The organism is Streptomyces sp. NPDC020965 (assembly GCF_044333555.1).
Taxonomy (GTDB): Bacteria; Actinomycetota; Actinomycetes; order Streptomycetales; family Streptomycetaceae; genus Streptomyces.
Genome location: NZ_JBIRRE010000001.1, coordinates 870,845 through 986,187, shown reverse-complemented (window position 1 = coordinate 986,187; position 115,343 = coordinate 870,845). Strand labels below are relative to the sequence as shown.

Annotated in this window: 91 protein-coding genes, 3 tRNA genes and 2 pseudogenes; 52 read left to right on the top strand and 44 right to left on the bottom strand. The window is 71.7% G+C overall.

What is annotated here, in order from left to right:
- Positions 1 to 149: 149 nt before the first annotated feature.
- The 17 genes from ACH4S7_RS04295 to era all read left to right on the top strand — a co-directional run bounded on the left by ACH4S7_RS04295 (position 150) and on the right by era (position 18,674).
- The gene (locus tag ACH4S7_RS04295) at positions 150 to 1,226 is read left to right on the top strand and encodes a nitronate monooxygenase (protein ID WP_398519518.1); all 1,077 of its coding nucleotides are present in this window, start codon (positions 150 to 152) and stop codon (positions 1,224 to 1,226) included.
- The gene (locus tag ACH4S7_RS04290; RefSeq protein WP_398519517.1) at positions 1,223 to 1,966 is read left to right on the top strand and encodes a 16S rRNA (uracil(1498)-N(3))-methyltransferase; all 744 of its coding nucleotides are present in this window, start codon (positions 1,223 to 1,225) and stop codon (positions 1,964 to 1,966) included. Before ACH4S7_RS04295 ends, ACH4S7_RS04290 begins: the two co-directional genes overlap by 4 nt.
- Positions 1,967 to 2,101: 135 nt before the next feature.
- Positions 2,102 to 2,635 (top strand): hypothetical protein, encoded by a 534-nt coding sequence (locus ACH4S7_RS04285; protein WP_398519516.1) that lies wholly within the window; start codon positions 2,102 to 2,104, stop codon positions 2,633 to 2,635.
- 185 nt (positions 2,636 to 2,820) lie between these two features.
- Positions 2,821 to 6,027: a S41 family peptidase gene (locus ACH4S7_RS04280; protein ID WP_398519515.1), complete on the top strand. Its 3,207-nt coding sequence runs from the start codon at positions 2,821 to 2,823 to the stop codon at positions 6,025 to 6,027.
- 275 nt (positions 6,028 to 6,302) lie between these two features.
- Positions 6,303 to 6,662: a histidine triad nucleotide-binding protein gene (locus tag ACH4S7_RS04275; RefSeq protein WP_398519514.1), complete on the top strand. Its 360-nt coding sequence runs from the start codon at positions 6,303 to 6,305 to the stop codon at positions 6,660 to 6,662.
- Between the two features lie 2 nt (positions 6,663 to 6,664).
- The gene (locus ACH4S7_RS04270; protein WP_398519513.1) at positions 6,665 to 7,573 is read left to right on the top strand and encodes a ribonuclease Z; all 909 of its coding nucleotides are present in this window, start codon (positions 6,665 to 6,667) and stop codon (positions 7,571 to 7,573) included.
- Positions 7,574 to 7,587: 14 nt separating this feature from the next.
- Positions 7,588 to 8,595: an adenosine deaminase gene (locus ACH4S7_RS04265; RefSeq protein ID WP_398519512.1), complete on the top strand. Its 1,008-nt coding sequence runs from the start codon at positions 7,588 to 7,590 to the stop codon at positions 8,593 to 8,595.
- 374 nt (positions 8,596 to 8,969) lie between these two features.
- Positions 8,970 to 10,091 (top strand): carbohydrate kinase family protein, encoded by a 1,122-nt coding sequence (locus ACH4S7_RS04260; RefSeq protein WP_398519511.1) that lies wholly within the window; start codon positions 8,970 to 8,972, stop codon positions 10,089 to 10,091.
- Positions 10,092 to 10,285: 194 nt separating this feature from the next.
- Positions 10,286 to 11,317, top strand: coding sequence for a PhoH family protein (locus ACH4S7_RS04255; protein ID WP_398519510.1), 1,032 nt, complete (start codon positions 10,286 to 10,288; stop codon positions 11,315 to 11,317).
- Positions 11,318 to 11,331: 14 nt separating this feature from the next.
- Positions 11,332 to 11,829, top strand: coding sequence for an rRNA maturation RNase YbeY (gene ybeY, locus ACH4S7_RS04250; protein WP_398519509.1), 498 nt, complete (start codon positions 11,332 to 11,334; stop codon positions 11,827 to 11,829).
- Positions 11,826 to 13,121 carry a hemolysin family protein gene (locus ACH4S7_RS04245; protein WP_398519508.1) on the top strand — a complete coding sequence of 432 codons (1,296 nt, stop codon included), beginning with the start codon at positions 11,826 to 11,828 and terminating at the stop codon, positions 13,119 to 13,121. The genes ybeY and ACH4S7_RS04245 overlap by 4 nt, the downstream gene beginning before the upstream one ends.
- Positions 13,118 to 13,471 carry an MmcQ/YjbR family DNA-binding protein gene (locus ACH4S7_RS04240; RefSeq protein WP_398519507.1) on the top strand — a complete coding sequence of 118 codons (354 nt, stop codon included), beginning with the start codon at positions 13,118 to 13,120 and terminating at the stop codon, positions 13,469 to 13,471. The genes ACH4S7_RS04245 and ACH4S7_RS04240 overlap by 4 nt, the downstream gene beginning before the upstream one ends.
- A gap of 215 nt (positions 13,472 to 13,686) precedes the next feature.
- On the top strand, positions 13,687 to 14,070 hold the full coding sequence (locus tag ACH4S7_RS04235) for a cytidine deaminase (protein ID WP_398519506.1): 384 nt from the start codon (positions 13,687 to 13,689) through the stop codon (positions 14,068 to 14,070).
- A 379-nt stretch (positions 14,071 to 14,449) separates the two neighbouring features.
- The gene (locus ACH4S7_RS04230; protein WP_398519505.1) at positions 14,450 to 14,926 is read left to right on the top strand and encodes a hypothetical protein; all 477 of its coding nucleotides are present in this window, start codon (positions 14,450 to 14,452) and stop codon (positions 14,924 to 14,926) included.
- A gap of 269 nt (positions 14,927 to 15,195) precedes the next feature.
- Positions 15,196 to 16,554 carry a beta-xylosidase gene (locus ACH4S7_RS04225; protein ID WP_398519504.1) on the top strand — a complete coding sequence of 453 codons (1,359 nt, stop codon included), beginning with the start codon at positions 15,196 to 15,198 and terminating at the stop codon, positions 16,552 to 16,554.
- A gap of 61 nt (positions 16,555 to 16,615) precedes the next feature.
- The gene (locus ACH4S7_RS04220) at positions 16,616 to 17,581 is read left to right on the top strand and encodes a WxL protein peptidoglycan domain-containing protein (protein WP_398519503.1); all 966 of its coding nucleotides are present in this window, start codon (positions 16,616 to 16,618) and stop codon (positions 17,579 to 17,581) included.
- Between the two features lie 148 nt (positions 17,582 to 17,729).
- Entirely contained in the window at positions 17,730 to 18,674 is a 945-nt protein-coding gene (gene era / locus ACH4S7_RS04215) for a GTPase Era (protein ID WP_398519502.1), read from the top strand.
- A 27-nt stretch (positions 18,675 to 18,701) separates the two neighbouring features.
- Here the strand turns inward: era and ACH4S7_RS04210 are convergent, their stop codons facing one another.
- Positions 18,702 to 18,968: a protealysin inhibitor emfourin gene (locus tag ACH4S7_RS04210; RefSeq protein ID WP_398519501.1), complete on the bottom strand. Its 267-nt coding sequence runs from the start codon at positions 18,966 to 18,968 to the stop codon at positions 18,702 to 18,704.
- A gap of 73 nt (positions 18,969 to 19,041) precedes the next feature.
- Entirely contained in the window at positions 19,042 to 20,121 is a 1,080-nt protein-coding gene (locus tag ACH4S7_RS04205; protein ID WP_398519500.1) for a M4 family metallopeptidase, read from the bottom strand.
- A gap of 323 nt (positions 20,122 to 20,444) precedes the next feature.
- On the opposite strand from ACH4S7_RS04205, the gene leuA reads away from it, so the two are divergent.
- Positions 20,445 to 22,235, top strand: coding sequence for a 2-isopropylmalate synthase (gene leuA / locus ACH4S7_RS04200; RefSeq protein WP_398519499.1), 1,791 nt, complete (start codon positions 20,445 to 20,447; stop codon positions 22,233 to 22,235).
- A 221-nt stretch (positions 22,236 to 22,456) separates the two neighbouring features.
- Positions 22,457 to 23,134 (top strand): TerB family tellurite resistance protein, encoded by a 678-nt coding sequence (locus ACH4S7_RS04195; protein WP_398519498.1) that lies wholly within the window; start codon positions 22,457 to 22,459, stop codon positions 23,132 to 23,134.
- A gap of 292 nt (positions 23,135 to 23,426) precedes the next feature.
- On the opposite strand, the gene ACH4S7_RS04190 is transcribed toward ACH4S7_RS04195, so the two are convergent.
- Positions 23,427 to 24,320: a S1 family peptidase gene (locus ACH4S7_RS04190; RefSeq protein WP_398519497.1), complete on the bottom strand. Its 894-nt coding sequence runs from the start codon at positions 24,318 to 24,320 to the stop codon at positions 23,427 to 23,429.
- Positions 24,321 to 25,280: 960 nt separating this feature from the next.
- On the opposite strand from ACH4S7_RS04190, the gene recO reads away from it, so the two are divergent.
- Together recO and ACH4S7_RS04180 are read left to right on the top strand one after the other, a co-directional pair.
- The gene (gene recO, locus ACH4S7_RS04185) at positions 25,281 to 26,027 is read left to right on the top strand and encodes a DNA repair protein RecO (RefSeq protein WP_398519496.1); all 747 of its coding nucleotides are present in this window, start codon (positions 25,281 to 25,283) and stop codon (positions 26,025 to 26,027) included.
- 39 nt (positions 26,028 to 26,066) lie between these two features.
- On the top strand, positions 26,067 to 26,873 hold the full coding sequence (locus ACH4S7_RS04180; RefSeq protein ID WP_398519495.1) for an isoprenyl transferase: 807 nt from the start codon (positions 26,067 to 26,069) through the stop codon (positions 26,871 to 26,873).
- Positions 26,874 to 26,987: 114 nt separating this feature from the next.
- Here the strand turns inward: ACH4S7_RS04180 and ACH4S7_RS04175 are convergent, their stop codons facing one another.
- The 4 genes from ACH4S7_RS04175 to ACH4S7_RS04160 are packed head-to-tail and all read right to left on the bottom strand — an operon-like array spanning position 26,988 to position 30,250.
- Positions 26,988 to 27,419, bottom strand: coding sequence for a Fur family transcriptional regulator (locus tag ACH4S7_RS04175; RefSeq protein WP_398519494.1), 432 nt, complete (start codon positions 27,417 to 27,419; stop codon positions 26,988 to 26,990).
- 58 nt (positions 27,420 to 27,477) lie between these two features.
- Positions 27,478 to 28,425 carry a metal ABC transporter permease gene (locus ACH4S7_RS04170; RefSeq protein ID WP_398519493.1) on the bottom strand — a complete coding sequence of 316 codons (948 nt, stop codon included), beginning with the start codon at positions 28,423 to 28,425 and terminating at the stop codon, positions 27,478 to 27,480.
- Positions 28,426 to 28,427: 2 nt separating this feature from the next.
- The gene (locus tag ACH4S7_RS04165) at positions 28,428 to 29,258 is read right to left on the bottom strand and encodes a metal ABC transporter ATP-binding protein (RefSeq protein ID WP_398519492.1); all 831 of its coding nucleotides are present in this window, start codon (positions 29,256 to 29,258) and stop codon (positions 28,428 to 28,430) included.
- Positions 29,255 to 30,250 (bottom strand): metal ABC transporter substrate-binding protein, encoded by a 996-nt coding sequence (locus ACH4S7_RS04160; protein ID WP_398519491.1) that lies wholly within the window; start codon positions 30,248 to 30,250, stop codon positions 29,255 to 29,257. The genes ACH4S7_RS04165 and ACH4S7_RS04160 overlap by 4 nt, the downstream gene beginning before the upstream one ends.
- Before the next feature lie 203 nt (positions 30,251 to 30,453).
- On the opposite strand from ACH4S7_RS04160, the gene ACH4S7_RS04155 reads away from it, so the two are divergent.
- Together ACH4S7_RS04155 and ACH4S7_RS04150 are read left to right on the top strand one after the other, a co-directional pair.
- Positions 30,454 to 31,839: a glycine--tRNA ligase gene (locus ACH4S7_RS04155; RefSeq protein WP_398520024.1), complete on the top strand. Its 1,386-nt coding sequence runs from the start codon at positions 30,454 to 30,456 to the stop codon at positions 31,837 to 31,839.
- Between the two features lie 284 nt (positions 31,840 to 32,123).
- Positions 32,124 to 32,339, top strand: a complete 216-nt coding sequence (locus ACH4S7_RS04150; RefSeq protein ID WP_398519490.1) for a DUF6243 family protein — start codon at positions 32,124 to 32,126, stop codon at positions 32,337 to 32,339.
- Between the two features lie 496 nt (positions 32,340 to 32,835).
- Here ACH4S7_RS04150 and ACH4S7_RS04145 read toward each other — a convergent pair whose 3' ends face one another.
- Complete coding sequence (locus ACH4S7_RS04145) at positions 32,836 to 34,275, bottom strand: MFS transporter (RefSeq protein ID WP_398519489.1); 1,440 nt, start codon at positions 34,273 to 34,275, stop codon at positions 32,836 to 32,838.
- A 64-nt stretch (positions 34,276 to 34,339) separates the two neighbouring features.
- Between ACH4S7_RS04145 and dusB the strand changes: the two genes are divergently transcribed.
- From dusB to ACH4S7_RS04125, 4 genes are all read left to right on the top strand, one after another.
- The gene (gene dusB, locus ACH4S7_RS04140; RefSeq protein WP_398519488.1) at positions 34,340 to 35,659 is read left to right on the top strand and encodes a tRNA dihydrouridine synthase DusB; all 1,320 of its coding nucleotides are present in this window, start codon (positions 34,340 to 34,342) and stop codon (positions 35,657 to 35,659) included.
- A gap of 541 nt (positions 35,660 to 36,200) precedes the next feature.
- On the top strand, positions 36,201 to 38,918 hold the full coding sequence (gene ppdK, locus ACH4S7_RS04135) for a pyruvate, phosphate dikinase (protein WP_398519487.1): 2,718 nt from the start codon (positions 36,201 to 36,203) through the stop codon (positions 38,916 to 38,918).
- Between the two features lie 879 nt (positions 38,919 to 39,797).
- On the top strand, positions 39,798 to 40,796 hold the full coding sequence (locus ACH4S7_RS04130) for an ArsR/SmtB family transcription factor (RefSeq protein ID WP_398519486.1): 999 nt from the start codon (positions 39,798 to 39,800) through the stop codon (positions 40,794 to 40,796).
- A 102-nt stretch (positions 40,797 to 40,898) separates the two neighbouring features.
- The gene (locus tag ACH4S7_RS04125) at positions 40,899 to 41,516 is read left to right on the top strand and encodes a GNAT family N-acetyltransferase (RefSeq protein WP_398519485.1); all 618 of its coding nucleotides are present in this window, start codon (positions 40,899 to 40,901) and stop codon (positions 41,514 to 41,516) included.
- Between the two features lie 61 nt (positions 41,517 to 41,577).
- Here the strand turns inward: ACH4S7_RS04125 and ACH4S7_RS04120 are convergent, their stop codons facing one another.
- Positions 41,578 to 43,467: an APC family permease gene (locus tag ACH4S7_RS04120; protein ID WP_398519484.1), complete on the bottom strand. Its 1,890-nt coding sequence runs from the start codon at positions 43,465 to 43,467 to the stop codon at positions 41,578 to 41,580.
- A 206-nt stretch (positions 43,468 to 43,673) separates the two neighbouring features.
- Between ACH4S7_RS04120 and ACH4S7_RS04115 the strand changes: the two genes are divergently transcribed.
- The 3 genes from ACH4S7_RS04115 to ACH4S7_RS04105 all read left to right on the top strand — a co-directional run bounded on the left by ACH4S7_RS04115 (position 43,674) and on the right by ACH4S7_RS04105 (position 46,337).
- Complete coding sequence (locus ACH4S7_RS04115) at positions 43,674 to 44,195, top strand: hypothetical protein (RefSeq protein WP_398519483.1); 522 nt, start codon at positions 43,674 to 43,676, stop codon at positions 44,193 to 44,195.
- A 298-nt stretch (positions 44,196 to 44,493) separates the two neighbouring features.
- The gene (locus ACH4S7_RS04110) at positions 44,494 to 45,450 is read left to right on the top strand and encodes a HemK family protein methyltransferase (RefSeq protein WP_398519482.1); all 957 of its coding nucleotides are present in this window, start codon (positions 44,494 to 44,496) and stop codon (positions 45,448 to 45,450) included.
- A gap of 101 nt (positions 45,451 to 45,551) precedes the next feature.
- On the top strand, positions 45,552 to 46,337 hold the full coding sequence (locus ACH4S7_RS04105) for a sulfite exporter TauE/SafE family protein (protein WP_398520023.1): 786 nt from the start codon (positions 45,552 to 45,554) through the stop codon (positions 46,335 to 46,337).
- A gap of 52 nt (positions 46,338 to 46,389) precedes the next feature.
- Here the strand turns inward: ACH4S7_RS04105 and ACH4S7_RS04100 are convergent, their stop codons facing one another.
- Together ACH4S7_RS04100 and ACH4S7_RS04095 are read right to left on the bottom strand one after the other, a co-directional pair.
- Positions 46,390 to 47,013 (bottom strand): class F sortase, encoded by a 624-nt coding sequence (locus ACH4S7_RS04100; RefSeq protein ID WP_398519481.1) that lies wholly within the window; start codon positions 47,011 to 47,013, stop codon positions 46,390 to 46,392.
- A gap of 362 nt (positions 47,014 to 47,375) precedes the next feature.
- Complete coding sequence (locus tag ACH4S7_RS04095) at positions 47,376 to 47,993, bottom strand: hypothetical protein (protein ID WP_398519480.1); 618 nt, start codon at positions 47,991 to 47,993, stop codon at positions 47,376 to 47,378.
- Positions 47,994 to 48,307: 314 nt separating this feature from the next.
- On the opposite strand from ACH4S7_RS04095, the gene ACH4S7_RS04090 reads away from it, so the two are divergent.
- Entirely contained in the window at positions 48,308 to 48,931 is a 624-nt protein-coding gene (locus ACH4S7_RS04090; protein ID WP_398519479.1) for an NADPH-dependent FMN reductase, read from the top strand.
- Positions 48,932 to 49,167: 236 nt separating this feature from the next.
- Here ACH4S7_RS04090 and ACH4S7_RS04085 read toward each other — a convergent pair whose 3' ends face one another.
- From ACH4S7_RS04085 to ACH4S7_RS04055, 7 genes are all read right to left on the bottom strand, one after another.
- The gene (locus ACH4S7_RS04085; protein WP_398520022.1) at positions 49,168 to 49,749 is read right to left on the bottom strand and encodes a TIGR03086 family metal-binding protein; all 582 of its coding nucleotides are present in this window, start codon (positions 49,747 to 49,749) and stop codon (positions 49,168 to 49,170) included.
- Between the two features lie 229 nt (positions 49,750 to 49,978).
- Complete coding sequence (locus ACH4S7_RS04080; RefSeq protein WP_398520021.1) at positions 49,979 to 50,593, bottom strand: vancomycin high temperature exclusion protein; 615 nt, start codon at positions 50,591 to 50,593, stop codon at positions 49,979 to 49,981.
- A gap of 188 nt (positions 50,594 to 50,781) precedes the next feature.
- Entirely contained in the window at positions 50,782 to 52,674 is a 1,893-nt protein-coding gene (locus ACH4S7_RS04075; protein ID WP_398519478.1) for a hypothetical protein, read from the bottom strand.
- Positions 52,671 to 56,864 carry a DUF5682 family protein gene (locus ACH4S7_RS04070; protein WP_398519477.1) on the bottom strand — a complete coding sequence of 1,398 codons (4,194 nt, stop codon included), beginning with the start codon at positions 56,862 to 56,864 and terminating at the stop codon, positions 52,671 to 52,673. Before ACH4S7_RS04070 ends, ACH4S7_RS04075 begins: the two co-directional genes overlap by 4 nt.
- A complete protein-coding gene (locus tag ACH4S7_RS04065) occupies positions 56,851 to 58,002 on the bottom strand; it encodes an AAA family ATPase (protein ID WP_398519476.1) in 1,152 nt (383 codons plus the stop codon). Before ACH4S7_RS04065 ends, ACH4S7_RS04070 begins: the two co-directional genes overlap by 14 nt.
- Complete coding sequence (locus ACH4S7_RS04060; protein WP_398519475.1) at positions 57,999 to 62,891, bottom strand: hypothetical protein; 4,893 nt, start codon at positions 62,889 to 62,891, stop codon at positions 57,999 to 58,001. Before ACH4S7_RS04060 ends, ACH4S7_RS04065 begins: the two co-directional genes overlap by 4 nt.
- A 95-nt stretch (positions 62,892 to 62,986) precedes the next feature.
- Complete coding sequence (locus ACH4S7_RS04055) at positions 62,987 to 63,862, bottom strand: DUF4132 domain-containing protein (protein ID WP_398519474.1); 876 nt, start codon at positions 63,860 to 63,862, stop codon at positions 62,987 to 62,989.
- Between the two features lie 149 nt (positions 63,863 to 64,011).
- On the opposite strand from ACH4S7_RS04055, the gene ACH4S7_RS04050 reads away from it, so the two are divergent.
- The 6 genes and pseudogenes from ACH4S7_RS04050 (at position 64,012) to ACH4S7_RS04025 (ending at position 70,466) form a co-directional block, all read left to right on the top strand.
- Complete coding sequence (locus ACH4S7_RS04050) at positions 64,012 to 64,212, top strand: hypothetical protein (RefSeq protein ID WP_398519473.1); 201 nt, start codon at positions 64,012 to 64,014, stop codon at positions 64,210 to 64,212.
- 107 nt (positions 64,213 to 64,319) lie between these two features.
- Positions 64,320 to 65,618, top strand: coding sequence for a deoxyguanosinetriphosphate triphosphohydrolase (locus tag ACH4S7_RS04045; RefSeq protein ID WP_398519472.1), 1,299 nt, complete (start codon positions 64,320 to 64,322; stop codon positions 65,616 to 65,618).
- Positions 65,619 to 65,756: 138 nt separating this feature from the next.
- Positions 65,757 to 67,019 (top strand): NAD(P)/FAD-dependent oxidoreductase, encoded by a 1,263-nt coding sequence (locus ACH4S7_RS04040; RefSeq protein WP_398519471.1) that lies wholly within the window; start codon positions 65,757 to 65,759, stop codon positions 67,017 to 67,019.
- 55 nt (positions 67,020 to 67,074) lie between these two features.
- Entirely contained in the window at positions 67,075 to 69,015 is a 1,941-nt protein-coding gene (gene dnaG / locus ACH4S7_RS04035; protein WP_398519470.1) for a DNA primase, read from the top strand.
- 128 nt (positions 69,016 to 69,143) lie between these two features.
- Positions 69,144 to 69,326, top strand: a pseudogene (locus ACH4S7_RS04030) (RNA polymerase sigma factor); the annotation flags it as partial.
- Positions 69,300 to 70,466, top strand: coding sequence for an RNA polymerase sigma factor (locus tag ACH4S7_RS04025; RefSeq protein WP_398520020.1), 1,167 nt, complete (start codon positions 69,300 to 69,302; stop codon positions 70,464 to 70,466). The pseudogene ACH4S7_RS04030 and the gene ACH4S7_RS04025, both read left to right, overlap by 27 nt.
- Before the next feature lie 162 nt (positions 70,467 to 70,628).
- On the opposite strand, the gene ACH4S7_RS04020 is transcribed toward ACH4S7_RS04025, so the two are convergent.
- From ACH4S7_RS04020 to ACH4S7_RS04005, 4 genes are all read right to left on the bottom strand, one after another.
- Complete coding sequence (locus ACH4S7_RS04020) at positions 70,629 to 72,551, bottom strand: ABC transporter ATP-binding protein (protein WP_398520019.1); 1,923 nt, start codon at positions 72,549 to 72,551, stop codon at positions 70,629 to 70,631.
- 23 nt (positions 72,552 to 72,574) lie between these two features.
- The gene (locus tag ACH4S7_RS04015) at positions 72,575 to 74,308 is read right to left on the bottom strand and encodes an ABC transporter ATP-binding protein (RefSeq protein ID WP_398519469.1); all 1,734 of its coding nucleotides are present in this window, start codon (positions 74,306 to 74,308) and stop codon (positions 72,575 to 72,577) included.
- A gap of 239 nt (positions 74,309 to 74,547) precedes the next feature.
- Entirely contained in the window at positions 74,548 to 75,993 is a 1,446-nt protein-coding gene (locus ACH4S7_RS04010; RefSeq protein ID WP_398519468.1) for an FGGY family carbohydrate kinase, read from the bottom strand.
- Positions 75,994 to 76,029: 36 nt separating this feature from the next.
- Positions 76,030 to 76,329: a YtxH domain-containing protein gene (locus ACH4S7_RS04005; RefSeq protein ID WP_398519467.1), complete on the bottom strand. Its 300-nt coding sequence runs from the start codon at positions 76,327 to 76,329 to the stop codon at positions 76,030 to 76,032.
- A 181-nt stretch (positions 76,330 to 76,510) separates the two neighbouring features.
- On the opposite strand from ACH4S7_RS04005, the gene ACH4S7_RS04000 reads away from it, so the two are divergent.
- The 6 genes from ACH4S7_RS04000 (at position 76,511) to ACH4S7_RS03975 (ending at position 80,626) form a co-directional block, all read left to right on the top strand.
- Positions 76,511 to 76,583: transfer RNA gene (locus tag ACH4S7_RS04000), tRNA-Asn, on the top strand.
- A 5-nt stretch (positions 76,584 to 76,588) separates the two neighbouring features.
- Positions 76,589 to 76,661, top strand: a tRNA-Asn gene (locus ACH4S7_RS03995).
- Positions 76,662 to 76,840: 179 nt separating this feature from the next.
- A tRNA-Ile gene (locus ACH4S7_RS03990) sits at positions 76,841 to 76,914 on the top strand.
- Between the two features lie 366 nt (positions 76,915 to 77,280).
- Positions 77,281 to 77,676 (top strand): molybdopterin-binding protein, encoded by a 396-nt coding sequence (locus tag ACH4S7_RS03985; protein ID WP_398519466.1) that lies wholly within the window; start codon positions 77,281 to 77,283, stop codon positions 77,674 to 77,676.
- A 28-nt stretch (positions 77,677 to 77,704) separates the two neighbouring features.
- On the top strand, positions 77,705 to 78,544 hold the full coding sequence (modA, locus tag ACH4S7_RS03980; protein ID WP_398520018.1) for a molybdate ABC transporter substrate-binding protein: 840 nt from the start codon (positions 77,705 to 77,707) through the stop codon (positions 78,542 to 78,544).
- A gap of 15 nt (positions 78,545 to 78,559) precedes the next feature.
- Complete coding sequence (locus ACH4S7_RS03975) at positions 78,560 to 80,626, top strand: ABC transporter permease (RefSeq protein ID WP_398519465.1); 2,067 nt, start codon at positions 78,560 to 78,562, stop codon at positions 80,624 to 80,626.
- A 121-nt stretch (positions 80,627 to 80,747) separates the two neighbouring features.
- Here ACH4S7_RS03975 and ACH4S7_RS03970 read toward each other — a convergent pair whose 3' ends face one another.
- From ACH4S7_RS03970 to ACH4S7_RS03955, 4 genes are all read right to left on the bottom strand, one after another.
- The gene (locus ACH4S7_RS03970) at positions 80,748 to 81,536 is read right to left on the bottom strand and encodes a VOC family protein (RefSeq protein ID WP_398519464.1); all 789 of its coding nucleotides are present in this window, start codon (positions 81,534 to 81,536) and stop codon (positions 80,748 to 80,750) included.
- Between the two features lie 108 nt (positions 81,537 to 81,644).
- Entirely contained in the window at positions 81,645 to 83,081 is a 1,437-nt protein-coding gene (locus ACH4S7_RS03965; protein ID WP_398519463.1) for an acyl-CoA synthetase, read from the bottom strand.
- A gap of 167 nt (positions 83,082 to 83,248) precedes the next feature.
- Positions 83,249 to 83,935 (bottom strand): ABC transporter ATP-binding protein, encoded by a 687-nt coding sequence (locus ACH4S7_RS03960; RefSeq protein WP_398519462.1) that lies wholly within the window; start codon positions 83,933 to 83,935, stop codon positions 83,249 to 83,251.
- A gap of 4 nt (positions 83,936 to 83,939) precedes the next feature.
- Positions 83,940 to 85,394, bottom strand: coding sequence for an ABC transporter permease (locus ACH4S7_RS03955; protein WP_398519461.1), 1,455 nt, complete (start codon positions 85,392 to 85,394; stop codon positions 83,940 to 83,942).
- A gap of 196 nt (positions 85,395 to 85,590) precedes the next feature.
- Here ACH4S7_RS03955 and ACH4S7_RS03950 point away from each other — a divergent pair, with 196 nt between their 5' ends.
- Positions 85,591 to 86,253 (top strand): response regulator transcription factor, encoded by a 663-nt coding sequence (locus tag ACH4S7_RS03950; RefSeq protein ID WP_398520017.1) that lies wholly within the window; start codon positions 85,591 to 85,593, stop codon positions 86,251 to 86,253.
- Positions 86,250 to 87,551, top strand: a complete 1,302-nt coding sequence (locus ACH4S7_RS03945) for a sensor histidine kinase (RefSeq protein ID WP_398519460.1) — start codon at positions 86,250 to 86,252, stop codon at positions 87,549 to 87,551. The genes ACH4S7_RS03950 and ACH4S7_RS03945 overlap by 4 nt, the downstream gene beginning before the upstream one ends.
- A gap of 44 nt (positions 87,552 to 87,595) precedes the next feature.
- Here the strand turns inward: ACH4S7_RS03945 and ACH4S7_RS03940 are convergent, their stop codons facing one another.
- From ACH4S7_RS03940 to ACH4S7_RS03925, 4 genes and pseudogenes are all read right to left on the bottom strand, one after another.
- A complete protein-coding gene (locus tag ACH4S7_RS03940) occupies positions 87,596 to 89,128 on the bottom strand; it encodes a GAF domain-containing protein (RefSeq protein WP_398519459.1) in 1,533 nt (510 codons plus the stop codon).
- Positions 89,129 to 89,208: 80 nt separating this feature from the next.
- Positions 89,209 to 90,252 carry a rod shape-determining protein gene (locus ACH4S7_RS03935; protein WP_398519458.1) on the bottom strand — a complete coding sequence of 348 codons (1,044 nt, stop codon included), beginning with the start codon at positions 90,250 to 90,252 and terminating at the stop codon, positions 89,209 to 89,211.
- A 159-nt stretch (positions 90,253 to 90,411) separates the two neighbouring features.
- On the bottom strand, positions 90,412 to 90,990 hold the full coding sequence (locus ACH4S7_RS03930) for a hypothetical protein (protein WP_398519457.1): 579 nt from the start codon (positions 90,988 to 90,990) through the stop codon (positions 90,412 to 90,414).
- Positions 90,991 to 91,090: 100 nt separating this feature from the next.
- A pseudogene (locus ACH4S7_RS03925) lies at positions 91,091 to 91,576 on the bottom strand (MarR family winged helix-turn-helix transcriptional regulator); the annotation flags it as partial.
- 90 nt (positions 91,577 to 91,666) lie between these two features.
- Between ACH4S7_RS03925 and ACH4S7_RS03920 the strand changes: the two are divergent.
- Positions 91,667 to 92,686, top strand: coding sequence for an NADP-dependent oxidoreductase (locus tag ACH4S7_RS03920; RefSeq protein WP_398519456.1), 1,020 nt, complete (start codon positions 91,667 to 91,669; stop codon positions 92,684 to 92,686).
- A 170-nt stretch (positions 92,687 to 92,856) separates the two neighbouring features.
- Positions 92,857 to 94,014, top strand: a complete 1,158-nt coding sequence (locus tag ACH4S7_RS03915) for an abortive phage infection protein (RefSeq protein ID WP_398519455.1) — start codon at positions 92,857 to 92,859, stop codon at positions 94,012 to 94,014.
- Between the two features lie 188 nt (positions 94,015 to 94,202).
- Here the strand turns inward: ACH4S7_RS03915 and ACH4S7_RS03910 are convergent, their stop codons facing one another.
- Positions 94,203 to 95,105, bottom strand: coding sequence for a DoxX family protein (locus ACH4S7_RS03910; RefSeq protein ID WP_398519454.1), 903 nt, complete (start codon positions 95,103 to 95,105; stop codon positions 94,203 to 94,205).
- A 684-nt stretch (positions 95,106 to 95,789) separates the two neighbouring features.
- Positions 95,790 to 98,351 carry a M14 family zinc carboxypeptidase gene (locus ACH4S7_RS03905; protein ID WP_398519453.1) on the bottom strand — a complete coding sequence of 854 codons (2,562 nt, stop codon included), beginning with the start codon at positions 98,349 to 98,351 and terminating at the stop codon, positions 95,790 to 95,792.
- Positions 98,352 to 98,497: 146 nt separating this feature from the next.
- Here ACH4S7_RS03905 and ACH4S7_RS03900 point away from each other — a divergent pair, with 146 nt between their 5' ends.
- Entirely contained in the window at positions 98,498 to 99,355 is an 858-nt protein-coding gene (locus tag ACH4S7_RS03900) for an EI24 domain-containing protein (RefSeq protein ID WP_398519452.1), read from the top strand.
- A gap of 99 nt (positions 99,356 to 99,454) precedes the next feature.
- Here the strand turns inward: ACH4S7_RS03900 and ACH4S7_RS03895 are convergent, their stop codons facing one another.
- From ACH4S7_RS03895 to ACH4S7_RS03885, 3 genes are all read right to left on the bottom strand, one after another.
- Positions 99,455 to 100,165 carry a carbon-nitrogen hydrolase family protein gene (locus tag ACH4S7_RS03895; protein WP_398519451.1) on the bottom strand — a complete coding sequence of 237 codons (711 nt, stop codon included), beginning with the start codon at positions 100,163 to 100,165 and terminating at the stop codon, positions 99,455 to 99,457.
- A 77-nt stretch (positions 100,166 to 100,242) separates the two neighbouring features.
- Entirely contained in the window at positions 100,243 to 101,481 is a 1,239-nt protein-coding gene (locus tag ACH4S7_RS03890) for a pyroglutamyl peptidase (RefSeq protein ID WP_398519450.1), read from the bottom strand.
- A 507-nt stretch (positions 101,482 to 101,988) separates the two neighbouring features.
- Positions 101,989 to 102,963 carry an SGNH/GDSL hydrolase family protein gene (locus tag ACH4S7_RS03885; RefSeq protein ID WP_398519449.1) on the bottom strand — a complete coding sequence of 325 codons (975 nt, stop codon included), beginning with the start codon at positions 102,961 to 102,963 and terminating at the stop codon, positions 101,989 to 101,991.
- 270 nt (positions 102,964 to 103,233) lie between these two features.
- On the opposite strand from ACH4S7_RS03885, the gene ACH4S7_RS03880 reads away from it, so the two are divergent.
- Complete coding sequence (locus ACH4S7_RS03880; protein ID WP_398519448.1) at positions 103,234 to 103,728, top strand: DUF3145 domain-containing protein; 495 nt, start codon at positions 103,234 to 103,236, stop codon at positions 103,726 to 103,728.
- A gap of 428 nt (positions 103,729 to 104,156) precedes the next feature.
- Here the strand turns inward: ACH4S7_RS03880 and fabF are convergent, their stop codons facing one another.
- The 5 genes from fabF to ACH4S7_RS03855 all read right to left on the bottom strand — a co-directional run bounded on the left by fabF (position 104,157) and on the right by ACH4S7_RS03855 (position 109,248).
- Positions 104,157 to 105,419: a beta-ketoacyl-ACP synthase II gene (fabF, locus tag ACH4S7_RS03875; RefSeq protein ID WP_398519447.1), complete on the bottom strand. Its 1,263-nt coding sequence runs from the start codon at positions 105,417 to 105,419 to the stop codon at positions 104,157 to 104,159.
- A gap of 86 nt (positions 105,420 to 105,505) precedes the next feature.
- A complete protein-coding gene (locus tag ACH4S7_RS03870; RefSeq protein ID WP_398519446.1) occupies positions 105,506 to 105,754 on the bottom strand; it encodes an acyl carrier protein in 249 nt (82 codons plus the stop codon).
- A gap of 179 nt (positions 105,755 to 105,933) precedes the next feature.
- A complete protein-coding gene (locus ACH4S7_RS03865; protein ID WP_398519445.1) occupies positions 105,934 to 106,935 on the bottom strand; it encodes a ketoacyl-ACP synthase III in 1,002 nt (333 codons plus the stop codon).
- 37 nt (positions 106,936 to 106,972) lie between these two features.
- Positions 106,973 to 107,974, bottom strand: coding sequence for an ACP S-malonyltransferase (locus tag ACH4S7_RS03860; protein WP_398520016.1), 1,002 nt, complete (start codon positions 107,972 to 107,974; stop codon positions 106,973 to 106,975).
- A gap of 89 nt (positions 107,975 to 108,063) precedes the next feature.
- Complete coding sequence (locus ACH4S7_RS03855; protein ID WP_398519444.1) at positions 108,064 to 109,248, bottom strand: PucR family transcriptional regulator; 1,185 nt, start codon at positions 109,246 to 109,248, stop codon at positions 108,064 to 108,066.
- Positions 109,249 to 109,341: 93 nt separating this feature from the next.
- Between ACH4S7_RS03855 and ACH4S7_RS03850 the strand changes: the two genes are divergently transcribed.
- Entirely contained in the window at positions 109,342 to 110,028 is a 687-nt protein-coding gene (locus ACH4S7_RS03850) for a pirin family protein (protein ID WP_398519443.1), read from the top strand.
- A 66-nt stretch (positions 110,029 to 110,094) separates the two neighbouring features.
- On the opposite strand, the gene ACH4S7_RS03845 is transcribed toward ACH4S7_RS03850, so the two are convergent.
- A complete protein-coding gene (locus tag ACH4S7_RS03845) occupies positions 110,095 to 110,931 on the bottom strand; it encodes a serine hydrolase domain-containing protein (protein ID WP_398519442.1) in 837 nt (278 codons plus the stop codon).
- Between the two features lie 35 nt (positions 110,932 to 110,966).
- Positions 110,967 to 111,470, bottom strand: coding sequence for a GNAT family N-acetyltransferase (locus ACH4S7_RS03840; RefSeq protein WP_398519441.1), 504 nt, complete (start codon positions 111,468 to 111,470; stop codon positions 110,967 to 110,969).
- A gap of 64 nt (positions 111,471 to 111,534) precedes the next feature.
- Between ACH4S7_RS03840 and ACH4S7_RS03835 the strand changes: the two genes are divergently transcribed.
- Entirely contained in the window at positions 111,535 to 111,981 is a 447-nt protein-coding gene (locus ACH4S7_RS03835) for a MerR family transcriptional regulator (RefSeq protein ID WP_398519440.1), read from the top strand.
- The gene (locus ACH4S7_RS03830; RefSeq protein WP_398519439.1) at positions 111,981 to 113,000 is read left to right on the top strand and encodes an aldo/keto reductase; all 1,020 of its coding nucleotides are present in this window, start codon (positions 111,981 to 111,983) and stop codon (positions 112,998 to 113,000) included. Before ACH4S7_RS03835 ends, ACH4S7_RS03830 begins: the two co-directional genes overlap by 1 nt.
- Before the next feature lie 88 nt (positions 113,001 to 113,088).
- Here the strand turns inward: ACH4S7_RS03830 and ACH4S7_RS03825 are convergent, their stop codons facing one another.
- Complete coding sequence (locus ACH4S7_RS03825) at positions 113,089 to 114,297, bottom strand: acyltransferase (protein WP_398519438.1); 1,209 nt, start codon at positions 114,295 to 114,297, stop codon at positions 113,089 to 113,091.
- Positions 114,294 to 115,289 (bottom strand): alpha/beta hydrolase, encoded by a 996-nt coding sequence (locus ACH4S7_RS03820; protein WP_398519437.1) that lies wholly within the window; start codon positions 115,287 to 115,289, stop codon positions 114,294 to 114,296. Before ACH4S7_RS03820 ends, ACH4S7_RS03825 begins: the two co-directional genes overlap by 4 nt.
- Positions 115,290 to 115,343 lie beyond the last annotated feature (54 nt).

Here is a 115,343-nt window from a genome sequence, read left to right as displayed (position 1 = left end):
CCAGTGGCCCGGCCCGCGACCCGTACCGCGGTTCCGCGAAGGCGCCCCGCAGGGGGTGGCGCGGACCAGCGGGCGCGAGGCGGCAGCGCCCGGCGAAAGGCCGGTACGCCCGATTCGGTGGGGCGGGAGCGGCATGGCACGATGCAAGCATGTCCTCCGCACTGACCGATCTCTGCCGGTATCCGATCGTGCAGGCCCCCATGGCGGGCGGCGCCTCGTGCCCCGGTCTTGCCGCCGCCGTCTCCGACGCGGGCGGGCTCGGCTTCCTCGCCGCCGGGTACAAGACCGCGGACGGCATGTACCAGGAGATCAACCAGATCCGGCGACTGACCCCCCGACCCTTCGGGGTCAATCTCTTCATGCCGCAGCCCAGGACCGTCGACCCGGGCGCCGTGGACGTCTACCGGCATCAGCTCGCCGGTGAGACCAGTTGGTACGAGACCCCGCTCGGTGACGCCGACTGCGGTTCCGACGACGGCTACGAGGCCAAGCTCGCCATCCTCCGCGACGATCCCGTGCCCGTCGTCTCCTTCACCTTCGGCTGCCCGACCGCCGCCGTGCTCTCCGCCTTCGCCGAGGCCGGTACCTTCACCGTCGTCACCGTCACCACGCCCGAGGAGGCCCGGGCCGCCGAGCGAGCCGGTGCCGACGCGCTGTGCGTGCAGGGCGTCGAGGCCGGCGGCCACCAGGGCACCCACCGGGACGATCCCGCCACCGACGGCGCCGGGATCGGCCTGCTCGCCCTCGTCGCGCTGATCCGCGAGACCGTGGAGCTCCCCCTCATCGCCACCGGTGGTCTGATGCGCGGCACCCAGATCGCCGCCGTCCGCGCGGCCGGGGCCGATGCGGCACAGCTTGGCACCGCGTTCCTCGTCTGCCCCGAGTCCGGCGCCCACAGCCTGCACAAACAGGCCATGACCAACCCGCTGTTCGCCCGGACCGAACTCACCCGCGCCTTCTCCGGCCGGCCCGCCCGCGGCCTGGTCAACCGCTTCATGCGCGAGCACGGCCCCTACGCCCCGGCCGCCTATCCCCAGGTGCACCATCTGACCAGCGGACTGCGCAAGGCCGCCGCCAAGGCCGGTGACGCCCAGGGCATGTCCCTGTGGGCCGGGCAGGGCCACCGGATGGCCCGGGAGATGCCGGCCGGGCGGCTCGTCGAAGTGCTCGTCGCCGAGACCGAGTCCGCACGGGCCGCGCTCACCACCCCGGAGGACGCCCGATGACCGCACCCGTATTCCTGGTGGACTCCCTCGAAGGCGCCAGGCCCGGGACGGAGATCACTCTCGACGGGGCCGAGGGGCGGCACGCCGTCTCCGTCCGTCGACTGCGGTCCGGTGAGGAGATCGTGCTGACCGACGGCCACGGCCGGGGGGCCGCCGGGACCGTGGTGCGGACCGAGGGCAAGGACCTGCTGGTCATGACGGCGTCGAGCTGCCCCGTCGAAGCCGAACCCCGACCCCGTATCACCGTCGTCCAGGCCCTTCCCAAGGGCGACCGGGGCGAACTCGCCGTGGAGACCATGACGGAGACCGGCGTCGACGCGATCGTGCCCTGGTCGGCGGCGCGCTGCATCACCCAGTGGAAGGGCGAACGCGGCGCCAAGGCCCTCGCCAAGTGGCGGGCCACCGCGCGCGAGGCCGGCAAGCAGTCGCGCCGGCTGCGGTTTCCCGAGGTCGCGGAGGCGGCGACGACCAAGCAGGTCGCCGCGCTGCTCGCCGCCGCCGACTTCGCGGCCGTACTGCACGAGGAGGGGGCCGAGCCGCTGGCCACCGCCGAACTGCCGGCCGAGGGGTCGATCGTGCTGGTGGTCGGCCCGGAGGGCGGTGTCTCGCCCGAGGAGCTCACCGTGTTCGCGGCGGCCGGTGCGCGTCCGTACCGGCTGGGGCGGACCGTCCTGCGGACCTCGACGGCCGGCACGGCGGGGGTCGCGCTGCTGCTCGGGCGTACCGGCCGCTGGGCGTAGTCACCGCCACCCGGGCCCCGGGGCCGGCCCGTCGCGGAGGATCCGTCATACGGCGTACGGAGTCCGTCGGGCCGCCGCATATGTGTCCGCAACCGCTCTTTTCTTCCGCCACCGCCCGGTGCCACCCTGCCGTTCATGAACGGTATGAGATACGGATACGGGCGCGGGCTGGCCGCCTTCGGTGTCGCCGCGGCGGTCGTCGGCGGAGTGACCGCCTGCGAGCCGACGGCCGGAGGACTGACCGCGGGTGCCGTCTCGGTCACCACGGACCGCACCGCGACCAGCGCCCTGGAACGCCTCGGATTCAAGGTCAAATGGTTCAACTGCGAGGCCACCGTCGGCGACGGCGAGCGGACCGCCGCGCCGACGGCGACCTCGGCGGGCTCCCGTTTCGCCACCGTCGACTGCGAGGGGGAGACCAACTCCGGGCGGCGCATCACGCTCGGCGGGCGGGTGACGGACGAGCGTTCGGGTAGCTGTGTCCGCGGTGATCTCCTCGCGAAGATCAGTGGGAAGGTCGTCTTCAAGGCGACCTTCCTGGGCGACTGCGAGGAGAAGCCCCCGCGCACCAGAACGCCCCGCCAACCCGATCCGGACACGGTGACCGAGACGGTGACCGAGACCGTCACAGCGACGGTGACGGTGACGGCGACGCGCACGGAGCGATGACCTCGGGGAAGACGGCGGAAGGTGCCCGATCCGGAACGCTCCACCGATGACCGGGAGTTCATCCGGTACGGGCGTGTTGCAGCCCGGGTGTCGTGTCCCGTACGGGCGTGTCGCGGTCCGGGGGACATCATCCGGAAGCCGGCAAAGTCGTGACCCCGACACCCCGCCCTGCCTAGGGTGACCCTGTGACGCACCCTGCCTACCTACGGTATCCCCACATTCACGGCGAGTTGCTCGCCTTCACCGCAGAGGACGACGTCTGGGTCGCCCCCCTCGACGGCACCCGCGCATGGCGCGTGAGCGCCGACGACATGCCGGCCGACCACCCCCGGATCTCCCCCGACGGCAGCCGCATAGCGTGGACTTCGCGCCGGGACGGCGTACCCGAGGTGCACTTCGGGCCCGTCGACGGCGGACCCACCACCCGCCTCACCTACTGGGGCAGCCACAAGACCTCCGTACGCGGCTGGACGCCCGACGGCGAGATCCTCGCCCTCAGCGCCCAGGGGCAGCCGTCGCTGCGCCGCACCTGGGCGCGGGCCGTCCCGCTCGACGGCGGCCCGGCCGCGATCCTCCCGTACGGACCGGTGGGAGACGTGGCGTACGGCGATTCCGGCGTGCTGCTCCTCTCCGCCACCATGGGCCGCGAGGCCGCCGCCTGGAAGCGCTACCGGGGCGGCACGGCGGGCAAGTTGTGGATCGACCGGGAGGGCGACGGGACCTTCGTACGCCTCCACGACGATCTCGACGGCAATATGGAGTACCCGCTCCAGGTGGGTGAGCGGATCGCCTTCCTCTCCGACCACGAAGGCGTCGGCGCCCTCTACTCCTCCCTCCCCGACGGTTCCGGCCTGCGCCGGCACACCCCCGTGGACGGCTTCTACGCCCGGCACGCCGCCACCGACGGCAGCCGCGTCGTCTACGCGTCGGCCGGTGAACTCTGGCTGCTCGACGACCTCGAAGGCGCCGAGCCCCACCGGCTCGACATCCGGCTCGGCGGCCAGCGCACCGATCTGCGGCCCCGCCACATCCACGCCGACCACCATCTCGGCTCCGCCGCACCCGACCACACCGGACGCGGCAGCGCCGTCGAGATCCGCGGCGGTCTCCACTGGGTCACCCACCGCGAGGGCCCGGCGCGGGCGCTCGCCGTGACCCCGGGCGTACGGGCCCGGCTGCCCCGCACCTTCCGGGTCGACGGCGAGGAACAGGTCGTCTGGGTCACCGACGCGGAGGGCGAGGACGCCCTGGAGTTCGCCCCGGCGACCGGGGCCGCGGCCGGAGCGACACCCCGCAGACTCGGCGCGGGCAAACTCGGCCGGGTGCTGAGCCTGGCGGTCGCACCGGACGGGAGCCGGGCCGCCGTCGCCTCCCACGACGGGCGCGTCCTGCTCGTGGAGCGCGAATCGGGCGAGGTCCGCGAGGTCGACCGGGGCGAGGACGGCGAGGCCAACGGCCTCACCTTCTCGCCCGACTCGGGATGGCTCGCCTGGTCGCACGCCGGCCCGTCCCCGCTGCGCCAGCTCAAGCTCGCCAATACGGCCGATCTCGCCGTCTCCGAGGCGACACCGCTGCGGTTCCGCGACTTCCAGCCCGCGTTCACCCTCGACGGGAAGCATCTGGCGTTCCTCTCCGAGCGCGCCTTCGACCCGGTCTACGACACCCACGTCTTCGACCTGGCCTTCGTCGGCGGCTGCCGGCCGCATCTGATCACCCTGGCGGCCACCACACCGTCACCCTTCGGACCGCAACGACACGGCCGGGCCTTCGAAGCCGACAAGGAGCGGGACGGCGAACCGTCCGGCGACGGCGAGAACGGCGCGCCCGTCACCCGGATCGACCTCGACGGACTCGCCGACCGGATAGTGCCGTTCCCGGTCGAGGCCGCCCGGTACTCGACGCTGCGCGCCGCCAAGGACGGCCTCCTCTGGCTGCGCCACCCCTTGCGGGGCACCCTCGGCGCGACCCGGGCCACCCCCGACGACCCCGGCCCGAAGACCGTGCTGGAGCGGTACGACCTGGCGCAGCGGCGCCGGGAGGAACTGTCGTCGGACGCTTCGGGCTTCTCCGTGAGCGGCGACGGCAAGCGGGTGCTGCTCCTCACCGACGGGGACCTCAAGGTCGTGCCCAGCGACCGGCGCGCCTCCCGGGACGAGGACAGCGACACCAACATCACGGTCGACCTCTCCCGGGTACGGCAGCTTCTCGACCCCGCCGCCGAATGGCGGCAGATGTTCGACGAGGCCGGGCGGCTGATGCGGGACAACTTCTGGCGCGCGGACCTCGGGGGAGTGGACTGGGACGGGGTGCTGGAGCGCTACCGGCCGATCCTGTCCCGGGTCGCCACCCACGACGATCTGGTGGACCTGCTCTGGGAGGTGCAGGGCGAACTGGGCACCTCCCACGCCTATGTCGTCCCGCGCGGTGGCTACGGCGGCAGATCCGGCCGTCAGGGGCTGCTCGGCGCGGACATCTCCCGCGCCGATGACGGCGGCTGGCGCGTCGACCGGGTGCTGCCGTCGGAGACGTCCGACCCGCACGCCCACTCACCGCTCGCCGCACCCGGTGTCGCGGTGCGCGCCGGCGATGTGATCCTCGCCGTGGACGGCCGCCCGGTGGACCCGGTCGCGGGCCCGGGGCCGCTCCTCACGGGCGCGGCGGGGAAGGCGGTGGAGCTGACGGTCTCGCCCGCGGGCGGCGGCGAGCCGCGGTACGCGGTGGTGGTGCCGCTGGTGGACGAGGAGCCGTTGCGCTACCACGCGTGGGTGGCGGACCGGCGCGCGTACGTCCACGAGAAGTCCGGTGGCCGGCTGGGCTATCTGCACGTGCCGGACATGCAGGCGCCGGGCTGGGCGCAGATCCACCGCGATCTGCGGGTGGAGGTCGCGCGCGAGGGCCTGGTCGTGGACGTCCGGGAGAACCGGGGCGGCCACACCTCCCAACTGATCATCGAGAAGCTGGCGCGCCGGATCGTGGGCTGGGACCTGCCGCGCGGGACCCGCCCCTCCAGCTATCCGATCGACGCCCCGCGGGGGCCGGTGGTCGCCGTGGCGAACGAGTTCTCCGGTTCGGACGGGGACATCGTGAACGCCGCGATCAAGGCGCTCGGCATCGGTCCCGTGGTGGGGACGCGTACCTGGGGTGGCGTGGTCGGGATCGACAACCGGTACCGGCTGGTGGACGGGACGCTGGTCACCCAGCCGAAGTACGCGATCTGGCTGGAGGGGTACGGCTGGGGCGTGGAGAACCACGGCGTCGATCCGGACGTGGAGGTGGTGATGGCCCCGCAGGACCATGTGGCGGGGCGCGACCCACAGTTGGACGAGGCGGTACGGATGGCGCTGGCGGCGCTGGCCGAGAACCCGGCGAAATCGGCGCCGGAGCTGCCCTGAGTCGGTCCTGAGTCGGTGGCGGCACCGGACTGAGCCGGTGGGGCCGAGGGCTGACGGCTGCGCGTTCGACAGCCCCGCCCGTACGCGGTCGAAACGGTGCCGCGGTCGAAACGGTGCCGCGGTCGAAACGGCGGGGCGGGCCCGGGCGGTACGGGTCCGCCCCGCCGCCTGTCCGCCCCGGCCGTATCGCCCGAACCAGGGCGCGGCCCCCGCCCCCGCCACGGCGGTCGATAGCATGTCCCGCGTACCGGACGAAACGCGAGGAGGGACCCGGCATGGCGGGAGAACCCCAGGCTGACTGCCTGTTCTGCAAGATCGTGGCGGGGGATGTGCCCGCGACCGTCGTACGCGAGACCGACACCGTCGTCGCCTTCCGCGATATCAATCCCCAGGCGCCCACCCACGTCCTGGTGATCCCCAAGGCCCACTACCCCGACGCCGCGTCGCTCGCCGCCGGTGCCCCCGCACTCGCCGCCGACGTGCTGCGCGAGGCCGGTGAGGTCGCCGCCGCGGAGGGCACCGTCGACGCCGGTTACCGCATCGTCTTCAACACCGGCTCCGGCGCCGGACAGACCGTCTTCCACGCCCACGCCCACATCCTCGGTGGCCGTGGCCTGGAATGGCCCCCCGGATAACCGTGTCCGTACGCGAACTCGTCGTCCTCGGCACCGCGAGCCAGGTGCCGACCCGGCACCGCAACCACAACGGCTACCTGCTCCGCTGGGACGGCGAGGGCATCCTCTTCGACCCCGGCGAGGGCACGCAGCGCCAGATGCTCCGCGCCGGGGTCGCCGCGCACGATCTGAACCGGATCTGTGTCACCCACTTCCACGGTGACCACTCCCTCGGGCTCGCCGGTGTCATCCAGCGGATCAACCTGGACCGGGTCCCGCACGACATCACCGCGCACTACCCGGCCAGCGGGCGGCACTTCTTCGAACGGCTGCGGTACGCGACCGCCTACCGCGAGACCGTCGAGCTGATCGAGGAGCCCGTCGCCGCCGACGGGATCATCGCGCGGACCCCGTCGCACACCGTCGAGGCACGGAAGCTCTCCCACCCCGTCGAGTCGTACGGCTACCGGATCACCGAACCCGACGGCCGCCGGATGCTCCCCGACCGGCTCGCCGCGCACGGACTGAAGGGTCCCGACGTGGGGCGCCTCCAGCGCGAGGGAGAGCTGAACGGCGTCACCCTCGCCGACGTCAGCGAGATCCGGCGCGGCCAGCGGTTCGCGTTCGTCATGGACACCCGGCTCTGCGACGGTGTGCACGCCCTCGCCGACGGCTGCGACATGCTCGTCATCGAGTCCACCTTCCTCGACGAGGACGAACGGCTCGCCACCGATCACGGCCATCTGACCGCCGGCCAGGCCGCCCGCGTCGCCCGGGACGCCGGCGTACGCCATCTGGTGCTCACCCACTTCTCCCAGCGCTACACCGACGCCGGGGAGTTCGAACGCCAGGCCCGCGCGGCCGGGTACGAGGGCGGACTCACCATCGCCACCGACCTCCTGCGCGTCCCCCTGCCCACCCGCCACCTCTGAACGAAGCTGGACCCGTGCCCCTCCCCAAAGCCGAACTCCACCTTCACATCGAAGGCACCCTGGAGCCCGAACTCGCCTTCACGCTCGCCGCGCGCAACGGTGTGGAACTGCCCTTCAAGGACACCGAGGAACTGCGCCGCGCCTATCTCTTCGAGGACCTCCAGTCGTTCCTCGACCTGTACTACGGGCTGATGGCCGTCCTGCACACCGTCCGCGACTTCCACGACCTCGCGGACGCGTATCTGGCCCGCGCCGCGGAGCAGGGCGTCCGCCACGCCGAGATCTTCTTCGACCCGCAGGCGCACACCGCGCGCGGCGTCCCGATCGGCACGGTCATCGAGGGCCTCGGCCGCGCACTGGACGCGAGTGAGGAGCGGCACGGGATCTCCACCCGGCTGATCATGTGCTTCCTCCGCGATGAGTCCGCCGAATCCGCCCTGGCGACCCTGGAATCGGCGAAGCCCTATCTGAACCGGATCACGGCCGTCGGCCTGGACTCCGCTGAGGTCGGCCATCCGCCGTCGAAATTCCGCGAGGTGTACGAGGCGGCCGGGGCGCTCGGTCTGCGCAAGGTCGCGCACGCGGGCGAGGAGGGGCCGCCCTCGTACATCCACGAGGCCCTGGACGTCCTCGGCGTCGAGCGGATCGACCACGGACTGCGCTGTGTCGAGGACCAGGAGCTGGTGGCGCGGCTGGTACGGGAGCGGGTGCCGCTGACGCTCTGCCCGCTGTCCAACGTCCGGCTGCGCGCCATCGACACGCTGGAGGATCATCCGCTGCGCGAGATGATGGACGCGGGGCTGCTCTGCACGGTCAACTCCGACGACCCCGCGTACTTCGGCGGCTATGTCGGCGACACCTTCCACGCGGTGCGTGAGGCACTCGGGCTCGACGAGGAGCGGCTGCGGGAGCTGGCGCGCAACTCGTTCGAGGCGTCGTTCCTGGACGATGACGAGGAGCGGCGAGCGGGGCTGCTCGCGGAGGTGGCCGCGTACGACTTCGCCACGGAGCTCCCGGAATAGCCGACCGCCCCCGGCTGGGGCTTTGTCCTCAAGCGCCGGACGGGCTGGTTTCTGGTCTGTCCTCAAGCGCCGGACGGGCTGGTTTCTGGTCTGTCTTCAAGCGCCGGACGGGCTGGTTTCTGGTCTGTCTTCAAGTGCCGGACGGGCTGAGTTCTGCGTGGAATTCAGCCCGCCCGGCGTTTGAGGGCTTTCGGGAAGGGGCGGGGTGGGGGACTTCGACAGCCCGCACCCGCCCCCCGGCGGGGGGCACACGCCCAGCGGCGCCGCGAGGGGCACCCCGGCCCGGACTCCGGAGCCGACGCCGGATCGGACGCGCCGGCTCGCGGATTTGGCAGACTGGCCAGATCTGCACCACGCACAGGAGCCGCGGCACAGTGAGCACTCGACACCGGAAGCAGCACGGGCAAGGGCCCGCCCACAAGCCCCCCTGCCTCGACCCCCTCGCCCCTCTCCGTACCCCGTCCGACCCCGCCTGCGACGTCTATCTGACCGGCAGCGTCTTCCTCGACATCATCTTCACCGGTCTCGACTCCGCCCCCGTCCGGGGCACCGAGTCATGGGCCAGGGGCATGGGTTCCAGCCCCGGCGGAGTGGCCAATATGGCCACCGCGCTGGCCCGGCTCGGGCTGCGCACCTCGCTCGCCGCCGCCTTCGGTGACGATCACTACGGCGAGTACTGCTGGGACGCCCTCGAACAGGGCGAGGGCATCGACCTCTCGCTGTCGCGCACGGTGCCCGGCTGGCACTCGCCGGTCACCGTCTCCATGGCGTACGAGGGCGAGCGGACGATGATCACCCATGGCCATGAGGCCCCGCCGCCCGAGCCCGCCCCGGACTGCCCGCCGCCGTCCCGGGCCGCCGTCGCCTCCCTCACCCCGGCGCGCGACGAGTGGATCGCCCAGGCCGCCGCCGACGGCACCCGCGTCTTCGCCGACGTCGGCTGGGACGATTCGGGTCGCTGGGACCCGGCGGACCTCGCCGACCTGGAGCATTGCGAGGCGTTCCTGCCCAACGCGGCGGAGGCGATGCGCTACACCCGTACCGACTGTCCGCGCGCCGCCGCCCATGCCCTGACCGAACGGGTGCCGGTCGCCGTCGTCACCCTCGGCGCCGAAGGCGCGTACGCCGTGGACGCCGCGACCGGCGAGAGCGCCCAGGTGCCGGCCATCGCGGTCGAGGCGCTCGACCCCACCGGCGCGGGGGACGTCTTCGTGGCGGGTTTCGTGACCGGGACGCTCGCGGGCTGGCCGCTCGCCGACCGGCTGGCCTTCGCCGGGCTGACCGCCGCGCTCTCGGTGCAGGAGTTCGGCGGTTCGCTCTCCGCGCCCGGCTGGCTGGAGATCGCGGCCTGGTGGCGCCGGGTGCGGGGGCTGGCGGACCAGGATCCGGCCGCCCTGCGCCGGTACGCGTTCCTGGACGGTCTGCTGCCCGACCAGGCCCGCCCCTGGCCACTCCGCAGGGCCGTCCCGACCATCGGTTTCCGCAGTACGGCCTGAGGCGGTTCCGGAGCCCCGCCCCCGGCCACCGCGGGGGCGCGCACCGCCCCCGGGAGCCCTCCGGCGCACTCCCGGGAGCGCCCGGTAAAAGCCATGGGCTGTTGTCGGTGTGGCGTCGTACGCTTGGTTTCCAGAGGTTGTCGAGGAGCGAGAACCCCGCAGCGGGAGGTTTGTGCAGGCCACAGAGCCGGCCCATGACTCAGACACCCACAGCCCACACCCCGGCGCCGGAGCAGGCGCGAGCCCACTTCACCGTCCCCGCCAAGCATCCGATGGTGACGGTCCTCGGCTCGGGGGACGCCCTGCTCCGCGTCATCGAGAAGGCTTTCCCGGCGGTCGACATCCATGTCCGGGGCAATCAGGTGAGCGCCGCCGGAGACGCGGCGGACGTCGCGCTGATCCAGCGCCTGTTCGACGAGATGATGCTGGTGCTCCGCACCGGACAGCCGATGACGGAGGACGCAGTGGAACGCTCGATCGCCATGCTCAGGGCGAGCGACGGCACCGCCGAGACGCCGGCCGAGGTGCTCACCCAGAACATCCTCTCCAGCCGCGGCCGGACGATCCGCCCCAAGACGCTCAACCAGAAGCACTACGTCGACGCGATCGACAAGCACACGATCGTGTTCGGCATCGGCCCGGCGGGCACCGGCAAGACCTATCTCGCCATGGCCAAGGCGGTCCAGGCCCTACAGTCCAAGCAGGTCACCCGGATCATCCTGACCAGGCCCGCCGTGGAGGCGGGGGAGCGGCTCGGCTTTCTGCCCGGCACGCTCTACGAGAAGATCGACCCCTATCTGCGCCCGCTCTACGACGCGCTGCACGACATGCTCGACCCCGACTCCATCCCCCGGCTGATGGCCGCGGGCACCATCGAGGTCGCGCCGCTGGCGTATATGCGCGGACGCACGCTCAACGACGCGTTCATCATCCTGGACGAGGCGCAGAACACCAGCGCCGAGCAGATGAAGATGTTCCTGACGCGGCTCGGCTTCGACTCGAAGATCGTCATCACCGGCGATGTCACCCAGGTCGACCTGCCGAACGGCACCAAGAGCGGTCTGCGGCAGGTCCAGGAGATCCTGGACGGCGTCGATGACGTCCATTTCTCGCGTCTCACGTCGCACGATGTCGTCCGGCACAAGCTCGTCGGCCGTATTGTCGACGCGTACGAGAAGTACGACGGCCTCAACGGAGACCGTCACGGGACCGGGCACGGGAAGTAGCGGTACAGCGCACCATGTCGATCGACGTCAACAACGAATCCGGCACCGAGGTGGACGAGCAGGCGGTCCTCGACGTGGCCCGCTACGCGCTCGCCCGGATGCGCATCCACCCGCTCTCCGAGCTATCGGTGATCGTCGTGGACGCCGAGGCCATGGAGCAGTTGCACATCCAGTGGATGGATCTGCCGGGACCGACCGATGTCATGTCCTTCCCGATGGACGAGCTGCGTCCGCCGGTCAAGGACGAGGAGGAGCCCCCGCAGGGACTCCTCGGTGACATCGTGCTCTGTCCGGAGGTCGCCAAGGAGCAGGGCGAGCAGGCCCCGACCCAGCACTCCATGGACGAGGAGCTTCAACTGCTGACCGTCCATGGGGTGCTGCATCTGCTGGGGTACGACCACGAGGAGCCGGACGAGAAGGCCGAAATGTTCGGCCTCCAGGCGGCGATCGTGGACGGCTGGCGGGCCGAGAAGGGTCTCACCGGTCCCTCCCCCGCGCCGACCGTCTCATGACCGGCCTGGTCATCGGCGCGGTGCTGCTGGTCGTCGGCGCCTGGTTGGCCGCGTGCGCGGAGGCGGGCATCGCCCGGGTCTCCACCTTCCGTGCCGACGCGGCGGTCCGGAGCGGCCGGCGCGGCGCGGCCCGGCTGGCGCAGATCGCCGCCGATCCGACGCGCTATCTCAATGTCGCCCTGCTGGTGCGGGTGACGTGCGAGATGGCGGCGGGGGTCCTCGTCACCTATGTCTGCATCCAGGAGTTCCCCGAGACGTGGGAGGCACTGGTCGTCGCCATCGGCGTGATGGTCCTCGTCTCCTATGTCGCGGTCGGCGTCTCCCCACGCACCATCGGCCGACAGCACCCGCTGAACACGGCGACGGCGGCGGCCTACGTACTGCTGCCGCTGGCCCGGATCATGGGCCCGATCCCCCAACTGCTGATCCTGATCGGCAACGCCCTCACGCCCGGCAAGGGGTTCCGCAAGGGCCCGTTCGCGAGCGAGGCCGAGCTCCGGGCTCTGGTGGATCTCGCCGAGCAGGAGTCGCTGATCGAGGACGACGAGCGCCGGATGGTGCACTCCGTCTTCGAGCTGGGCGACACGCTCGTCCGGGAGGTGATGGTGCCGCGTACGGATCTGATCTGCATAGAGCGGCACAAGACCGTGCGGCAGGCGCTCACCCTCGCGCTGCGCTCCGGTTTCTCCCGCATCCCCGTCACCGGGGAGAACGAGGACGACGTCGTCGGCATCGTCTATCTGAAGGACCTGGCGCGGAAGACGCACGTCAACCGGGAGGCGGAGACCGATCTGGTCTCCACCGCGATGCGTTCGGCGGTCTTCGTGCCGGACACCAAGAACGCCGGTGACCTGCTGCGGGAGATGCAGCAGAAGCGCAACCACGTCGCGGTCGTCATCGACGAGTACGGCGGCACGGCGGGCATCGTCACCATCGAGGACATCCTGGAGGAGATCGTCGGCGAGATCACCGACGAGTACGACCGGGAGCTGCCCCCCGTCGAGGAGCTGGGCGCGGGCCGCTACCGGGTCACCGCCCGGCTCGACATCGGCGATCTCGGTGAGCTGTACGGTCTGGACGAGCTGGACGACGACGACGTGGAGACGGTCGGCGGCCTGCTGGCGAAGGCGCTCGGCCGGGTGCCGATCGCGGGCGCCGGCGCGGTGGTGGACCTGCCGGACGGCCGCGCGCTGCGACTGACGGCCGAGTCCCCGGCCGGCCGCCGCAATAAGATCGTCACGGTGCTGGCGGAGCCGGTCACCAGGGGTACGGAGGGAGAGGCCGGGGCATGAGGGCGCGTGAGCTGAAGGCGTTCTGTCTGGAGTTCAACGACGCGGTCGAGGAGTTCCCGTTCGGCCCCGAGACCTCGGTCTTCAAGGTGGCCGGCAAGATGTTCGCGCTGAGCGCGCTCGACGGCAGCCCGCTGACGGTGAATCTGAAGTGCGAGCCGGATATCGCCGTCGGGCTGCGCGCGGACCATCCGGAGATCGTCCCCGGCTGGCATATGAACAAGCGCCACTGGAACACGGTGACGGTGGACGATCTCCCGGACGAACTGGTCCACGAGCTGATCGAGGACTCGTACGACCTGGTGGTGGCCGGTCTCCCGAAGGCCACCCGCCTCCGCCTCGACCGGCCCTGACGCCTCGGCCCTGACGCCTCGGCCCTGAATCCGCACCCCCTCCGCGCCCGAGCGGCCTGAGGCGCCCGAGCGGCCTGAGCCGCCTGAGGCGCCTGAGCCCTTCGCGTCTGAGCCCGCCGCCCTTGAGATCTCCCCCCTGACGTCCGGCCGCGCGCCGAGCCGGGGGGTGTTGGCCAGGGAAGGGCCCCCGTACCGGCGCGATCTATGCTCGGGGCATGACGCAGAGCAGCGACCCCACCCACCCCGCCGACTTCACCGACCTCGGCCCCGAGGACCGCAAGATCATCACCTTGGCGCGCAGCGCGCGGGCCCGGAACGGGGTGGCCGAGGGTGCCGCCGTGCGGGACGAGACCGGGCGGACCTATGTCGCGGGGACGGTCTCCCTCGACTCCCTGAAGCTCAGCGCGCTCCGGACCGCCGTCGCGATGGCCGTCGCCAGCGGCGCGACATCGCTGGAGGCCGCGGCCGTCGTCTCCGCCGCCGACGCCGTGCCGGACGCGGACCGGGCGGCCGTACGGGACCTGGGCGGACCGGCGACGCCGGTGCTGCTCGCGGGGCCCGACGGGCTGCCGAAGTCCGTCGCCGCTGCCGGCGAGTGACCGGCGGGGGGCGCCCCCGCCCGGCGGGGGGCGTCCTCGGGCGGCGGCCCCACACTTTCCTTAAGAATCAAGCGACTCTGTCTTGCAATCGTCGGCGGCTTGCGCATCAATGAACAGCAGTTCAACCGACGGACCGTCAGATGTACCCGGGCGGCCTGGTCCGGGCCCGAGCCGCGGTTCCGTGCCGAGTCGGTCGTTTCCGCCCGGTCCGTGTGGCGTGCGCACCCCGCCCACGGAGTTCACCGATGGTCCGAGCGCGCCCTATCGACGCAGCTTCCCGCCGCGGCGTACCCGTACGAATGTGGAGTGCCACGCTCGTGCGGTGCGCGCCGTACGGTCGGCTGCCCCAACGATCCCTGAAACGGGAAAGGGGAACCCCATGCGAGGCAGACTAGGCATCGGCACGGCCCTGGCGGCGGGAGCACTCGCCGCCACCTCACTGATCTTCGCCCCGGCTGCGGGAGCCGTCACCCCGGGGGTGGCCCAGGCCGGGTACGACTGCGGATTCTGGGGCGGTGGCACGGCCAACCTGACCGCGACCCAGAACGGCACCCGGGCGACGATCACCCTGCGCACGGCGGTGCGCACCCCGGTCGCCGTGGCCGCCAACACCATCAACGCGTCGCTCACCTTCGCCAAGGCGGGCGGCGGGACCAGGGTGTTCACCGGTCAGCAGAACCCGGCGCTCGCGGCCAACTCGGCGGTGACGATCGGCCCCCTGACCGGGACCGTCGCCTCCGGTGACAGCCTGAACTCGTACTTCGCGGGGCCCGCCCTGTCGATGACGATCTTCGGCGTCAGCGTCACCTGTGACGCCGTGACCAGCCAGACGCCGGGACCGTTCCTCTTCAGCTGACGGCTCCTCCGTGATCAACCGTCCTGACCGACCTACCGACCGTCCTGACCGACGTTAGTCGTCCTGACTAACCCGCCTGACCGACCATGGGGACAGCGGCGCCACCGTTCGCGGTGGCGCCGTCGTCGTGCGCCCCGCCCGCCCGGGGCCCGTTTGTCGATCTTGACAGTATCTGATGGGTCATCAGTTGATGGATTTCTGGTCCATTGACTTCTCTCGGCGGCGGCCCGTGAATGGCCATCTGCATTCCTCCCGAAGGGGGCAATCACATGGCTTCCGCCACCCGAGAACCATCCGCTCGAAGACCAGCCGCACGCCGTCCCCGGCGGTGGACGGCCGCGCTCGGCGCGGTCGCCCTCGTCGCCGCCACGGCGGCGCTCGCCGCACCCGCGCACGCGATGGCCACCGCCTCGACGCCGGTGGACTTCGCGACCCGCTGCGTCCCGCCGCCCATCGCCGGCATCCCGCCCATCAACGGCACCACGACCGCCAAGATCACCGTCGACAACGCCGCCCCCCGAGTCGGCGACACCGTCACCGTCACCTACCAGGTGACCAAGCCCGCGGCCAGCAACCCGGTCGATCTGGCCCTGCCCGCCGACATCATGACGCCCACTGGAAAGGTCGTCGTCGGTGGCGCGCAGACCGCCGCCGTCACGGTCACCGGCCCCAAGAAGAATCCGCCGGTCCCCGGCAAGGGAGAGTTCCCGGCGTTCTCGATGACCGGCACCTTCACGGTCACCGCGCCCGGTTCGATCACCCTCTCGCCCGGCGACTACAACATCCACACCAGCTACATCATGGAGCTGGACACCCCCTGCACGGTGAGCAGTCCCCCCGCCCCCGTCTCCCAGACGATCATCGCCACCGACCGGCCGGGGGCCAATGAGCGCGCCCTGTCCCTCGCCACGGCCTCCGGCAAGCCCGGCGACCGGGTCACCGTCAGCGGCACCAAGTTCACCCCGCTCACCGACATCACCCTCGTCGGCCGGGCCGGGGCGGCCGAGACCGCCGACAAGATGACCTTCACCTCCGACGCCGACGGAGGCTTCACCGCCCGACTCAAGGTCAACGACAAGGCGACCACCGGGATCGTCGCCTACGAAGGCGCCTCCTGGTCGGCGGCGAAGGGCGCCGGACCGGCCGCGTACACCGTCGTCGACGACACCCCGCTGCCGAGGAACAGCCAGAAGCTCACCGCCTCGGTGACCGCGGGAACCCTCTCCATGTCCCAGGCCGGGGACGCCGTCCAACTCTCCTCGGTCGACTACGGCTCCGGCGGTGGCGCCAACGGAGATCTGCGGACGGTCACCGTCAAGGACTACCGGGGCGGTCCGGCCGGTTGGTCCCTGACCGGCAAGGTCACCGACTTCACCGGTCCCGGGGGCACCATCGACGCCGGGAAGCTCCACTGGGCCCCGGCCTGCACCACCAAACCGGGCAGCCCGAGCACCTGCGCGGCCGGGTCAAAGGGGTCCGTCGGCAGCGCCGGCGCGACCCTGGCCTCCACACCCAACGGCGCCGTCTCCGGTGGCGAGTTCACCGTGGACGCGTGGGTCTCGCTCAAGGTGCCGGCGTTCACCACGCCCGGCGCGTACTCCGGCGTACTGACGCTCACGCTCACCTGACCGCCCGGCGGGCCGGGCGCGCACCCGGTCGGCCCGCCTCGTCCCTGGGGGCTCCGCACTGATGCCCAAGCCGTCCGCCGTCGTCCTCACGGTCCTGGCCGCACTGCTCGCCGGTGTCGTTCCGGCCACCGCCGCACACGCCGCCGACAACGGCGAGTGGTCGGTCTATCCGGCCGCGTCCGAGCTGGGCAGCCGTCCGTACTTCTACCTCTCCGCCGACCCGGGCGCCACCCTCACCGACCGGGTCACGGTCAGCAATAAGACGGCGGGTCCCCTGACCTTCCGGCTGTACGCGGCGGACGCGTACAACACCGCCCGCGACGGCGGTTTCGCCGTCCGCGCCCGCGACGAGAAGCAGCGCGGGGTGGGCGCCTGGGCCAGACCCGAACGCGACCGGGTCACCGTCCCCGCCCGCGGCTCGGTCACCGTCCCGTACACCCTCACCGTCCCCGAGTCGGCCGAACCGGGCGACCACCCCGGCGCGCTGGTCGCCCTCGACGAACGGATCAGCCCCACCGAGGGTGAGGTCGCCGTCGGTATCCAGCAGGCCGTCGGGGCCCGCGTCCATCTGCGGGTGAACGGTCCCACCGTGCCCGCGCTCTCCGTCGAGAACGTCACACTCAGCCAGCACCGGCCCCTCGTCCCCGGCACCGGCGAGAGCAGCGCTCTCATCTCGTACACCCTCCACAACCGGGGCAATGTGACCCTCAACCCCACCGTCGCCCTCAAGGCCGAGGGCCTCTTCGGCCGCGATCTGCTCACCCGCCGGCTGACGAAGATCCCCGCCGAACTGCTGCCCCGCCAGCGGATCCGCCTCACGGAACGCTGGGCGGGCGCGCCCCAGCTCGACTGGGGCGAGGTCAGGCTCACCGCCAGCGCCCGCGACGTCCGGGAGACCGCGGGTGTCTCCTTCTTTGCGCTGCCCTGGCTGGTGGCGGGCGTGCTCTGCGCCGGACTCATCGGCGCGGCCCTCTGGATCCGGCTCCGCCTCCGCGCCCGTCGTACGGTCGCACCGGGAACCGCCTGAGACCGGTCGTACGGGTCCGGGAGCCGCCCCCGCCCGCCATGCCGTACGGACCCGAGGCCCACCTCAGCGGCTCCGGGACCACCGCCGCCGGAGGTCGGTCGGGGGCCTCGTGGGCACAGGTGCCCCGGGGATCAGCGACAATGGCGGCATGAGCGTTCGTACCCCTTCCTCCGAGCCCGCCCCCCACCGGTCGGGCTTCGCCTGCTTCGTCGGCCGCCCCAACGCGGGCAAGTCCACCCTCACGAACGCTCTCGTCGGCCAGAAGGTGGCGATCACCTCCAGCCGGCCGCAGACGACCCGGCACACCGTGCGCGGCATCGTGCACCGGCCCGAGGCGCAGTTGATCCTGGTGGACACCCCCGGCCTGCACAAGCCGCGCACCCTGCTCGGCGAGCGGCTGAACGACGTGGTCCGCACCACCTGGTCCGAGGTCGACGTCATCGGCTTCTGCCTGCCGGCCGACCAGAAGCTCGGCCCCGGCGACCGGTTCATCGCCAAGGAACTGGCGGGCATCAAGAAGACCCCCAAGGTCGCCATCGTCACCAAGACGGACCTGGTCGACCCCAAGACCCTCCGCGAACAGCTCATGGCCATCGACCGGCTCGGCACCGAGCTGGGCTTCGAATGGGCCGAGATCGTGCCCGTCTCCGTCGTCGGTGACAGCCAGGTCCAGCTCGTCGCCGACCTGCTGATCCCGCTGCTGCCCGAGGGCCCGATGCTCTACCCCGAGGGCGACCTCACGGACGAGCCGGAGCAGGTCATGGTCGCGGAGCTGATCCGCGAGGCCGCGCTGGAGGGCGTCCGGGACGAGCTGCCGCACTCGATCGCGGTCGTCGTCGAGGAGATGCTGCCCCGCGAGGACCGCCCGGCGGACAAGCCCCTCCTCGACATCCACGCGAATGTCTACATCGAGCGCCCCAGCCAGAAGGGCATCATCATCGGCCCCAAGGGCAAGCGCCTGAAGGAGGTCGGGACGAAGTCCCGCAAGCACATCGAGGCGCTGCTCGGCACCCCGGTCTTCTTGGACCTGCATGTGAAGGTGGCGAAGGACTGGCAGCGAGATCCGAAGCAGTTGCGCAAGCTCGGCTTCTGATCCCCCGGCCGTCCCCGCCCATCCCGGTCAGGCACCTTCCTCCAGTACGCGGGAGATCAGTTCGCGCTGCGCCTCCGTCAGCAGCGGATCCGCGCAGTACACCGTCCGGCCCGCCACCGTGATCTCGTAGCCGAAGCCGTCCGGCACGCCAACGGGGCGGGCCGTGCGGCTGTCGGCCAGGGCCCGGTCGGCCAGCGTCCGCCAGCCGTTCGCGTCCGGCCGCCCCGAGGTCTCCACCTCGGCGCATCGTTCGATACCGGCGAACCCGCCGGTGCGTCTCACCTGAATGCGCATGGCTTCCGTTCTAGTACGGTTCGGTCCGGGACGGAAGCCACCACCGCCTCCGTCCCGGCCCCGTCACCGGCACTCAGTCCGTCGCCACACCGACCAGGGACCATGCCTTCAGTACGGCGGCCAGCTCGGCGCCCTCGCCGTACCGCGCCCGCGCCGCCGCCACCGTCAGGCCGGCGAACTCCGTGAAGTTCGCCCGCTCGCCCAGTTCGCCGCCGGTGAGGGTGTCGAACCAGATCTGCCCGGCCCGCTCCCACGATTTGCCGCCGAGCTCCGTCGCCAGCAGGTAGAAGGCACGGTTGGGGATGCCGGAGTTGATGTGCACCCCGCCGTTGTCCCGGTCGGTGTGGACGTAGTCGTCCATCGACCCCGGCTGCGGGTCCTTGCCGAGCACATCGTCGTCGTACGCGGTCCCCGGCTCCTTCATGCTGCGCAGGGCGACCCCCGAGACCGCGGGGGCCAGCAGTCCGGCGCCGATCAGCCAGTCGGCCTGGTCGGCGGTCTCGTCGTGGGTGTACTGCTTGACCAGCGAGCCGAACACGTCGGAGACGGATTCATTGAGCGCGCCGGACTGGCCGAAGTACTCCAGGTTCGCCGTGTACTGCGTCAGCCCGTGCGCCAGCTCGTGGGCGATCACATCGACCGGGAGGGAGAAGTCCAGGAAGATCTTCCCGTCCCCGTCGCCGAACACCATCTGTTCGCCGTTCCAGAAGGCGTTCGCGTACTTCTTGCCGTAGTGGACGCTGGCGATCAGCGGCAGCCCCCGGCCGTCGAGCGAGTTGCGCCCGTACGACTTCAGCAGCAGTTCGAAGGTCGAGCCGAGGCCCGCGTAGACACGGTTGACGGTCGCGTCCCGGCCGGGCTCCTGGCCCTCGGAGCGGACCTTCTCGCCGGGGAGCCGGGTGCGGGTCCCGCAGTCGTGGATGGTGCGCCGGGGCTTGTCCGAGGCGTCGGCCGTCCGGGGGGTGGGGGTGGCGGTCGGGCCGGCCCCGAGCAGTCCGGCGACCGTGTTCAGCCGGCGCTGGGTGCGGAGCGACGCGTCCGCCTCCAGGGTGCGTCGGGCGAGGTCGGCGATGGCGGTGTCCACGGCGCGGGCGAGCTGGTCGAGGACGTGGGGCGGCACGATGGTGCAGAAGATGGGATGTGTGTCTGCCATGTGCGGCAATGTGGCACTGAGTCAGTGCGATGTCACTGGTTGCGAGGATGATTAAGGAAATAGAGTGAAGAATGCCGATTGACGCAAAGTGATCAAGTATCCCGCATAGTGATACGCGACCCACGGTCCCGCCCTCCTCGGTTAGGCTGCTCCGCATCATGCGTTTCGGGCTGCTTCTCCTTAGCTGCCGCGGCGAGGGCCTGTAGTCGTAGGCCGACCCCCTCCCCGCGGGATCTGGTGCTGCTGAGAACCGTCGGCCTCTCCCACCGCCTCCGGGCCTGGGAGACCCCCCCCAGATCTTTGAGATCGAGGAGCCCCACGCGATGTCCGACCCTTCGGTACCCACCTCTTCCGCGCCCGCCTCGTCCGTCGGCCGCCCCACGCCCATCACCAACGCGGCCCACGGCCAGAAGCCGTCCGGGATGCCGATCCACAAGTACCGCCCGTACGAGGCGGTCGACATCAGTGACCGCACCTGGCCCGACAACCGGATCACCCGGGCGCCCCGCTGGCTCTCCACTGACCTGCGCGACGGCAATCAGGCCCTGATCGACCCGATGTCCCCCGCCCGCAAGCGCGAGATGTTCGATCTGCTGGTCCGCATGGGCTACAAGGAGATCGAGGTCGGCTTCCCGTCGTCCAGTGAGACCGACTTCGCGTTCGTCCGCTCCATCATCGAGGACGGCGCCATCCCGGAGGACGTGACGATCTCCGTCCTGACGCAGGCGCGCGAAGAGCTGATCGAGCGGACCGTGGAGTCCCTGCGCGGCGCCCACCGGGCCACCGTGCACCTGTACAACGCCACCGCGCCCACGTTCCGCCGGGTCGTCTTCCGCGGGTCGAAGGAGCAGGTCAAGCAGATCGCGGTGGACGGCACCCGGCTGGTCGTGGAGTACGCGGAGAAGATCCTGGGGCCCGAGACGATCTTCGGCTACCAGTACAGCCCCGAGATCTTCACCGACACCGAGCTGGACTTCGCCCTGGAGGTCTGCGAGGCCGTCATGGACGTGTGGCAGCCGGAGGCGGGGCGCGAGATCATCCTGAATCTGCCCGCCACCGTGGAGCGTTCGACGCCGTCCACGCACGCGGACCGCTTCGAGTGGATGAGCCGGCACCTCTCCCGCCGTGAGTACGTCTGTCTGTCGGTCCACCCGCACAACGACCGGGGCACCGCCGTCGCCGCCGCCGAACTGGCCGTCATGGCCGGCGCCGACCGCGTCGAGGGCTGCCTCTTCGGGCAGGGCGAGCGCACCGGCAACGTGGACCTGGTGACGCTGGGCATGAACCTGTTCTCCCAGGGCGTCGACCCGCAGATCGACTTCTCGCAGATCGACGAGATCCGTCGCACCAGCGAGTACTGCAACCAGATGGAGATCCATCCGCGCCACCCGTACGCGGGCGATCTGGTCTACACCGCCTTCTCCGGCTCCCACCAGGACGCCATCAAGAAGGGCTTCGACGCCATGGAGGCCGACGCGGCGGCGGCCGGCGCCACGGTCGACGAGATCGAGTGGGCCGTGCCGTACCTGCCCATCGACCCCAAGGACGTCGGCCGTTCCTACGAGGCGGTCATCCGGGTCAACTCGCAGTCCGGCAAGGGCGGTATCGCGTACGTCCTGAAGAACGACCACAAGCTGGATCTGCCGCGCCGGATGCAGATCGAGTTCTCGAAGATCATCCAGGCGAAGACGGACAGTGAGGGCGGCGAGGTCACGCCCGGCGCCATCTGGTCGGTCTTCCAGGACGAGTATCTGCCGAACCCGGCGAACGCCTGGGGCCGGGTCCAACTGCGTTCCGGTCAGACCACGACCGACACCGACGGGATCGACACCCTCTCCGTCGAGGCCGTGGTGGACGGCGCCGAGACCGTGCTGACAGGTTCGGGCAACGGTCCGATCTCCGCCTTCTTCGCGGCGCTGAGCGCCGTGGGCGTGGACGCGCGACTGCTGGACTACAGCGAGCACACCATGAGCGAGGGCGCATCGGCGCAGGCCGCGTCGTACATCGAGTGCGCCATCGACGGCAGGGTGCTCTGGGGCATCGGTATCGACGCCAATACGACCAGGGCCTCCCTGAAGGCGGTCGTCTCCGCCGTCAACCGCGCGGCTCGCTGAGCCGGGTTCACTTCCGGGCCCGTGGCCCCGGACCGCCCATTCGTGGGTCGGCTCCGGGGCCACGGCCGTTTCCGTGCCCCCGACACGGGCCTGGAATCGGCCATGTACGGGCGTACAGTCGTCCGGGTGCTGACGGCGCAACGCGCATGTGGTTAACATCACGTCAACGCGGCAGTGTTGCCGGAGCGTCACGGAGGTGTGAGGTGCGGGCGGACCGGGGAATGTTTGGCCGGAAGCTGCTGGTCTGCGGCATTCACACCTCATGGAACACCGTGGGGGACGGTGAGTTCTTCTGCTTCGACTGCGGCGGCGACCGCAACTTCCGCCGCCGTACGGGCCGTCGCCGCTTCACCCTGCTCGGCATTCCACTGCTGCCGCGCGGTGCCGCGGGCCCCGTCGTCGAGTGCACGGGCTGTCACGGCCACTTCGGCATGGACGCCCTCGACCACCCGACCACCGCGCGTTTCTCGGCGATGCTCCGCGACGCGGTCCACACGGTGGCGCTCGCCGTGCTCGCCTCGGGCGGCACCGCGTCGAGATCCGTCCGCGAGACCGCCGTGGCGACGGTGCGGGCGGCCGGTCTCCACGACTGCACCGAGGATCAGCTCACCGGGCTGATCGAGGCGCTCGCTGCCGACACGGGCCGCTTCGTGACGGACGTCGGTCCGTACGGCGCCGCGCTCGCGATCGAGCTGCATGAGGCGCTGGAGCCGCTCGCGCCGCACCTGGCGCCGGCCGGGCGGGAGTCGATCCTGCTCCAGGGGGCGCGGATCGCGCTCGCGGACGGGCCGTACAGCCCGGCCGAGCGCGAGGTCCTGTCGACGGTGGGCGCGGCGCTCCAGCTACCGCCGGACGACACGGCCCGGCTGCTGTCGTCGGCCCGCACACTCTCCCCCTGAGCCACCCGCACTGCCCCGCGCCGTGCTGAGCCGACCCGCCCCGCAGCCCACTGCGCCGCACCGCCGCATGGCATCACCCTGCCTCGCGCCGCGCCGCGTTGGGTCGCCCTGCCGCCTGCCGCCTGCCCCGAGTCGCGCCGCACCCGAGTCGCGCCCCGGCCTCCGGTGCGCTGCCGACCGCGCGAAGCCCCCGCCGTGGGCAGGCGGACCCGGGCGGGGGCGTACGGGAGCCGGTGGCCCCGCGGGAGTACCGCGGGACCACCGGCCGTTGTCACGCTCTGATCAGGCGATCCTAGAGGTACCAGAACCCGTAGATGCCGTTCGGCTCGGCAGACTTCTGGTAGAAGGTGATGCCGCCGACGGAGCAGTTGCCGCTACCACCGGAGAGCAGGCCGAGCGCGGCGTTACCGGCGAACAGCGGGCCACCACTGTCACCGGGCTGGGCACACGCGTTGGTCTGGATGGTGTCGTACACCAGGACGCCGCCGCCGTAGTTCACCGTGGCGCTGGTGCTGAGGACCGTACCGGTGCGGTAGCCGGTGGTGCTGCCACTGCGCTCGATGCGCTGTCCGACGAAGGGCGTGCCCTGGCCCGTGATGTCACGGTAGGTGCCGTTGTACAGGTAGACCCGGCCGTCAGCCGCGGCGGGGTTGGAGTGGTGGAGCACACCGAAGTCGTTCACCGGGAAGCTGGTGGCCGCCACGTTGCCCACCGGTGACCAGGGGGAGCCGAGGCGGGTGCAGTGACCGGCGGTGAGGGCGTAGTTGGCGGCTCCGTTGGTCACGTTGAAGCCGAGCGAGCACCGGGAGCCGCCGCCGTATATGGCCTCGCCGCCCGCGATCATCACGGCGAACTTGCCGGCCGTGCGCTTGATCTCCAGCTTGCCGGCCTGCGAGCCGGCAGCCTTCTTGATCTTGTTTATCTCGGCGGCGGAGACGGTCGAGTCCGCCGTGATGACAACCTTGCCCTTCGCCTTGTCCGTGTACCAGGAGGTACCACCGATGTCCGAGCTGAGGACGGCGCTGCTCGCGGAGGCGAGCTGGGCCGCGGTCGCCTGGGCGGGCGCCGGTTCAGCGGACGCGGTCGGGGCAGCCAGTGCGGCGGCGGTCACCATGCTGGCCGCGACGGCCACTAGCTTTGCGCGTCCGGAGATGCTGCTGAGCGGTAAAAGGCGCTTGATCTTCACGTACATCCTCCCGATGAATCCTGAACTCCTCCGAAGGAAGGAGTCCTTGACAGTCCGTGGTGGCAGACCCTCTGACGTGGGCGGTCATGGGCCTGTCAATCGCGGTGCTACGGATCCTGCGGGGCGGTCGGCCCCTCGACAAGTTCGCCTTTCGGACGGGCTATGAGCGTTCGTCGGCGGTCCGGGGAGGTTGGCCGGTTCGTGCCCCCACCACCCTTCAGGGCTTGGTGGGGTGGTGGGACGCTCCTGGGGCCGGTGCGTCATGGCGGAATGTCTTCCGTCGCGTTCCGGGCAAAATCAGGGGATCTTCCCGACCGGCCGGTCGGTGTCGGATGCGGGTCGCGCCCACGGTGAACGGCGTTCGTGATCCTGGCCGCTCAGTGTGGTGATGGAGCGTGAACAGTCGTTCACGTAGGGCCATGTGACGGCGTGTCACCCTGCGGCATGTCATGTACACGTGCATTCATTCCGGTACGTGGCCCCGGCAATCGCCCCCAGAAATAGCGCGGTTGGGGCGGTCGTGAGCCATGGCGGCCGGAATGAAATGTGGAGCTGGCCGGACGTGGCCGCGAAAGACATCCACGGCCTTGTGTCGATGTTGGCGATTTGCGCCCATCGGCACCCTTCGACCACCCCGCCCCGGTGTCCGGTTATGCACGCCGCATACTCCCCGGGGGGTATGCGGCGCCCCGTTCCACCCCGGGCGGTACCTCCTGTCCCGCTCTCCCGTTCGACGATTCCGCGCCCCGCTGACGGAAATCCAGTCCTGAGCGCCCCTGCGGGACCCTCCGTGGCCCCACCCGTACCGCCGTGTGGTGGCCGCCGCCCGCCTACCCGTACCGCCGCCCACGGCACCCCTCTCACCTGCGCCGCCCGTACGGCCGCCCGCGCGGCGACGCCCGACCGTGCCGCTCGTACAGCCGTGCGTGGCGACCCCCGCCGGTACGGGACAATGGGTCCATGAGTCTGTTCCGTGACGACGGGGTCGTCCTCCGCACCCAGAAGCTGGGCGAGGCCGACCGCATCATCACGCTGCTCACCCGCGGCCACGGCCGCGTCCGGGCCGTCGCGCGCGGGGTCCGGCGCACCAAGTCGAAGTTCGGGGCCCGGCTGGAGCCGTTCTCCCATGTCGACGTGCAGTTCTTCGCCCGGGGCAGTGAGCTGATCGGCCGCGGCCTCCCGCTCTGCACCCAGGGCGAGACCATCGCTCCGTACGGTGGCGCGATCGTCACCGACTACGCCCGCTACACGGCCGGCACCGCCATGCTGGAGACCGCCGAACGGTTCACCGACCACGAGGGCGAACCCGCGGTCCAGCAGTATCTGCTCCTCGTCGGCGGGCTGCGCTCCCTCGCCGCCGGTGAGCACGCCCCCCATTTGATCCTCGACGCGTTCCTGCTGCGCTCCCTCGCCGTCAACGGCTACGCGCCCAGTTTCGACGACTGCGCGCGCTGTGGTCTGCCCGGGCCCAACCGCTTCTTCTCCGTCGGGGCGGGCGGCGTCATCTGCGGCGACTGCCGGGTGCCCGGGAGCGTCGTACCCTCGGCTGAGGCCGTCGGACTGCTCAGCGCGCTGCTGACCGGCGACTGGCCCACGGCGGACGCTTGCGAGCCGCGGCACGTCAGGGAGGGCAGCGGACTGGTGTCCGCCTATCTGCACTGGCATCTGGAGCGCGGTCTGCGCTCACTGCGATATGTAGAGAAGTAGAGAAGTAGAGAAGTAGCACGAGAGGGAGATGTGAGCCGCATGGCACGACGCGGAATCCTGGGCAGGTCCCGCCGCGAGTACAAGACCCCCGAGCCGCTCCCCACCGGTGAGCGACCGCCGAAGATCCCGGGGGAGCTGGTCCCGAACCACGTGGCCTGTGTCATGGACGGCAACGGCCGCTGGGCGAAGGGGCGCGGGCTGCCCCGCACCGAGGGCCACAAGGTCGGCGAGGCCGTCGTGATGGACGTGCTCAAGGGCTGCTTGGAGATGGGCGTCAAGAACCTCTCCCTCTACGCCTTCTCCACCGAGAACTGGAAGCGCTCGCCCGACGAGGTCCGCTTCCTGATGAACTTCAACCGGGACGTCATCCGCCGACGCCGGGACGAGATGGACGAGTTGGGCATCCGGATCCGCTGGGTCGGCCGGATGCCGAAGATGTGGAAGTCGGTCGTCCAGGAGCTTCAGGTCGCCCAGGAGCAGACCGTCGACAACGACGCCATGACGCTGTACTTCTGCGTCAACTACGGGGGCCGCGCGGAGGTCGCCGACGCCGCGCAGAAGATTGCGCGGGATGTGGCGGCGGGCAAGCTCGACCCGGGCAAGGTCAACGAGAAGACGTTCCAGAAGTATCTGTACTACCCGGACATGCCGGATGTGGATCTGTTCCTGCGGCCCAGCGGCGAGCAGCGCATCTCGAACTATCTGATCTGGCAGAGCAGTTACGCGGAGATGATCTTCCAGGACGTGCTCTGGCCGGACTTCGACCGCCGTGATCTGTGGCGGGCCTGTCTGGAGTACGCGCAGCGGGACCGCCGTTTCGGCGGCGCCATCCCCAACCAGCCGTAGCGCGGTCCGGGAGACGGACGGATGGGCCCCGGGGGTAAGTCCCCCGGGGCCCACCTGCTGGGGACGTCAACAAGTGCCGGACGTCCATAAACGCCGGACGTCAGGTGCCGGACGTCAGGAAGTGCTGCCCGCGCACTCCGCGCAGGTGCCGAAGATCTCCACCGTGTGGGCCACGTTCACGAACCCGTGCTGTGCGGCGACGGTCTCGGCCCACTGCTCGACCGCCGGTCCCTCGACCTCCACCGCCTTGCCGCAGAGCCGGCAGACCAGATGGTGGTGGTGGTCGTCGGTCGAGCACCGGCGGTAGACCGACTCACCGTCATTCGTCCGCAGCACATCCACTTCGCCCGCGTCCGCGAGCGACTGGAGTGTGCGGTAGACCGTGGTCAGGCCCACCGAGTCGCCCCGGTGTTTGAGCATGTCGTGCAGTTCCTGAGCGCTGCGGAACTCGTCCACCTCGTCGAGCGCTGCCGCCACCGCCGCGCGCTGCCGCGTCGACCGGCCTCGCACGGGGGCCGTGTTTCCGCCGCTTGGCGCCGTCGCCACAGGTGCCTCCTCGCCTCGCCCCATCATGCTGTCGGGGCCAATTCTGCCAGGCCCGGCGTCAGACCTTGACGTCGTCGTCCGGGCGGTGCGTGACTGGCGCATCGCCGGCGCATCCCCCGGGGGCCTTATCCGTGCCCGCGCCCCCGCCCGGTCCGGTCCCTCCCGGGCCCGGGAGGGGCGCGGTCCGCGCCCGTGCCCTGACCCGCGCGAGCGGCCCCGCCAACGCGGTCAGCACGATGAAGATCGCGATGGCGAGCAGCACGATCGTCGCGCCCGGGGGCACGTCCTGGTAGTACGAGGTCGTCGTGCCGGCCAGCGCGACGACGGTGCCGATGCCGACCGCCAGCGCGAACGTCGCCCTGAAGGAGCGGGTGAGCTGCTGTGCCGCCGCCACCGGGACCACCATCAGCGCGCTCACCAGCAGCAGGCCGACGACGCGCATGGCGACCGAGACCGTGACGGCGGCGGTGACCGCGATCAGCAGATTCAGGGCCCGCACCGGAAGCCCGGTGACCCGCGCGAACTCCTCGTCCTGGCTGACCGCGAAGAGCTGGCGCCGCAGCCCCACCGCGACCAGCACGACGAAGGCCGCCAGCGCCCCGATGGCGGTGAGATCGGCGTCGGAGACGGTCGAGAGCGAGCCGAAGAGGAAGGAGCCGAGATCGGCGGTGGAGCCGGTGTCCGAGACGTTGATCAGCAGGACACCGCCTGCCATGCCGCCGTAGAAGAGCATCGCCAGCGCGATATCGCCCCGGGTTCGCCCGTACATCCTGATCAGTTCCATCAGCACTGCGCCGACGACGGAGACCAGGGCCGCCATCCAGATCGGGTTGGTGGAGAGCAGGAAGCCGAGGCCGACACCGGTCATCGCGACATGGCCGATGCCGTCGCCCATCAGCGCCTGCCGGCGCTGGACCAGATAGATGCCGATGGCGGGCGCGGTGATGCCGACGAGCAGGGCCGCGATGAGCGCCCGCTGCATGAAGGCGGTCTCCAGGATTTCCATGGTCAGCTCAGCAGTCCCGTGCGGAGCGGCTCGTCGGCCGCGTGCGGATGTACGTGGTCGTGGCCGGGGAGGGCGTGCTGGCCCACGGCCTTCGGCGGCGGGCCGTCGTGCACGACACAGCCGTCGCGCAGGACCACCGCGCGGTCGATGAGCGGCTCGATCGCGCCCAGCTCGTGCAGGACGAGTAGGACCGTCGTGCCGGCCGCGACCTGTCCGCGCAGCGTCTCGGCGAGGATCCCCTGGCTGGCCAGGTCGACGCCCGCCATCGGCTCGTCCATGATCAGTAGTTCGGGTTCGGGGGCGAGCGCGCGGGCGATCAGCACCCGCTGGTGCTGGCCTCCGGAGAGCGCGCCGACGGAGTCCCCGGCGCGGTCGGTGAGCCCCACCAGATCGATGGCCCGGTCGACGGCGGCGTGGTCGGCCCGGGAGAGCCGTCCCAGCCGGGTGCGGGAGAGCCGACCGGAGGTGACCACCTCGCGCACGGTCGCGGGCACACCGCTCGCGGCGGTGGTGCGCTGCGGCACGTAGCCGACGCGGGACCACTGCCGGAATCGGCGCAGCTCGGTGCCGAAGACGGTGACCGTGCCCGCGGAGAGCGGTACCTGTCCGATCACGGAGCGTACGGCGGTGGACTTGCCGGAGCCGTTGGCGCCGAGCAGGGCGATGACCTCGCCGCTGTGCACGGTCAGATCGATACCGCGCAGTACGGGGCGTCCGCCGAGCGAGGCGCGGGCCCCGCGGAGGGCGATGACGGGGGTGCCCCCGGCGGTGCCGTCCGGGCGGGGGCCCGATGCGGCGGGGTCGGTGGCGGGTCCTATGGCGGGGTCGCTCATGACTGCCTTCCGAGTGCCTTCTGGAGCGCGGTCAGATTGGACTCCATCACCTGGAGGTAGTCGTCGCCCCGGGACTTCTCGGTGATTCCTTCGAGTGGATCGAGGACATCGGTCACCAGACCAGTGTCCTTGGCCAGGGTCTTCGCCGCGCGGTCGCTGGCCAGGCTGTCGAAGAAGACCGTGCTCACCTTGGACTTCGCGGCAATCGTCTGAAGCTCCTTGATCCGGGCGGGGCTGGGCTCGGCCTCGGGGCTGATGCCCGCGATGCCCTCCTGGTCCAGCCCGTACCGCTCGGCGAGGTGCCCGAAGGAGGAGTGGGTGGTGATGAAGGTCTTGGTGGCGGTGTTCTTCAGCCCCTGCTGGTAGGCGCTGTGCAGCCCGTTGAGCTTGCCGACCAGCGCGTCGGTGTTCTTCTGGTACGCGGCCGCGTTCTCCGGGTCGGCCTTGGCCAGGGAGGCGCCGACGCCCTTGGCGACCTCCGCGTACTTCACCGGGTCGAGCCAGATGTGCGGGTCGCTGCCGTCCTCGTGGCTGTGCCCGTGGTCGTCGGCGCCCTCCGTCTCGCCCTCGTGGCTGTGGCCGTGATCGTCGGCGGCCTCGGTCTCGGGGTGGGCCGGCGCCGCGGTGTCGGTCAGGGCCGCGGCGTCGATCTTGTGCTTGACCTCGGACTGGGCGATGGCCTTGTCGACGGCGGGCTGGAGGCCCTTGAGGTAGAGGATGTAGCCCGCGTCGTTGAGCTGGGCGGTCTGGCGGGGCTTGAGCTCCAGATCATGCGGCTCGACACCCGGCTTGGTCAGGGTGGAGACGGCGACATGAGCTCCGCCGATCCGCTCGGCGAGGAATTCCATGGGGTAGAACGACGCGATCACCTTCAGCTTGCCGTCCTCGGTGCTGTCGGCGGCGTCCGAGGAGGAGCAGGCGGAGACGGCCAGCAGACCGAGGGCGGCGGCCCCGGCGGTGGCCGTGGTGCGTATGTGGCGGCGTACGTTCATGACACTCATTTTCAACAAAAGTGGAAACGATTGTCAACAAAGCGGTGATCCTGTCACCTCCGCCACCGTTTTGTTCCGGGCACCCCGTACCCCCGGCCAACCGATTTGATCCGAGGGGTGCGCACGCCGGTAATCTGAAGCATTCGCCGTTCGTCGTCGTCATCAACGTCGTCATCAATGTCGTCATCAATGAAGAGAGCACCGTGGCCGCCGACAAGATCGACACCATCGTCAGCCTCAGCAAGCGCCGTGGCTTCGTCTACCCGTGCAGTGAGATCTACGGCGGTCAGCGCGCCGCCTGGGACTACGGGCCGCTGGGCGTCGAGCTGAAGGAGAACCTCAAGCGTCAGTGGTGGCGCTACATGGTCACCTCGCGCGAAGACGTGGTCGGTATCGACTCGTCGGTGATCCTGGCGAGCGAGGTGTGGGAGGCGTCCGGCCATGTCGCCACCTTCACCGACCCGCTCACCGAGTGCACCTCCTGTCACAAGCGTTACCGCGCCGACCACCTCGTCGAGGCGTACGAGGAGAAGCACAACGGCCGTTCCCCGGAGAACGGCCTCGCCGACCTCAACTGCCCCAACTGCGGTAACAAGGGCACTTTCACGGACCCCAAGCAGTTCTCCGGCCTGCTCTCCACGCACCTCGGCCCCACTCAGGACTCCGGCTCGGTCGCTTACCTCCGCCCGGAGACCGCGCAGGGCATCTTCACCAACTTCGGTCAGGTGCAGCAGACCTCGCGCAAGAAGCCGCCGTTCGGCATCGCGCAGATGGGCAAGTCCTTCCGGAACGAGATCACTCCCGGCAACTTCATCTTCCGGACCCGTGAGTTCGAGCAGATGGAGATGGAGTTCTTCGTCAAGCCCGGCGAGGACGAGGAGTGGCAGCAGTACTGGATGGACCAGCGCTGGAACTGGTACACCGGCCTCGGCATGCGCGAGGAGAACATGCGCTGGTTCGAGCACCCGAAGGAGAAGCTCTCCCACTACGCCAAGCGGACCGCGGACATCGAGTACCGCTTCCAGTTCGGCGGCAACGAGTGGGGCGAGCTGGAGGGTGTGGCCAACCGCACCGACTACGACCTCTCGGCGCACTCCAAGGCGTCCGGTCACGACCTGTCGTACTTCGACCAGGAGGCCGGCGAGCGCTGGACGCCGTACGTCATCGAGCCGGCCGCCGGTGTCGGCCGCGCGATGCTGGCCTTCCTCCTCGACGCGTACAACGAGGACGAGGCCCCCAACGCCAAGGGCGTCATGGAGAAGCGCACCGTGATGCGCCTCGACCCGCGCCTCGCGCCGGTCAAGGTCGCGGTGCTGCCGCTCTCGCGCAACCCGCAGCTCTCCCCGAAGGCCAAGGGGCTCGCCGCCGACCTGCGCAAGAACTGGAACATCGACTTCGATGACGCGGGCGCGATCGGCCGCCGCTACCGCCGCCAGGACGAGATCGGTACGCCGTTCTGCGTCACCGTCGACTTCGACACCCTCGACGACAACGCGGTCACCGTGCGCGAGCGCGACACGATGACGCAGGAGCGGGTCTCGCTGGACCAGATCCAGCAGTACCTCGGCGCCCGCCTGCTCGGCTGCTGATCGCCGCGCGCCGCCCGGCGCGGGGCTGACGGCTCCGGCGCGGGCCGGTAGGGACTGGTGAGGGCCGGTCGGGGACACCCCCGACCGGCCCTCTTCCGTACCCGGATCCGGCCCGTCCGGGCCCCCCGGCGGAGCGAAAAAAACCGGTGCTTCCCCGCGAGTGGGGAAGGTAAGGTCATGCCTATGTCTTCGTTCTTCCAGATCTACGAGTGAGAGAGCGGCGGTCTGACTCCGCCCTCATCTGACGATTCCCCAGTCACTTCTCACCACGATGGGAGAGCCCCGTGGCCAAGAGCCGTAACAATCTCCTCGGTGTCGGTGGACAGCGCAAGAAGCTGTCCCGCTCCGAACAGCAGGGCAATGGACCGACCCGTAACGCCGACCGCAGGGTGGCCGCCGACCAGAAGGCGGAACTGCTGCGGAAGATGCGCGAGCGGGGCGAGCCGGGCACCCAGCAGACGCCGGAGTCCGAGCCGGCGCCGGACGCGCAGGACAAGTAGCCGACAGCCGGCCGGTCGAGCGAGGCCGTCGGTATGACACCGGGCCCACCCGCTGCGTTCGGGTGGGCCCGGTGCTGTGTGTGGAGCCGACGCGGGAGCCGAGGTCGAGGGGGTACGGGGGGCCGGCGCGAGGTCCCGGCCCGGGCGGGATGCCGGCCGTCGAGGGGCCGCCGCGCACCCGGCGCTCCCCCGGGACCGCCGGGGGGTGCGCGACGGCTCCCCTCGCCACCCGTGTGCCGGGGTGGGGGGCCGGGACGGCCTTTCGGCGGTCCCGGTTGAGCTCCGGCGTGGAGTGGCGATGCTCATCCTGCCCGGGGTGTGGGGGTCGGGACATCGTGGAAACCCACGAACTCCGGCGCGGAGTACGGGGCATCGCGACAGCTAGCCGAAGCGGCGGTTCCCGTCCCTTCCTCGCCGGGGATTCAACGCCGGTCGACGGAGCGGGTGTTCAGTCGCGACCGTTTGACGGAGCGGGTTGTTCAGTCGCGACCGGTGTTCAGTCGCGGGAGAAGGTGACCGAGGGGCGCGGGGTGGGACCGCCCAGGGTGTGGGCGCAGCGCCGGGCCGTGCGCTCGGCCCAAGGACCGCTCGTCAACGTGCCCACCACCAGCACACAGAGGCCACACCCCGCGAGGATCCACCACGCCGTCCGGCTCGCGTCCACGAAGGACGTGCCGTACGCGGGGGAGCCGACGGCACCCGTCACCCCTGCCGCCAGCACCGCGCCGATCACGGCCACCCCCAGCGTCTGGCCGATCTGCCGGCTCGTGGACGCGATCGCCGCCGCCACCCCGGCCTGCTCCTTCGGCATGCCCGACACGGCCGTGTTGGTGATCGGCGCGTTCACCATGCCGAAGCCCACGCCGAACAGCACATAGCCCGTGAACAGCAGCGTGTTCGACGTCTCCGCATCGAAGGCCGCGAAGAGCACCCCGCACGCCGCCATCGTCGTCCCCGCGATCACCAGGGAGAGCCTGGGCCCCCGGCTGCCCACCATGCGGCCCGAGAGCGGGGCGCAGATGAACGTCAGGCCGGCCATGGGCAGCATGTAGAGGCCCGCGTCGAGGGCGGAGAGACCGCGCACGTCCTGGAGATAGAGCGTGTTCAGGAAGAGGAAGCCGCCGAGCGAGGCGAAGGCGCACACGGCGATCACCGTCGCGCCGCTGAACGGCGCGCTCCGGAAGAACCGCAGATCGATCAGGGGCTCGCGGCGCCTCGGCTCGTACAGCACCACCCCCACCAGGGCCACCGCCGCGAGCAGCCCGAAGACCAGGCTCGACTCGATGATCGAGTACGTCAGGGACCCGAGGAACACCATGATCAGGAGCTGGCCGACCGGATCGGCCCGCCGTGCTCGCGGGGCGCGTGACTCGGGGACGTACCGCCAGGTCAGGGCGAGGGCGGCCACCCCCACCGGCAGATTGACCCAGAAGATCGACCGCCAGCCGATCGAGTCCACCAGCACTCCGCCCACCAGCGGTCCCGCCGCCATCGAGATTCCGACGACACCGCCCCAGATGCCGATCGCGCGGGCCCGCTCGGCCGGTTCGGTGAAGGTATTGGTGATGATCGACATCGCGACCGGGTTGAGCATCGAGCCGCCGACCGCCTGGAGCGCCCGGAACGCGACCAGCGACTCCAGATTCGGCGCGAGCGAGCAGAGCAGCGAGCCGAGCGTGAAGAGCACGAGTCCGGCCATGAAGACCTTGCGCCGCCCGATCCGGTCGGCGGTGGAGCCCGCGAGCATCAGCAAGGAGGCGATCACCAGGGTGTAGGCGTCGATCGTCCACTGGAGACCCGACACCGACGCGTGCAGTTCCCGGCCCATCGAGGGCAGTGCCACATTGAGGATGGTGTTGTCGAGGCTGACGATCAGCAGACTCATGCAGCAGATCGCCAGCACGAGCAGCCGCCGTCGGGATGTCAGCTCGGGCATGGGCCGATCGTACGGATGGCTAAGGAATTCCGACCCACGCATCGCCGTACGCGACAATGGGCTCATGACCACGCTCGCCATCGGCCCCCACGCCGTACAGCCGCCCGTGGTGCTCGCGCCCATGGCCGGCATCACCAATGCCCCGTTCCGGACCCTGTGCCGGGAGTTCGCCGAAGGCGTTCGGGGGTTCGGGGGTCGTCCCACGGCGGATGCTGCCGCCGATGGCGTTCGGGGGTTCGGGGGTCGTCCCACGGCGGATGCTGCCGCCGATGGCGTTCCGGGGTCCGGTGACCGATTCACGGCGGATGGTGTCACCGAAGGTGGTCGCGGTCCCGGTGACCGGCCCGCGGTGGGTGCGGTCGGCGGGCGCAAGGGGCTCTTCGTCAGCGAGATGATCACCACGCGCGCCCTGGTCGAGCGCAATGAGAAGACCATGCAGCTCATCCACTTCGACGCGACCGAGACCCCCCGCTCGATCCAGCTCTACGGAGTGGACCCGGTCACCGTCGGCAAGGCGGTCCGCATGATCGTGGACGAGGACCTCGCCGACCACATCGACCTGAACTTCGGCTGCCCGGTCCCCAAGGTCACCCGCAAGGGCGGCGGCTCGGCCCTCCCGTACAAGCGGCCCCTGCTGCGCGCGATCCTCCACGAGGCCGTCACCAACGCCGACCGGCTGCCGGTCACCATGAAGATGCGCAAGGGCATCGACGACGACCACATCACCTACCTCGACGCCGGCCGGATCGCCGTCGACGAGGGTGTCACCGCCATCGCCCTGCACGGTCGCACTGCCGCCCAGCACTACGGCGGTACGGCCGACTGGGACGCCATCGCCCGGCTCAAGGAGCATGTGCCGGAGATTCCCGTGCTGGGCAACGGCGACATCTGGTCGGCCGACGACGCCCTGCGGATGATGCGCGAGACGGGCTGTGACGGTGTCGTGGTGGGGCGCGGCTGCCTCGGGCGGCCCTGGCTCTTCGGCGATCTCGTGGCGGCGTTCGAGGGCACCGGCGGATACGCGGCGCCCACCCTGCGCGAGGTGGCCGGCGTCATGCGCCGCCATGCCGAGCTGCTGGGGGAGTGGATCGGTGACGAGGCGCGCGGGGTGATCGACTTCCGTAAGCACGTGGCCTGGTACCTGAAGGGCTTCTCGGTCGGCTCCGAGATGCGCAAGCGGCTGGCGATCACGTCCTCGCTGGCGGAGCTGGACGAGCAGCTCGGGCTGCTGGAGCTGGACCAGCCGTGGCCGGTGGGCGCGGACGGGCCCCGGGGCCGCACCTCCGGCAACAACCGCGTGGTGCTGCCGGACGGCTGGCTGAAGGACCCGTACGACTGCGCGGGCGTCGGCGCCGATGCGGAGCTGGACACCTCCGGCGGGTGACGGCCCCGGGCCCCCTGGCCTGGTCGGTGACGGTCCCGTGGCCGGGCGGGTGACGGGTCCCCGCCTCCCCGTCGCCGGGTGGAGCGGCACGGGGTGCCACGCAGTTGCATCCGGGCCGACGGGCGCCCGGATGCGAGCCACTCTCCATAGCGCCCCTCGCTGGTCCGAATGGTGGACCCGAGGGGCGATTTCACGCGTGATTCTCGACACCCTTGATAGGGGTGGCGCTCAGATGAGCGATTTTGGACTGGGTGCATCTTTCTGAGGAGTGGCACTAAGTGCCACCTGTCATGACGTCACCCCTTCAAGTGACGAGCACTCTGAGTGACATGATGGCGGGCTTTCGCTTGCTGAGGGTGTTGATGTCTTCAGAAGGCGAAAGATCGCCCCGCTTCCGGTCATCCGGAGGTCACCTTTCGATCCGCTGGCGGAAGAGTGGTTACAGCCGTACGTCGGCCAAGTGGACGTACCCAGAAGCCTTTGATCTGGGTATGTTCCTCGCCGTCAGGGCAGCCACCGAGCCTTCGAGGAGTCGAGAGCCGTGTTGGAAAACAAGGATCACCGGGATCAGAAGTTCGTTTACGACTTCACCGAAGGCAACAGGGATCTGAAGGACCTCCTCGGCGGCAAGGGCGCGAACCTCGCGGAGATGACCAACCTCGGTCTGCCCGTGCCTCCGGGCTTCACCATCAGCACCGAGGCGTGCAAGGTCTACCTGGACAGTGGCGATGAGCCCGCCGCCCTCCGCGACGAGGTGAGTGCGCACCTCGACGCCCTGGAGCGGTCCATGGGCAAGCGGCTCGGTCAGGCCGACGATCCCCTCCTGGTATCCGTACGGTCCGGCGCCAAGTTCTCCATGCCCGGCATGATGGACACCGTCCTCAACATCGGCCTCTCCGACGAGTCCGTGGCCGGGCTCGCCCGGCAGTCCGGTGACGAGCGCTTCGCCTGGGACTCGTACCGCCGGCTCATCCAGATGTTCGGCAAGACGGTCCTCGGCGTCGAGGGCGACCTCTTCGAAGAGGCGTTGGAGGAGGCCAAGGACGTCAAAGGTGTCGAGGTCGACACCGACCTCGACGCGGCCGACCTGAGCGAGCTGGTCACCCAGTTCAAGAAGATCGTCAAGACCCGGGCCGGGCGCGACTTCCCGCAGGACCCGCGCGAGCAGATGGACCTGGCGGTCAAGGCGGTCTTCGATTCGTGGAACGGCGACCGCGCCAAGCTCTACCGCCGCCAGGAACGCATCCCCAACGACCTCGGCACCGCGGTCAACATCTGCTCGATGGTCTTCGGCAACCTCGGCCCCGACTCCGGCACGGGCGTCGCCTTCACCCGTGACCCGGCCAGCGGCCAGCAGGGCGTCTACGGCGACTACCTCCAGAACGCCCAGGGTGAGGACGTCGTCGCGGGCATCCGCAACACGGTCCCGCTCGCGGAGCTGGAGACCATCGACAAGACGTCGTACGACCGGCTCATGCAGATCATGGAGACGCTGGAGAACCACTACCAGGACCTCTGCGATATCGAGTTCACCATCGAGCGCGGTCAGCTCTGGATGCTCCAGACCCGGGTCGGCAAGCGCACGGCGGGCGCCGCCTTCCGGATCGCCACCCAACTGGTCGACCAGGGGCTCATCGACGAGGCCGAGGCGCTCCAGCGGGTCACCGGCGCCCAGCTCGCCCAGTTGATGTTCCCCCGCTTCGACGACGACGCCAAGGTCGAGCTGCTCGGCCGGGGCATCGCCGCATCGCCGGGCGCCGCCGTCGGCAAGGCCGTCTTCGACTCGTACACCGCCGTCAAATGGTCGCGCTCCGGCGAGAAGGTCATCCTGATCCGCCGGGAGACGAACCCCGACGACCTCGATGGAATGATCGCCGCCGAGGGCATTCTGACCTCGCGCGGCGGCAAGACCTCGCACGCCGCGGTCGTCGCCCGGGGCATGGGCAAGACCTGTGTCTGCGGCGCCGAGGAACTCGAAGTCGACACCAAGCGGCGGCGGATGACGGTGAACGGGACGGTCGTCGAGGAGGGCGATGTGGTCTCCGTCGACGGCTCCACCGGCAAGGTCTACATCGGCGAGGTGCCGGTGGTGCCGTCCCCGGTGGTCGAGTACTTCGAGGGCCGGACGCACGCGGGCGCCGACGACGCCGACGAACTGGTCGTCGCGGTGCACCGGATCATGGCGTACGCGGACCGGATGCGCAGGCTTCGCGTACGGGCCAACGCCGACAACGCCGAGGACGCCCTGCGGGCCCGTCGGTTCGGCGCCCAGGGCATCGGGCTCTGCCGCACCGAGCACATGTTCCTCGGTGAGCGCCGGGAGATGGTCGAGCGGCTGATCCTCGCCGACACCGACGACGAGCGCGCCACCGCGCTGGAGCAGTTGTTGCCGCTCCAGAAGAAGGACTTCATCGAGCTGTTCGAGGCGATGGACGGACTGCCGGTGACGGTCCGGCTGCTCGACCCGCCGCTGCACGAGTTCCTGCCGGACATCACCGAACTGTCGGTACGGGTCGCACTCGCCGAGGCCCGCAAGGACCACAACGAGAACGATCTCCGGCTGCTCCAGGCCGTCCACCGGCTGCACGAGCAGAATCCGATGCTGGGGCTGCGGGGCGTACGCCTCGGTCTGGTCATCCCCGGCCTCTTCACCATGCAGGTCCGCGCCATCGCCGAGGCCACCGCCGCCCGTAAGGACGCCAAGGGCGACCCGCGCGCCGAGATCATGATCCCGCTGGTGGGGACGGTGCAGGAGTTGGAGATCGTACGGGAGGAGGCCGAGCAGGTCATCGCCGAGGTGCAGGCCGCCACCGGCGTCGAGCTGAAGCTCGCCCTCGGCACGATGATCGAGCTGCCGCGTGCGGCGCTGACGGCCGGGCAGATCGCCGAGGCCGCCGAGTTCTTCAGCTTCGGGACCAATGACCTCACCCAGACCGTGTGGGGCTTCTCGCGCGACGACGTGGAGGCGTCGTTCTTCACCGCCTACCTGGAGAAGGGCATCTTCGGGGTCTCGCCGTTCGAGACCATCGACAGGGACGGGGTCGGCGCGCTGGTGCGGGACGCGGTTGCGGCCGGCCGGGCGACGCGGCCCGACCTCAAGCTCGGGGTCTGCGGGGAGCACGGCGGTGACCCGGAGTCGGTGCACTTCTTCCACGAGGTCGGCCTGGACTACGTCTCCTGCTCGCCGTTCCGGATTCCGGTGGCGCGGCTGGAGGCGGGGCGGGCGGCGGCACTCTCGAAGGGGAGCGACTCGCGATGAGCTTGGGGCGCGTGGCGCGTGCCGCCGAGCGCTGGTCGTCGGGCGCGAGTCGCGGGGCCCTGTGGCGGCCCGGTCCGTCGTCGGCCGGACGCTGAGGCTCGGTCGGTCGGTCTGACCCTGGTGGTCGGCCGGTCGACCGGCCCCCCGAGGCCCGATCGGTCGGGTGGTGGCCCCGGGGGGAAACACGTGGGGGCGGGCGCCTTGTGCGGGGCGCCCGCCCCCACTTCCGCGCCCACCCGCGCGTCGGTTTCGCGCCGATCTGGTCTCCTCCCGCGCTCGTCGCGCCTCCGTGCGCGCCCCCGCGCGAGCAGCGCCGGAAGTGCCGGTGCCATGGCCACCGATGGTCATCCCGGCGCCTCTCCGGGGCCCGGGTCGCCGCGCCACGAGGGCTCGTAGCCGGCCGTGTCCGGGCGCTGGCGGGCGCCTCTGGCGGCCCCTGAGAGGATTTCGTGGCCGCGGCCTGCCGCCCTGCCGCACCGGGTGATCCGCCCTTCACGCACCGCCTTCGGCACTTCCGAAATAACCCTGCGGAATTTCCGCCGCGGCCGGATCTTGACGTAAGCCTAAATTCTGTCGTTCACGCCGCAAACAACGGGCGGAGCGCGGCCAGTGGATCCCCATCCACGGGCCGCGCTCCATTACCCCGGCCGGACAGGGAGCCGCACCTTCTGTCACCCGCCGCCGGATGCGCGAAGCCCCCCACGGTCTTCAACCCATCCTTCGGAGACAGAAGGAACCTGCCCGACGCCGTACAGCCTTTCGGTTCGCACCCGACCCCGGCGAGACATTTCAACTCTGGCTGAAACTCCGTGGTGACCGCCTGTGATGGCGTGCATACTCAGTGAACGGGGCGATTGCGGGTGCAACAGTGGGGGTCCAATGCTTCGTATCCATTTCTCCGCCGACGACCTGGCCAGAGTGAGAATGGCGGTCAGGCCGGATGTGTTGTGGGAAACGATTCTGAGTTTTCATCGATTGAGAGAGCGGCGTCGTGCTCAGATGTTCGGTGAATGGCGCTCGGAAACCCGCGCGCGGTTGAATGGTGAAACAAGCCTGCTGGCGGCGCTGGTGCCGCCCCGGGGCTATTTCCCGGACTTTCTGACGCCGCCCGAAGGCGCCGGTGGCCTGGAGTCGGGTCTGGCGGCGATCCGCGCCACATCGCCGGAGCGGCTCCATTCCGAACTGACTCTCGCATCAGTAGGCCGTGGAGCCCAGTTGCCGGGCCGGCTTGCCGCGCTCGCCGAGGGCGGGGTCGAGCAGCTCGCCCGGCTCATCTCGGTGCTCCGCAGCTACCACCGCGCCGCCATTGAACCGTATTGGACGCAGATACAGGCCAGAGTCGAGGCCGATCGCGCCGTGCGCGGGCGTGCGCTGCTCGACGGTGGCGCGAGCGAGCTCCTCGGCTCGCTGCCTCCCGTACTCCGCTGGCGGGCACCCGTCCTGGAGTCCGACTACCCCGTCGAACGTGAACTGCGCCTGGACGGGCGGGGGTTACTGCTCCAGCCGTCGTTCTTCTGTCGGGGCACGCCCGTCGTCTACCGCAACGCCACCCTCCCGCCGGTGCTCGTCTACCCCGCCGCCCACACCCCCGATCCGGCCTTCGGCGAGGTGAGCGCGTCCGCCCTGACGCCGTCGCTCGGGCGGCTCGTCGGGCATACGCGATCGGCCGTGCTCCAGGCCATCCGGTACGGCTGCACGACCAGTGAACTCGCCCGCCGGGCCGGGGTCTCGCTCGCCTCCGCCAGCCAGCACGCGGCGGTGCTGCGGGACGCCGGCCTGGTGCTCACCCTGCGGCACGGCAATGCCGTACTCCACACCCTGACACCGCTCGGGGCGGCGCTGCTGCGGGGCGGTGCGCCGGCCGAGGCGACGAGCTGAGCAGCCGTTCGACGGTGTCAGGGGGCGCTCTCGCCGGGCCGCTGTGGGGGTTCGCCGCGAAGGGGCCACCCCCTGTCTTTCATGATCATCGGGGGGTGCAGAATGACCCGTATGCCGATAACGAGCACCCCGAAGACGGCGACGATCGACGACGCTCCGCTTGTCAGCCGCACGCTGGCCCGCGCCTTCGACGACGACCCGATGATGCGCTGGTTCTTCCCCGACGACTCCTCTCGTGACGCGGGGCTTGGCCGATACTTCACCACCCTCTTCACCCGGCAGTACGCCCACCACGGCGTGTGCGAGCGCACCGACGCGGCGGCGGCCTTCTGGGTGCCGCCGGAGGGGCAGGAGAAGGCCGTTCCCGACGCCGAGACCATCCAGGAACTCCAGGACATCCTGGGCGACCGGGCTCCGCTCTTCCGCGACGCCGTCATGGCCGCGGCCGAGCACTCGCCGCAGGAGCCGCACTGGTACCTGGCCGTGATCGGCGCCGACCCGGTCGCCCAGGGCCAGGGGCAGGGGGCCGCCCTGCTGCGCTCCGGCCTCGCCAAGGCCGACGCGGCGGGCCTGCCCGCCTATCTGGAGTCCTCCAAGCCGTCCAACCTGCCGGTCTACGAGCACTTCGGCTTCGTCGTGCGCGGGGAGCTGGAACTGCCCGGCGGTGGGCCGGTGCTGTGGTCCATGCGGCGTGACCCCCGTCCCCCGGCCGGGGCGTAAGGCGGGGGTGTAGGGCCGGGGTCTGAGGACCGTCCGACGCACTCCCTGACGGGGCCGCCCGTCAGGGAGTGCGGTCCTGGTCCGTGAGCCGGAACCGAAGCCGGCAGATCACCGCCTCGGTGTCCCGGCGCACTGCGTGCGCCACCACCGCCCCCCGCTGGTTCTGGAGCAACCGCTGCCAGAGCCGGTCGGGTTCCACCTCCGGGATCAGCACCGTGACCCGGGTGCCCGGGTGGTACCGGTAGACCCTGCGGACGTACTCCGACACGGGCCGCCCTATGGCCCGGTGCTCCGAGTACAGCTCGACCAGCTCCACCCCCGGATTCCACCGTTCCCAGTCACGGCGCAGCGCCCTGGTCGCCTCCCGGTCCTCCGGGTCGGGATGGGTGACCGTCACGGCCCGCACCTCGTCGCCCAGGGACACGGCGGCGTTCACCGCCTCGCAGGTCAGCAGGGACAGATGCGATACGGGGACGATGACGAGCGACCTGTCCCGGTGCGGGGCGGCGGGCACCCGGCCGAGGCCGATGCGCTCGTCGATCCGCCCGTACGCCCGGTGGACCCGTTCGAAGAGCACCACCAGCGCGGGCAGCGCGATCACGATCAGCCAGGCCCCCTCGGTGAACTTGGTGGCCGTGACGACCACCGCGCTGACCCCGGTGAGGACGGCGCCCAGACCGTTGAGGGCCGCCTTGCGCCGCCAGCCGTCGGACCGCTCCTCGCGCCAGTGGATCACCATGCCGGTCTGACAGATGGTGAAGCCGACGAAGACACCGATCGCGAAGAGCGGAACGAGGGTGTTGGTGTCACCGCCGGAGAAGACCAACAGGAGCGCGGCGACGGCGGCCAGGGCCACGACCCCGTGCCGGTGCACCTCGCGGTCGGCCTTCAGCCGGAAGACATGGGGGAGGTGGTTGTCGCGGGCGAGCAGGGACATCAGCACGGGCAGCCCGCCGAAGGAGGTGTTCGCGGCGAGCGCCAGCAGGACGACGGTCGCGAACTGCACCACGTAGAAGCCCCAGTTGTGGCCGAGTGAGGCGTCCGCGAGCTGGGCGAGCACGGTGACGCCGTCCACCGGCTGGAGATGGAACCTCGCGATGAGGACCGAGAGCCCGATCAGCATCACGCCCAGCAGCGCGCCGAGCGCCACCTCCGTGTGCTGGGCGCGTCTGACGGCCGGCGCGCGGAAGGACGGCACGGCGTTGGCGACCGCCTCGACCCCGGTCAGCGCGGAGCAGCCGGAGGCGAACGCCTTGAGGAGCAGCAGCGCGCCCACCGTGGTGGCGCTCTCGCCGAGCGCGGACGCATGACCTGCCGCGGCCTCCGTGGACACCGGGGCGTCGCGGAAGAGCCCGACGACGATCACGGTGAGGATCGAGCCGACGAAGACGGCGGTGGGCACGATGAACGCCTTCGCCGAGTCGGCGATCCCCCGCAGGTTCACCCCCGTGACCAGGACCAGCACGGCGAGACAGAGCGGCAGCCGGTCGTCATGGAGGGAGGGGAAGGCGGAGGTGAGGGCGGCGACACCGGCGGTGACGGAGACCGCGACGTTCAGTACGTAGTCGAGGACGAGCGAGGCCGCCGCGAACAGCCCGGTGCGCGGGCCCAGATGGGCGCGGGCGACGGCGTAGGAGCCGCCGCCGTTCGGGAAGGCGGCGATGACCTGGCGGTACGAGGCGACGAGCACGGCCAGCAGGGCCGCGATGGCGAGCGTCACCGGGAGGGTGAACCCGAGCCCGGCCCCGCCCGCGACCGCGAGGACGAGGACGATGGCCTCCGGCCCGTACGCCACCGATGCCATCGCGTCGAGGGAGAGGGCGGCCAACCCCTGGAGGGCGGTGAGCCGATGCCGGTCGCCCGAGACGATTCCCCGCGGCGGGGTCAGCGGGGCGAGCGCGGGGACGGTCGCGTCGCCGGACCTTCCGGGGGGCGTGGAGAGAGCGGTCATCGTGGCTGGTTACCTCCGGTGATGGAGCCCTTCGGTGCGGGCAGCCCCAGCGTGAGGGCGCGATTTTCGGGCCACGCGCCTTTTTGTCGTGACTCTTGCGCCGGACCGGCCGGTCTTCACGCGATGTTGACGCGTGGCGTAGGGAAACCGTCAGCGCTCGCGCGGCCTCGCGGACACGGGCGGCGGGTGGGCCTACCGTCCCGGCCATGGAAAACGAGTCTGGTGGGACCGTGCTGGCGGCGGACCGACGCTGGCTGATCGATCTGTGGGCCGCGGTGTTCTGCGCCCTCAGCCTGTTCGTCCTCCTCCATCTGGTGGACCTCGCGGCGGGGCGGCTCGACGCCCCGCGCTCCGGGCTGTGGAGCGGACTCGGTCTGACGTTGTTCTGGGTCCTCTATCCGCCCCGGGTGACCGTCGGGCACAACTGGATCTCGGTGCGCGGGCTGCTGCGCGAGCGCCGGGTCAGCACGGATCTGCTCACCCAGGTCGCCCGCCGTGGTGGCGTCGCCCAGCGGATCGTGCTCCGGGACGTACGGGGCGGGCGGGTCGAGGTGGACCCGACGACACTCATCGACAACCCGCTCATCTGGCACGAAGTGGACAGGGGTGCCCGCAGGGCGCGGGAGTGCGGGCTGCTCCGCACCGGTTCGGCGGTGCTCGACGGGCTCTCCGAGCGGATCGAGTCGGACACGGTACGGGGGGTGTTCGAGGCGTCCGGTCTGCGGTGAGGTCGTGGCAGGTCCTGACGGGTCTGACGGGTCCTGACGGGTCTGACGTGTCTGACGGGTCCTGGTGGGTCCCGCTGGGTCTGGCGGGTCCTGCCGGGGGTGTCGAACCAGCCTCGCTGTTGCCGGGCTTTCGCCGCCGCGACTAGGGTTGATGCCATTGCCGCGCCCGTCACCACCCGGTGGACGGATGATCGAGGAGGTGAGCCCCATTACCGCTGTCGCAGGTCGGGTGCTCTCGTCCCACGGCCCCCACGAGGTCGGCTGAGAGAGCGCTCTTCGGTTCTTCCGAAAGGCTCCCATGTCCGTGCTCCCGCCACCGTCCCGTCCGGGTCTCGCCTCCCCTCTGCCCCCTGCCACCCCTCCTGCTTCCCACACCTCCCATGCCTCTCCCGTCTCTGCCGCCTCTGCCGCCTCGCTCTCGGTCGTCGGCAGGCTTCGCGCGGCGGGCTGTGTCTTCGCGGAGGACGAGGCCGCACTGCTGATGGCGGCCACCGTCGACGCCGCCGATCTGACCGCCCTGGTCGACCGCCGGGTCGCCGGACTGCCGCTGGAACATGTGCTCGGCTGGGCCGAGTTCCGGGGGCTGCGCATCGCGGTGGACCCCGGCGTCTTCGTACCCCGGCGCCGCACCGAGTTCCTCGTCCACCGGGCCGTCACTCTCGCCCGCCCGGGGGCCGTCATCGTCGATCTGTGCTGCGGATCGGGCGCTGTCGGCGTGGCCCTGGCCGAGGAACTGGCCGGAGAGCCGTCCGGTGAACCGGTCCGGCCGCCGGGCGGGACCCGGGGCGGGGACGGGCCGACCGGTGTCCAACTGCCCGGTGTCCAACTGCACTGTGTCGACATCGATCCGGCCGCGGTGCGCTGTGCCCGTCGTAACGCGCGGGCGGTCGGTGGCCTGGCGTACGAGGGCGATCTCTACGATCCGCTGCCCCGGACGCTCCGGGGCAGCGTCGACGTCCTGCTCGCGAACGCCCCGTACGTCCCCACCGACGAGATCGGCCTGCTGCCGGCCGAGGCCAGGATCCATGAGGCCCGGGTCGCGCTCGACGGCGGTACGGACGGGCTCGACGTACTGCGCCGGGTGGCGGCCGGGGCCGCCGAGTGGCTGGCACCCGGTGGCTCGATGCTGTCCGAGACGAGCGAGCGGCAGGCGGCCGAGGCGCGGGAGATCGTGGCGCGGGCCGGTCTGACGGCGTGGGTGGCGGTGTCGGAGGAGTGGGACGCCACGGTGGTGGCCGGCACGCGGCGGGGGTGACCCGGTCCCGGGCATGAGGGCGGCGCGGGATCACGCTGGGATCACGCACGGAGACGGACCGAATGGACGCCGCGGTGATCTTCTCCTTAGGGTCGGAGATCGTGCCCGACATATCGCTGACCACACTGGTTCTCCTCGCCCTCGCCGCCGCGGCGGCCGGCTGGATCGACGCGGTGGTGGGCGGCGGCGGTCTGCTGCTGCTCCCCGCCCTGCTGCTCGGACTGCCCCAGGCCCCGGCCGCGCACATCCTCGGCACCAACAAGGCGGTCGCCATCGTCGGTACCACGGGGGCGGCCGTCACCTATGTGCGCCACACGCCGGTGAAGGTACGGACGGCGGTGCGGATCGGGCTCGCCGCGCTCGTGGGATCGATGGGCGGCGCCTCCCTCGCGGCCGGGATCAGCAGCGAGGTGCTCCGGCCCGTGATCATGGTGGTGCTGCTGGGGGTCGCGGCCTTCGTCCTGCTGCGCCCCGGCTTCGGCGCGGCTGCCGGCGCGGAGGATGGGCGGCCGGTCACCCGGGCCCGTACGGTCACGGCGATCGTCCTGGTCGGCGGCGGGATCGGCTTCTACGACGGCCTGTTCGGACCAGGCACCGGTACGTTCCTGGTGCTGGCGCTGACCGCCGTACTCCAGTTGAACCTGGTGACCGCATCGGCCACCGCGAAGATCGTCAACGTCTGCACCAATGCCGGCGCGCTCGCCGTCTTCGCCTCCCAGGGCACGGTGTTCTGGCAGCTCGCGGCGGTACTGGCGGCGTTCAATCTCGCCGGTGCGATGGTCGGGGCGCGGATGGCGCTGCGGAAGGGCAGCGGGTTCGTCAGGGGGGTGCTGCTGGTGGTGGTCTTCTCGCTGGTCGCGAAGTTGGCGTTCGACCAGTGGGCGTGAGCGGCGGGCCGGGGCACTCGGGCGGACCGTACGGGCCGGGGAGCCGATGCGCTCAGGCGGACCGTACGCCGATGAGATGCGCGTACGCGACGACGTTCCCCCGGTAGCCGGTCTTCTTGTTGAAACCGCCGCCGCAGGTAATCACGCGCAGCTCGGCGCGGTTCTTCGCCCCGTACACCTTGTCGTCGGGGAAGGCGTCGGCCTCGTACACCTCGATCGCGTCGATGGTGAAGACGGCGGTGCGGCCGTCCGCGCGGGAGACCTCGATCCGGTGGCCCTTCTTCAGTGCGCCGAGGGCGTAGAAGACGGCGGGTCCCCGGGCGTTGTCGACATGCCCGGCGACGACGGCGGTGCCCTTGGCGCCCGGGGGAGTGCCGTTCCGGTACCAGCCGGCGAGATTCCGGTTGGTCGCCGGTGGCACCTCCAGGCTGCCGTCCTTGGCCAGGCCGAGGCCGGTGAGGGGGGTGTCGACCTCGATGTCGGGGATGCTGAGGCGCAGTGGTGCGGCCGGTGGCAGGGGGTCGGCGGCGGCATCCGTGTGCTCGCGGGGTCCGGCCGCGAACGCCTCCGCGGCGGAGGGGATCGGCGGGGTCAGCTGCTGGGAACCGTTCTGCACCAGCCAGACGCCGGCGCAGACGGCCAGGGCCAGGCACCAGCCCTTGGCCTTGGCACTCATCGATCCTCCGGGCTCGACAGACGGGGTCCGGCGCTCGGTATCGGCCCGGTGCCGGGAGGCCGGGGCCCGGCACTCGGTATCGGGTGCGGGGTCCGGTACCGGGATTCGGCCTCGGTAGGGGGAGCCGGGGCCCGGTACCCGGCCTCGGCGGGCGGGCGGGCGGGCGGGGACAGGGGCCGGGGCAGGGAGACAGGGACAGGGGCCTCAGCCTGGCCGGGAGACGGGCTTGGCGAGGAGGTGGCTCCCGGCCCGGGCTGAGGTCGCGGCGAAGACGCGCCCCGTCCCCGGCGGACCCGAGGGCCTGCCGGGAACGGGGGACACGGCAGGCCCTCGGTCAGCCGGGAACGGTCGGGGCCGACCCGTCAGCCGCTCTGCGGGCCGCTCGCCCGGCGCCGCAGGAGCAGGGTCCCGCCGACGGCGGCAGCGGCCAGTACGGCCACCCCCGCCGCGATCTGGGTGGAGTCGGGGCCGACACTGCCCCCGACACCGGTCCGCACATGACCGCTGGGCTGCTCGTTGTGCTGCTGCCCACCGTTCTCGTCGCCGCGGTGCTGACTGCCGGAGTCGTCACCACGGTGCTGACCGGACTCCTCCTCGCGGTGCTGACTGCTGCTGGAGTCGTCATTGCGGTACTTGACGGCCAGATCGCCACTGGCCCGCTTGCTGTTGGAACAGCGCACGCTTATGCCGTACGTCCCCGACTGGGTGCCGTGGGGAATGCGGAACTGACCGACGACGGTCTCCTTGTGCGTCCCCTGGGAGAGATGGAACTCCCGTGCGCCGAGGGAGCGCGCGTCACCGACGGCCTGGCCGTTCCGGCCACAGGCGGTGGTGTTGACGGTGATGGTCGCCCCCGGGGCGGCGGTGGACGGGAACACCTCCAGGGACCCGAAGTCCCCGGCATAGGCCCCGGGGGCACCGAGTCCTATGGTGGCGGCTGCCAACACAGCGCAGGTCAGCAGTCGGACGGTGGTGCGCATGTAGATCCTCCGAGGAAGCGCGTGCGTGTTCGTCACTTCCGAGGTAATGCGCACACCGCGCTCGGCGCCTGCTGATGGGGCGTCAGATTGGCCGCCTTTGTGCGGCGTGTCGCACTGGACAGGCATCATCGCCGCAGGTCAGAAGGGTTCCGGGTAATCGCGAATCGGGCGCGCTGAATGGGTGACGAGGGCTCACCCGAGGTGATCGGGGTGACTCGGGCGAGGTGCTCGGGGTGGCTCACCCGAGGTGATCGGGGATTCGGGTGAGGGGAGCCGCTTGACCTCAAGCGAACTTGAGGTACGAACCTCTGGTCATGGACATCAGCACGCGGGAGAACCCGCGGACCACCCCTGCCCCCACGACCCCGCTGAAGCTCGCGGTCATCCTCTCCAGTAACCGGCAGGGCCGATTCGGGCCCGTCATCGGTGACTGGTTCCTCGAACACGCCCGGCAGAGCGCCGACTTCGATGTCGAGCTGATCGATCTGGCGGAGGAGGACCTGCCCACCGCCCTCACGTCCACGCCCGCGCCGTCCGTCGCCGATTCGCTCGGCCGGGTCACGCCCGCGCTGGCCGCCGCCGACGCGTTCGTGGTCATCACCCCCGAGTACAACCACTCCTTCCCCGCATCCATCAAGAGCCTCATCGACTGGCACTTCTCCGAATGGCGCGCCAAGCCGATCGGCTTCGTCTCCTACGGCGGGGTGTCCGGTGGTCTGCGCGCCGTCGAGCAGTTGCGGCAGGTCTTCGCCGAGATGCACGCGGCCACCATCAGGGACACCGTCTCCTTCCACAACCCCCATGGGGACTTCGACGACCAGGGCCGGCACGCGGACCCCGCCGCCTGTGACGCCGCCGCCACATCGATGCTCGGGCAACTCGCCTGGTGGGGGCTGGCGCTGCGGGATGCCAGGGCCGTTCGACCGTACGACTCCTGACAGCCGTACGACCGCTGGACTCCGCGCTTCCGTACGGGGAGGAGCGGTCGGTCGCGGGGACGGCGCGGCGGGGCGGCGGCGCGGCGGGGCGGTGGGCGGCGGGGCGGTGGGCGGCGGGGCGGTGGGCGGCGGGGCGGTGGGCGGCGGGGCGGTGGGCGGCGGGGCGGTGGGCGGCGGGGCGGTGGGGCCTGGTGGTACGGGGGCCCGGCGCCGCCCTGGTCCGCGGTGTCCGGGCCTCAGTCGCGGCGGCCCAGCAGTGCGAGGAGTCTGGCCTGGTGGCTGTCGCCGGGGGGCGGTTCGATCGGCGGGGCGAAGAGTCCGGACGCGGACAGCTCCGCCGCGTACGGGGTGACCTCGTCCAGCGCGAAGCCCACCAGCGCGTCCGGCAGCCGCTCCGGGGCGCCGATCGCCCGCGACAGGTCCCAGCCGTGCACCACGGCGTCCGTGATCATCTGCGCGCAGTAGGAGACGGTCGGTGTCTCCCCGTACGAGAGCCACACCGTGCCCTCCAGCGCGCCGGGCGCGGCGAACGCCTTCCGGGCGGCGCGCACGGCGGCGTCCCAGGTGGCGCGCGGGCGGGGGCCGAGCACATCGCCGTCGTACGCGTCGCCCACCTCCGCGATGGTGGACCCCTCGGTCACCAGGTCGGGCACCCAGAGCTGTTCCGCGGTGAGATGGTTGACGAGATCGCGGACGGACCAGTCGGTGCAGGGCGTCGGATCGTCCCACTGGTCGGTCCGCACGGCGTGCACCCGTTCGCTGAAGAGCGCGAGCGCCTCGGAGTGCCGGGAGAGCAGGGTCGCCACGTCCTTGTTCATGTTTCCCATGGGCTCACTGTCGCGCGCCGCGCGGGGCGATGCGAGTTGTGCCCGACGCCGTGGCGTGTCCTGCGTACGACGCCCACCAAGGGCGGTCCCGCGCGGCCGGGGACGGGGCGGGACGGGGCGGGTCGTGCCGGGGCGGGGACCGGGCCGGCCGGGGATGGGGACGGGGCTCGGCGGGACGAGACGCGGCGGGCGGGTGGTTAACGGGGCGGCGTACGCAGGATCAGCGGTTGGCCAGGGCGAGTGCCTGCTCGATGCCCTCCTCCTCGGCCCCGAGGAACTGCGGATCCGGCTTCAGCACCACATCGAGCGCCGCCTTGCCCGCCGCGACCATCTCCCGCGCGCCGCCGTAGTACCAGGTCGAGTCGTGCGGCGCGGTCACTCCCACCCCGTACGCGTCGATCCCGGCCGAGCCGCAGAGGGCGAGGGCCCGCCTGATGTGGAAGCCCTGGGTGATCAGCACCGCCCGATCGACGCCGAAGATCTTCTTCGCGCGGACGCAGGAGTCCCAGGTGTCGAACCCGGCGTAGTCGCTGACGATCACCCCGTCGGGCACCCCGCGCTCGGTGAGATAGGTCCGCATCGCGTCGGGCTCGTCGTACTCGGGACGGCTGTTGTCGCCGGTGACCAGGACGACCTTGACCTTGCCCAGCCGGTACAGCTCGGCCGCCGCGTCCAGCCGGTGCGCCAGATACTGCGTCGGGCGGCCCTGCCACAGGCCCGCCCCGAAGACCACCGCCACATCCCGACCGGGCACCTCGGCGACCGTACGGATCCGGCTGTCGGCGACCGCGTGCGTCCAGGTCGAGGGCGCGAGTGCGAGCACACAGCCGACCATCGTGGCCTGCACCAGCCGGCGCTGGGCACGCCGGGTCCGCAGGGCCCGGAGGGCACGACTGACCCCGCGGCTGGTGCGACCGGCACCGAGGGCCCGCGGGCCGCGGCGGTCGTCGGAGCCGGGGGACGGCGCGGGCGGGCTCAACCGGATTCGTGGTCTCTTCACACCTGGTCAGACGCTGATCGGGACTATTCGGTTCGACTCCTCTCCCCGGCCGCCCCGGTGGCGCAGGACGACCCGGCCGCGGCGGGCGGCCCGGACCAGGCGGCAGGTAGCAGCGACCGGGCCGCCGCCGTCGTGTAGACCGCGGCGGCCAGCCAGGCCGCCGCGAACGCCTCCGGATCGGCGGGCAGCAGCCTGCCGAGAGCGTCATGGCGGCGGTCCGCCGCCGTCTCCGCGAGCGAACGCGCGCACTCCGCGCCCGTGGTCAGCCCCACCGAGCCCAGCCGGCGCGGCAGCTCGCCGTCCGCCGAGGCAGCGGTGACGGCCCGGCCACCCGCGACCGCCCGGTCCACGGCGCGGCGCAGCAGATCCAGCTCCACGGGCAGCGCGGGCGGACCCGGCCGGGAGGCCGGTGCGGGGCACTCCGCCGCCGCGGCCGGAACGGCGGGTACAGCGGGTATATGGGAACGGTTCAGCCGCCAGAGCCCCAGATCCGCCCGGACCCGCTCGCCGTCATGCCCCTCCCACGAGGCGGCCAGGGCCTGGACACCACCCGGCCGGTCGGCCGCGACCCGTGCCACGAGCCGGAGTGCCAGCCCGGGCCGGTCGGCGAGGAGCCGCAGATTCTCCGCGTACGCCAGCTCCGGCCGCTCGTCCGGAGCCAGCAGTCGCAGCACCGGCCCGCCGTCGACCTGGAACCCGAGCGCGGTGACCGTCCCCCGGAGGAAGAGCAGGTCGCCACCGGCCGGCCGGGTCTCGGCGGGCCGCGCCAGCCAGTCGAGCGCGGCGGAGAGCTGATCTGCGGGTGGCCGCTGCCACAGTGCGTCCAGTGGCGGTTCGTGCCATTGAGCGCCCGTCGCCCGTACGGAACGGACCCGGGACCCGCCGCCGATCCGGCCGTCCGGTGAGACCGTCGGACTGGTGAGGATCACCGAGCCGCCGTCGCCCCATGCGCGCAGCGCGAGGGCACAGCCGCCGGGCAGGGGAGTGCCCGCGGCCTGGATCGCCCGGTCGGCCTGGCCGGGGGCGATGTCCGAGACCGTGTGCGTGGTGCCGTCAGGTGCGATGCCGTACGCCGTCGCGCCCGCGTAACCGGACGCGGTGACCACCGGTTCCGTGAACAGCCCGTACAGCCGCAGAGGTTTGGCCGGCTGGTACGCCCGGCGCGCCGGGGTCGCCGCTTCGGCGGGGCGGCGTAGGAGATCGAGCAGTCCGGCCAGCTCGGCGGTCAGCTCGGAGAGTCGGAACGCCGGGTCGTCGGAGCGCGCCTCGCCGAGCCGCCGCGCGATCCGTACCGCCGCCGCGGCGGGCAGTGGCAGCCCGGCGAGCCGACCGGAATGCGCGGCGTGCAGCAACTCGGCCCGGTGGACCGCGCCGGCCCCGGTGACACCCGTGACGAGGACGGCGGTCGCAGCGGTACGGAGGGTGGCGATGGCCGCTGTCTGGGCGGGGGTGAGGGCGATCTCAGGCGGGGGCGCGGTGCCGGTCGTGCCCGTCGGGCCCGTCGTGCCCGTCGGCGGGGCTGCCGTGGACGCGCCTGGGGGTACGTCGGGGGACACGGCTTGGGATGCGTCCGGGGATAGGTCATCGGGCGCCTCATCTGGCGGATCGGACGGAGCCTCCGCGAGGGGCGCGCTCGACAGCACCGCCGCACGGTGCAGACAGGCCGGGGCCAGCAGACAGCCGCAGACCGCGTCCGCCCCGCGCGCCACCACCCCGCCGGTGACCCGCAGCGTCACGGAGGTGTCCTCGTCCACCCTGACCCGTACGCCGTCGGGCAGCGCCTCCACCGGCCAGCCGGGCACTTTCGCCAGGGCCCCGTCGACCCGCTTCCGCAGCCGGGCGGGGAGCAGATCGAGGGCCCCGGCCGCCACCTCGGCGGCCACCGGGGGGAGTCCCGGGGCAGGTGTCGTCGTCACCGGTGCGTACCTCCTACGCGTTCGCCGACCCAACGGGCCAGCTCCAGAGGGCTGAGTGCGGCGATCGGCATCCCGGCCGCGACCAACCGGCCCGCCACGCCGGTGGAGTACCTCGGTCTGCCCTCGTCGTCCAGCGACGCGCAGCCCAGGACGTGGCAGCCCGCGTCGACCAGGGTCCGCACCTCCGAGAGGAGCGGGCCGACCGGGCCGCCCTCCTCGAAGTCGCTGATCAGGACGACCAGCGTGCGCGACGGCACGGTCACCAGCTCGCGGGCGTGCCGCAGGCCCCGGGCGATGCTGGTGCCGCCGCCGACGCGCACCTCCAGCAGCAGGCTCAGCGGATCGTCCACATGGTCCGTGAGGTCGAGCACCTCGGTGGAGAAGGCGACGAAGTGCGTGCTGAGGGCGGGGACTCCGGCGAGGACGGACGCGGTGAGCGCGGACCAGATCGTCGACGCCTCCATCGAACCGGAGACGTCCACGACGAGCACCAGCCGCCAATCGGTCGACCGCCGGGCCCGGGTCCGGAACACGGGCCGCTCCGGCAGCACCGTCACCTCTCCGGTCGCCGGATCGCGCCGGGCGGTCGCCAGATTCGCCCGCAGGGTACGCGGGAGATCCAGCGGGCCACCGGGGCGCCGGGTGGGCCGGGGATGCGCGAGCCCGGTGAGGGCCGGGCGCAACCGGTTGGCCAGCGCCTCCGTCAACTCCCGGACCAGCCGGGCCACCAGCGGACGCAGCCGGGCGAGCTGTTGTTCGGGGAGACCGCCCGCATAGGAGAGCACGGTCCGCAGCAGCTCCACGGAGGGGCGGGCGGCGGCCGGGTCGATTTCGAGCGCGGCGTCGAGCCGTCCCGAGTCGGCCGCCGCCGCGAGCACCTCCTCGCGCACCCCGGGGCCGAAGAGCGCCGCCAACTCCTCCGACCAGGAGCGCACATCGGGGTACGAGGCATCGCTGCCACCCGGTCCGCCGCCGTGCCCCTCCTCGCCCCGGGCGCCCTCACCGCGCCCGTTCCCGTACAACTCGTCGAGCGCAGTGGCGTAGCGCAGGGCGTTCCCGGTCAGCTCCCGGCCGCGTCCGAGCAGCAGTCGCCACCGCTCGCCGGGGGTGAGCCCGCGGCCGGTGGCGCCCGTGGTGCCGGTGCTGCCTGTGGTGCCGGTGCGGCCTGTGGCGCCCGTGGTGCCGGTGCTGCCTGTGGTGCCGGTCCGGTCGGGGCCCTCCGTGCGGTCGGTGCGCTCGGCACGCTCGGTGCCGGCCGCCGGGTGGGTGCCGTCTACCTGGTCAGCGCCGTTCGCCCGGTGGGCGGCGGGCCGCCCGGTCCGGTCCGCCGCCCGGCCGGTGGCGGGTGGTGGCGTGGGTCCCGCCGTGCCGTCCGTGCCGTCCGTGCCGTCCGTGCCGGCAGGGGATGCAGGGGCTGCCGGGGCTCCGTCAGGGGCGCCGCCCGCGGTGGTGGCCAGGGCTCCTCCCGGGACCGGTCCGCCCCACCGCGCCGACTCCGCGCCCAGCCCGCGCGCCGTCAGCGCCTCCCGGCCCGCGAGATCGGCCAGTGCGAGCAGGGCCAGTGCGGCCGGGTCCGTCACCGGGCCCGCCAGGGTGCCTGCCGCCGTGCCCGTCCGGTCCTCCACCACCGCGAGCAGTCGCGAACGGGCGGCCGGCGCCAAGGTGTCGAACCCCGACCGGAGCGCCGGCAACCGCTCCAGGAACGCCCGGTCCGGAAAGGACTCCACCCGCTCCAGCAGCGGATCGAGCGCCCTGCCGGTCTCCAGCAGCGGGCCGGCCGCGAGCAGCGAGCCGCGCAGGAAGTCCGCGAGCGACGCCCGCAGCTCGGCCGAGGTCGCGCTGTCCGCGCGCGATGCCAGCCGCGCGCCGAACCGGCCGGGGTCCGACTGGCCCAGCAGCACCCGCGCCGCGCCCGCCGCACCCTGCATCAGGGGGGTCGCGTCCCGCTCCAGCCGGGCCAGCGCGTCCGCGAGCCGCAACCCGCCGCCGATCCCGGCCGCCTGCCCGGCGAGTGCCACCAGGGCGCGGGCGTCGGACGCGTCGGTCGAACCGGCGAGTCCGTCGAGCGCCCGGACCCCCGCCGAGGCCATTTCCTCGTACGCCGCGTTGATCGCGGGCCGTTCCCACTCCGCGTCCACGCCCGGCACATGGCCGGATCTGATCCGGTCCAACAGGGCCATCCCGGCCAGCAGTTCCGGCAGGGTGCCGGTCGCCGGGAGCAGCTCGGCCGCCTCGGTCAGCCGCTCCACGGCGAGCGCGGGCAGCACACAGCGGGCCGCCTCCGCCAGGCCGTCGACGACCTCGGCGGCCGTGGGCCCACCCCGCCGCCGCTCCTCCGCGCGTCGCTGCCGCAGCAGGCCCGCCGCGGCCTGTTCCAGGGTCACCCCACGCAGACCCGCCACATCGAGCATCGCGGCGGTCGACGGCGTCCAGGCCACGATCCAGCGGGTGGTCAGTGCCACCGCGTCGCCGACACCGGCGACCGCGGACTCCTCCCCGTACGGGACCCGGCAGACCGCCAGCCGCCGCAGTGCGATCTCGCGGCGGCGGTCCAGATCCGTACGGAGCATGTCCAGCCGCAGTTCACGGCGGTCGGGCTCGTCGGGTCGGGGCAGCCGCAATTCGCTGAGCAGCCGCTCGACGGCGGGGCCGAGCCCCGAGCGCGGCGTCCCCGGGGCGAGCCGCCCCTGCCGTGCGCCGACCAGCACCTGCTCCATCGCTCCGGCCACGACCCGGCCGCGCCCGAGCAGCCGGCCCTGGGTGAGCACGGTCTGTGCCGCCTCCGCCAGCTCGCCCCGCCCGGCGGCGGGCAGCCCCCGCAGGGCGGCCAGATCCCGCGCCACCCGTACGACTTCGCGGGCGTCGGCGGGCCCGCTGGGGTGCCCCGCCTCCCGTACGGCCACACAGATCCGCACCGCCGTGGCGGTCAGCAGCTCGTCCAGCAGCCGGGGGTCACCCGCCGCCTGGAAGACGCCGTGCTGCCACTCGGGGTCGCGGATCCCGGCCGGGTAGCCGGAGCGCTCGTCCAGGAGGGGGTACGAGTAGGGCACGAGGGACGTGACGACATCCACGCCGTCCGGGGCCGGCGCACGGCCGCCGGCCGAGCCGGCGCCCCTGGAACCGGAGGGGGGTTTCAGGCCGTCGACCTCCGGGCCATCCGTCCCCGGGCCATCGACCTCCGGGCCTGCGGAGCCCCCGCGGGGCCGGTCGCGCGCCTCCCTCTCCGGCCCCAAGGGACTGGGGGTCTCCGCGGCCGGCGTCCCCCGCCCCCGTGCTTCATGGCCGCCGACCGCGATCACCGGGCGTGCGGGGGACGCGTCGTCGGGTGCCGATGACCCGGAGGTGCCCTCCGCCGGCCGCGGTGGGTCGACGGGTGCGTCGCCCCCGACCAGCGCGGGCGCATGGAACGCGCCGACCACGGCCGCCGCGCGCCGGTCCCGGTGCTCGGTCAGCCTGCGGCGCATATTCGCCTCCCGCCGCAGGTCGTACGGGTCCACCGCAGCCGTCTCCGTCCGCAGCGCCCAGCCGACCAGCAGCGCGGCCCGGCGCAGCGCCTCGGGTTCGCACCCGGGGGCCGTCGCCTCGACCAGCCGGTCCCACAGATCGTCGCCGGGGCGGCCACCCGCCCTGGCGCGCAGCGCGGCGGTGAGCGGGCCCGGACCGGAGTCCGGGCCGTCCGGCGCGCGGGCGCCGTCGTCGGTGCCCGCCCGGGCGCCGAGCGGCAGATCGAACGGGATGACCTCCACACCCGCCTCCCGCGCCCAGCGGATCGCCGCCAGCTCCGGCGAGAACTCGGCGAACGGCAGGAACACCAGCCCCGCACCGCTGCCGGCCAGCGCGACCGGCGGCACCGTCGCCGGGTCGGCGAGATGCTCCAGCCAAGGGGCGAACTCCTCGGGCAGCTCGATGAAGAGCACCTCTGGCGCCGCCGCGGCCAGCAGCGCCGGAACGGCCGCGGCCAGCGCGGGGGAGTGGTGCCGTACGCCGATCAGATACGGGTCACGGCACCCGCCCAGCACGGCCAGCGCCTCCTCAGGACTCCCGGACACCCCCGAACCCTCGCCGGGCGCCCGCACTCTCGAAGCTGCCTCGCTCCATGCCGCCCCGCCCGACTCTCCGTGTGACCGCTTCTCATCCGGCCGCTCCGGACGCGACGGTGCACCGCCGGACGCCCCCTCAGGCGAGGTCATCGCGCAGCTCCCACAGCGTCCGCCAGAGCGGGGCCCCGCCCTCGGCCCGGCGCCGGACCGGGCCGTCCCAGTAGCCGAGGAGTCGGGCGTGGTCGGCCGGGTCGTCCTTGCGGACCGTGCCCAGCAGATGGCCCGGCAGCGACCGCACGACATCGCGCCCGTCGCTCAGATACGCCGCACCCAGCCCCATCGACGTCGCCACCTGCACGGCCTCCGCCGTGGACATCACGGTCGAGGGACGCTCGATCTCCCAGCCCTCGGCGCTGCGCCCCGAGCGCAGATCCCGGAACGCCGTCACCAGCGCCTCCAGCACCGCGTCGTCCACCCCGAACGCCGCGCCCGAGCGGGCCAGCGCCGCCGTCGCCTGTCCCCGCACCAGCGCGGTCTCGGCGTCGAGGTCGGCGATCGGACCGACCTCCTCGAAGTTGAACCGGCGCTTCAGCGCGGCGGACATCTCCGACACCCCTTTGTCGCGGAGGTTCGCCGTGGCGATCAGTGTGAAACCGGGCACCGCGTGCGCGGTCCCGTCCGCGCCGTCCCCGCCCGCCAGCTCCGGCACGGACATCCGCCGTTCGGAGAGGATCGAGACCAGCGCGTCCTGCACCTCCGGCAGACAGCGGGTGACCTCCTCGATCCGGGCGACCGCGCCCCGGGTCATCGCCGTCAGCACCGGCGACGGCACCAGGGCCTCCCGGCTCGGGCCCTTGGCGAGGAGCATGGCGTAGTTCCAGCCGTAGCGGAGCTGGTCCTCGGTGGTGCCCGCGGTGCCCTGCACCGTGAGCGCGCTGGTGCCGCAGACCGCCGCCGACAGCAGCTCGGACAGCATCGACTTGGCCGTACCGGGCTCGCCGACGAGCAGTAGCCCCCGCTCACCCGCCAGGGTCACCACACAGCGCTCCACCAGGGCCCGGTCACCCACGAACTTCCGGGAGATCACGAGCTGTCGCCCGTCCGCCGCCCGCAGGGGTTCCCCGTCGGAACCGCAGACGAACACCACGACCGCGCGGGGCGTCATCCGCCAGCCGGGGGGCCTCGGCCCGTCGTCGTAACCGGCGAGGAAGTCCAGCTCAGCCCCGTACCTGTCCTCCGGCAGTTCGATCTGCCGGCCCGCGGCGCCGCTCATCGTGCTCTCGCTCATCGTGAACCTCCCCTGGCCCTGCGGCCCTTGCCCTTGAACTCCTCGAACCCCGGCGCGTCGCCGTCCACCACGCGCTGCCACGCCTCCGTGAACAGCTCCGCGACCGGGCGGTCCGGCACCACGAAGCCGTAGTCGTCCCACGGCAGCAGCGGCGTCTTCCAGCTCTCGGCCGGCAGTCGCGGGGCCTTCTCGTCCAGCCAGCCGCCGGGCAGGAAGAGCGTCCGCCCGGCCCGCGCCCGCTTGGCCTCCACCACCAGGTCGGTCGCGGCCAGCTCGGTACGGGCCTTCTTCAGCCGGGCCGGCTTCCAACCGGTCCACTCCGCCTGATTCCGGTCCGTCGGGTCCGGCAGCGCGAGCAGCATCAGATAGACAGCCGCCGCGTCATCGGAGAGCCCGAACCGGCCGGCCGCCGCCGTCACCAGCTCCGGAACGGAACCCGTCGGGGACTGCGGGGACTGCGGAGCCCCGTCCGTCAGCAGCAGCAGCGCGAACTCCGCGCTGAGCACCGTCCGCAGTGCGTCCAGCGCCCTGCCGCCACCGGAGACCCCGGCCAGCAGCGTCAGCGCCGGATGGTCCGGTCCGGCGTGCTCCCCGGTGATCAGCGGTGCGGACCTCACCCAGATCGAGTCGTACTCCGACCGGTAGCGCATCGGCGCGAGCACCAGCGCGCCATCCAGCTCGACCAGGCCCTCCTTCGCCTCCTTGGGGCGCGGCGCCACGGAATGCGCCTCGCGCAGCCGGATCGAGGCCGGCTTGCCGTGGTCGTCCCAGTCGACCCCGAGGTCGAGCAGGAGCGCCGGATCGGCGAGCCGCTCCCGCAGCATCCGCAGCGTCACCGGCAGGACCTCGCGCAGCGGATCGCCGAACGGCAGCCGGTAGGCGAGCCACCGCAGGGCGGTGACATAGCCGGCGAGCTCCGAACCGGTGAGCAGCTTCGCCGGCTCGGCCGCCACCAGCTCCTCGTCCTTGTCGAGCCGCTGCTCGGTGCGGCCGGTGAGCGCGGGCTGCGCCTCGGGGTTGAGCGCGGCGTCGAGCGCCGCGCCCTCACCGATCTCGGTGACCGCCCGGCCGACCAGCCAGGGCGGCGCGGTGCGTCGCCGGCCGCGCGCGGCCACCCAGGCCGTGGTGAGCGGCGCCAGGTCGAAGCCGTCCGTCCACAGCGCCTCCACCCGCTCCGGCGACGGCAGCAGCAGACCGGTGTACTTCTGCCGCTCGGCCGACGAGAAGTCGCCCAGCACGGCACGGGCGGCCTTGGCGTCCGCGACCTTCAGCCCCAACGGCGCGAGGTACTCCGTCGTCAACAGACCCTCCCTGCCGTAGCCGTTGAGACCCGGCAGCCCGAACTGGAGCAGCGCGGCGGTCGCCGGGCTCACTCCGACCAGCTCGGCGAAGTCGATCGCCTGCTGAGGCCGGTACGGCAGCGGCCCCCGACTCCGTACGGCGTCGATCAGCCCGCGCAGCGCTTCCGCGCGCGGCGGGTCGTCGGGGGAACCCAGCACCTCCGCGTCGATCTCGCTGAAGCCTTCCCAGGCACCGAACACACCGGCCGGGTCGTACTCAAGGGCGCTCCACTCGGCGCGGTCGTCGTCCTCCTCCGTACAGCCCAGGACCAGCAGCCGACGCGCCCCCGCATGCCGGATGGTGCCGACCGCGTCGGCCGCCTCCCCGGGCCACGGGCCCCGCAGTTCGACGGTGCGCAGCCGTCCGCGCGGGTCGGCCAGCACGGCTTCGCCGTCCGCGCGCACTTCCAGGGCCGCGTCGAGGAACTCCAGCAGCGCCAGCCGGTCCAGCTCCGCGGTGACCGGCGCGGTCGCCCGCACCGCCGCCGCCGCGAGCCCCGGCCCGATCAGGGACAGCCACGCCACACTGCTGCCCAGGAGTGTCGTCTTCGCGGCCCCGGCACCGGGCGCCAGCACCCGCTTCAGCGCGCGCAACTGGCTCAGGGCGCCACCGCTGCTCCGCTCCCACGAATACATCCCGTAGTAGCGGCGGGAGTCCAGCAGGCCGTTGAACGCCTCCCGCAGTCGGCCGTCGTGCGCGTACGCGATCTCAGGGCACACCGGGGTGTGCACGCAGCCGGTGGTGGTGACCGGCGCCATGAGGCCGGCGACGCTCTCAGCGTGCCGCGCCGACTCCTCGACCAGCGCGGCCACTCCGGCGAGCAGCCCCGGGTGGGTGATCTCCGGCAGCAGCTTCCGTACGGCGTCCAGCGGCTTCGCGCCGTCCGCGACCGCGGTCAGCAGGGACTGGGCGGCCGCGTCCGTCACCGCGCGCAGCGCCGCCGAACCGTCCTCGTCGCGCGGGCGCAGCGCGTGCCAGTGGCCGAGCGGGGGCACCAGCGGGGTGCCGCCCGCGTACACCTCTTCCTGGCCGCCCTCGGACAGCGAGGCGAGACAGACGCCGTCGGCGTCGTACAGCTCGACCTTGCCGTGGTAGCCGCGGGATTCGCGGGGGTGGAGCGCGGCGGAGCCGGGCAGTCGCAGCGGCGGCAGCGGGATGTCGCTGGTGAGGTGCTCGGGCCGGCCGTCCTTCGCGATCTCGACGGCCGGGCTGCGGCTGCCGTCCACCGAGCAGGCCGTGAGGGTGCGGGTCCGCGGATCGAACCGCACCCACCAGCCGACCAGGCCGTCCTTGCTGCCGAACGGCGAGGACTCCAGGCCACCTCGCGCGGGCAGCAGCCGGCAGGAGTGCTCGATCAGCGTGCCCGAGCGCTCGGCGAGCGCCGAGTCGAAGAAGGCGGGCACGGAGATCCGGCCGCGGCGGGCGGACGCGGGGTCGTACTCCCACCACTGGTCCTCGTGCAGCACCCAGACGGAGACTCCGTCCGATGCCACCGGCCGGGACTCGGTCGCGAACGAGGTGTCGCCCGCGTGCACCGGGCGGCCGCCGAAGGTCCGGCCGCCACCGGGCAGTTCCAGGGACGGCGTGCGGTTGGCGTTCCCGTGGTCCGGCAGCGATCCGTCGGGTGTGAAGATCTCCGCCGCCCGGCCCGACCAGCGCCCTCGGCGGTCGTCGCCGTATCCGTTGACCGTCAGCCACTGGCCGTCGATCCAGCGGACGAGAGGAGTGTCCCAGGAGTGCGACTTACCGGCCGGGAGGGAGAGCGTCTGCCGGTCCAAGATCGCGTCGGGGCCCACCGCGACCGCCCGCATCCCGAGCCGGACGAGCAGCGCGGGCCAGGCGTCGGACAGGGTGTGATCGTCGTCGTCGTTCCGGCGGCGCCCCTTCTGCTGGGCGCCGCCGGGGCCCAGCTCCGCCAGCGCCTCCTCCAGCGCGGGCCAGCCCAATTCGTCCAGAACGCCCGCGCGCAGGGTCCGGGCGAGCGCCCCGGCCGGCGAGAAGGCGGTGATCCTGGCCACCGCCTCCGGCGCGGTGGCCAGCACCGCCGGGTCCGCGAAGCCCTTGAGCCGTTGGAGCTGGCGGTTCACCTCGGGGAGACCGACCGGGCGGCCGAGCTCGTCGGCCCGGTCGGCGAGCCAGCCCGCGACCACCGTGCGCAGCGCCGGATGCGCCGCGGCCTCCTTCAGCCGGGCCGAGACCCCGTCCCCGCCGGAGAGCCGCTCCACACCACCGCGCAGCAGCTTCGCGAACCGGGCGTCGGCGACCAGCGCCACCAGATCCCTGCGCCCCTCGCGCTCGTCACCGAACCAGTTGGCCAGCTCCAGGTTGACCATGTCGTCCGACGGTTCGTGGACGGGAACGCCCAGCGCCAGACAGAGGTCGAGCAGATCGAGGTCAACGCTGCTCCGCCAGCCGCCGCGCAGCAGCTTCACCGGGGTGCCGTCCGCGATCAGACGGTCCGCCAGCCGCTCCACCAGGGCCAGTTCGACGGGGATGCGCTTCAGCTCGCGCCAGCCGCGGTGCCGGTGTCCGCTCCACGCCGTCAGCCACTCGGCGGCCGGGACCGTCCCGTCCATGAGCAGTTCGATCGCCCCGCAGGTCTCCAGGAGGGACAGCCAGGACTCGTCGAACGCCTCCGGGCGGTCCCCGCCCGTCTCCGGCAGCAGGGCCAGCAGCCGCTCCCGGACCGCTTGGTCAGCGGCGGCGACCTCGGTGAGCGCGGGCAGCGCCGACTTCCAGAAGCTCCCCGACGCATGGGTCATCGCGCCCGTGTGGATGATCTCGACGATCAGCGAGCGCTCCTCGGCGGCCGCGTCCAGACCCGCGCTCTTGGCGAGCCGTCGCAGATCCTCCAGCATTCCCGCGTACGGGGTGAGGCCCGCCGCGCACCGCTGCGAGGAGACGGCCCGGAACTCGTCGTACGCCCGCGCCGGTGACAGCCGGTCGGCCAGCCCCTTGGCATACTCCCGCAGGGCCTTTCCGCTCAGCGCGCCCGCCCCGGCGAACTCCAGGAACACCTCCCGCAGCCGCTCTTCGTCCACGGGCAGTGCGTGCCGCTGCTCGGCGGCGCGCGCCTTGCCGAAGAACACCGACGCCTGCTGCCGTGCCTCGACGGCCAGGAACAGCCGTCCCACCTGCTCGTAGTAGGTCGGCAGGAACTGCGGGACGGAGCGGTCGAGACGCTCCCCGATCTCGTCGAACCCCTCCTTCGCGAGGCCCGGCTTGGTCGCCACCTGCCGCGTCAGCCGCTCCATCTCCTTGACCACGGCCAGCGCGTGATGGCCGTTCGCCGGGTCGTTGACCAGCGCCCAGGCCGGGAAGCCGAGCGACTGCCGCCGCACCCGGCCGACGGTCGCCGAACCGGCGCCCTCGAACCCGAGATACTCCAGCGCCATGTCCTCCGCCGGTGCGATGGCCTCCGGCACCAGCCGCACCACCGTCCGACCGTCGAGCGCGGGATGGCAGTACGCCCGCGCCGTCAACTCGTCGCCCGCGGTGTTCTCCGCACCGAGCGGCAGCACCGCACCGGCCTCCAGCAACCCGTCCATGGATCCCCCCACTGTTCCGCCCGTCCCACTTGCTCCCATGGCCCCACCCGGGCCCCCACTCACTTCCGAAGCCGCGCGCACCGCCGGACCCCCGCTCACCGCAGCTCCTCCTCGTCCCCCGCGACGACGCGGCCCGCGTACAGCAGCGCCGCCATCCGCTCGCCCTCGGACCAGGCGACCGGCCCCACCTCGGCCAGCGGCAGCCGTCGGCCGTCCTTGTCCCGCCACTCCAGGGCGCCGGTGTACGCCTCCGCTTCCGGGTAGTCGGCGCCCAGCCAGAACGCCGCCTCCAGCGCCCGGCCGTCCTCCACCAGCGGGCAGAGCGTCTGACCGCCGCGCACCCGGTATCCCAGCGTCATCGCGCGGGCGGTGGCGTGCCGGAGCTGATCGAACTTCCCCTTGGCGTACGCCTGCCACTGCTGGCCGGTGACCTCATCGGGCCGTCGCCACACCTCGCGGAAGAGCTGCTCCACCCGCTGCTCGACACCCAGCTCGACGGCGAACTCCCGCAGGTCGTCCAGGTCTTCGAGCAGCACCGGGTGGGGTATGAGCAGGCTCTCGCACTCCAGCCGCACCGAGTCGCCGTCCAGATCGACTATCCCCGCGCCCTTCTCCGCGTCCACGTCCCGCAGGAATCCGGCGCGCGCCATATCGGCGGTGCCGTCCGCCGCCACCGGGGCGACCACCAGATCACGGAGCGCCGACTGCCAGGCGGCGTCCGGCCAGATCCGCGCCAGCAGCGCGACCGGCACCGGCAGCGAACGCACCAGCCAGGTGTCCACCTGCTCCCCGCACTCGCGCTCATGCCGCTCCAGCCACTCGGCGAGCTGCCGCAGGCGCACCACCACGGCGTCGTCCTTGATCTTCGGCGGCACCTGCTTCAGGGCCCGCCCCGCCGCGTTCCTGCACAGAACGGTTCCTCCGTCCAGCGCAACGGAGTAACCACCGCTCTCTGTCTCGATCCAGCCCATGGCAAGACCGCCTCCCCAGACGTTCCGGTTTCGATGGCGTCACATTAGGTGGCGGGTCTGACAACGCGCTCCCGCGTCCATTCGCCTGTGGAAAACTCCCGTCACCGCCATGCAACAGCCGCGCAATCTCGACGGGTCAGAATCGGCGTATGACGGAGTCGGCAGACCCTCGTGACTCTCCGGACCTCGACAGCGCCGCCCAGCTCGTCTCCCGCATCACCGCCCAGCTCGGCTCCCGACTCAGCCATGTCCGGCTGGACGGAACCCTCCGGCCCGTCGGCCCCGCCGCGCCCCCGCTCCACACCACCGTGACCTTCACGGCCGCCCCGCCCGGGGACGGCGACCCCTGATCCGTCCCCGTTCGATCGCCCCCGTCACGGCGAGAAAACGCCGCTGCCCGGCCCACCCGCCGCCCGCTCGTCCCCCGCTCGTGACCGCCTCCGGTTACCTTCGGTGCATGGCAGGCACCACGGGCACCACCACAGACCACCTGTACGACGACACGGCCACCGCGCGCTGGGCCCCCGAACCGGACAAGCGTCCCGGTCGCACGGCCTTCCAGCGCGACCGCGCCCGGGTGCTGCACTCGTCCGCACTGCGCCGCCTCGCCGGCAAGACGCAGGTCGTCACCCCCGGCACCCGGAACCAGGTCTGGGACGCCAGCCCCCGGACCCGGCTCACCCACTCGCTGGAGTGCGCCCAGGTCGGCCGCGAGCTGGGCGCGGCCCTCGGCTGTGACCCCGACCTGGTGGAGGCCGCCTGCCTCGCCCACGACATGGGCCACCCGCCCTTCGGGCACAACGGTGAGGTCGCGCTCAACGACATCGCCAAGGACTGCGGCGGCTTCGAAGGCAACGCCCAGTCGCTGCGGCTGCTGACCCGGATCGAACCCAAGCGGTTCGTCCACACTCCCGGCGGCGAAGTCGTCAGCGTCGGTCTCAACCTCACCCGCGCCGCCCTGGACGCCGCCACCAAGTACCCCTGGCCGCGCGACGGCCACCCCACCGACCCCGGATCACTCAAATTCGGGGTGTACGAGGACGATCTCCCGGTCTTCGACTGGGTCCGCGAGGGCGCGCCGGAGCACCGCAAGTGCTTCGAGGCCCAGGTGATGGACTGGTCCGACGACGTGGCCTACTCGGTGCACGACTTCGAGGACGGGCTGCACGCCGGACACATCGACCCCAAGGCGCTGCTCGCCCCGTCCGAGCGGGCCGAGATATGGCGGGTCGCGATCGGCCGGTACGTCCCCGCCGACACCACCCCCGATGAGCTGTCCCAGGCCCTGGACCGCCTCCTGGACCAGGAGTGGTGGCCGCACCAGTACGACGGCTCGGCGGTCGCCCAGGCCCGCCTCAAGGACGCCACCAGCCAGCTCATCGGCCGGTTCTGTCTCGCCGCCGAGGGCGCGACCCGCCAGGCGTACGGCACCGGACGCCTCACCCGGTACGCGGCGGAGCTGGCCGTCCCGCGCGCCGCGCGCCACGAGTGCGCGGTGCTCAAGGCCGTCGCCGACCGCTATGTGATGCAGCGCGCCGAACAGGAGGTGCTCCGCGCCGACCAGCGCGTGGTGCTGGCCGAGCTGGCGGAGGAGCTGACGGCCCGCGCGCCCGACAGCCTCGACCCCCAGTTCCGCGCCCAGTTCCGCGCGGCGACGGACGACCGGGCGCGCGGTCGGGTGATTGTGGATCAGCTCGCCTCGCTCACCGACGCCTCCGCCCGCACCCTGCACGCCCAGCTCACAGGCCGCCCCTAGCCCTCCGCCGCCGTCCCCGGAGGCGGGTACGGGGTGACACGCCCAGGTCACTCCCTCTTCCGCCATCACGCTCCGTGCGGGACGCTCCCTGAAGTTCCCTGAAGGCCGCGCAGCGAAGAAGCACAGAGGAGGAACCAAGTGGTCGACGGACATCTGACTTTCGTCATCGTCGGCGGTGGTCTCGCCGGGGCCAAGGCCGCCGAGACCCTCCGCGCCGAGGGTTTCACCGGACGGGTCATCCTCATCGGCGACGAACGCGACCACCCCTATGAACGCCCGCCCCTCTCCAAGGGCTATCTCCAGGGCAAGGAGGAGCGCGAAAGCGTCTTCGTCCACGAGCCCGCCTGGTACGCCCAGGCCGATGTGGAGCTGCACCTCGGACAGGTGGTCGTCGCCATCGACCGCGCCGGCAAGTCGGTGCGGCTGGGCGACGGCACGGTCCTCCACTACGACCGCCTGCTGCTCGCCACCGGCGCCGAACCGCGCCGACTGGACATCCCGGGCACCGAGCTGGCCGGTGTGCACCACCTGCGCCGGCTCGCCCACGCCGACCGGCTGCGCCAGGTGCTCGCCGCGCTCGGCCGGGACAACGGCCATCTGGTGATCGCCGGCGCGGGCTGGATCGGCCTGGAGGTCGCCGCCGCCGCGCGTGGCTACGGGGCCGAGGTGACCGTCTTCGAACCGGAGACGACCCCTCTCCACCAGGCCATCGGCCCCGAGCTGGGCCAGATCTTCACCGATCTCCACAGCGAGCACGGTGTCCGGTTCCGCTTCGGCGCCCGGCTCACCGAGATCACCGGCCAGGACGGCATGGTGCTCGCGGTCCGCACCGACGACGGTGAGGAGCACCCCGCCCACGACGTCCTCGCCGCCATCGGCGCCGCCCCGCGCACCGGTCTCGCCGAAGCGGCCGGACTCGTGCTCGCCGACCGGGAGCACGGCGGCGGTATCGCCGTCGACGCCGCCCTGCGCACCTCCGACCCCGACATCTACGCCGCGGGCGATGTGGCCGCGGCCCACCATCCGCTGCTCGGCACCCGGCTGCGCGTGGAGCACTGGGCGAACGCCCTCAACGGCGGCCCGGCCGCCGCGCGCTCCATGCTCGGCCAGGACATCTCGTACGACCGGGTCCCGTACTTCTTCTCCGACCAGTACGACCTGGGCCTGGAGTACTCGGGCTGGGCGCCGCCCGGTTCGTACGACCAGGTGGTGCTGCGCGGGGACGCCGGGAAACGCGAGTTCATCGCGTTCTGGCTCAAGGACCGCCGCGTCGTCGCCGGGATGAACGTCAATGTGTGGGACGTCACCACGCCCATCCAGGAGCTGATCCGCTCCGGTGTGGCGGTTGACCCCCAGGCGCTCGGCGACCCGTCCGTGCCGCTCACCTCCCTCACCGGATGAGGGTGGTTGTCCACAGGGGGCGGGGAGTGTCACCCGCCCACCGTAGAATTCAGTCGTGGCCGGCAGGATCAACGATGACGACGTGAAGGCGGTGCGGGACGCCGTCGCGATCGACACTGTCGTGTCCGACTACCTCCAGCTGCGCAATGCGGGCGGCGGCAACCTCAAGGGCCTCTGCCCCTTCCACGACGAGAAGTCCCCCTCCTTCCAGGTCAGCCCGAGCAAGGGTCTCTTCCACTGCTTCGGCTGCCAGGAGGGCGGCGACACGATCGCCTTCGTGATGAAGATCGACCATCTCACCTTCTCCGAGACGGTCGAGCGCCTCGCCGCCACGGCGGGCATCACCCTGCGGTACGAGGAGGGCGGCTACAACCCCAGCAACCAGCGGGGCGAGCGGATCCGCCTGGTGGAGGCGCACAAGATCGCCGCCCAGTTCTACATCGAGCAGTTGGAGACCGGCGCGGAGGCCGAGACGGGCCGCGCGTTCCTCGCCGACCGGGGCTTCGACCACGCCGCCGCCCAGCACTTCAGCGTCGGCTACAGCCCCCAGGGCTGGGACCACCTCACCCGCTTCCTGCGCGGCAAGGGCTTCAGCGACAAGGAGCTGATCCTCTCCGGTCTCTCCCAGGACGGCCGCCGCGGGCCCATCGACCGCTTCCGCGGCCGGCTGATGTGGCCCATCCGGGACATCTCCGGCGATGTCGTCGGCTTCGGCGCCCGCAAGCTCTACGAGAGCGACAACGGCCCCAAGTACCTCAACACCCCCGAGACCGGCATCTACAAGAAGTCCCAGGTGCTGTACGGGATCGACCTCGCCAAGAAGGAGATCGCCAAGAGCAGCCGGGCCGTCGTGGTCGAGGGGTACACGGACGTGATGGCCTGCCATCTCGCCGGTGTCACCACGGCCATCGCGACCTGTGGCACGGCGTTCGGCGGCGATCACATCAAGATCCTCCGCCGGCTGCTGATGGACCACGCCACCGCCGAAGTGATCTTCACCTTCGATGGTGACGCGGCCGGACAGAAGGCCGCCCTGCGGGCCTTCGAGGACGATCAGAAGTTCGCCGCCGAGACCTCCATCGCGATCACTCCGGGCGGTATGGACCCCTGTGACCTGCGGCTGGCCGAGGGCGACGGCGCGGTTCAGAAGCTGGTGGAGACCCGCACCCCGCTCTTCGAATTCGCCATCCGCCAGGTCGTCGCGCGCCACAATCTGGAGACCCCGGCCGGCCGTGCCGCCGCGATGGACGAGGCCGCGCCCATCGTCGCCAACATCAAGAACATCGCCATCCAGCACGAGGCGGCCGTCCAGCTCGCGGGCATCGTCGGCATCCTCGACACCCAGTTCGTGGTGAAGCGGGTCGCCCAGCTCGCCCGCTGGGCCCGCGACCGCGGCGGCCGCGGCCCGGCCCCCTCCCGTACGAACGGCGCGCCGGGCGCCCCTGGGCAGCGGGGGGCCGCCCAGCCCGCCACCGGCTCCGGCCTCGGCCCTGCGGGAGTCTCCGGCCCCGCGCTCAATCTCCGCAGCCCGGCCCACCGCACCGAGCGAGAGCTGCTCAAGCTCGCGCTCCAGTACCCCGAGCTGGTCTCCCCGGCCTTCGACGCCTACGGACCGGACGAATTCACCGCGCCGCCCTACGCCGCCGTCCGGCAGACCATCGCCGAGGCGGGCGGTGCCGACCAGGGCACCCGGGACTCGCCCGGGTATCTCGCCGCCGTCCGCGACGCCGCCGCCAACGACAGCGTCCGCGCCCTGGTCACCGAGCTGGCGGTGGAGGCCATCCACTGCCGGACCGTGGACGAGATCTATGCCGGCACCCAGCTCGTCCAGGTCCGGCTGCGCGCGGTCGAACGCCGCATCGCCGAGGTCCAGGGCACGCTCACCCGCCTCGGCCCCCACGCGGACCCCGAGCACCACACGGCCGTGCAGAACGAGCTCTGGGTGCTCCAGCAGTACGGCCGCTCCCTGAGCAACCACGGCGCGGCCGCCCTCTAGCCCCCCGGCTGACGGATCTCGCCGGGCCGGTGCGTGGTGGTTGGGTAACCACCCGGTCACGCCCCGGACTCAGAAAGTCACCGCACGCCCCTCGTGGCGGCTGTGTGTCGTACCCCACACTGGTGACGGTGCCTGAGTCCTCGGAGCGCGGTCGGTCCACCGGAAGTGGGCCTCTCACACCCCGCGGATCCGCTTATCGCGTACGGGACGGACAGCGGCCCGGCCGCCCCCGTCCCGCTGCCGCACGCCCCCGAATCGGCAGCGATCACCCTGGAGGCCGCCCCGTGCAGACCCAGACCCTGACCGAGACCCCGGCGGATCGCCTGGCTGAGACGGCCGAGACGGCGCAGACGGCTGAGACGGCCGAGATGGGTGAGACGGCCGAGGAGGTCGAGCCGGTGGCTGTCGCCGGTGTTCCGCCGCAGACCATGCCCGCGCACCACCCCGAGGCCGTGCCCGAGCGGATTACGGAGCCGCTGGTCGAGGACGCCGCGGAGGCGCCGGAGCCCGTGCGTGCCACCCGCACCGAGAGCGGTGGCCCCTCCTCGGACCTGTTCCGCCAGTACCTCCGGGAGATCGGACGGATCCCGCTGCTGACGGCCGTCGAGGAGGTGGAGCTGGCCCGCCGGGTCGAGGCCGGTCTCTTCGCCGAGGAGAAGCTGAGCAACACCCCCGACATCAACAACTCCCCGCTCGCCGTCGACCTCGACCGGCTGGTCGTCCTGGGCCGGATGGCCAAGCGCCGGCTGATCGAGGCCAACCTGCGGCTCGTGGTCTCGGTGGCCAAGCGCTATGTCGGCCGGGGGCTGACCATGCTCGATCTCGTCCAGGAGGGAAACCTCGGCCTGATCAGAGCCGTTGAGAAGTTCGACTACGCGCGTGGCTACAAGTTCTCGACGTACGCGACCTGGTGGATCCGACAGGCCATGTCCCGGGCCCTCGCCGACCAGGCCCGCACCATCCGGGTCCCGGTCCATGTGGTCGAGCTGATCAACCGGGTCGTCCGGGTGCAGCGCCGGATGCTCCAGGAGCGCGGCTGCGAACCCACCCCCGAAGAGGTCGCCGCCCAGCTCGATCTGACGCCGGAGCGGGTCAGCGAGGTGCTGCGGCTGGCCCAGGAACCGGTCTCGCTGCACGCGCCGGTGGGGGAGGAGGACGATGTCGCGCTCGGTGACCTCATCGAGGACGGCGACGCCGCCTCCCCCGTCGAATCCGCGGCCTTCCTGCTGCTGCGCGAGCATCTGGAGGCCGTGCTCTCCACGCTCGGCGAGCGGGAACGCAAGGTGGTGCAACTGCGGTACGGGCTGGTGGACGGCAGGCCGCGCACGCTGGAGGAGATCGGCCGGATCTTCGGCGTGACCCGCGAACGCATCCGCCAGATCGAGTCCAAGACGCTCAACAAGCTCCGCGATCACGCCTTCGCCGACCAGCTCCGCGGCTACCTGGACTGACCCCACGACCGCAACAGCCCCGACTTCCCCGACCGTACGCACCGCTCCGACCGTACGGGCCGGGTCGCCCCGACTGGCCCGCCCGCACGACCGGCAACGACCCGCAACGACCGGCATCGACCGGCAACGACCGGAACCCGAAGGTCCCCGCGCCCCGGCGCGTCAGTCCACCTCCGCGACCGCCTGCGCGAACTGCGCCGCGTACAGCCGGGCGTACGGTCCCCCCGACGCCAACAGCTCGTCATGCGTGCCCTGTTCGACGATCGCGCCGCTCTCCATCACCAGGATCACGTCAGCGTCGCGGATCGTGGAGAGCCGGTGCGCGATGACGAAGCTCGTGCGGCCGTGCGCGAGCCGGGCCATCGCCTTCTGGATGAGGACCTCGGTACGGGTGTCCACCGAACTCGTCGCCTCGTCCAGCACCAGGATCACCGGGTCGGACAGGAACGCCCGCGCGATGGTGATCAACTGCTTCTCGCCCGCGCTGACCCCGGAGCCCTCGTCGTCGATGACGGTGTCATAGCCCTCGGGGAGCGTCCGGATGAACCGGTCCGCGTGCGCGGCCCGCGCCGCCTCCTCGATCTCCTCGTGCGACACCTTCCGCGTGGTCCCGTACGCGATGTTCTCCGCGATCGTGCCCCCGAACAGCCAGGTGTCCTGGAGCACCATGCCGATCCCGGACCGGAGCTCGTCCCGCGACATATCGGCCACATCGATCCCGTCGAGACGGATCCGCCCGCCGGTGACCTCGTAGAACCGCATCAGCAGATTGACGAGCGTGGTCTTGCCGGCCCCCGTCGGACCGACGATCGCGACCGTCTGACCGGGCTCGACGCTCAGCGAAAGATCCTCGATCAACGGCTTGTCCGGCTCGTACCGGAAGGAGACCTTCTCCAGCGAGACCCGCCCGGCCGGGCGGGCCGGCCGCGCCACGGACTCCCGGTCGGGCTCCTGCTCCGCCGCGTCCAGCAGTTCGAAGACCCGCTCGGCGGACGCCACTCCGGACTGCACCAGATTCGCCATCGACGCGACCTGCGTCAGCGGCATGGAGAACTGCCGGGAGTACTGGATGAACGCCTGCACATCGCCGATCGACAGCGTCCCGGAGGCCACCCGCAGTCCGCCGACGACCGCGACCAGCACGTAGTTGAGGTTGGAGACGAAGAACATCAGCGGCTGCATCACCCCGCTGTTGAACTGCGCCTTGAACCCGGCCTCGTACAGCGCCTCGTTCTGTTCGGCGAACTCGCGGGCCGACTCCTCCTGCCGGCCGAAGACCTTCACCAGCGCATGACCGGTGTACATCTCCTCCACATGGGCGTTGAGCTTCCCGGTCGACTTCCACTGTTCGACGAAATGGGGCTGCGAGCGCTTGCCCACCTTCGTCGCGACGAAGACCGACAGCGGCACCGTCACCAGCGCGACCAGCGCCAGCAGCGGTGAGATCCAGAACATCATCGCCAGCACACCGAGGATGGTCAGCAGCGAGTTGATGAGCTGGCCCATCGTCTGCTGGAGGGTCTGCGAGAGGTTGTCGATGTCGTTCGTCACCCGGCTCAGCACCTCGCCGCGCCGGGCCCGGTCGAAGTACGAGAGGGGCAGCCGGGCCATCTTCGCCTGGATGTCCTCGCGCATCCGGTACATCGTCCGGTTGATCACCGTGGTCGCCAGTCGGCTCGCCACCAGGGCCAGCAGCCCGGACACCAGGTACAGCACCAGCGCCACCAGCAGCACCCGGCCGACGGCGGGGAAGTCGATGCCGTCGCCGGGGGTGAAATCGACGCCGGAGAGCATATCGGCGAGCCCGTCGTCGCCGTCGGCCCGCAGACCGTCGATGGCCCGTTCCTTGGTCGTCCCGTCCGGCATCTCCCGGCCGACGACACCCGCGAAGACGAGGTCGGTCGCCCGCCCCAGCACCAGGGGTCCGACCGCCGCGAACGCCACGCTCAGCAGGGCGGCGGCGAGCATCGCCCACAGCAGCGCCCGATCCGGCCCCAGCCGCCGCAGCAGCCGTCCGACCGAACCCTTGAAGTCCATGGACCGTTCGACCGGTCCCATCATCACGCGTCCGCCCGGCCCGCCCACTCGGGGCCCGCTGCTCTGCCCGCTCACGCCGCCTCGGCCTCCGTCAGCTGCGAGAGCACGATCTCTCGGTAGGTCTCATTGCCGCGCATCAGCTCGTGGTGGCTGCCCGTGCCCACCACGCGCCCCTCGTCCAGGACCACGATCCGGTCCGCGTCGCGGATCGTGGACACCCGCTGGGCCACGATCACCACCGTGGCCTCGGCGGTCTCGCGCCGCAGCGCCTCCCGCAGTGCGGCGTCCGTCGCGTAGTCCAGCGCCGAGAACGAATCGTCGAAGAGATAGATCTCCGGCCGCTGCACCAGTGTCCTGGCGATGGCCAGCCGCTGCCGCTGGCCGCCGGAGACATTGCCGCCGCCCTGGGCGATCGGCGCGTCGAGCCCGCCGTCGAGCGCGCGGACGAACTCGGCCGCCTGCGCCACCTCCAGCGCCCGCCACAGCTCGTCGTCGCTCGCGTCGGTCTGCCCGTACCGCAGATTGGTGGCGACCGTGCCGGAGAAGAGGTACGGCTTCTGGGGGACCAGCCCCACCGTCCGGGCCATCAGCGCCGGGTCGAGGTCGCGGACGTCGACGCCGTCGACGAGCACCGAACCGCCGGTGGTGTCGAAGAGTCGGGGCACCAGACCGAGCAGGGTGGACTTCCCGCTGCCCGTCGAACCGATGATCGCCGTCGTCTCGCCGGGGCGGGCCACCAGGGCGACCTCGCGCAGCACCGACTCCTCGGCGCCCGGGTAGCAGAACTCCGCGTCCCGTATCTCCAGGTGCCCGTGGCGGGCCAGGGTCCGTACGGGGTCGGCGGGCGGCACCACGCTCGAATCGGTCCCCAGGACCTCCTCGATCCGCTCGGCGCAGACCTCGGCGCGCGGCACCATCATGAACATGAAGGTGGCCATCATGACGGACATCACGATCTGCATCAGATAGGCGAGGAACGCGGTGAGCGCGCCGATCTGGATGGCGCCGGTCTCGATGCGGTGGGCGCCGAACCAGACGACGGCGACGGACGAGACGTTCACCACGGTCAGTACGGTGGGGAACATCAGCGCCATCAGCCGGCCGGTGGCCAGGGAGACGTCGGTCAGCCCGGTGTTCGATTCGCGGAATCGATCCTTCTCGTAACCGTCGCGGACGAAGGCCCGGATCACCCGCATACCGGTGATCTGCTCCCGCAGCACCCGGTTCACCGTGTCGAGCCGCTCCTGCATGGTCCGGAAGAGCGGTCGCATCCGGAGGACGATCAACGTCACCGCGATCCCGAGGACGGGCACGACGGCCAGCAGCACGGCGGAGAGGACCACGTCCTGGCCGAGCGCCATGATGATGCCGCCGATACACATGATCGGCGCGGAGACCATCAGAGTGAACGCCATCAGGACCAGCATCTGCACCTGCTGGACGTCGTTGGTCGTACGGGTGATGAGCGACGGGGCCCCGAAGTGCCCGACCTCCCGCGCCGAGAAGCTCTGCACCCGGTCGAAGACGCTCCCGCGGATGTCCCGGCCGAGGGCGGCGGCGGTCCGGGCGCCGTAGTAGACGGCGCCGACATTGCAGACCACCTGCACCACGCTGATGCCGATCATGACCCCGCCGAGCTGGAGGATGTAGCCGCTGTCCCCCTTGACCACGCCGTTGTCGATGATGTCGGCGTTGAGCGTGGGCAGGTAGAGATTGGCGCTGGTCTGCAGCAGTTGCAGGACCACCAGCAGGGCGATCGGTTTCCTATACGGACGCAGATAGGTCCGCAGCAGTCGTATCAGCACGCTGTCTCTCGGGTTCGGGGGGCTCGGCGCGATCGGCGTGACCGGCGGGAGGGATCTGGCGGGCGGGGGCAGATCCATCTTGCGTCACCGAGCCCCTCGAACCCAGGCGATTAATTCAAACCCGTGTCAAGAGTTGTCGCGTCTCCGGCAGCGCCGGAGGGTGGCCTCCCCGGGCGCCCCGGCCTCGGCGCACCGGACCCCAGCACCAGGGCCCCGTGGCCGCCCCGACCTACCAGGTCTCAGTATCCCTGCGTGAAGGCCCCGGGGTGGAGCTGCTCGCGCGTGGCCCCGTACTGCTGCCGCACGGCCTGACCCACGGCCAGTTCGTCCCCGGGCTCCAGCAACTGCACGGCCGCGTCCTGCCAGCGGGGCGGCGCCGCGGGGGAGAGCGTCCCCTGCGAGACCCCGAGCGCCCACGCGGCCTGCCGGGCCGCGCCCAGCGCCGCGTAGTCCGCCGGCTGCGGTACGACGACCTGCGCCCCGAAGATCCCGGGCGCGATGGCCTGGACGGCGGAGAGGCCGGCGCTCGCGCCCAGCAGGAAGACCCGCCGGACCTCCACACCCCGCCCGCGCAGTACGTCCATCGCGTCGGCGAGCGAGCAGAGCATCCCCTCGAAGGCGGCCCGCGCCAGATGCTCGGGCTTCATCGACTCCCGGCGCAGCCCGGTCAGGGTGCCCGCGGAGTGCGGCAGCCGCGGTGTCCGCTCGCCCTCCAGATAGGGCAGCAGGACCAGCCCGGACGAGCCGGGGGTGGACTTCATCGCCAGCTCGGAGAGGGATTCGAGGTCGTCGAGCCCGAGCATGTCGACGGCGCCGCGCAGGGCGCGTACGGCGTTGAGGGTGTGCACCACCGGGAGGTGCATCCCGGTGGCGTCGGCGTAGGAAGTGATCATTCCGCTGGGATCGGCCAGCGCCTCGTGGTGGACGGCCATCACGGAACCGGAGGCCCCGAGCGAGACCACCGCGTCGCCGACCCCGACTCCCAGGCCGAAGGCGGCGGCCATGGTCTCGCCGGTCCCCGCCGAGATCAACAGCCCTTCGGGCGTCGTGCCGGCCGCGTCGGCGGGGCCGAGCACCTCGGGGAGCGCGCACTGGTGGCCGAGGGCCAGCTCGACCAGGTCGGGACGGTAGGAGCCGGTGCCGGCCGACCAGTAACCGGTGCCGGACGCGCCACCACGGTCCGTGGTTCGCCGGGCGGGCCGCCCCAGCAACTGCCAGACCAGCCAGTCGTGCGGCTGGAGCACCATCGCGACCCGCTGCGCGGCGGCGGGTTCGGCGCGGGCCATCCAGCGGAGCTTGGCCACCGGGTGGGCGGCCCGCGGGACGGACCCGACGGCCTCGGCCCACGCCTGCCGCCCACCGAGCGCGTCGATCAGATCCGCGGCGGCGACCTGCGCGCGCTTGTCGTTGCCGAGTAGCGCGGGCCGCACCAGAGAGCCCTGCTGATCCAGCGGCACCATCCCGTGCTGCTGCGCCGAGACCCCGATGGCCTGTACGCCTTCGAGCAGCCCGCCGGCCGCGGCCTCGCCGAGCGAGAGCAGCCACGCCTGCGGGTCGATCTCGGTGGCCTTCGGGTCGACGGGGTGTGCGGCATACCCCTGCCGCAGTACGGCACCCGTGTCCGCGTCACAGACAACGATCTGTGTGAACGCAGACGAACTGTCCAATCCGGCGACTATCCCCATGGGGGGGATTCTGCCCCACCGGCCGATGGGCTGGTGTCATGTGTTGCTGGTTCCCCAATCGTCCGCGCCGTTCGAACCGCGCTCGCGCAGCGAGCGGACACGATCGGCGACGGAATCGGGCAGCCGGTCACCGACCTTGTCGCTGACGGCGTGGAGGGCCTTGCCCGCGACCTGACGGCCGTTCTGCGCGGCCGACTCGGCGGCGTTGCGCACGGCGGGGTTCTGGGCGAACTGCCGCGCGCTCTTCCTGAGCTGCTCGTACCGCTCGCGTCCTGCCCGTGTACCGATCACATAGCCGAGGGTCAGTCCGAGGACGAACGTGAGCTTGTACCGCATGGCGCTGCCACCCTTTCGCTGACATACATCGACGCTTGCCCGCCTACCCGGCAGCGCCCGTGATCATCCGGGACCCTATCGATTGGCGGAGCACCCCCCTGCTTGCGCTAATGTATGTGTCGCAGCGAACGCACGCCCTCCGGGGGACTCCGGTCAGGTGCGTTCGACGCGAACGCCACAATCCCCTGTAGCTCAATTGGCAGAGCAGCCGGCTGTTAACCGGCAGGTTACTGGTTCGAGTCCAGTCGGGGGAGCGCGATCCCCTGTAGCTCAATTGGCAGAGCATTCGGCTGTTAACCGGAGGGTTGCTGGTTCGAGTCCAGCCGGGGGAGCAGAAGCGGAAAAGGACCCCTCGTGGGTCCTTTTTCGTATGTTCTGGCTTGCGTCGGGAACCGCGCAGCGGGCAGCGCGGTCCTCATGGTTGAGCGTTGCCGACCATCCGAAGCAGGAGATCGTATGAGCGGCTATGCTGCGGCAGACGGCGCGCACATTTGTGCGCGACGCGCCGTTAGGGGCGGTAGCTCAGCCGGTTAGAGCAGCGGACTCATAATCCGTCGGCCGTGGGTTCGAGTCCCACCCGCCCCACCCCACGCTACGCGTGCAGACTCGGTGTGACCTGCAAAAACGTCACAGCAGCGGCCGTCACGGCATCCGTGGCGGCCGCTCTTCCGTCCCCGTGCCAAGTCGCCGGGGCCTTCTGTCCCCGCATCGAACCCCCGGGTCTCTGCCCCTCGTGTCGGACTTCTGGGGCTTCATCCCCGCGCCGAGCTTCCGGGTGGGTGCGTCGAGATCGCGCTCCTCGGACTCCACTCCGCCGATGCCCTCTCCTCCTCTCCTGTCATGGAGACCCCTCTCCCTTGCCGTGGTGGCGCTCGCGCATCGGCGGCAGATGCGAGGTGAAAGGTTATGCAGGCTTGTAAAAGCAGTTCGGTGCTGCCTAACGTGGCGCATATGCAGTCCTATACCATCGGTCAGGCCGCGCGGCTCCTCGGCGTCAGCCCCGACACCGCGCGCCGCTGGGCGGACGCCGGTCGGGTGGCGACCCATCGCGACGAGAGCGGACGCCGCCTCATCGCCGGCGGGGACCTCGCCGCCTTCTCCATCGAGGTCGGCCAGAGCGGCGGCGGCGAGGAGGACGCCTCGTACACCTCCGTCCGCAACTCCTTCCCCGGCATCGTCACCGCCGTCAAGCTCGGCGATGTCGCCGCGCAGGTCGAGATCCAGGCCGGGCCGCACCGGCTCGTCTCGCTGCTGACCCGGGAGGCCGTCGAAGAGCTGGGCCTTGAGGTCGGGATGCGGGCCACCGCCCGGGTGAAGGCCACCAGTGTCCACATCGACCGAACCTGACCCGACCCCCGGCAAGGAGTACGCCTCGATGAACCCGGTCCGCGCCCGGCTCCGTAACGGCATCCGTCCCGCTCCCCGCACCCGTCGCAGCGCCGCGCTCGCGATGGCCGCCGCCACCCTGCTCGTACCCCTCGCCGCCTGCGGAGACGGGGAGCAGGACGGAAGGGACGGGCAGGGGGAGGACCGGAAGGCGGGGGCGCCGTCGGCCGAACTCACCGTGCTCGCCGCCTCCTCGCTCACCGACGTCTTCAAGACCGCGGGCGCCGCCTACGAGGACGCCCACCCGGGGACCAAGGTCACGTTCTCCTTCGCCGGGTCCCAGGAGTTGGCCGCCCAGGTCCGGCAGGGTGCGCCCGCCGACGCCCTGGTCACCGCCGACACCAAGACCATGGACAGCCTGAAGGGCGAGACCGGCACCCCGACCGTCATCGCCAAGAACCGGCTGGTGATCGCCGCCGCCGAGGGCAACCCGAAGAAGATCGACGGCCTGGAGGACCTCACCGACCCGAAGCTGAAGGTGGTCCTCGCCGCGCCCCAGGTGCCCGTCGGCCGCTACAGCGAGAAGATCCTCGCCGCCCGGAAGCTGACGGTGCGGGCGGTCTCCCAGGAACCCAACGTCCGTGCCGTGCTCAGCAAGGTCGAGCTGGGCGAGGCCGACGCCGGACTCGTCTACAAGACCGACGCGGCGGGAGCCGACGACAAGGTCGACGCCATCGAGATCCCGGACGGCCAGAACGCCATCGCCGAGTATCCCGCCGCGACCCTGAAGGGCTCCCGGCAGGCCGAGGCCGCCGCCGCGTTCGTGGCCTGGCTGAGCACCCCCGAGGCGCGGAAGATCCTCCAGGGCGCCGGCTTCCAGCAGCCGTAGCCCCGAAGCGCACCGATGAGACGACCCCGCCCCGGCCCCCCGGGCACCCGTGCGCCCCTCGCGCTCCTGGTCCCCGCCCTGCTCGCCGTCGCGTTCCTGCTGCTGCCGCTGCTCGGCATCCTGGTCCGCACCGAGTGGGGCGACCTCGGGGCGCATCTGACCAGCCCCGAGGTGGTCGAGGCGCTACGGCTGTCGCTCGTCGTCTCGTCCTGGGCCCTCGGGCTCTCCCTCGTGCTCGGGGTGCCGCTGGCCTGGCTGCTGGCGCGCGTCCCGTTCCGGGGGAAGGCGCTGGTGCGCGCCCTCGTCATGCTGCCGATGGTGCTGCCACCCACCGTCGGCGGTGTCGCCCTGCTCCTCGCCTTCGGGCGCCGAGGACTCCTCGGGCCCTGGCTGGAGCGGACCTTCGGGATCACCCTGCCGTTCCACACCTCGGGCGCCGTCGTCGCCGCAACCTTCGTGGCGATGCCGTTCCTCGTCATCAGTCTCGAAGGGGCGCTCCGGGGGCTGCGTCCGTCGTACGAGGAGACCGCAGCCTCGCTCGGCGCATCGCCGGTACGGGTGTTCCGCACCGTCACCCTGCCGATGGTGGCCCCCGGGCTGATCGCCGGGGCCGCGCTCACCTGGGCGCGGGCGCTCGGCGAGTTCGGCGCGACGATCACCTTCGCCGGGAATCTGCCGGGTGCCACACAGACTCTGCCGCTCCAGGTGTACCTGCTCCTCCAGGACCGGCCGGAGGCCGCGACCTCGCTCTCCCTGCTGCTGCTGGCCGTGGCGATGGCGGTCCTCATCGCACTGCGGGGGCGGTGGACGGGGGGCGGTGGCGCTGAGGCCGGTGGCGGTGGTGCTGATGGCGTCGGCGGTGACCGTGGTGCTGGTGGTACGAGGGCGTCGAGCCGCGCGGTGAGGGGTGCGGCCATGGCGGACCCGGGCGTGGACCCGGACTCGGGCGTGGACCCGGACCCGGGCCCGGCCCTGGACTCGGGCCCGGGGCTGACCCGGGCCTCCGGCGTGGCTCCCGTACCGCCCCTGACCGCGCGGCTCGACGCCCGTGTCACCGGCTTCACCGAGCTCACCCTCGCCGCCGCCCCCGGCACCACCATCGCCGTCGTCGGCCCCAACGGCGCCGGAAAGACCACGCTGCTGCGCGCCCTCCTCGGGCTGACCCCCCGCGCCCACGCCGAACTCCGCCTCGCCGAGACCGATGTGACCGCGCTGCCCCCGCACCGCAGAGGCGTCGCCTGGGTCCCGCAGGACGGTGCTCTCTTCCCGCACCTCAGCGCCCTGGGCAATACGGCGTACGGGCTCCGCGCCCATGGCGTGTCACGGGCCGAGGCCCGCCGGGAGGCTCAGGCGTGGCTCGACCGGCTCGGTGTCGGCGCCCTCGCTCACCGCAGGCCCGCCCAGCTCTCCGGCGGTCAGGCCCAGCGGGTGGCCCTGGCCCGCGCTCTCGCCGCACGGCCCCGGCTGCTGCTGCTCGACGAACCGCTCGCGGCCCTCGACCAGACCACCCGCGCCCGGGTGCGCCACACCCTGCGGACCCATCTCGACGGCTACGGCGGGGTCTGTCTGATCGTCACCCACGATCCGGTGGAGGCGGTCTCGCTCGCCGACCGGGTGCTAGTCCTGGCGGCGGGTCGGGCCGTGCAGGACGCGCCGCCCGCCGAGGTCACGCGCCATCCGCGTTCCCCGTGGGTCGCCCGGATGCTCGGCCGCAACGCCTGGCCCGGTACCGCCGCGCCGGGCGGTCCCGATCGGCCGGGTGGTCTTGATCTGGCGGGCGGCGGGTCACTCGTCGTCGCTGACCCGCTGCCGGCGGGCACCGAGGCGCTCGCGATCATCGCCCCCGAGGCCGTCTCGGTGCACCGGGAACGGCCGGGCGGCAGCCCGCGGAACGTCTGGCCCGGGACGGTACGGGAGATCACCGCGAGCGGCAGCCGGCTGCGGGTGCTGATCACCTCGCCACGGGTGCCCGATCTGGTCGCGGAGATCACCCCGCAGGCGGCCGTCGAACTGGGGCTGGCGGACGGCGTCGCGGTCTGGACGAGTGTGAAGGCGACGGAGGTCGTGGTCGTCCCGCTCTGACCGAGGGCGGCGGCCGGGACGGGCCGGGCGGCCGGGACGGGCGACCCTGCTGCTGGAGGGGCTACGGGACGCCGGGCACACCACAGGCGCCAGCGCACACCGGGGGCGCGGGGGCCCGGGGTCAGGAGAAGGCGGGCACCTCGCCCACCCGCGTCTGAAGGTCGATGACCGAGAACATCGCGCCCTGCTGGTCCCGGACCGTCGCGAACCGCCCGAAGGGGCTGTCCATCGGCCCGTACACCGATTCACCGCCGAGCCGTTCGACGGTGGCGACCGCGGTGTCCACATCGGCGACGGTGAAGTGGACATTGATGAACGGAGGCGTTCCCGGGGGGAATTCGTCCGTCATCCGCAGCCGGCCGATCACCGGGTCCCCGCCGACGTCCCAGAGGTGGAAGTCGACGCCCTCGGCCTCGATCCGCTGCACCTTGAACGGGAAGACGCTCGGGAAGAACGCGTCCGTCTCCGCCACCTCGCGGGTGCAGAGATCCGCCCACGCGTATGCGCCGGGCTCACCGGTCACCTCGAAGCCGGGGTGGGTGCCCGCCTGCCAGACGCTGAAGGAGACCCCGCCGGGGTCCTCTGCCGTGACCATGGTGCCGACGTCGGCGACGTCCATGGGCTCCATCGCCAGGGTGCCGCCGTTGTCCACTATCTTCGCGGCGGTCACTCGGGCGTCCGGGCTGGCGAAGTAGAGGTTCCAGGCGGCGGCCCCGTCCATGCCGGGTATGCGGGGGAGCACGCCGGCGACCGTCTTCCCGTCCACATACGCCTGGGTGTAGTGGCCGAAGTCCGCCGCGCTGTCGCCGAAGGTCCAGCCCAGCAGCTCACCGTAGAAGCGCTTGGCGGCCTCCAGGTCGGGAAAAATCGCGTCCGCCCAGCAGGGCGTGCCTTCCGGTTGTACGGGCATGGCGGTACCGCCTCTGTCGCCGACGACTCGTTCCCTCTTCACGCTAGGCGCCCAGGGGCCGCCGCGCGCGCCGAATCAGGGAATCGAACAAAATTCGCACAGAAGCGGTCAGCTTGTGAGTGACCGCTTAAGGATCTTGCCCATGTCGTTACGGGGCAGGGCGTCCAGGAACCGGACGGCTCGGGGCCGCTTGTGCGGGGCGAGCTGCGCCGCCACATGGTCGGCCAGCTCCGCCTCCGACGGCGGGTCCCCGGCGTCCACCGGGACGATCCACGCCACCACCCGCTCGCCCAGATCGGGGTCCGGCTCGCCCGTCACCGCAGCCTCGCGCACCCCCGGATGGTCGAGGAGCGCATTCTCGATCTCGCCCGCGCCGATCTTGTACCCACCGCTCTTGATCAGATCGGTGGCCTTGCGGCCGACGATCCGGACCGAGCCGTCGCCGTCGCGCACCGCCATGTCCCCCGTGCGGAACCAGTCGCCGTCGAAGGCGGCGGCCGTGGCGTCCGGGCGGTTCAGATACTCCGTGAACAGATGGTCGCCGCGCACCTGGATCTCGCCGATGCTCTCCCCGTCGTACGCGGTGATCGCGGAGCCGTCCTCATCGATCAGCCGCAGTTCCACACCGCGCAGCGGCACCCCGACCGACCCGGGCCGGGGCTCCGCGTCCACCCGTACGCTCGTGTTCATCAGCGTCTCGGTCATGCCGTAGCGCTCGATCACGCGGCGGCCGGTCGCCGCCTCGATCCGCTCGTGGTCGTGGACGGGCAGCGCCGCCGACCCCGACACCAGCAGCCGCGCGCCCGCCAGCGCCTTCGTCAGCTCCGGGTCGGTGGCGAGCGCCTCGGCCAGCCGGTGGTACATCGTCGGCACCCCGAAGAGCATCGTGCCGCCGCCCGCCAGCTCCCGGGCCACGCCCTCCACCGAGAACTTTCCCAGGTGCCGCACCTCGCCGCCCCGGCGCAGCGGCCCCAGGATGCCGAGGATCAGCCCGTGTACGTGGAACAGGGGCAGAGCGTGCACCAGGACGTCGGACGCGGTCCACTCCCAGGCGTCCTCCAGCGCGTCCAGGGTGGTGGCGACGGCCAGCCGGGGGAGCACGGCGCCCTTCGGCGGGCCCGTGGTGCCCGAGGTGTAGACGACGAGGGCGGGGGCGAGGGGGCCGGGGTCGTCGGGGAGCGGGCCGGCGGCACCCGTCACCGGGATGTCGACGCGCTCCAGCGCGGCCAACGCGTCGGGCAGTTCGTCCCCGGGGCCCGCCAGTACCGCCACCGGGGCGCTGTCGGCGACGATGTGCGCCAGTTCGCGTTCGCCCGTACGCGGGTTGAGCGGGACGACGGGAACCCCGGCGAGCAGCGCGGCCACCACGCCCACCGCGGTCTCCAGGGTGGGCGTGGCCCAGAGCGCGACACGCGATGCGCCACCGATCCGTACCGCCAGCGAGCCCGCCGCACCGGCCAGCTCTCCATAGGTCAGCGCGCGTTCGCCGAAGCGCAGCGCGGCCCGGTCCGATTCGGCGCGCAGGGCGGGGAAGAGGTCACTCACTCGTCGTCCTCCATCTGGTGGCGGGGGCTGCGGGCGCCATTCTCCCCGAGTCCCCGCGCGCCGGTGGCTCCGCGCGCGAGGACTAGGGCGTTTCCCCCGCCGTGGGGGTGTCTCCGCTGGTCCCGCCCGGACAGGAACGGGTGCACCGCCGCACCGTCCGGCCGCCCTTACCGTGCGCTGAGCCTGCCCCGTTTGAGCTGGAGCACCTCGTCCGACGCGTCCGCCACCTCGCGGGAGTGCGTGACCACCACCACGCACTTGCCCTCGTCGTGCGCCAGCTTCTGGAACACGGCGATGATCCCGTCCGCCGTCTCGTGGTCGAGGCTGCCGGTGGGTTCGTCCGCGAAGAGGATGTCGACCTCACAGGCCAGTGCGCGGGCGATGGCGACGCGTTGCTGCTGACCGCCGGAGAGTTGCAGGGTCCGGCGGTCATGGTCGACGGAGTCCACCCCGAGCAGGTCGAGCAGCTCCACCGCGCGCTGACTCTTGTTGCCCCGCCGGACCCCGGTGATCTCCATGGCGGACGTGATGTTCTGGACCGCCGTCATATACGTCAGCAGGTTCAACGACTGGAAGACGGTGGCCACATGACGGTTGCGGTAGCGGCCGAGCCCCAGTTCCGCGACGTCCTGGCCGCGGAAGCGGACACTGCCTGCGGTCGGTGAGTCCAGGCCGCTGGCCAGCGAGAGCAGAGTGGTCTTACCGCTGCCGGAGGGGCCGATCACGGCATACATCCGGCCCGGTTCGAAGGTGTAGTCGATGCCCTTGAGCACGGTGCGTTCGCGGTTGCCGCTCTGGTAGGAGCGGGTCAGCCCGGTGAGTTCGAGCACCGGATCCGGTGTGGGGGAAGTCATCGCTTCAGTGGCCCTTCGTCAGGATGTCGCGCGGGTTGAGGCGCAGGACCCGCGCGCCGGGGATGAGTGTGGCCAGGGCGGCGATACCGAGGCCGGTGGCACCGACCTTGGCGATGTCGGCGGTGCCGATCCGTACGTCGAGGGAGTCGATGGGTTTGACCTCCGGAACGTCTTCCGTGAGGGCGACAGCACCTTCGGCGGCGGCGACGGCGCTGGGGTCGCCTCCGCCGGTCGCGTTCGCCGCGGAGTCCTTGGCCGATGACACCTCGCTGGACAGCAACCGGCCGCCGATGGCCTCGGACAGGAACTGGCTGCACGCCGAGGCGAGGCCCACCGCGAGCACCGCGCAGGCGGCGACCTCCACCAGGTGCTGGCCGAGCAGTTTGGGCTTCTTCTCGCCGAGCGAGAGCAGGACGCCCAGCTCCGTCCGGCGTTCGCGCAGCGACGAGGCGACGATGAGGGCGAGAATCACGGTCCCGGCGATGGCGACGATCCACACGGTGATGGTCGCGAAGTCCGCGGTCTTGCTGATGGGCCCCACGACCTGCTTGTACTGCTTGTCGTTGACCGTTATCGGGAAGATGTCGAGGTTGGCGCCGACGGCTTTCGCGTGCTTCTTCAGCGGGGCCATGTCTGCCGGGTCGGACAGGGTGAAGGTGGCCTGCCGGACCACGCCCCCGTCGGCGTTCGGCTTCTTGCCGAGGAGCAGGGTGGCGCCGTCCGGGGTGACGTACAGCAGATTCACCGGGTCCGACATGGCCGGTACGTACTGGCCGGTGTCCGCGGTGCCGCTGGAGTAGACACCGACGACCGTGAACGTGAAGGCGTCTTCGTTCCTCTTCTTGCCGATCTCCGGCAGTTCACCAACCTTCAGCTTGATCCGGTCGCCGACCTTCCAACGGTTCTGCTGGGCCAGCCGCTGTTCGACCACGACCTCGTCGCTCTTGCTCCGCGGGCCGATTCCACGCCCGGCGACGATTTTCGCGTCGCCGTTGCGGAATGAGGAAACCGACTGCTGATCGCGCACCCCGTCCGCCTTGAAGAGGTCAAGGCCGTCGGGGGCGGTGCCGGCCGGCCGTGGCACCGCGCGGTACAGCTTCGAGCTGCTGGTGGGCGCGGCGCCCGAGTCGTTCGTGTAGTTGCACCGCGTGACCACGGACGACTTGCAGATCTTGTCCACCAGGCCGCGGCGCAGGTCACCGCCCGGGCCGATCGTGCCGGGTATGGATCCGTTGGACTCGCTGCCCTGCCCCGAGTCGATCAGGGCGTTGACGTCCAACTGCATGGTGGCGACGGCGCCGACGCTTCTCTTGGCGTCGTCGGACGCCCGGGCGGCGGCGGACCGGATGAGGAATCCGGAGAGCACCAGGGTGCAGATGACGAAGAAGAGACCGACCAGCATCAAGGATTTTCCGAAGTGGCAGGTCAGCCGCCACCAGGCCCGTTTGAAGAGATTCATCGCGTACGCCAACTCCTATGCCCGGCACATTTCGTGAAACCGCATGTGACGGTAGTCAGGCGCCGTTTTGAGCCGTGTTTGCCCACTGCGCCGGCCGGGCGGAAGCTCATACACGGTTCACATCCCACATCTGATAACTCTGGGCAGTCGGGATATCGAAATGCGCCCGGAATTCACAGGAAAGGGGCGGCGGATCGTGCGGGTACTGGTGGTGGAGGACGAGCGGTACATGGCCCGGGTCCTGGAGATCGGGCTGCGCCGGGAGGCCATCGCCACCGACGTCGTGCACGACGGGGCGGCCGCTCTGGACAAGTTGGCGATCTATGACTACGACGCCGTCGTCCTCGACCGTGATCTGCCCGGTATCCACGGCGACGAGGTGTGCCGGCGCATCGTCGCCATGCGTCTTGAGTGCCGCGTCCTCATGCTGACGGCCGCCGGGCGCCTGGGCGACAAGGTGGCGGGGCTCGGCCTCGGCGCCGATGACTATCTGGCGAAACCCTTCGGCTTCCCCGAACTCATCGCCCGGCTGAGGGCGTTGTACCAGCGCAGCCCCATGGCCCACGCGCCCGTCCTCACCTTCGCCGACCTGGCCTTCGACACGCATCGCCGCCGTGTGCTGCGCGCGGGCCGCGAGGTGCGCCTGACGCCGAAGGAACTGGCCGTTCTTGAGCTGCTGATGCGTGCCGACGGCGGCGTACTGAGCGCCGAGTACCTCCTGGACAAGGCGTGGGACGCGCACGCGGATCCGCTCACCAATGCGGTACGGCTCGTGGTGCACACCCTGCGTCGCAAGCTCGGTGAGCCCCGGCTCGTGCAGACGGCGATCAGCGCGGGCTACTACCTGGGGACCGAGTGAGGCGAACCGGCCGGCCCGGCCCGCGGCGGCCCTTCCGGCCGGGCGGCTCCAGTCGGTTCGGGCGGTCCAAGTGGTCGATCCGGTCCAAGTGGTCGAGCTGGTCCGGGCGGTCGAGCTGGTCCGGGCGGTCCAGGCGGAGCCGGAGCATTCATGTCCGGCTCTTCCTCGGCTTCGCGGGCGCGCTCGTCGCCTCGGCCGTGCTGATGGTCGCCGTCATCTACGCCGGGATGCGGTTCGTGCCGACGTACGACTTCCAGGACACCGTCCTCATCACCGACTCCGGGGAATCGCACCAGGTGCCCGGGGTGCCGTTCCCGGAGACCAGTGTGCCGCCGGGGGTCGGTCCGGGCCCCGTGGTGGACGGGTCGATCAGCAGCAAGGAGGACGTCTGGAACACCTTGCTGTGGCTGTCCGTCGGCGGTCTGCTCCTGGTGATGGTGATCGGCCTGGCCGTCGGCTGGCGGTTCTCGAAACGCCTGCTCGCGCCCCTCGGCACCGTCAGCCAGGCCGCTGCGAAGGCCGCCGACGGCCAGCTCCAGTACCGCATCAACGCCGAGGGCCCCGCCGACGAACTCAAACAGCTCGCCGACACCTTCGACACCATGCTGGCCCGTCTGGAGGAGTCCTTCGCCGCCCACCAGCGTTTCGCGGCCAATGCCTCGCACGAACTGCTCACCCCACTGGCCACCACCCGCGCCGTCCTGCAACTCGCCGCCGCCGATCCCAGCGCTGAGGAGTTCGCCGAGCTGGCCCCGATGCTCATCGAGACGAACGAACGCAACATCACCATCGTCAAGGCCCTCCTCGACCTGGCGGCGGCCGACCACGCCCCCTTCGACCCCGAACCCGTCGACCTCACGGCCCTCGCCACGGCCGCCGCCGCCGAACGCACCGCGCGGGCGGCGACGGCGGAGCTGCGTCTCGACGTCGACATCGAGCCGGACTGCACCGTCCCCGGGAGTACCACCCTGCTCCGCCAGCTCCTGCTGAACCTCCTCGACAACGCCCTGGCCTACAACGAGCCGGGCGGCTCGGTACACCTCGCGGTCCTGCGCGGGAGCGAGATCGTCATCGAGGTGGAGAACACCGGTCGGCCTATCGGGGAAATCGTCGCCCAGCGCCTGTTCGAGCCCTTCTACCGGCAGCGGTCCCGCGTCACCAGCGACCGTTCCGGCCACGGTCTGGGCCTCGCCATCGTCCGCTCCATCGTCCACGCCCACCAGGGCACCGTCACCGCGCACGCCAACCCCAACGGCGGCCTGACCGTACGCGCCAAGCTGCCGCTGGACCCGAGGTGACGCAGTGTGCCGCGGCCGACAGGCGGCCCCCAGGCGGGGGGCCGTCAGCGCGGTTCCTGCCAGCTCACCGTCGTCCCCCGACCGCCGTCCTCCTCGCGCCGGCCGTCGTCCCTGACCAGCAGCCGCACCCCGGCCCGGCCGTCCGGCAGCGGGGCGGAGGCGTCCACGTCCACCTCGACCGAGGTGACCCCGGCCCGCCGCTGGACCGCCGCCAGGGCATCCCGCAGCGCGGTGAGCAGCCGCTGATCCGCGGGGTCCCGTACGAGGGCGTCGACCGCGCCCCGGAACCGTACCGACGGTTGGAAACCGAGCAGTGCGGCCGTCTTGGCCGTCTCCCGCAGCACCCGGCCGCGGAAGCTCGTCGGGGCGGCGGCGGGCGGCTGTTGCAGGGCGAAGATCGCGGTCCGCACCTCCTGGATGGTGGAGTCCAGCTCGTCCACGGCCCGCTCCAGCAGATCGTCCTTCGCGCCGGAATCGCTGTCCGCGCCGGGATCGCCGGCCGCCGCCCGGCGCCGGGTCGACTCCAGCATCATCTCGGTGGCGAAGAGCCGCTGGACCACCAGATCGTGCAGATCGCGGGCGATCCGGTCCCGGTCCTCGTAGACCGCGAGCCGCTCCCGGTAGTGCTGGGCGTCCGCGAGGACCAGCGCCAGCGCGGCCTGCGAGGCGAACTGGGAGGCCAGCAGCCGTTCGACGGCGGTGTACGGGCGGTCGAACCGCAGCCGGGGGAGTGCGAGCGTGCCGATCAGCCGGCCGCCGCTCTGCAACGGCAACATCATCGACGGACCGAACCGGGTACGGACCGGGGTGGTCATCCGGGGATCGGTCGCCGAATCCTCGATGAAGACCGGCTCCCCGCCCAGTAGTTGGACCAGTACGGATGAGCCGGGCGCGATCGTGGTGCCGACGAGGTCGTCCGGATCGTCCGACGCGGACGCGGCGACGATCTCCATACCGCCGTCCTCGGTGGGCTGGAGCACCACCCCGGCCGCGGCGTCGGCGAGGATACGGGCCCGCTCCGCGACGGTCATCAAGGCGTCCTCGGCGCTCTCCCCGGTGAGCAGCGCGGTGGTCACCGCCGCCGCGCCCTCGATCCAGCGCTCCCGCTGCCGTGCCGTCTCGTACAGCCGGGCGTTGCCGATCGCGATACCGGCGCGGGCGCCCAGCACCCGCAGCACCGAGAGGTCGTCCGCGGTGAAGCGGCCGTGGCGCTTCCCGGCGAGGCGGAGTTCGCCGAACACCTCGTCACGCACCCGGATCGGGGCGGCGACGGTATCGGTCTCGCCGGGGAGCCCGCTGAGACCGATAACGGGTTGGCGCGGCACCGGGCCGATCCGGCCGCGCTGCTCCTCGGTCAGACCGGAGGTGAACAGCGCCGTGAGCCGGCCCCGTGCCGGATCGATGACACCGAGCGCGCCGTAGCGGGCATCCGCGAGCTCGGTCGCGGTGTCCACGATGTGCCGCAGGGTGGACGACGGGTCCAGGCCGGCGCCGACGCCGATGATCGCTTCGAGGAGGCGCGGCAGCCGGGGTCCGTCCGATCCGCCGTGGTCTCCCACAGTCTCCGGTCCGCTCACCCGGCCTCGTCTCCCCCGACCTCCGGTCCGCACCCGGCCTCGTCTCAGTCGGCCCGTCCTCGCCGGCCTCGTGGCCGCCGTCAGTCGACCTCGGCCAGCGGGTCGAGCACCAGTGGCTGGATCTTGCCCTCCAGCATCGCACCGAGACCGAGTACGGCGCAGATGTCGGGCCGCTCGGCGATCTGCACGGGCATCCCCGTCGCGTCCCGCAGCATCTGGTCGAAGCCCGGCAACAGCGCGCTGCCGCCGACCATCATGATGCCGCGATCCGCGAGATCGGCGACGAGATCGGGCGGGCAGTCCCGCAGGACCTTGCCGATGCCGTCGAGCACGGAGGTGAGGGGGGTGTGGATCGCGTCCCGTACGGCGGCGGTGTCCACATGCACGGAACGGGCCAGTCCGGTGGCCACGTCCCGGCCGTGGATCTCGGTCGACTCAGGGCCCTGCGAGGTCAGTCCATTGCCGTGCAGGGCCAGTTGCAGGGGGCGGACGGACTGGCTGGGGAGCATCACTCCGTGCTGGGTCCGCAGATGCTGGATCACGGCGTGGTCGATGGCGTTGCCGCCGACCGGCATCCGCTCGGCGGTGACGATCGAACCGAGCGAGAGCACGGCGACCTGCGTGGTCGCCGCCCCACACACCATGATCATGGTGGCGGTGGGCTGCTCCACTGGCAGACCACAGCCCACTGCGGCCGCGATGAGGGTGTCCACCAGCTCGACCCGCCGGGCGCCGAGTCCGACGAGCGTCTCGACGGCGGCCCGCTGGGCGAGCGGGTCGGCGTCGTGCGGGGTGCAGGCGGCGGCGCGCAGCCGGGGCTTGCGGCGGAGCTGACGGCGGAGCTTCTCGCCGAGGAGATGGCGCAGCATCCGCTGGGCCATCTCGATGTCCACGACCGTGCCGCCGGAGACCGGACGGGCGACCCGGATGTAGTCGGGTGTGCGGCCCGTCATCTTCTCGGCGAGCGCGCCGACGGCGATGAGGGCGCCGGTGCGGGTGTTGACTGCGGCGACGCTGGGCTCGTCCACGACGAGCCCAGCGCCCTTCACGAAAACCCTGGTGCGGGCGGCGCCCAGGTCAACGGCGACATGGCAACGGCGCAACTGGTCAAGACTGACGGTCACGGCGGATCCTCCCGAGTGCGGTCACTGGGGGCATCGTCCGGCCGTCGCGCGCGCGACGCGCGCCGGGTGGGCCGGCCGGGGGTACGCGACCGCCCCGGCTGCTCCGACCGGGTGGCCCGGCCCCTGGAAGCCGCCGCCCCGACCCCTCTCAGCTCCGGGTCACAGCAGGCGCTGGAGCAACCCCCAGGTGAACTCCGCGACTCGCCTCTCCCCGCCCGGCAGGGTCAGCCGCAGGCACCACCGGGTGGGGGCCGAGCCCTGCATCGGGGTCGCGGGCGGGAACGCCCGCGCGGCCTCGTCGACGGTGCAGGACCAGGGGGTCAGGTCCGCCGCCGTACGGAGCGGGGGAGCGGGTGCGTCCGGGGCCCGGACGAGCCACTCATTCCACACGGCGGCGCCCTTCACCGGTGTCAGGACCTCGAATCGCAGCTCCGGCCAGAGCGGTACCGGCCAGCGCAGCGCCTCGCACTCCAGGTCGCCGATCGTGCGGCGGGCGGAGTGCTCGGGAGGGCCCAGCACCGAGCGGTAGCGGGCGAGCGCGCCCCGGCCCCTCGGCGCGCGGGCCATCGCCTGCCAGCGGCGGTTCGCCTCGCGCATATCGGCGATCGACGCGCCCAGCCGGTGGCGGGCGTCCGCCACCAGATCCGGCTGGTGGTCGGCCATCCGGCGCAACAGGACGAGCTGGAATTCGAAGGCCCCGAAGGGCGCGGCGGTCTTCGTGCCGTGCATACCGGGCATCCCGCCTCCCTCAGCCGGCGTCGGTCCGGGCGTCGGCTCCGGTATCGCCGCCGGCCCTGGTCCCGCCCCCGGCATCGCCCCCGGCCCCGTCGCTGGCCCCGTCCTCGCCCAGCATCCGCTTCAGCAGGTCCCGCAGGACCGCCCGCTCCGCCACCGACAACTCCCCGAGCGGCTCCCTGGCGAAGTCGAGGGATTCCCTCAGCAGCCGCGCGGTGCCGGCGCCCTTCTCCGTGGATGCGGCCAGCTTCACCCGGCGGTCGTGGGGGTCCGGGCGGCGCTCCACCAGGCCGCGCAGTTCCAGCCGGTCCACGATTCCCGTCACATTCGACGGCTCACACTTGAGCTTCTGGGCTATCCGGCGCATCGGCAGCGGCTCCAGGGTGAGCAGCCTGAGGACGCGGGCCTGCGCGCCGGTCAGGGAGTGCTCGGCCGCCGCCTCCTCGTAATCCGCGTAGTAGCGGGAGACGACGGTGCCGATGAGGTCGACGACCTCCAGGGTCAGGGGGTCGGGCGCGGGCAGGACGGCGGGCGCGGGAGGTGCGGCGGACGTGGAGCTACCGGTGCGGTCGGTGCGTTGGGCGGCCATACCCACCAGCGTACCCCGATGCTTGACAACATGAAATATCAATGCGCATGGTTGTTTCAGGTAGTGAAGCTTTTCTAGGAGGCACGCAGCATGTCCGCACTTCCCGCCACCAGCCGTGAATGGCACCTCGTCGCCCGCCCGCACGGCTGGCCCGCGGCGGAGGACTTCGCCCTGCGTGAGGCCCCCGTCTCCGAGCCGGCCGCCGGCCGCTTGCTCGTGCGCAATCTGTACTTCTCCGTCGACCCTTACATGCGCGGCAGGATGAATGACGTCAAGTCGTATGTTCCGCCGTTCCAGCTCGACCGGCCCATGGACGGCGCCGCGGTCGGCGAGGTCATCGCCTCCGGCGTGGACGGCTTCGCCGTCGGCGACCACGTCCTCCACGGCCTCGGCTGGCGCGAGATCGCCGAGGTGCCCGCCGAGCAGGCCGTGAAGGTGGACGGCTCGCTGGCACCCCTCTCCGCCTACCTCGGGGTGCTCGGCATGACCGGCCTCACGGCGTACGCGGGTCTCTTCGAGGTCGCCTCCTTCAAGGAGGGCGACGCGGTCTTCGTCTCCGGCGCGGCCGGGGCCGTCGGCAGCCAGGTCGGCCAACTGGCCCGGATCAAGGGCGCGTCCCGGGTCATCGGCTCCGCCGGTTCCGACGACAAGGTCAAGCTGCTCACCGAGGAGTACGGCTTCGACGCGGCGTTCAACTACAAGAAGGGCCCCGTCGCCGAGCAGTTGGCGGAGGCCGCGCCCGACGGCATCGACGTCTACTTCGACAATGTGGGCGGTGAGCACCTGGAGGCCGCGCTCTCCTCCTTCAACGTCCACGGCCGGGCCACCATCTGCGGCATGATCTCCCTCTACAACTCCACGGAGCCGACCCCCGCGCCCCGCAATCTCGCCCTCGTGATCGGCAAGCGGCTGCGCCTCCAGGGGATGCTGGTCAACGACCACCGCCATCTCCAGTCGCAGTTCGTCCAGGAGGTCGCGGGCTGGATCGGATCCGGCGAGCTGAAGTACAGCGAGACGCTGGTCGAGGGCATCGAGCACGGCTACGAGGCGTTCGTGGGCCTCCTCCGCGGCGAGAACACCGGGAAGATGATCGTCTCGCTGACCGGCTGACCGCGTGATCGGGTGATCGGGTGATTGCCTCTTCTCGTCCCTCCTCGCCCCTTCTCATCCCTCCGTCAGGCCCGGGTAGACCTTCGGCCGATACACCGCGAGCAGCACCCCTCCCCAGACTGGCAGCCCGTCGGAATCGGCGGAAACGACCACGAGGGGTGGGGTTCACGGTGCGGAACGACGGAGTCAGCCGGGCGCGGTTCCTGGCGGGAGCGGGGGCGGGAGCCGTGGGCGCCGCCGCGCTGCTCGGCGCGGCGGGCGGTGCGACGGCCGCCCACGCGACACCCGGGGCCGGACCCCCCGGCGGTCCGCGGCGCCGGAGCGGGCTCACCCACCGGGGTGTGTGTTACACGATCGGCGCCGGTGAGACACCCGGCACCGCATGGCGCCCCGAGCGGGCGCGCCACGACGTCCGCGCGATCCAGCGCGGTCTGCACGCCGATTCGATCAAAGTGACCGGGGACGGTGTCGAACGACTGACGACCACGGCGGCCGAAGCGGCGGAACGCGGACTGCACATCTGGATGGAGCCCACGCTCGGCGACCGGCCCGAGGGGGAGATCCTGGACCATCTCGCCGAGTGCGGCCGGTTCGCCGAACGGCTCCGGCGACAGGGCGCGGATGTCGACCTCAGCGTCGGCTGCGAGTTCTGGCTCTTCGTCCCCGGCATCGTGCCCGGCGCGAATGTGCTGGAGCGGGTCGAGAACCTCCAGAACGGCACCTTCGACCCGATCCATATGCAGCGCGAACTGCGCCGGTTCATCGCCCGCGCCGCCCAGGTCGGCCGGTCCGTCTTCAAAGGGCCGCTGAGCTATGCGTCAGCGCAGCACGACGACGTCGACTGGTCCCTCTTCGACATCGTCGGCGTCGACTACTACTCGTACTTCCCGCGCAAGTCCGCCTATGTCCGCGAGCTCAGGGAGTACCTGCGCTGGGGCAAACCGCTGGCGATCACCGAGTTCGGCTGCTGTACGTTCGTCGGCGCCCCGGAACAGGGCGGTATGGGCTGGTCCATCGTCGACTACAGCAAGGATCCGCCGGAGATCACCGGTGACCCGGTCCGCAGCGAGCGCACCCAGGCCGCCTATCTCACCGAACTGCTCGGTGTCTTCGAGTCGATGGGGCTGTACGCGGCGATGGCGTTCGAGTTCAGCACGCCCGATCAGCCGCATCGGACCGAGAAGCGCCACGACCTCGATCTGGCGAGCTACGCCATCGTCAAGTCGATCAAGGACGACCCGGCCGATCCGTCGTCCGACTGGCACTGGGAGCCGAAGGAGGCGTTCCACGCCCTCGCCCGCCGCTACGCCGGAGCGGTCGCGCGCTGACCGGAGCAAGCGCCTCGCCCGGAGAAGCCCGGAGCAAGCGCCTCGCCTGGAGAAGCCTGGAGCCAGCACCCCGCTCGGAGCCGGAGCCGGAGCAAGCGCCCAGGTCGGCAGGCCGTTCCCGTATCGCTCCGCCGCCGCCCGTATCGCCGCCGCCCGGTCCGGTGGGCCACCCCCCACCGGACCGACGGTCAGGTCCTGCGTTCCTCGACCGCCACCGCGAGACAGGCGGCGATGAGGACGATGTTCTTGATGATGTACTGCCCCTCCAGACTGGGGGCGGCCAGCGGCCCGTCCCACATCTCCCCGTGCAGGATCAGCAGCGCCGAGAACACCCCGGCCATATGCGCGAAGAACGCGATCAGCACCACCCGCAGCAGCACCCCGGTCACCAGTCCCAGACCGATCGCGGTCTCGAACAGCGCGAGCAGCGGGCGGGTCGCCTCGGCGGGCATGAGACCGAAGGACAGTACGTCCATGGTCCGGGTGGCGACATCCTCGGCCGGGCTGGCCTCGGGCACGAACTTCATCACCCCGAACAGGATGAAGATGAGCCCGATGGACACCCTGAGCACGGTGATGCTGTGCGGGCGGTACCGCCCCAGCGCCTCGGTGAGCGCGGCAGCGCCCCACCAGCCGCTCCCGGTCATGCGCCCGCCCGACCCGCCCGACCCATGAGTCCCCCGGTGACGCCTGTTCCGTCGACGGGGGTCCCGCCGTAGTTCGTCGCCCCGCCTCCGGTCGCCCCGCCGTTCCTCGTCCGGACGCCGTCCGTCGCGGCACTCATGGCACCGGCCCTCGTCCCACCGCCGTTCGTCCCACCGTCGCCGGTCGGAGAGACCGGTCCGCAACGGCCGTTCGCCCCGGTCGTGGGGGGCGCTGAGAGAGGCGCCGTGAGCGACGTCATGAGAGGCGCCCTGAGTGACGCCGCGCGAGGCGTCGCGCGAGACGCCGAGGGAGGCTTCCCGGATGGCGTCCCGAGGGACCTCACGGGGCAGTTCGCGTGAGACCTCCCGGGGGGCGTCGCGGGGGACATCACGAGTGGTCGTGTCGCGCGTGGTGTCGGTGTCCTGCTTCCCGATGTGACCCGTCATGGTAGGTCCTTTCCTGATGGCGTGGTTCCCGTCCGCGCGTCTCCTGTCGTGCCTCTCGGGCTCATGGGTGTCCGGTGCCGGGCGAGGGTCTTCCGCACCCGCTCATGACGGGGCCACACACCGGGCCGACGGCGTTGTCGAGCGGTGGTGAGTGGGGTGGGTGCGGCTCGCCGTGGGGTGGCAGCCGTGATGAGCCGTTCGATACGGGCGGGTGTGGTCTGCCGGGGCGGCCTGGTCAGGGGCCGGTCCGGTGGAACCGCCGCGCATCACGCATGGCGTGGGCATGACATAGCGTGCGTTCTCGGCGTTCAGGTGCGCTGTTCGGGGGCACGGTGAACGGAGACAGGATTCCTGCCAACGCATAGCTCCTTGTGGGGGGTTGATGAAGGTGCCGCAAGCGGTGTCATCGGTTAACACGGTATAAGTTCGCGCCCACAGCGTAAAGGTCTGGACCAATACTGGTCCTGTGTCGCGGTGATAGGTCCGGTCCGGACATCAACACCCCACCCGTCCCACGAGCATCCCCGGACGCGCCCATGAACGAACCCGCCGCGCAGGAACGCGGCGCGCTTATACGCACCCGGACACAGCACCGCACCCCCTGTACACGACAGGGGGTGCGGTATCCAGGCATCGTCTCCAGCCATCGTCGGCCGCCATTGGCGGCCATCGGCGGCCGACGCGTCAGCGGTTCAGCAGCGCCCGCCCGACCTGAGCGAAGACGCCCTTCGGGTGGTCACGGAAGAGCGGCTCCGTACCGAACAGCGTCACCGGTACCCCGGTCGCCGACGTCCCGCTGACGATCGACGGCTTGCCCGCCGCCTCCGTCGGTCCGCCGACGCCCGGTCCGGTCGCCCGCCAGTGACCCGACACCAGCGGGTTGCCGGTGCCGTACGACTGGTCCGCGCGCACCCCCGCGCCGAGGTCCGTGAACCAGAGCGGCGAGTAGACGAAGGTGTGCGCCGGGGCGCCCCCGGTGATCGGACCGCCCGCGTTGGCCACCCGCACCACGCCGTTGGCGTCCCCGTTGCCCCGTACCGCGGTGGCCGTGATCAGCCCGGCCGCCTGGTTGAAGGCCGCGCCGTTCGCGCCGAGCCCGACGACGGCGACACCGCTCGCCCGGAAGGCGTCCCGCGCGGCCGGCGTCAGCGCCGCGTGGTTGAGTCCGGTCGACACGAACAGGGCGTCCGCGCCCGACCAGTCGAAGCCCGCGTTGAGGACGGCGGTCGAGACCGGCACCACGTCGAAGCCCATCTCGCGGAGCGCGAACTGCTCGCCCGCGGTCACCGCCGCCGCCACCCGGGTGCGCTTCAGGGGCGCGATCCCGCGCTCCTTGGTCGCCGTGAAAGCCACGCCGAAACGATTCGCCTGAATCGCCGCGGCCTTGCGCGCCGAACCCGGAACGATCGCAGCGCCGTCCGCGGTACGCCGTACCGCGACCTTCTGCGCCAGCAGCGCGTTCACCGCCGCCAGCTCCTTCGGGTCGTCGAGCCGCAGCCGCAGATCCCCGTACGGAGCGACATAACCGGTGCCCGACGCCGCCGTGACCGGCCGGCTCCACACCCGCAGATCACCGCTGGCGGCCTTGTCGACCGTCGCGCCCCAGAGCAGCCCGAGGCTCCACCCCGAGATGTCGTACATCGCCGAGACGTCGGCGCTGATGTCCCGGCCGTCGGCCAGCATCACATTGGCGATACCGCGCTTCGGCTGCCGCATGTCGACCACGTACGAACCGGCCGGGTGCACCCGCCCGCCGAGCTTGAAGGGGAGCACCGCGCGCTCCACCTTGACGTCGTTGGCGAGCAGATGGTCCACCAGCCGGCCGGCCGCGACCGCGCTGCGCTGCTCGCGCCCGGCCGGGATCACATACGCCCGGGGGAACGTCGTCGTGTAGACGTCCTCCGGACCGATCCCGGGCACGCCCGGTACGGTCTCCGGCGAGATCGGCCGCTGCGCCTCGCCCGCCGCGCCGCGCCGGAAGGTCTCGATCTGGTCGGCGATCACCGAGGAACGGTTGGCCTGGGTGTAGTCGAGCGTGGCGCGCATCGCGGCGCCCGCGATGTCCGTGTTGATGGCGGACCGCCGCCGCAGCTCCTCGACCGGGAGCGTCTCGTACGACTGGTTGTTGACCCGCATGGGGAACTCGATGGTGTGTGAGGCCACCGCGCCCTGGAACGGCATGTACTGCGGGGTGAAGATCGGAGGCCAGTCGTCCCAGCCCTCCTTCTGGTCCCGGAACGGGATCTCGGCGGGCAGCACGCCGTCCTTCTCGGCGGTGTAGCCGAGTCCGTTGACGGCCTTCTCCATGCCGAGCGCGTTGGCGTACGAATTCTTCAGGAAGAGGTCGTACTCGTAGTTCTCGCCGTGCGGCGGGGTCGTCGGCTCGATCAGGGTGCCGTTGACATAGCCGTGCAGGTCGAGCATGACGGCGGGCTGCTTGTCGATGGCGAGCTGCCGGATCGCCCGGGTCTCGGGCTGGGTGGCGGTGATGAAGTCACGGTTGAGGTCGAACCCGTTGGCGTTGGCCCGGGTCCCGGCGACCCGGCCGTCCGGGTTGGCCGTCACATTCAGATAGATGCGGTTCTTCGCCAGCAGGCCCGCCGTCTTGGCGTCCTTGGCCTTGGCCAGCTCCTCGATGAGCTTGAGGGCCGCGTCCGTGCCTTCCCACTCATTGCCGTGGATGTTGTTGTTGATGAAGACCGGCGTCTTGTACGAGGACTTCAGATGCTTGTCCCGGGCGGCGGATGCGGGGGAGTTCTCGATCCGCTCGCGCATCCGCTCCTGCTCCCGGACCTGCCCCCGGCTCTCCGGCGCGGTCACGGTGACGAGATACAGGTCCCGCCCGGACGCGGACTTCCCGGCGACCTCCACACTGACCCGGTCGCCGAGCCGCTGCAGGGCGTTGAGCCGGGGTGCGATGGAGTGGTACGGCGCGAGGCCCAGCTTGATCGACTTGTCCGCCGCGTTGACCGGGGGCGTCGAGAGGCTGGTGCGCCGGGGGTACGAGGCGTCCTTGCCGGACGCGGGGGAGTGGTGCCGCAGCGCGTTGGCCGCTGCCGCCGGGGAGCCCTTGCCGAGGGCGGAGTCGGTGGTACCCCCTTCCCGTACGGGATTGGCGCCGCCCGACGGGCCGGGCTTGGCGGGCGGGGCGGCGGTCGCCTGGGTGGGGGCGATCAGCATCGCTACGGTGAGCGCGGCGGTGGCGACGAGGGCGGGTCTGGATATCCCCAGATGTGACGTGGCCATGCGTGAAACCTCCGGGTGGTACGGGGGTCGATCGCGACGACGAATCGCAACGATCGGTACGCAGGGTCTACATGTTGAAGTCATCAACAATCAAGGGGTTGATTTATCGGAATCGTTCCGGCATGGGGGCCAGCTACGCTGGGTCCATGCGTGATCTTGCGGTGGGCTTCGGCTACTTGATGAAGGGCCAGCGCTGGGTAGGCGCCCACGGCCGCTGGTTCGGTTTCGGGCTGCTGCCCGGACTGGTGAGTCTGGTGCTGTACGCGGCGGCCCTGGTCGGGCTCGCCTACGGCGCGGACGATCTGATCGGCTGGGCGACCCCCTTCGCCGACGACTGGTCCTCGCCCTGGAACGGCCTCTTCCGAGGCTTTCTGACCGCCCTGCTCTGGGTGCTGGCGCTGTTCCTCGCGGTGATCACCTTCACCGCCGTCACCCTGCTGGTCGGCCAGCCGTTCTACGAGTCGCTCTCCGAGCAGGTCGACCGGACCGAGGGCGGCGACGTCCCCGAGTCCGGTCTGTCGCTCGCGCGCGAGCTCTGGATCTCCGCGCGGGACTCCCTGCGGGTGGTGCTTCGGGTGGTGTTCTACGGGGTGCTGCTCTTCGCGTTCGGCTTCATCCCGGTCATCGGCCAGACCGTCGTCCCGGTCATCGGATTCTGTGTCACCGGCTTCTTCCTCGCCGAGGAGCTGACCGCCGTGGCGCTCCAGCGGCGCGGGGTCGAACTGAAGGAACGCCTAAGGCTCCTGAGGGGGCGTCGGATGATGACACTGGGCTTCGGAGTGCCGCTCGCGCTGGCGTTCCTGGTGCCGTTCGTCGCGGTGTTCCTGATGCCGGGAGCGGTCGCGGGAGCGACGCTGATGGTGCGCGAAATCCTGCCGGCGCGGGAACCGGCCCCGAACCCGGAGCCCTTCGCCGCCGGACACCCCGAAGCCCCCGCCTCGCACCCGTACGGAACCGGTCGGGGACAGGCCCATGGCGGCGGCAAGTACGACACCGGAGCCTGACCGACCGGTCCCGCGGGCCGGGGCCCACCCGGGCCGGGGCGTCCACGCCGCGCAGGGCGGCCGGAGCCCGAACGACCGGGTCCCCGGCCCCCGGCGCGGTCACACCTCCGCGACCGCGAGGCCGGGGCTCGTCGTCCCCGCCATGGCGAGCCGGGTGCCGTCGGGTCCCCATACCGCGCTGCCTCCGGCGCAGGGCCCGATGTCGCTGGGGCCGACCAGGTTGGCGACGGCGACGTACAGCCCGTTCTCCCGGGCCCTCACCGGGTAGACCGCCTCGAAGGAGTCATTGCCCTCCTCCAGTACCGAGCTGGCCAGATAAGCCCGGCAGCCGTCCGCGCGGGCCCGTTCGGCGAGTTCCGGGAAGCGGTTGTCGTAGCAGACGGTCAGCGCGAAGCGGACGCCGTCGAGCGTGAACCGGCCGTCCTCCTCGCCCGCCGCGAAGACCTCCAGCTCCACGCCGTGCAGATACCGCTTGTCGTAGCGGGTGAGCAGTGTGCCGTCGGGGCCGATGACGAGCGAGGCGATCCCCGGCCGGCCGGCAGCCCCGCGCACGGCGGCGTTGACCACGGCGGCGGTGGCGGTCTCCCGGCACGCCTCCCGTACCGGTTCGAGCCGCGGATCGTCCTCGGTCAGCCAGAGGTCGGGCCGTTGGGCGACCAGGTCCATGCCGTACCCGGTCAGGGCCAGCTCGGCGAAGAGGACGACCCGCACACCCGCCCCGGCCGCCCGGTGGATCAGGTCCCGGACGGCCCCGACATTGGCCCCGACATCGCCGGGGACCGGCGTGAACTGCGCTGATGCGATCTTCATGCCGACATCATCGCGGCCCCGCCGCCCCCGTCGGACGGCAGGGCCACCCCCCCAGGCGGAGGCCGTGCGAGGACGATTCAGTCCGTGTTCTCCGCCGACACCCGGATGATCTCCCGTACCTGCGCGACGATGTCCAGCCGGTTCCGTACGAACTCCGGGTCCGTGACCTCCGTCGTGTTGCCCGGCCCGAACTGGAGCACCGGGGTGTGCACATGCCCGCCGGGGGTCGTCAGGCCCAGCCGGTCCCGGAGCAGCGTCGCCCGGTACGCGATCTCGTTCGACAGGTAGTCACCGCCGCCGCCCGCGCGGGCCGTCGAGCCGGGCGTCGGACCCCCGGGCCGGTTCACCGGGGCCGTGCCACCGGCCGGGATCTCCGTCACCGAGGTGTTGTCGTACACCGGGAAGCGCCCGGTGGTCGCCGCCGTGATCGCCGCGTACGGGAGGGTCGTCGTCGTCCACTGCGGCTGCGACGCCGGGTCCCGCACCGGCACGGTCTCGGTGCGGGAGACATTGGCGTTGTCCGGGTAGCCACCGCGCCAGGCCCCGTTGGTCCGCTCGATGTCGATCCGGCCCACCCGGCCCTGGCTGACCGTGGTGAAGACATCAGCCTTCGGCAACTGCGCGCGCAGCGTCCGCTCGACCGTGCCGTCCGCGAAGTCCTGCCAGCGGACGGGGAAGACCGCCGTCTCGATCCGGGCCGGTCCGTCGGCCGTACGGATCCAGGTGCCGTCCAGCGCCAGCGCCGTAGCGCCGGACGGGTTGCTGCGGCGGATGTCGAGGTCCAGCGTGAAGGGGTCGAAGCCGGTCATCAGGATCCGCTTGACCTTCTTCCCGGCCGGGAGGCGCAGCGAGTCCTGGCCGCGCGAGGCACGCTCAAGACGGTCCAGCAGCCGTGCGCGCTGGTCGGCGCCGAGTGTGAACTCCGGCTCCCAGCGGCTGAGTTCGCGGGTCATGCCGAGCCGCGCCCAGTACAGCGGCCGGTCGTCGTCCCGGCTGAGGTCGCCGCACGCGGGGCCGCGGCCCTGGGCCCGGTCCACCGCCCGCTCCCAGAGCGCGGCGGCGTGCCGGGCCACGGCCCGCTCCGCCTCCCGGTGGCTCCCCGCCCCGGCCAGCGCTTCCGCGAACCGGGGGGCCACACCGTCGAATCCGGAGCGCCGCAGGATCTCCTGGGGCACGGCCCGGTCGAGCCGCGCCTCCTCCACGGTGACCGGAGCGGCCGGTACCGGGGCGGCGGCGGCCGGTACCGGGGCGGCGAGCGTGAGGGCTGCGGCGAACGCGGTACCGACGACCGTCGCACGGGCACGTATCGGGGACACGGGCAATCCTTCCGTCAGGGGTGGCGGAAGTATCACCGCATGATCGTGTCCCTGGCTACCCCGACCGGATGGTCACCCGGATGTGACGACTGCCCCGATCGGGTGGTGGTCTTTTTGGGGCTCGGTTCGCCTCCGGGGCGCTTTAAGCGTGCGCCGACGGTCGATCGTGCTCGATCCCTCGTTCCTCGGGACCTGCGCGCGTTCTCCCTTTCGGCACCCGCGCGCCCCTTCGGCTCACTCGCCGGAGAGGGTGTCAGGGCCTCCCCGACGCGGGCCTCGGCTCACCCGCCAGGGACACCCGGGCCAGCCCTTTCGGCGCCGGTCTCCTTTGGCGGGCTCGGTTCGCCTCCGGGGCGCTGTGAGCGTGCGTCGACGGTCGATCGTGCTCGATCCCTCGTACCTCGGGACCTCCGCGCGTTCTCCCTTTCGACCCCCGCGCGCCCCTTCGGCTCACTCGCCGGAGGGTGCGCCAGGGCCTCCCTTTCGGCACCCGTGCGCCCCTGCGGTTCAGGCGGGCGGGTCCTCCGAGGTGATGTTCCGGTAGGCGATCTCCGCGAGTGCGCCCTGTCCGTCCTTGCTGGGGTGGAACCAGTCCCACTTGCTCAGCAGTTCGCCGTCGAAGCGGTAGTCGAAGACCGCGCCGCCGTCGTACCGGCAGCGGGAGTCCTTGGCGCAGACGTCCTTGAGGATGCCGTTGTACGCGACGACGCGGTCCAGCACCGCCGCCCGCCGCTGGTCGGCCTTGGCGCTCGTGTCCTCGGAATCGCCCAGCATCGTGGCGCAGATGCCCAGCTTCCAGACCGCCCGGCCGAGCGGGTTCTCCTTGCCGACGGACCAGAGCCGCTTCAGATCCGGCACGCTGGAGACATAGACCTGTGTCTTCGGAGCCGTCCGCCGTAGTTCGGCCACCGCCGCCTCGAACGAAGTCCGGAAGTCGTCCACCGGGGTCATCCGGTCGGTCGAATCGGCGCAGGCGTCATTGGCGCCCACCATCACCGTCACCAGCTCGGGCTTCTTTGCGGCGGCCTTGACCATCTGCTTGCGCAGGTCCGCGACCTCGGCGCCGGTGCGGGCGTAGTTCCAGGAGCGGTCCGCCAGCACATCGGCCTCGCCGATCAGCCGGAGCGCCAGGCTGCGGACCTTCTCATCGCTGCCGGTGGCCCAGGAGACCTCGGGGCAGTCGGAGAGCACGACGCAGGCGTCGAAACCGCGGGTGATGGAGTCGCCCACCGCGGCGACGGAGGCCGGGCTGCGGTCCCAGGCGGGCTTGGCGGCCCGCTTCTTGGCGGACGAGCCGTTGGCCGAGGTGTCCGACGACGAGTCACAAGCGGTCAGGGCGCCCGCCGAAAGGAGTAATGCGGTCGCGAGGGCGGCGGTGGCGCGCCCCCGCCGGCCTGGGCGCCGCGCGCGTGGTGAGGTGGTGGTCCCGCCCCCGGCTCCGTCCGAGTGGGTGGTCCTGTGGCTGTGGCGCCTTGCGCGCATCCGCGTTCCCCTCCGTGTCGCCTGCCCCTGGGGCCCTGCCGGGTGAAAGCTTGGTGCGTACGGCCCCCGCGACCGAGATTACGACACCCCATCGACACCTACGCACGGTAGCTTTTCCCCGTCGACCCAGAGACATCGTGCCCATCGGCTCCCCGGCGACTCCGGTAAATTACATCACGTCACATACTGTCCCTTTTGTGGAGATTAACCTTCGATGATGTTTACTGAGGCCGCTGGGAAGACGATCCTCGTCCCACACTGGAGGTCCCGGTGACGACACGTGGCGTTCTGTACGTCCACTCCGCACCGAGCGCGCTCTGCCCCCACGTCGAGTGGGCGGTGGCGGGTGTGCTCGGAGTAAGGGTGCAGCTCGACTGGGTCAGGCAGCCCGCTTCACCGGGCACCTGGCGAGCGGAGTTCTCCTGGCAGGGCCAGGTGGGGACGGCGTCCAAGCTGGCATCCGCGCTGCGCGGCTGGCACCTGCTGCGCTTCGAGGTGACGGCCGAGCCGTGCGCGACGGCGGAGGGCGAGCGCTATAGCGCCACCCCTGAGCTGGGCATCTTCCATGCGGTGACGGGGATGCACGGTGACATCCTGATCCCGGAGGACCGGCTGCGGGCGGCGCTGGCGAGATCGGCGCAGGGCGAGACGGAGCTGGCGGCCGAGGTCGAGAAGCTGTTGGGCAAGCCGTGGGACGACGAATTGGAGCCGTTCCGGTACGCCGGCGAGGGCGCACCAGTGCGTTGGTTGCATCAGGTGGTGTGACAGGGGCGCGCACCGACGGTGGCGCGCACCTGTTTACGGGCTCCACACCGCGCCGCGCCGCACCGCGAGACCCCCGTACCCCCGGCACCCCCGTACCGCGAGGCCCCGTACCCCCGACACCCCCCGTACCGCGAGATCCTCGGACCTGCGGCCCGCGCCTCGGCAGCCGTCCCGCACCCCCGACCGCCCGGCTGAGTCGGCCCCCGTACCCCAACCGACCAACCCCGCGCCGCTCCTGACACGGCGTGAGGCCCGCATCCCCAGCGGGGACACGGGCCTCAGGAGAGTTCAGCCAGCCAGCCAGCCAGCCAGCCAGTCGGTCGGTCAGCGAGTCGGGCGTCACCGCCAGTCAGGCATCCCGCCAGCCAGGTGTGCCCCTCGCCGGCCGGAAGCGCTGCCGAACCAGACGTACCGTCAGGTCGACGCGGTCAGACCGTACGGAACGCCAGCACCACGTTGTGGCCGCCGAAGCCGAACGAGTTGTTGATCGCCGCGATCGTGCCCTGCGGCAGCGCACGCGGCTCCCCGCGCACGATGTCCGCGTCGATGCCGTCGTCCACCTCGTCCACGTTGATCGTCGGCGGTGCCGTGCGGTGGTACAGCGCCAGCACGGTGGCGACCGTCTCGATTCCGCCCGCGCCACCCAGCAGGTGCCCCGTCATCGACTTCGTCGCCGACACCGCGACATGGTCCAGGTCGTCGCCCAGCACCAGGCGCAGCGCCTTGATCTCCGCCACGTCGCCGAGCGGCGTCGAGGTGGCGTGCGCGTTGAGGTGGGCGATCTCCGACGGCTTCAGGTCGGTGGTCTCCAGCAGGTGGCGCATGGCCGCCGCGATGCCCCGGCCCTCCGGCTCGGGCTGCGCGATGTGGTGGCTGTCCGCGGACAGCCCCTGACCCAGCACCTCGCAGTACACCCGCGCGCCCCGCTTCGCCGCGAACTCCGCGGACTCCAGCACGACCACGCCCGCGCCCTCGCCGAGCACGAAGCCGTCCCGGCCCTTGTCGTACGGGCGGGACGCCTTCTCCGGCTCGTCGTTGTTCTTCGACATCGCCATCATGTTGGCGAACGCGGCCACCGGCAGCGGGTGGATGGCGGCCTCGGTGCCACCGGCGACGACCACATCGGCGCGGCCGGAGCGGATCATCTCCACGGCGTAGCCGATCGCCTCGGCGCCCGACGCGCAGGCGGAGACCATGGCGTGCACGCCGGCCTGGGCGTTGACCTCAAGGCCGACATTGGCCGACGGGCCGTTCGGCATGAGCATGGGCACGGTGTGCGGGGAGACCCGCCGCGCGCCCTTCTCCTTCAGTACGTCGTACTGGTCCAGCAGCGTCGTGACGCCCCCGATGCCCGATGCGATCACCGCACCGAGCCGGGCCGGCTCGATCTTCTGATCCTCGCCGGCCGGGGCGGTGTATCCCGCGTCCGCCCATGCCTCTCGCGCCGCGATCAGCGCGAACTGCGCCGAGCGGTCCAGCTTGCGGGCCAGCGGACGCGGCAGGACCTCGCTCGGGTCGACCGCCGCGGGCGCGGCGATCCGGACCGGGAGGTCGGCGAAGCGCTCATCGTCGAGGAGCTTCGCGCCGGAGCGTCCGGCGAGCAGACCCTCCCAGGTCGATGCGCTGTCGCCACCCAACGGTGTGGTTGCGCCGATACCGGTGACGACCACGGTGCGATTGGTCGAGTTCACAGGAATTCATTCTCCACGTGTAGAGGGTGCTGAATTTTCACGACGCCACCGTGGGGTGGCGACAAGCGCTGAGGACCCGGGCCGGATCAGCTCTGGTGCTTCGCGATGTACTCCGCGGCGTCGCCGACGGTCTTCAGGTTCTTGACGTCGTCGTCCGGGATCTTGACGTCGAAGCGCTCTTCGGCGGCGACGACGACCTCGACCATGGACAGCGAGTCGACGTCCAGGTCGTCGGTGAAGGACTTGTCCAGCTGGACGTCCTCGGTGGGGATACCGGCGATCTCGTTGACGATCTCGGCGAGACCCTCGACGATCTCTTCCTGCGTGGCGGCCATGTGGCGCTCCTTCGATTTCTTTATCAGAGGGTGTGGCGTCCGGAGGGTCCGGTTGCCAGTCCTGGGAACCGGGTCCCGGGGGCCGGTCGGGGAACCGGTCCGGGCAGATCCGGTTGCCTGGGTCGGGCCGTCGGAGCTCCGCCCACCCGGGGGCGGACGATCTCTTCCGGCGACACTTCCTAGGGGAGGGTAACGACAGTGGCTGCGTAGACGAGACCCGCCCCGAAGCCGATGACGAGCGCGGTGTCGCCGCTCTTGGCCTGACCGGTCGCCAGGAGCCGCTCCATTGCGAGCGGGATCGAGGCGGCCGAGGTGTTGCCGGTGGTCTCCACGTCACGGGCGACCGTCACGTGCTCCGGCAGTTTCAGGGTCTTCACCATCGAGTCGATGATCCGCATGTTGGCCTGGTGCGGGATGAAGACGTCCAGGTCGTCCGCGCTGATCCCGGCCGCGTCCAGCGCCTGCTGGGCGACCTTCGCCATCTCGAACACGGCCCACCGGAAGACCGCCTGGCCCTCCTGGGTGATGGCCGGGAACCGGTCGACGGTGCCGTCCCGGTAGTCGGTCCACGGCACGGTCTGGGTGATCGTGTGGGACTTGTCGCCCTCCGAGCCCCATACCGTCGGGCCGATCTTGGGCTCGTTGGCGGGTCCGACGACGACGGCGCCGGCACCGTCACCGAAGATGAAGGCCGTCGCGCGGTCCTCCAGATCGGTGAGGTCGCTCAGCCGCTCGACGCCGATGACCAGGACGTATTCGGCGGAGCCGTCCACGACCATGCCCTTGGCGAGGGTCAGTGCGTAACCGAAGCCCGCGCAACCGGCCGAGATGTCGAACGCGGCCGGCCGGCCGGCACCGATCTTGTCGGCGATCTCGGTCGCGACGGCCGGCGTCTGCTTGAAGTGGGAGACGGTGGAGACGACGACGGCACCGATGTCACGCGGGGTGAGGCCGGCGTCGGCGATGGCCTTCCCGCCCGCCTCGACGGACATCGCAGTCACGGTCTCCTCGGGGGAGGCCCAGTGCCGCGTGGCGATGCCCGACCGGGAGCGGATCCATTCGTCGGACGAGTCGATCGTCTCCAGGATCACGTCGTTCGGCACGACCCGGGTCGGGCGGTACCCGCCGACACCCATGATGCCGGCGTACGGGGACCCCTTGCCGGGCTTGATCTTCGCCATCTCTTACGGCCCTCCTAGTCGGGCTTGTCGGGCTGCGTCAGCCGGCCGGGTGCTCGGACGAGCGGTCGGCCGACTGCTCAGCCGGGCCACCGGCCGGGTGCTCCGCGATCAGGGCGCGAGCCCCTTCGAGGTCGGCAGGTGTCTTCAGCGCCAACGTCCGCACACCGGGCAGCGCGCGCTTGGCGAGCCCGGTGAGGGTGCCGCCGGGGGCGACCTCGATCAGCGCGGTGACGCCCCGGGCGGCGAAGGTCTCCATGCACAGGTCCCAGCGGACCGGATTGGCGACCTGGCCGACCAGCCGGGTGACGATCTCGGCGCCGCTGGTGACGACCGCGCCGTCCCGGTTCGAGACGTACGGGAGGGTCGGGTCGGCCACCGTGAGATCGGCGGCGGCGGTCTCCAGGGCCGCGACGGCCGGCGCCATGTGCTGGGTGTGGAACGCGCCCGCCACCTTCAGCATGACGACCCGGCGTACGCCCTCCGGCTTGTTCTCGGCGAACTCCGTGAGCTGGGCGGCGGTGCCGGCGACGACGATCTGGCCCGCGCCGTTGACGTTCGCGGCGGTCAGTCCGAGTCCTTCGATATGGGGCACGACCAGCTCCGGGTCGCCGCCGAGCACGGCGGCCATCCCGGTCTCGGTGACGGCGGCGGCCTCGGCCATCGCCAGACCGCGCTTCCGGACGAACCGGAGTGCCTCGGTGTCACCGATGACGCCCGCGAGGACGGCGGCGGTGATCTCGCCGACGCTGTGTCCCGCGACGGCGCCCGGCTCGATGTGCTCACCCAGCGTCACGGCCCCGGACCCGGTGTCCTCACCGAGCGCGGCCGCGGCGAGCAGACCGGCGGCGACCAGCAGCGGCTGGGCCACGGCCGTGTCCCGGATCTCGTCCGCGTCGGCCTTGGTGCCGTAGTGGGCGAGATCGAGGCCGACGGCCTCGGACCAGGCCGCGACACGGTCGGCGGCGCCGGGGAGGTCGAGCCAGGGGGTCAGGAAGCCGGGCGTCTGAGCGCCTTGGCCGGGAGCGACGAGTACGAGCACTCTCACACTCTCTCTTGTGTACGGTCCCGGACGCCCGTGGGGACAGGGACGAAGAACCGCCGGGGTAATTGTTGGTGTCCCACAAAAGTCTAGGACTGTGTATCCAGCGCGGCCAAGCGTCCGAGGATGAGGGCGATCCGTAGCGTGAAGGCCGAGCGGACGTCCGAAGGCGACCATCCGGTGACGTCTGTCACACGTCGGAGCCGGTAGCGCACGGTGTTGGGGTGAACGAACAACATTCGCGCCGCGCCTTCGAGACTACTGGCCTGTTCCAGATACACACTGAGCGTTTCCAGGAGTGCCGATCCGGCCTCTTCGAGCGGTCTGTAGATCTCCTCCACCAGTTGGTCGCGCGCGGCGGGATCCGCCGCGATGGCGCGTTCCGGCAGGAGATCGTCCGCGAGTACGGGCCGGGGGGCGTCCTGCCAGGCGGCGCACGCCTTGAGGCCGGCGGCCGCGGCCTGCGCGGATTTGGTGGCGGCCAGCAGGTCGGGGACGACGGGACCGGCGACGACGGGTCCCGCCGCGTACGGCCCGATCAGGGCCTTCGCGACCTGGAGCGGATTGTCGCTGCCGCCCGCGATGACGACGAGCCGGTCCCCGAGCACCCCGGTGAGGACCTGGAGCTTGGCGTGCCGGGCGGCCCGCCGGATGGCCTCGACGGTCAGCTCGCTGTCACCGTCCGGCGCGGTGCCGAGGATGACGGAGACATGGTCGGGGGAGTTCCAGCCCAGGGCGGCGGCCCGCGAGACGGCGCCCTCGTCGGCCTCGCCGGAGAGGACCGCGTTCACCACCAGCGACTCCAGCCGGGCGTCCCAGGCGCCTCTGGCCTCGGCGGCCTGCGCGTACACCTGGGCGGTGGCGAAGGCGATCTCCCGCGCGTAGACGAGGAGGGCCTCGCGGAGGATCGACTCGTCGCCGGGGGCCGCGACCTCGTCGATCGCCGTCTCCATGACCTCGATGGTGGTCCGCACCATCTCCACGGTCTGACGCAGTGTGATCGCCCGGGTCAGCTCGCGGGGAGCGGTGCCGAAGACATCGGTGGAGATGGCCTGCGGGGCTTCCGGATGCCGGAACCACTCGGTGAACGCGGCGATACCGGCCTGGGCGACCAGACCGATCCACGACCGGTTCTCCGGGGGCATCGCCCGGTACCAGGGCAGTGACTCGTCCATGCGCGCGATGGCGTTGGCGGCGAGCCGGCCGGAGGACTGCTCCAGGCGGCGCAGGGTCGCAGAGTGCGGATGGGCGTCGTTCTTGGCGGGTTCGGGCACGGTGACAAGACTGCCTTATCGGGGCGGCGTAACTAAGTGCCGGGGTTCGTTGTCCTGCGACGACGTGCCGCCGCCGAGGGCTACGGTGGGGGTGTGATTGACGTACGGCGCTCGGCGGACCGCTATCGGGGCGGCGATCCGGCAGCGGGCATCGAGACCCTGCACGCCTTCTCCTTCGGCCCCCACTACGACCCGGACAATCTCCGCTTCGGCGCGCTGATCGCCTGCAACGAGGAGCGGTTGGCGCCCGGCGCGGGCTTCGAGGAGCACGCCCACAGCCATACGGAGATCGTCACCTGGGTGACCGAGGGCGAGTTGACCCACCGTGACTCGGCCGGCCATGCCACGGTCGTACGCCCGGGCGATGTGCAGCGCCTCGGCTCGGGGGCCGGGGTCCGCCATGTGGAGCGCAATGACGGGGACGTCCCGCTCGTCTTCGTACAGATGTGGCTGGCGCCGCTGGCACCCGGCGGGGATCCCGTCTACGAGGTCGTACGGGGCATCGCGGACGCGACGCCGTACGCGCTGGCGGCGGCCGGGGCGATACTCCACATCCGTCGGCCGGCGGCCGGTGAGCGTACGGCGGTGCCGGCAGCCGGGGCCGTCCACATCCAGGTCGTACGGGGTGAAGTGCTGCTGGACGGGACTGAGTTGGGGCCGGGTGACGCGGCGCGGATCACCGGGACTGAGGGGCTGGAGGGGCTGGAGCTGGTGGCCGGCCGGGCGGCGGCGGAGCTGCTGATCTGGGAGATGCCGGCCGCGCCGCGCCCCGGCGGGTAGCGCCCCGGGTGGTGCGGAGCCGGGCGTTCGGTGCGGACCGCGCTCCGCGCCCCGGAGGTCAGACGGTCAGGCGGTGCGGAGTTCGGCCAGCACCGCGTCGGTGAACGGCGGCCAGGCGGCGATGGCCCATTCGCCGAACGCCCGGTCCGTGAGGGCGACACACGCCGCGCCCGCGTCCGGGTCGATCCACAGGAACGTGCCGGACTGCCCGAAGTGCCCGAAGGTGCGCGGCGAGGACGAACTCCCGGTCCAGTGCGGCGACTTGCCGTCCCGGATCTCGAAGCCGAGTCCCCAGTCGTTCGGCCGCTGCCGGCCGTAGCCGGGCAGCAGTCCGTCCAGACCGGGGTGGACCACGGTCATCGCGGCCAGGACCGTACGCGGGTCGAGCAGCCGGGGCGACTGCACCTCGGCGGCGAACCGGACCAGATCGTCCAGGGTCGACACCCCGTCCTTGGCGGCGGACCCCGCCGCACCTCCCGGACCCTCCAGCGTGGTCGCGGTCATCCCCAGCGGCTCCAGCACGCCCTGCCGCAGATACTGCTCGAAGGGGATGTCGGTGGCGTGCGCGATGTGCTCGGCGAGGATTTCGAACCCGGCGTTGGAGTAGGTGCGGCGGGTGCCCGGTTCGGCGACGGCCCGGCGCTCGTCGAAGGCGAGCCCCGAGGTGTGCGCGAGGAGATGCCGGACCGTGGACCCCTCGGGCCCGGCCGGTTCGTCCAGCTCGATCGCGCCCTCCTCGTAGGCGACGAGCGCCGCGTACGCCGCCAGCGGCTTGGTCACCGAGGCGAGCGGGAACCGCCGGTCGGCCGGGCCGTGCGAGCCGGCCACGGTGCCGTCCGCGCGGACCACGGCCGCCGCCGCGTTCGGTACGGGCCAGTTCTCGATCATCGCCAGGCTCTGCATGGGTACGAGCCTAGACGGCGGCCGGAAATGAGCGGCTAGAGGGTGAGCCGCATCGAGGGATCAGGGGTCGCGACGAAGCCGAGCGCGGCGTACAGCGGCCCGCCCTCCTTCGACGCGTGGAGATCGATATGGACGACGCCACGCTCGCGGAACCACCCGAGCAGCCCCTCCATACAGGCGCGGGAGTACCCACGGCGCCGCATATCGGGGTCGGTGGCGACGCTGAAGACATAGCCGTTGAGGCCGCCCGGATTGCCGGGGCTGCCCAGCCGGTGGTCGATGATCCCGATGGCGCAGGCCGCCAGGGCCCGGGGCCGGTCCACGGCGTCCACGACATAAGCCGCCAGGGTGCCGTCCGGATCGTCCAGCCGGGACCGCAGGCTGGTGATCGAGGCGGGCTGCCAGCTCATATCGGGGTTGGCCCCGAGGTATGAGTCCAGCATGACCTGTCGCAGCCGGATCAGCTCCTCGGCGTCGGCGGGGGTGGCGCGGCGCGGGAGCGCGGGTGAGGCCGACGAATCGGTGGGTCCATGGCTCATGGGCGAGACCCTAGGTCGTGTTTCCACTTGCTTGGAGTGCACTCCAAGGTTTTAGCGTGGAGGTATGACGCTGATCGAGAGCAGCAGCCCCGTACGGACCGTCCCCCTTTCACTGCCCCGCGCGGACGGCCAGGACCGCTACTCGATCAGCGAGGTCGCCGCGCACACCGGGCTCTCCGCGCACACCCTGCGCTGGTACGAACGCATCGGGCTGATGCCGCACGTCGACCGCTCGCACACCGGGCAGCGGCGTTTCACCAATCGGGACCTGGAGTGGCTCGGCTTCGTCGGCAAGCTGCGGCTGACCGGGATGCCGGTCGCCGATATGGTCCGCTTCGCCGAGCTGGCCCGGGCGGGTGACCACACCTTCGGGGCGCGGCGGGATCTGCTGGTGGAGACCCGGGTCGACGTACGCGCCAGGATCGCCGAACTTCAGGGCGCGCTCGCCGTGCTCGACCACAAGATCGACTTCTATTCGGGCGGCCTACGGGCGTCGGAGAAGGACTGTTGATGAGTGAGAACACGATCGAACAGGTACGTCTCGGCACCACCGGGCCCGTCGTCGGAGTGCAGGGCCTCGGCTGTATGGGCATGAGCGAGTTCTACGGCGACACGGACGAACAGTCGGCCCGGGAGACCCTGGAGGCCGCGCTCGCGGCCGGGGTGACGCTCTTCGACACGGCGGACGCGTACGGACGCGGGGCGAATGAGGAGTTCCTCGCGCCCTTCGTCGCGGCGCACCGCGACGAGATCACCATCGCCACCAAGTTCGCCCTGGTACGGGACCCGGAGGACGAGGACTTCCGGGGCGTGAGCAATGACCCCGCGTACATCCGGCAGGCCGTCGAGGCGAGTCTGCGGCGGCTGGGCATCGACGTCATCGACCTCTACTACATGCACCGCCGGGACGCGGATGTGCCGTTCGCCGAGTCGGTGGGTGCGATGGCCGAGCTGGTGACGGCCGGCAAGGTCCGCTATCTCGGGCTGAGCGAGGTCACCGGCGCGGAGCTGCGGGAGGCGCACACGGTGCATCCGATCACCGCGGTCCAGTCGGAGTGGTCACTGTTCAGCCGCGATGTGGAGCAGAGCGCGGTCGGCGCGGCCAAGGAGCTGGGGGTGGGGTTCGTGCCCTACTCGCCGCTCGGCCGCGGCTTTCTGACCGGCGCGTTCGCGGACGCGGCCAAGGAACTGCCGGCCGGCGACTTCCGCTCCGCACAGCCGCGTTTCACCGGCGACAACGCCCGGACCAACGCGTCCCTGCTGGAGCCGGTCCGCCGGATCGCCGATGCGCACGGAGCGACCCCGGGACAGATCGCGCTGGCCTGGGTCCAGCAGCGGGCCCAGGTGCACGCGCCGCTCGCGGTGGTGCCGATCCCCGGCACCCGGAGGGCGAGCCGGGTCCGGGAGAACACGGCGGCGACCCGGCTGCGGCTGACGGCCAACGAGCTGGTGGAGCTGGAGCCGATCGCGGCGCGGGTGGCGGGGGACCGGTACCAGGACATGTCCCTGACCAGCACGGCCCGCGAGTAGACCGGATGGCCGGGGGCGTGGGCCCCAGGGCCCCCGGGCCCGGGGGCGCTCACGGAGCGGATCGGGCTCCCGGCCTCGGGGACCGCGCTCACGCGAGGCCCAGGGCGAAGACGGCGAACCCCGCCGCCAGCAGCCCGGCCACCGCGCGCCGGACCTTCGCCGCGCGGGTCCCGGTCCCCCACGGCGACTCGAAGACCCGGGCGTACTTCCCGATCACGACGAGGAGGACGGCGAAGACGGGCAGCCACGCCACCCGGGCCGCCACCCAGCCGAGCGTGTCGGGCGATGCGGTCAGACCGGGAACCGCGCCGAGCCAGGACCCCGGGACGGCGGCGGCGAGCATCGCCGTCTGGTGCCAGCACAGGATCGTCATCGCGGACAGGTTGATGATGACGACCGGCGCCCACAGCGCGGGCCGGGCCAACAGGGCGGCGATCCGGTCCCGCAGCAGGATCGCGGCACCGCTCTGCGCGGCGGCCAGGGCGAGCACCAGCAGCGACGGCGGGTGCGAGTTGGTCCGGGCCTCGCCCGGCACGCCGACCATCGACGCCGGGTAGTGGAAGGCGAGCAGCAGCACCGCGAACAGCGCCGTACCGCCGATGAGCAGCGCGCGGGCGTGCCGCTTGGTGATCCGGCCCTCGCCCCAGCTCACCCCGAGCTGATAGGCGAAGAGCCAGCCGGGGAGGATGTTCACCATGCTCAGCCAGGACGGCATGGCGTCCGCGTACGGCCCGTAGCGCAGCACGTCCACCACGGCGACCGAGATGAGCAGCGGCGCGGCGGCCCAGACACCGAGCCGGCGGGCGGCGCGCACGCAGTACGGGGTGAGCGCGGTGATCACCGTATAGACCCCGACGAACCACAGCGGCTGGATGACCAGCGTGGACCCCGTCCGCAGGGTGGTGCCGGGTACCCCCAGCGCGGACAGCACCGGGATCAGCACGGCCCAGACGGCGGTGACCCCGAGGACGGGACGGCCCAGCCGGGCCACCCGCTGCCGCAGCCACTGACCGGTGGAGCCGGGGCGGCGGTGGTACGAGAGGACGGAGGCGTACCCGCCGACCAGGAAGAAGATGCCCAGCATCTGGAGCACCCAGCTCATCGGCGCGAAGAAGCCGAAGGCGGAGAGCGGGCTGGCGTTGCGGAGCGCGCCGTCGTCGCCGAGGGTGAAGCCGCCGAGCAGCCAGTGTCCGGTGGGCACGGCGAGCAGGGCGAGCGCGCGGAGGCCGTCGATGGCGCGGTCGCGGTGCGCCGGGGTGCGCGCCTCGATCTTCTCGATCGTCGCTGCGAGTGTCATCGGGCTTCTCCCTGGGCGATGGTGGCGAAGGTCTGGAGCGAGTCGGTGCCGGGGGCGAAGTAGCCGGTGTGGCCCTTGGCGCGTTCGGCGGGTACGCGGCGGGCCCCGAAGCCGGGTTCGGCGGGGTCGGCGCCGTGACCGAGACCGAGGAGTTGGACGTGCGGGACCTTGGAGATCCAGTCGGTGGCGTCCTTGGCGGCCCAGAGCCGGGCATCGGTCCGCAGCCCGGCCGCGGAGTCGGCGCGCAGGCCGGGGGAGCCGAGGACGACGATGTCGGACGCGTTGACCTGCCGGGCGGCGAGCCCACAGACCACGGAGCCGTAGCTGTGGCAGAACAGACTCGGCTTCGGCGCCCCCACGGCGGCGAGCCCCCGGGTGAGACGGGTCAGCCGGACGGCCCCGGCCTCGGCCAGATCACCGCTCGCGGCGTCCAGTCCGACGCCGACGGGGGTGGTGTAGCCGGCCCAGGCGACGACGGCCGTACGGTCGCCGGTGGCGGCGCGGAGCGAGGTCGCCATGCCGGTGGGGGTGCCGTACCGGTCGCTCTTCCGGTCGAACGTCCCGGCGTCGATGTCCGCGCCGGGCACGATCACGGACAGTTTCCGGGCGCGCTCCAGATCCCCGTACACCTCGGCGATCTGCCCGCGCCCCCGGGGATCGAAGGCGAGGATCTGCCGCCCGGCCCCGGCGAACCGGTCGAACACCGTCCCGCGCAGCGCCTGCGCGTTGGCGCGGTACCGCAGGGACACGGGGGCGCCGTCGAGGTTCCCGACGACCAGCGGGTGCCGCCGGGCCAGCCCCTGCTTCTCCCGGCCGCTCAGGGTCCCGAAGAAGGCGGCGACCTCGGCGGGCGAGGCGCTCGCCGGGTCGGGCAGCTCCCGCCCGACGGACCGGTCCGCGTTCCACGCGGCGGTCCCCGGCGGCGGCCCGGTGAGCGCCCGCTGACTGCTCCCGGAGGCCCAGCCCGCCGTCCCGGTCACGACCGTGGTCATGAACGCGAGAGCGACCAGAGTCCTCTGATAACGACCCCTTGAGTAGCGGCGCAT

Excerpts from the sequence above, each read along its gene's own strand:
- ACH4S7_RS04295 (WP_398519518.1), top strand. The coding sequence starts at position 150 with ATGTCCTCCGCACTGACCGATCTCTGCCGGTATCCGATCGTGCAGGCC.
- ACH4S7_RS04290 (WP_398519517.1), top strand. The coding sequence starts at position 1,223 with ATGACCGCACCCGTATTCCTGGTGGACTCCCTCGAAGGCGCCAGGCCC.
- ACH4S7_RS04285 (WP_398519516.1), top strand. The coding sequence starts at position 2,102 with ATGAACGGTATGAGATACGGATACGGGCGCGGGCTGGCCGCCTTCGGT.
- ACH4S7_RS04275 (WP_398519514.1), top strand. The coding sequence starts at position 6,303 with ATGGCGGGAGAACCCCAGGCTGACTGCCTGTTCTGCAAGATCGTGGCG.
- ACH4S7_RS04255 (WP_398519510.1), top strand. The coding sequence starts at position 10,286 with ATGACTCAGACACCCACAGCCCACACCCCGGCGCCGGAGCAGGCGCGA.
- ybeY (WP_398519509.1), top strand. The coding sequence starts at position 11,332 with ATGTCGATCGACGTCAACAACGAATCCGGCACCGAGGTGGACGAGCAG.
- ACH4S7_RS04245 (WP_398519508.1), top strand. The coding sequence starts at position 11,826 with ATGACCGGCCTGGTCATCGGCGCGGTGCTGCTGGTCGTCGGCGCCTGG.
- ACH4S7_RS04240 (WP_398519507.1), top strand. The coding sequence starts at position 13,118 with ATGAGGGCGCGTGAGCTGAAGGCGTTCTGTCTGGAGTTCAACGACGCG.
- ACH4S7_RS04235 (WP_398519506.1), top strand. The coding sequence starts at position 13,687 with ATGACGCAGAGCAGCGACCCCACCCACCCCGCCGACTTCACCGACCTC.
- ACH4S7_RS04230 (WP_398519505.1), top strand. The coding sequence starts at position 14,450 with ATGCGAGGCAGACTAGGCATCGGCACGGCCCTGGCGGCGGGAGCACTC.
- ACH4S7_RS04225 (WP_398519504.1), top strand. The coding sequence starts at position 15,196 with ATGGCTTCCGCCACCCGAGAACCATCCGCTCGAAGACCAGCCGCACGC.
- ACH4S7_RS04220 (WP_398519503.1), top strand. The coding sequence starts at position 16,616 with ATGCCCAAGCCGTCCGCCGTCGTCCTCACGGTCCTGGCCGCACTGCTC.
- era (WP_398519502.1), top strand. The coding sequence starts at position 17,730 with ATGAGCGTTCGTACCCCTTCCTCCGAGCCCGCCCCCCACCGGTCGGGC.
- ACH4S7_RS04210 (WP_398519501.1), bottom strand. The coding sequence starts at position 18,968 with ATGCGCATTCAGGTGAGACGCACCGGCGGGTTCGCCGGTATCGAACGA.
- ACH4S7_RS04205 (WP_398519500.1), bottom strand. The coding sequence starts at position 20,121 with ATGGCAGACACACATCCCATCTTCTGCACCATCGTGCCGCCCCACGTC.
- leuA (WP_398519499.1), top strand. The coding sequence starts at position 20,445 with ATGTCCGACCCTTCGGTACCCACCTCTTCCGCGCCCGCCTCGTCCGTC.
- ACH4S7_RS04195 (WP_398519498.1), top strand. The coding sequence starts at position 22,457 with ATGTTTGGCCGGAAGCTGCTGGTCTGCGGCATTCACACCTCATGGAAC.
- recO (WP_398519496.1), top strand. The coding sequence starts at position 25,281 with ATGAGTCTGTTCCGTGACGACGGGGTCGTCCTCCGCACCCAGAAGCTG.
- ACH4S7_RS04180 (WP_398519495.1), top strand. The coding sequence starts at position 26,067 with ATGGCACGACGCGGAATCCTGGGCAGGTCCCGCCGCGAGTACAAGACC.
- ACH4S7_RS04170 (WP_398519493.1), bottom strand. The coding sequence starts at position 28,425 with ATGGAAATCCTGGAGACCGCCTTCATGCAGCGGGCGCTCATCGCGGCC.
- ACH4S7_RS04165 (WP_398519492.1), bottom strand. The coding sequence starts at position 29,258 with ATGAGCGACCCCGCCATAGGACCCGCCACCGACCCCGCCGCATCGGGC.
- ACH4S7_RS04160 (WP_398519491.1), bottom strand. The coding sequence starts at position 30,250 with ATGAACGTACGCCGCCACATACGCACCACGGCCACCGCCGGGGCCGCC.
- ACH4S7_RS04145 (WP_398519489.1), bottom strand. The coding sequence starts at position 34,275 with ATGCCCGAGCTGACATCCCGACGGCGGCTGCTCGTGCTGGCGATCTGC.
- dusB (WP_398519488.1), top strand. The coding sequence starts at position 34,340 with ATGACCACGCTCGCCATCGGCCCCCACGCCGTACAGCCGCCCGTGGTG.
- ACH4S7_RS04130 (WP_398519486.1), top strand. The coding sequence starts at position 39,798 with ATGCTTCGTATCCATTTCTCCGCCGACGACCTGGCCAGAGTGAGAATG.
- ACH4S7_RS04125 (WP_398519485.1), top strand. The coding sequence starts at position 40,899 with ATGACCCGTATGCCGATAACGAGCACCCCGAAGACGGCGACGATCGAC.
- ACH4S7_RS04120 (WP_398519484.1), bottom strand. The coding sequence starts at position 43,467 with ATGACCGCTCTCTCCACGCCCCCCGGAAGGTCCGGCGACGCGACCGTC.
- ACH4S7_RS04115 (WP_398519483.1), top strand. The coding sequence starts at position 43,674 with ATGGAAAACGAGTCTGGTGGGACCGTGCTGGCGGCGGACCGACGCTGG.
- ACH4S7_RS04110 (WP_398519482.1), top strand. The coding sequence starts at position 44,494 with ATGTCCGTGCTCCCGCCACCGTCCCGTCCGGGTCTCGCCTCCCCTCTG.
- ACH4S7_RS04100 (WP_398519481.1), bottom strand. The coding sequence starts at position 47,013 with ATGAGTGCCAAGGCCAAGGGCTGGTGCCTGGCCCTGGCCGTCTGCGCC.
- ACH4S7_RS04095 (WP_398519480.1), bottom strand. The coding sequence starts at position 47,993 with ATGCGCACCACCGTCCGACTGCTGACCTGCGCTGTGTTGGCAGCCGCC.
- ACH4S7_RS04090 (WP_398519479.1), top strand. The coding sequence starts at position 48,308 with ATGGACATCAGCACGCGGGAGAACCCGCGGACCACCCCTGCCCCCACG.
- ACH4S7_RS04085 (WP_398520022.1), bottom strand. The coding sequence starts at position 49,749 with ATGAACAAGGACGTGGCGACCCTGCTCTCCCGGCACTCCGAGGCGCTC.
- ACH4S7_RS04080 (WP_398520021.1), bottom strand. The coding sequence starts at position 50,593 with ATGGTCGGCTGTGTGCTCGCACTCGCGCCCTCGACCTGGACGCACGCG.
- ACH4S7_RS04070 (WP_398519477.1), bottom strand. The coding sequence starts at position 56,864 with ATGACCTCGCCTGAGGGGGCGTCCGGCGGTGCACCGTCGCGTCCGGAG.
- ACH4S7_RS04065 (WP_398519476.1), bottom strand. The coding sequence starts at position 58,002 with ATGAGCGAGAGCACGATGAGCGGCGCCGCGGGCCGGCAGATCGAACTG.
- ACH4S7_RS04060 (WP_398519475.1), bottom strand. The coding sequence starts at position 62,891 with ATGGACGGGTTGCTGGAGGCCGGTGCGGTGCTGCCGCTCGGTGCGGAG.
- ACH4S7_RS04055 (WP_398519474.1), bottom strand. The coding sequence starts at position 63,862 with ATGGGCTGGATCGAGACAGAGAGCGGTGGTTACTCCGTTGCGCTGGAC.
- ACH4S7_RS04050 (WP_398519473.1), top strand. The coding sequence starts at position 64,012 with ATGACGGAGTCGGCAGACCCTCGTGACTCTCCGGACCTCGACAGCGCC.
- ACH4S7_RS04045 (WP_398519472.1), top strand. The coding sequence starts at position 64,320 with ATGGCAGGCACCACGGGCACCACCACAGACCACCTGTACGACGACACG.
- ACH4S7_RS04010 (WP_398519468.1), bottom strand. The coding sequence starts at position 75,993 with ATGGGGATAGTCGCCGGATTGGACAGTTCGTCTGCGTTCACACAGATC.
- ACH4S7_RS04005 (WP_398519467.1), bottom strand. The coding sequence starts at position 76,329 with ATGCGGTACAAGCTCACGTTCGTCCTCGGACTGACCCTCGGCTATGTG.
- ACH4S7_RS03985 (WP_398519466.1), top strand. The coding sequence starts at position 77,281 with ATGCAGTCCTATACCATCGGTCAGGCCGCGCGGCTCCTCGGCGTCAGC.
- modA (WP_398520018.1), top strand. The coding sequence starts at position 77,705 with ATGAACCCGGTCCGCGCCCGGCTCCGTAACGGCATCCGTCCCGCTCCC.
- ACH4S7_RS03975 (WP_398519465.1), top strand. The coding sequence starts at position 78,560 with ATGAGACGACCCCGCCCCGGCCCCCCGGGCACCCGTGCGCCCCTCGCG.
- ACH4S7_RS03970 (WP_398519464.1), bottom strand. The coding sequence starts at position 81,536 with ATGCCCGTACAACCGGAAGGCACGCCCTGCTGGGCGGACGCGATTTTT.
- ACH4S7_RS03960 (WP_398519462.1), bottom strand. The coding sequence starts at position 83,935 with ATGACTTCCCCCACACCGGATCCGGTGCTCGAACTCACCGGGCTGACC.
- ACH4S7_RS03955 (WP_398519461.1), bottom strand. The coding sequence starts at position 85,394 with ATGAATCTCTTCAAACGGGCCTGGTGGCGGCTGACCTGCCACTTCGGA.
- ACH4S7_RS03930 (WP_398519457.1), bottom strand. The coding sequence starts at position 90,990 with ATGCCCGGTATGCACGGCACGAAGACCGCCGCGCCCTTCGGGGCCTTC.
- ACH4S7_RS03920 (WP_398519456.1), top strand. The coding sequence starts at position 91,667 with ATGTCCGCACTTCCCGCCACCAGCCGTGAATGGCACCTCGTCGCCCGC.
- ACH4S7_RS03910 (WP_398519454.1), bottom strand. The coding sequence starts at position 95,105 with ATGACGGGTCACATCGGGAAGCAGGACACCGACACCACGCGCGACACG.
- ACH4S7_RS03905 (WP_398519453.1), bottom strand. The coding sequence starts at position 98,351 with ATGGCCACGTCACATCTGGGGATATCCAGACCCGCCCTCGTCGCCACC.
- ACH4S7_RS03900 (WP_398519452.1), top strand. The coding sequence starts at position 98,498 with ATGCGTGATCTTGCGGTGGGCTTCGGCTACTTGATGAAGGGCCAGCGC.
- ACH4S7_RS03895 (WP_398519451.1), bottom strand. The coding sequence starts at position 100,165 with ATGAAGATCGCATCAGCGCAGTTCACGCCGGTCCCCGGCGATGTCGGG.
- ACH4S7_RS03885 (WP_398519449.1), bottom strand. The coding sequence starts at position 102,963 with ATGCGCGCAAGGCGCCACAGCCACAGGACCACCCACTCGGACGGAGCC.
- ACH4S7_RS03870 (WP_398519446.1), bottom strand. The coding sequence starts at position 105,754 with ATGGCCGCCACGCAGGAAGAGATCGTCGAGGGTCTCGCCGAGATCGTC.
- ACH4S7_RS03865 (WP_398519445.1), bottom strand. The coding sequence starts at position 106,935 with ATGGCGAAGATCAAGCCCGGCAAGGGGTCCCCGTACGCCGGCATCATG.
- ACH4S7_RS03845 (WP_398519442.1), bottom strand. The coding sequence starts at position 110,931 with ATGCAGAGCCTGGCGATGATCGAGAACTGGCCCGTACCGAACGCGGCG.
- ACH4S7_RS03840 (WP_398519441.1), bottom strand. The coding sequence starts at position 111,470 with ATGAGCCATGGACCCACCGATTCGTCGGCCTCACCCGCGCTCCCGCGC.
- ACH4S7_RS03835 (WP_398519440.1), top strand. The coding sequence starts at position 111,535 with ATGACGCTGATCGAGAGCAGCAGCCCCGTACGGACCGTCCCCCTTTCA.
- ACH4S7_RS03830 (WP_398519439.1), top strand. The coding sequence starts at position 111,981 with ATGAGTGAGAACACGATCGAACAGGTACGTCTCGGCACCACCGGGCCC.
- ACH4S7_RS03825 (WP_398519438.1), bottom strand. The coding sequence starts at position 114,297 with ATGACACTCGCAGCGACGATCGAGAAGATCGAGGCGCGCACCCCGGCG.
- ACH4S7_RS03820 (WP_398519437.1), bottom strand. The coding sequence starts at position 115,289 with ATGACCACGGTCGTGACCGGGACGGCGGGCTGGGCCTCCGGGAGCAGT.